Below are 115343 nucleotides of genomic sequence, written 5' to 3'. Positions count from 1 at the left end.
TTTATACCGAACTCTTTCTAGCAGATGGAAAAAAAGAACTACATGATAAATCGCTCGAAAAGCTAGAACAACTGTTATCACCTACTTTTGAACGTATTCATAAATCATACTTAATGAAGATGTCTGAAGTAAAGGAAATTGTCGTAAAATCTGGTAGCAAATATATGGCCGAGCTAAAAAATGGAGAACTTATCCCTATTGGAAGAACAAAGTACAAAGACATAAAAGCGAAGTGGCTTTAAACACCGTATTGATGTATACCCGAGTTGTGAGACCAGTTTCTACTTTTTTAATTAAATCAATTGTAGTATCAGTATTTGATTCTTGTGTACATGATTGAAAAAGAATACTAATGAAGAGAACCTAGATACTGTTTTTCATATCTATATCTTTTTTACTGAATGATTGATTACTAATCGGGTTTTGGCTTAACATAAATCAAATGTTGAATAAAAATATAGTATAATCCATGGTTAATATTTTAAATAGGATAAACACAATAATTAGATGATAAAGCCATTTCATCATTGATATAAGGCTTTTGTAAAGAAATTATGGAGATTTGTAGATGTAGATAGTATCTTTATTTTTTTAAATAAAAGAGTTTATGATTAAAAAGTCTTTGAAACACACCATACTCATTAATATAGGAGCTTTCTTGTTGGTTTTTATACTTGAAACATTGAGTAATTTGTTTTTTAGAGATGATTTTGATACTAGTTATTCTTTTCATGCACATGGACTTAATTATACTGTTATGATTATGGGTTTCATTTGGGTAAATCATTTTGTTCTTATCCCTTTTTTATTAGATAAGAAAAGGTATTTTGCATATGGAATACTACTCATTGGGAGTATATTTATTTTTTCTCACTTAAGAACAAATACTTGGTCTGGTACTTCTAAAATATTCTTCTTTCTTCTTTATACAACAGGAGCAGGTATGGCTGCTTTTTTCTTAAGAAGAAATATGATCATCCAAAAAGAAAATGAAGAGAAAGATAAATTACAAAAAGAGATGGAGCTTAACTATTTAAAAGAGCAGGTAAATCCTCATTTTTTATTTAACTCATTAAATAGTATTTATGCACTTTCAAGACAGCAATCACCAGAAACCCCTGATCTTGTAATGCAGCTCTCAGAATTGATGAGGTATCAATTAGAAAGTTCTAAAAAAGATACCGTTTTATTAAGAGAAGAGCTTGAGTTTATAGAAAATTATTTGTTACTCGAAGAAAAAAGACTGAGTAAACGTTGTACTATTGAGTTTTTAATTGGCGGAGATTTGTTAGAGTTAAGGATTTCTCCAATGCTACTCATCCCATTTGTTGAAAATGCTGTGAAACATGGTGCCCAAAGCACTAATAAACAGAGCACAATTGATGTTTCTGCCACTATAAAAGATAACACCCTTCATTTTTGTGTAGATAATTCAAAGCCTCCCATGGTTGCTGTGCCCAAAAGAGAAGGACTGGGCCTTGAAAATGTGAGAAGACGTTTAAATCTATTATATCCTAATTCTCACGTATTAGAAATTGATGATATGGAAAAACTATATCGTGTAAATTTATCTATTGATTTAAGAGCTTCAATATTAAAAAAATAGTTAATGATTAAAATTGGCATCGTAGATGATGAAATACTAGCACGTAAAGTGTTAGAAGATTATTGTTCTAAAATTGACAACTTTGAATTAGTATTAAGTACGGGAAATCCACTTGAATTTGTCAATTTCACTCAGCAAAATGAAGTTGATCTCATTTTTCTTGATATAGAAATGCCAGAACTTAATGGCATAGAAATTTTGCGTTCTATGATAAACCCACCTAAAGTTATTTTAACTACGGCTTATTCTGAGTATGCATTAGAAAGTTATAATTATGGTGTTGTTGATTACTTATTGAAACCTGTAAAAATTGAACGCTTTTTGAAAGCAATAAACAAAGTTTCAGCTTCAAAAATAATACAGCCTAAAAAAAATAGTGGAAGTGAAGAGCTTCAAATAAAACATGATGGAATGCCTGTTAATATTTCATTTAAATCAATTCTGTACATTCAAAGTTTTGGAAATTATTTAAAAATCTTTACAGATTCAAGAATGTACCTGATCTCTGAAACATTGACTAATATCACTACATTATTATCTGAAAATTTCGAACGCACACATAAATCATATATTTCTAATCTAGATAGAGTTACAAAGGCAACCAGAACATATTTGTTAATTGAAAAGAATAAAGTTCCTGTGAGCGCTACCTATAAGGTTATTGTTTTTAAAAAATTGAAAGTTTTATCAAAATTGTAACATAGTTTATTTCCATTTTACACGCATTCTACTTCCCTCCTATGCTTCGACTTCACTCAGCATAACGCAAATATATAAATACCGTGTATTTGATGTAATATCAGATATTATGTCAAAGCCAGGTTTAGAACCTTAAAATTATCTTCATTCCAACCGTATTATCTTGCAGCTATACTCTGACTACAATTTTAGCTCTTTTAAAGCTGCAACTCTGCTGTTTTTCTTCTATCTTTAATACAATTGTAGCGTTCGACTGGTAATATTTAACATAACTAAGATCTAATGACTGGAAAACCGAAATCATCTCAGTCTGTCCATAAATTTGGTACTTTTCTGGGGGTCTACATGCCTAGTATTCTTACGATATTGGGGTTGATTATGTACCTGCGTTTTGGTTGGGTTTTAGGCAACTTGGGTTTGATTAAAACCGTAATCGTTGTTTTAATAGCTAGTTCGATCACTTTTATTACAGGATTGAGTGCATCGGCTATTGCGACCAATATTAAAATGGGTGTGGGTGGAGAGTATTTCATGATCTCACGAAGTTTGGGGTTAGAACCAGGAGGAGCAATTGGAATACCCCTTTATTTATGCAGGACACTAAGTGTTACTTTTTATTGCTACGGTCTTTCAGAAGCTATCCTGGCATTGTGGCCCATCACTGGGGTGGTACTTCCCTCATATACATTGCAATTGATAACTATTGGTTTTATTGTAATTATTACAGTACTCTCTGGAAAGAGTGCGAAGCTTGTATTACATTCCCAAATTCCTATTATGATTATAGTAGGAGTCTCAATTCTGGCCTTGATGATTGGTGTATTAAGTAAAGACTTACAATCTCCCATTATAGAAGCAACCTATCGAACAGCTCCAGAAGGGTTTTGGTACGTATTTGCCGTTTTTTTCCCTGCGGTTACAGGTTTTACTGCTGGGATTGGTATGAGTGGAGATCTAAAGGATCCGCAGAAATCAATTCCAAAAGGAACTATGGGAGCTGTTATTTCGGGAGCTGTTATTTATCTTATCATCCCACTTTTATTAGCCATAACAGGAGCATTAACAATAGAACAAATGACCGACCCTGAAGCTGGCGTTACGATATGGACACGCCTGGCGGTTTTTGGACCATGGATTGTATATCCAGCAGTTTGGGGCGCGGTTTTGTCGTCTGCCTTCGGAAGCATATTAGGTGGACCAAGGATTCTACAAGCTTTGTCTATGGATGGTTTAGTTCCAAAATTCCTGGCTAGGCTTTCCAGATCCGGACAACCTACTATTGCTACTTGGATTAGCGGAGCCATTGCCGTGAGCGCTGTCTTTTTAGGAGGGCTTAATACTATCGCTCAATATGTTTCGGTTCTGTTTCTTACCTTATACGTTGCAGTAAATATTAGTGCTGCCATCGAGCAGTTGATCAAAGAACCCTCTTACAGGCCTACCATTAATATACCATGGTATATTTCTATATTGGGTGCCATTGCTGCTATGATAGTGATGTGGCTAATCAATCCATTTGCGTTTGCATTTGCTCTGGGAATTGAACTCCTCATTTTCATATACCTCATGAGTAAAAAACTCGAACAACAGTGGGGTGATGCTTCAACAGGAATTTGGATGCACCTGGGACGATATGCCCTGCTTAGGTTGAATGCAAAAAAAATTCATCCACGAAATTGGAGGCCTATAATTATATTGTTCATCCGGGATTTAAAGGAACATATCGAATTAGTCAGGTTCACCGAAATGCTTGGACAAAACAGCGGACTTCTTACGATCTCCAAACTGATTACCTCTGAAAATAAGGATGAACTTCCTTTACGAAACGAAATCGCCCACGAAATGCAGAAAGACTTGGCTTTGGTAGGTCTGCAGGCACTTACAGAAGTACATGTGGTAACAGACCTTAAATATGGTATGAATCAGATAGCAGCGGGACACGGGATTGCAGGTATCAAAACCAATACTGTAGTTTTTGGATGGTCTTCTACAGAAAGTGGTAAGATAAAGGAATTAGAGATTATCAGTGAGTTGGCTCGATCCGGTAAAAATATCTTAATCGTTCATATTGACAAACCTTTTCCGAAGAAGATCAGGAAAAGAATCGATATATGGTGGCGTGGACAAGAGAATAATGGTGATCTAATGGTTCTACTCGCTTATTTGATCCAACTCAATAATAAATGGAAAAAGTCCACAATTCGTATTTTCTCGGTTACTCATTCTGAAGATGAGAAGCAAATTTTAGAAAATCATATTGGATTATCAATTAGAGAAGCTCGAATTGATGCGAAGGTTATTGTTATTTTAGCCCAACCAAAAGAAAATGCCTTGGATATATTACTTGCAAAGAGCAAGTATGTAGATCTTGTTTTTTTGGGCTTGGCACGAGAAACCAACCAAATTGAAGAACGCGTTATATTTATCGACAAGATTTTATCGAAATTGAATCGGGCAGTACTAGTACAAAATAATGGCATGGAAAGTGAAACCCCCATCATTTTCGGCCCAACAACATCAAAAAGTTAGACATTTAGTGTTTTGTGTATAAATGGTATTGTGTTTTATTTAGAAATAAGTTGAAGCATATTTGATTTGCTTGTAGCTTGTAATTTGTTCATTTTTAATACTACTCATTTTTTGGTTTATAATTATTTTTTAAAAATAGAAGTAATCTCTGCTATTGCCTATACTATTATTTAAATAAAGTTTTTATGCCATTTTTTATTTCGAAAACAGATTTCACTTCTTTAGGATCCAATGGTTTATCAAAAACGGCAAGCTCATCCATAAAGCCTATATACCCTAAACCTAGCATAATTTTTCCTTTTTCTGCTTCCCACGTAAATGGATCGTTAACATCTTTTATAACACCTTTAAATTGACCGTCCAGGTATAATCTGAATATAGATTTTGTTGTATTTACTTTTTCAAAAGTAATAGCAATGTGTGTCCATTTTCCTTTCTCAAAAGGAGGTTTCTTTACGGTAACAGTTCGTTTTTCCCACTTAGCATCATCATTTTTATTTTCTGGATTCCAAACTTCTAAATCTCCCAAAGCTCCTAATCTAAATTTTCTTGGATCATGATCTGTGAAATCTACCCATAAGGCGGCATCATTGTATCTAACATCTGTAATACATATTGGGTCGCAATAGCCTGGCGCCAAATCTTTGTTAGGATCTAATTGTAACCAAAATGATACAGTACCACTCCATGATTTACTACTGTATCCAACATTTTTATAAGCTTTATAAAAAATAGCAGAAGTGTTTGCTTTTTTAAAGTGAAGCGCATCACCCGTAAGGCCTTTGTTTTTAGCTAAAACGACATTAGTGCTATGTAAGCCAGGTTGGGCACTAGCAATTTTTTTATAGTTTTCGGCTGTATACATCATTGCATCGCCAACAGATATATCTGCAGATAATTTTCCGTCAAAAGAACTGTAAAAAAGTATATGATCTTTTAATTGTTTGTTTTGTGAAAAAGAAATAGTAGTAATTAGCAAAAGGAATACTCTAGATATAGATAAAAGCATTGTTGTTTTCATGATTTTTTGATTAAAAGTTAATATTTATAGTATCAACCATATTGTTTTTGGATGTATTAAAATTATTCAGATCATCTTTACACATTAATTATGTATACTCCATTCAATAGCTTTATGAGCATGAATTTTTCCTGTATCGAATATTGGAATAGCTATATCTAATTCTGAAATCAGAATAGGTAATTCTGTACAACCTAAAATAACACCTTGTGCACCTTGTTTTTGTAGTTCTTTTATAATCCCAATAATTTTTTGTTTTGAAGCGTTTGTAAATTGCCCATTAACCAATTCGTTATAAATTATATCATGGACAACTTGTCTATCACTTGTATCAGGAATTAAAATTTCAAGCCCAAAATCATTAATCAATGTTTTGGTGTAGAAATCTTTTTCCATAGTAAATTTTGTCCCTAATAATGCTACTTTTTTTAAACCTAATTTTCTGATAGATTCGCCAGTAGTTGTAGCAATATGTATAAACGGAATACTTACATTTTCAGAAATATAATGACTTACTAAATGTATAGTGTTTGTACCAAGTAGAATAATATCTGCTCCTGCCTTTTCTAACTGCTGTGCTGCTTTTTTCATGAGTTCTCCTATAGCATCCCAATCGCCTTTAAAAGTTAATCGTTCTATGTCTGCAAAATCTACTGAAACCATAATACATTTTGCAGAATGAGAACCTCCCAATATATCTTTTGCTTTGGTATTCAAAAACTCATAATACAGTTTTGATGATTCCCAACTCATTCCTCCTATTAACCCTATTGTTTTCATATTTTTATTATTAGCTTCAACAAAGCTATGATGAATAGTTAGGGGTAAACAGTTTTGAAATTGAGATAAATAAAATTATAACTGAAATAATTTCAACTACAACCTATACATAAGTAACTTATCTTTACAATTTATGGAACTCAAATATTTCAGATTAATAAAAACAATTGCTGAAGAAGGCAGTATTGCTAATTCTACTGAACGACTTTTTTTAACACAGTCGGCTTTAAGTCATCAGTTACGTGAGTTAGAAGAACGATTAGGTTTTAAAGTCTTTGAGAGAACAAGAAATAAATGGGAGTTAACTCAAGAAGGTTCAGAACTATATAAATTGGCTAATAAACTTTTTAGTGCAATAGACGAAAGCCTTAGTAATATTCAGCATATAAAAGAAGGCTCAAAAGGTTCTATTAAGTTAAGTGCAGAATGCCAATCATTTTTTCATACTATTCCCAGGTTTATACAAAAAATGGGGATTCTATATCCAGAAATTGATATAGATATAACTCTTGGAGCAACACATCAAACCATATCACAACTATTATCTGATGATATAGATATTGCCATTGTAACATCGAAACCTGCTTCTGAAGAATTGGAAAGTATAAAAGTGTTTGAAGATGAGATTTTTGCTGTTGTACATAAAGAAAATCATCTTAATAGTTTAGATTATTTAGAAGCAAGTGATTTTTCAGACATACACTTGTTAATCAACTCTTTTCCGCTAGAAGGTGTAGCTGTCTATGAGCAATTTCTAAAACCAAATGGAATACATCCTATTAAGGTTTCTGCAATTCCGTTTACAGAAATTACATTATCAATGATACATGCTAATATGGGAATCATGTGCGCTCCAAAATGGCAATTGACTCCTTTTAAATTATCGAAAGAGTTGATGTTTAAACGCATTGGAAAAAATGGTTTAAAACGAAAACATTACTTAGTTGTAAAAATGAAACATCGGAATAAAAAATATATACACGATTTTATCTCTAATTTTGAAGAAGATTTTTTAGACGTATAATCTATTTCACATATATTTTCCCTAAACCAATCAAGATAAAACTCCCTAGTTTCCACCCAACCCACAATTCATCCATAAAAAAATACAATTCGGTAACATCGTTTTTATAGATAGTAATGTCCTTACGATATTTGATCAATCAATAAGCAAAACCATCTATGATTCAAGTACAAAACCTTTCCAAATCATTTCAAAACATACAGGCAGTAGACGATATTAGTTTTACCATTAAAAAAGGAGAAATCTTCGGGTTCTTAGGTCCCAATGGAGCTGGAAAATCTACCACACTCAATATGATGAGTACTATTTTAAAAAGCGATGCAGGAACTATTTATATCGATGGCAAAAATAGTAATAAAAATGCTTCAGCATGTAAGCATCTAATTGGTGTTGTACCGCAGGAAATATCCTTATACGAAGACCTTTCTGCCTATAAAAACCTATTGTTCTGGGGAAATTTATATGGAATTCCTTCCAAAATATTGAAAGAAAGAATCCATACCACTCTCAAATTGATCGGATTATTAGATCGGAAGAAAGATTTGATCAAAACCTATTCGGGGGGAATGAAACGCAGAATCAATATTGCTGCGGCATTGCTACATCATCCAAAAGTATTGTTTATGGATGAGCCAACTGTGGGAATAGATCCGCAAAGTAGAAACCATATTTTTGAAGTCATCGAAACTCTGAACGAACAAGGAATGACCATTGTCTATACCACCCATTATATGGAAGAAGTAGAGCGTTTGTGTGATCGTATTGCAATTATAGATTCAGGGAAAATCATTGCACAAGGAACACAATCTGAGTTGAAAGAATTGGTACAGACAAAAGAAAGTATTCAGCTCGAATTTGATTTCCTTTCCGAAAGCAATGTAAATCAACTCAAAAAATTACTTTCCCATACATTGACACAAAACAAAAACAAGTTATTGGTAGAGTGTACAGTGAAAGATCTTTCTAAAGTAATTACAGCGTGTAATGAATTGCAATTACCTATCAAAGACATACAATTGAACAAAGTAAACTTGGAAGCGATCTTTTTAAGCCTCACAGGAAAACAATTAAGAGATTAATCATCTTCATATCCATCAATTACAAAATCAACCATCATGTTTATTACTATTTTAAAAAAAGACTTAAGATTATATTTCTCAGACAAAAAAGGAGTTCTGATTACCTTTCTATTGCCTATAATTATGATTACATTATTTGCATTTGCATTTGGTGGTGTTGCAAAAAAGAAAAGTGCTCCAAAACCTTTAGGGGTTTTGGTCGTAGATAAAGATGCTACAACAACTTCTCAAGAATTGATTACAAAATTGAATAGCATGCCGACTATTCGTTTGATCGCTTCTGAAGAAGAGAAAGCCTTAGACCTTGTTAGAAAGGGAAAAAATGTGGCCGCTTTAATTTTTGAAAAAGGTTTTTCGGATGCTGTCAAAGCTGATACAAACTTGCCTATCGAACTAAAATACGACGCTGCAAGAGATTTACAGATGCGAATTGTACATACCGTTTTAAAAGAAGGATTCAAATATCATTTAGGAAAAGTAGATGTGATTAATACTATAAAACTAAAAACAACTTCGCTAATCAAAGAGAGTTCTACCAAAGCACACCCTGGTTTGGTACAAGCTGTAGGAGGAACAGCAATTATGATGTTGTTGTTTAGTATCGCTGCTATTGGCGGTGGATTGTTAGATGAAAAAGATGCAGGTACTTTAAAACGTTTGCTAATTGCTCCTGTAAAACCATTAGACATTTTATTAGCAAAAATGGGAACGGCCATGGTGGTTTCTATTTTACAATTAACCACCATGTTTGTCTTTGCCTGGTTGGCATTTGGGTTACCCATTTTTATGGATATACTCTCATTAATCGTATTGATTTTATGTATCTCGTTTGCAGTTTCTAGTTTTGGAGTTTTCTTAGTATCTACGGTAAAAACACGTCAACAATTACAAGGAATGAGTACCATTATTATCATTCTGATGTCAGCAATTGGAGGAAGTATGATTCCGATTAGTATGATGCCAGCCTTCATGCAAAACATTGCAGTAATTAGTGTGAATTACTGGGGAATTGAAGGTTTCTTTGATATTTTATGGAGACAATTACCTTTGATAGCCATTCTTCCTAAAATGGGAATTCTATTAGCTATTGGTTTGGGAATGACTTTGGTTTCTACAATATTGTTTAAGAAGAATATTATTGCCATAGAGTAAATTATTCTGAAGTAGTTTTAAAAATTACTTCAGAATATTGTCCAGTCGCATCATCCCGCAATTATAATGATTCTTCTACTTAACGGCATATAATCATGAAGATTAAGAGTCTTTATGATTATCGAGCGAGATGATGTGGTGAATTATTATTTAGGTCTAAATGTTTCAATAATCTGGGCATCTACCCAGAATACATCTACATTTTCGTATTTGTCTGACCCCATATTCCGATTGAAGAAAAGGTACTTACCATCTGGTGTCACACTCGCAGCCGCTTCCCAGGCATCGGTGTTTATTTTATCTCCCAGGTTAATAGCCTCACCCCAGGAACCATCTTTTTGCTTAAAACTGATGTAGATATCCGAATCTCCATATCCACTATCTCTTTCACCATCCCAGATCAAATAAGATTCGTCCGGAGCTATAAAAGGGTGCGCATTCATTTTTCCGGTATTAATCTCTTTACCAAATGCTTTAGGTTCTTCATGTTTCCCATTTATTAATCGCGAATACCGAATCACACCGTCTCCATCTGGCATGCCAACTTCATCAAAAACATACATCCCTTTTGATGAAGTAGTAAGGCGCATGATCTCTATTTTTTGGAATGAGGAGTCTAGTTTTTTTATTTCTGACCACTCACCTGCCCCGGTTCGTTCCTTATATCGTCTCCCCAAATGCATAATCTTACCATCGGGTGAGATAAAAGGTTGCCCTACTCTGGGTGATATCACTGACTCATGCCATTTATTGTTTTTATATTGAAAAACAATAAATTCCATTTTTTTATCTTCATCAGCTTCCCCAACTTCTCTAATAAAATAGAACTCTTTCTGGTCTGGTGTAAAAGCACCTCCGTATTCCCAACCACCAGTCACAATCATTCCCGGAGCAAAACGTTCAGGTATTAAACCAGGTGTTTTTTGTCCCAGATAAGGGTTTTCTATAGTGACGTCAGTATCATTACTTTCTGTTGTACGTTCCTTTTTAGTTTGGCAGGCATTTAAAAATGGCATCATTGCCAGTAGCATCAAAATACAATATGCTTTTTTCATTGTTCGAACTTTTTTTATTCTAGGTGATTTATTGTATGGATTATGATTTGGGCCTGAGATTCTCGATAATCTGGGCATCTACCCAAAATATATCTACATCATCGTATCTATCGGTTGGTTTTGTTTTACCTACACTTCTATTGAAGAAAAGATATTTTCCGTCCGGTGACACAAATGCACCGGCTTCCGAAGACTCTGTGTTTATCTTGTCGCCCAAGTTAATAGCCTCACCCCATGAACCATCTTGCTGTTGAAAACTGATATAGATATCAGCATTACCATATCCGCTATCTCTTCTACCATCCCAAAGAATATAGGACTCATCTGGAGCAATGAAAGGGTGAGCATTCGATCCTCCAGTGTTTATCTCCTTACCAAACTGTTTAGGTTCTTCACGTTCTCCATCAATTAATCTAGAATAACGAATAATACCTTCTCCCATTGAATCAAAAACATAGGTTCCTTTAGCAGAAGCTGTAAGGAGCATGATTGGGAAGTCTTTAAATGGAACACCAAGGCTTTTTATCTTGGACCAATCGCCAGTTTCCGTACGCTCTTTATATTTTGTACCCAAGTGCATGATCTTACCATCGGGCGATATAAAGGGTTCTCCCACTCTGGGTGATATAACCGACTCCTGCCACTTATTATTCTTATTTTGAATAACAACAAATTTCATTTTTTTATCCTCCTCTGTTTCTCCAACTTCTCTGATGAAATAAAATTCTTTTAGGTCGGGTGTGAAGGCACCACTCCATTGCCATTCCTCTGTTGTAACCATACCAGGAGCAAATAATTCAGGAATCAAACCCGGTGGCTTTTGACCAAGATAAGGGCTTTCTATAACTGAGAGTTCATCTTTAACAAACGCTGGTAGGATGATTTTTGAAACTTGAGTCATTATAGTATCTTCCCTGTCATGGCCAGTAATCACAACAACTAAATCAAGTTCATCAACGGTGATAATATATTGTCCGCCACCACCCCAAGCGAAAGTGGTATCATAGCTTTTATCGCCGACTGCTATATTCGTTTGATAGAAAAAATAACCATAATTAAAGCTGTCGGGTTGCCAATCTTCAGTAGGTTTAGTAATGTTACTAGTGGCTTTAGCTAAAAATTTTGCTGAAATCAGTTGTTCGCCATTCCATTTACCTTTATTGATGGCCAAAATTCCCCACTTGACCATATCACGTGATGTCATGCTCACGCGCCACCCCGCTTCTGGCAAGCCGCTAATAGAAGTCTGCCAGTTATAATTAGTTATGCCCATTTTGTCGAGAAGTTCATTTTTGATGAAATCCTGGGCGGTGCCCGGCACGACGGCCTCAATGGCTTGCATCACCAAACTTGGATTGAAGTTGCCATATGAATAGTTCTGAGATACTGAGGTAATAGGTGCACTATGCTCAAGAAGGGTCTGAACTTGACCTTGGCCTTTTAACTTGTTTGGATTTTTCTCGAATTCTTTTCTCTGTTCTTCACTGATGCGAAGCCCCCCGCGCATGGTCAATGCCTTATGGAGCGTGATTTTTTCTGCACCCTCAACAAATTTTGTTGGATCCAGTTCTTTCAGAAAACTAACCAAGGGCTTATCCAGATCAGCCATTGTTAGATAGCCCAACTGGATAGCACGACCCAATGCCAAACTGGTGTAGGCTTTAGCGGCTGACGCTTGGTCACTGGCCAGGTTAATGCGACCACGCCGGTAATAAGATTCAAATAAGAGCTTGCTTTTGTGGGTGATAAGCATGCTATCGTAGAGACCGTGCATACTATCGGCGATCTCCTCGGCCAGCTTGATAATCATGTCTTTATTGCCACCATTAACGCCTAATTCACCAATTGCTAGACCGTCTTTTCTTTCTGCCGGTGTTGTATCGATAAAAGCTTCTTTGAGATATGGTAAATCCCAAAAGGATATTTTGGCTTCGGCAGCTGTAGCCTCTGGTGCAGGGCTATCACTTTGTTGGGCAAAGCTAATACTTGTTATTAAAAGTATAATTGAACAGAGTAATCGTATTATGTTTTTCATTGTTTTATCTTTTGAATTCTAAATCGTTTAATCTTACACAACCACTGTTATTTTCGTGTTTTTAACCAAACTGCACCAAAAGCGTTATTTATAAATTTTTCTACCGAGGAACCATCGTTGTTCATCATATAGACATGTTTTTCTCCATTCTCATCTGTGGATTGGAAAATTATTTTAGAACCATCAGGAGACCAGGAAGGATTCCAATCATCAACATCATTATTTGTTAATCGTTTTTGATTGGAGCCATCTATATTCATTACATAAATTTCATGATTTCCATCTCTATTAGACATAAAAACGATTTGTTTACCATCTGCAGAAACTTCAGGATGCAAATCTTTAGCTTTATTATTGGTTAACTTAGTTATATTGCTGCCATCAATATTGGCTATGCAAATTTCTTCACTATTGGAATGATAGATGGAATGAAAGACGAGTTTCCCTTCTTGAGTAAAATATGGTCCTCCACCATTCAGTGGTTTTATTTGAGCTTGTTCACTACCATTTGAATTCATAATCCAAAGTTCTGCCCTCCAAACTTCTGCCGAATCTTGATAATCTCTTGCAAAAACAATTTTTTTTCCATCAGGAGACCACGTAGGAGAATTATCCCATTTGTTTTTTGCATGCGTTAATCGTTTCATGTTCGTACCATCACTATTCATAGTATGAATAGACCATGTGTTTCCTCTATCGTAATAGCCATAAGAAGCGATACGTTTTCCATCAGGAGACCAAGCTATATAGCCATCTCTCCCAGAGCGATTAGTGATTCTAGTTTTTGATTCAGCTTTACTATCGATCAGGTAAATTTCTGAATCACCGGTTTCTTTTGATGCATAAGCAATCGTATAGGATATGGATTCCGATTTTTTATTGTTCTGACTATAACCAACCAAAAGAGAAAGGAAAGGTAAAAGGATGCTGATAGTTTTTATATACTTCATATTCTTACTTTTTAATAATAATTGATGTAATATCCTTAAACAAACGTATCGAATAGGATTAGTAAAAAATTGTAAAATAGACAAACGATACTTTCAAACTGAAATAAACCTATTTGTAACGGAAAATATTCTTAATCCGTAAAAAGCATGAGTTGGGCAATAGATTATCTGGATTGGTCTTTTTTAAAGGGATACTAGATTCATATTTTATATATTTATACACTATGATAAAAAGAAAGAACTTAATCGATTGGATCTTTCAGAATAGAGTCGTTTCACACCTCATATTTTGGATTTTATTGTTTATAAGTTTACCCATATTGGCAGCATTAAATGATGGAAGCGTTGAAAAGACTGTAAACGCTAGTTTGAGTTTTTTACCTGCCCAATTATTAGCAAGTTATTTTTTAGTCTATTATCAGGTACCCAAACTTCTATTTAAAAAGAAGTATCTTAAGTTTGGATTCTCTTTTTTGATATCTGTATATGTATTTTTAGTTATTTCAAAGCTTTCAAGTATGTACTTGACTAAATTTTTTATTCCTAAATATTACAAGGAGGAAAGCTTGATAGAAATAATATCCGATCCATTTCACTTGGCTGTAGTGCATTTTCCGTCGGTCTATGTATTTGTTTTTTTAATGCTAATGACTAAGATAGTTAAAGACCGCTTTGAAGAACGTCATCAACTAGAAGTTTTACAAAAAGAAAAAGCAAATACCGAACTTAAATTTTTAAAAGCGCAAACAAATCCGCATTTTTTGTTCAATACGTTAAATAATTTGTATTCATTAACATTAGATCGATCTGAAAAAGCCCCTGAAGTTGTTTTGAAACTATCAGACATGCTAGATTATATGCTTTATCGGTGTAAAGATGCTGAAGTTCCATTAAAAAAAGAAATTGCTTTTATACAGGATTACATAGATTTAGAATCCCTACGTTATGGCAATAAATTAACATTGAACTTTACATACCATCTTCATTCTCCCACCGTAATGATAGCACCCTTAATCCTGATATCATTTATCGAAAACGCCTTTAAACACGGTGCGAGTAATAATCTCAAGGATTCGGTAATTAAAATTGAATTAACCACAAACCAAGATCAACTATGCTTTAAAGTTTTTAATACGCTACCCGAAAACAGACAATACGACACGAAAAATGAATCACATTCTGGAATTGGATTTTCTAATGCTCAAAGACAATTAGAACTGAACTATAAAAATAACTATGACCTGAAAAGCACCCAAACAGACAATGATTTTCAGGTAGTATTAACTATTAATTTACAATAATATGGGAATAAAATGTATGGTCGTAGATGATGAGCCGCTAGCCATTAGAGTGCTTGAAAAACACATAATGGAAATACCAGACCTTGAACTTGTAGCAACATTTGATAACCCTATAACCGCTGGACATTTTCTTCAAAACACTACTATAGACCTTTTATTTCTAGATATCCAAATGCCTGTAGTTACAGGTATCGATTTTATAAAAAATACGAGGATACAACCAAAAGTTATCTTAACAACAGCTTACCGAGAATACGCTTTAGAAGGGTATGAACTGGATATTATTGATTATTTATTAAAGCCAATATCTTTTATTCGGTTTTATAAATCTATCAATAAATACAAGGCATTGAATACAACACCCCCATCCACCTCCCAAGAATCATCAGAGGTCGATAAGACATTAGATCACTTCTTTGTTAATTCAAACAAAAGGATGATTAGAATAGAGTTTAACGACATTCTGTTTATAGACAGCATTAAAGACTATGTGAGAATACATACTGCAAACGACATCATAATTACAAAAGATAAAATAAGTTCTTTTGTTCAAAAGCTACCTTCTTATTTTTTGAGGGTTCATCGTTCCTATATTATTAACACTAGAAAAATTGCTTCTTTAACTGCAAAAGATGTTGTTTTACTTGGCGGTATGGAAATTCCGATTGGTGCTTCCTATAAAGAAATTATTAAATCGATTAAGAATTGAGAGCGCTCGACTGTTAATTGTCACACTCCTATCCTTTCGACAGTACTTCAACATTTCGGTAGGCTCAGTGTGCAACCCAGGAATCATATCGTTTATATCATAGACATAGTATTCATAGCGCAATGCGCTATGATCACAGGCCATAAATTTCTATTGAGTTTCACATAAGCGATCCCCATAATAATTCCGATTAGTGCTACCGATATAGAACGTTCAGAGATATCATACGAGTGTCTAAAACCCCAAATACAAGCTTGTATTATAATCGCAATTGTGGTCCTAAATTTTAAATTTGAAAACAATCCTTCTATCCAGGTAATTAAGAAACCTCGTTCTAGTAATTCTTCAAGTGCAGATTGTAACCATACAAAAAGAATAACAGAAAAAAAATAGCCGTAATCTCCATTACGAAGTGAGTAACCTGTATTGGTTCCTTTTACGGCATCACTACTTTCTTTAACAACCAAAAACGAATCTTGTATTAGATTAAAAATAAGAAGTACTCCAATTATGATAGCAGTTATTATTCCTGCTTTTAAAAATGTTTTAGTAATGTTTTTAGGTCTTATAAGTCCTAAAGATTTCCATGTAACTCCTCTCCTTCTCATTTGCCATGTTGCAACTAATAAAGTGGTACCAGAATATAAAAACCCTGTAACTAAATAGTGCGTATTAGGAATTGAGGTTTTCCTAATCAAAAACATGATTGCAATGTAAATAATGAGATCAAAGAGAAAACTAAGTTGGTTGTTTTCTTTTATATTATTTTTCATGCTTTTAATTCTATTGTAACTTTTCTTTAAATCGATTTAGAGTATTCGTAAAAGAATTTAGCAGCCTATGAGATTGCTTTTTAGCTACTTCTACCGCTTTTTCGTAGTTTTTTAAAGCTAAATCGAATTGTTCATTATTCTCGTAAGCTTCACCTAAACTATCATACATATTTGCTTCATCTGGAAATAAATGCACATTTAGCTTAAATAATTTTATAGCAAATTCAGTATTTTTTTCTCTCATAAACTCATAAGCAATAAGATTTAAACGTTGTGGATGATTAAGAGAATAGTTGTGTATTTTCACAAAGTTCTCAATATCTTTTAAGTCATTGAAATTGTTGATTTTAGCTTTGTTACTGTAAATAAAAAAGCGTAATCTCTCTTTTGGCAATTGGTATTTTTTATTATATAAGATATCCTCTATATAGTATACAATGTTTCTAGATATCATATCGTAGTTAGATAAAGCAATTATGGTGTATTTGTCATCTAAATATCTTGAAAAATATGACGAAAACCCTGGTAATCCTCCACCATGACCTACTACTCTATTATTATTTTTATTTTCTACCTGAAATGCCAAACCGTAAGTTATTTTTGGTATAACATTGGTAAATAATTTCTTTTTAGAATTTTCATTAATTAGAAGTGAAGTGTATAATGCTTGGTCAAATTTCAACATATCTTTAACTGTAGATAATATTCCTCCATCAGATTGTGGTGAACTATTTGTATATATCGTATTTGTATACTTACCAGATATTGACTTTAAATAACCTAATGCTCTATTTTCGACAACATCATCCCAAAATCTCATTTGCGTATTGTTCATTTTAGCGGGAATAAAGATATTCTGAGTAATAAATTCTGAATAAGACTGTCCCGAAATTTTTTCAATAATTGCACCTAACACAACCATTCCAGAATTAGAATATGCAAATTTTTTTCCTGGAATATCAAACTCTAATTTTTGTTCATAAATAAAAGGTATTATATCATTGATTACGTAACGTTTCCCTCTATTTGCTCTATACACTTTGTGCCGCATGTAATTGCTTAAACCTGAAGTATGAGACAGTAAATGATGAATAGTTATTTTATTGCCAAATGGAAAATCTTTCAGGTATTTTACAACCGGATCATTAATATTTAATTTCCCTCGTTCTTCTAATTGCATAATGGAAACACCGGTAAACATTTTTCCCATTGAGGCAATATTAAACTTTGTATCTATATTGTTTTTTATTTGATAGCTTTTATTCGCATCGCCAAAAGCTTTTTGATATAAAATTTTGCCCTCTTTTGCCAGCAAAACAGTTCCGGAAAATTGATCAAGCTCAACATGCTTTTGCATCATTTCCTCTATCTTGTCGTTTATTGTTTGTGCCTGTAAACTTGATACAAAACAAATTATTAAAAATGTAATTACTTTAATCATTGATATATAGTTTTATATGTATACATCAAAATTGATTAAACGTAAGAACTTATTAAAACGAAATAGATAGTTACAATGCAATTCTAGACAAACAAGAGGATTTTATCTATTAAGTAAAATCGGTATTAATGAACTTTTGAAAATCTTTTCTGTATTTTTCTGAAACCGGAATGTATTTATCTCCAAATACAATACGATTACGTTCTATAGTCGTTATCATCTTTAAATTAACAAGAAAAGAACGATGCACACGCATAAAGCTTTTTTTAGATAATTCTTCTGCTAAAGATTTCATGCTTTTTAAAGTGAGGATTGGTTTTTCAGAATTAACTGTGTAGAGTTTTAAATAATCTTTTAAACCTTCAACATAAATTAAATCTTTTAAATTTATCTTAATTAACTTATAATCCGACTTTACAAAAATATAATCCTCTATATAATTTGTTTGATTTGAGTTGTTAGGCAATAACTGTTTTGCCTTATTCGCAGCAGAGAAAAACTCGGGATAACTAATTGGTTTTACTAAATAATCAATAGCATTAACTTTATAACTTTCGAGTGCAAATTCTTCAAATGCAGTCGTAAAAATAACTTTAGTGTTTTTGTTTAAAAGTAGTTTAGAGAATTCAATACCAGATAAGTTTGGCATTTGTATGTCTGTAAAAATCAAATCAACCGATTCGTGCTCTATAATTTCCATTGCAGCAATAGCGCTATTGCATTTAGCAATCAATTTTAAAAAAGGTGTAGATTTTACATAACCTTCTAATAGACTAAGAGCCAAAGGTTCATCATCAATTAAAACACAAGAAAGTATCATTTTTTAAAATTAAGGATTAATGTTGCAATATATTCGTTGTTTTCCTCTCTGGTGGTTAATTTAAACTTATTGGGATACAATAGTTCTAATCGTTTTTTTAAATTCTCTAATCCAATTCCAGAATCGGTAACTTTTTCTTTTTCGGGAAAAGAAGAATTAGTAACAGTATAATTGATACAGTCATTTTCTATTGTTAAGTTAATGCAAATAAAACTAGGTTGTATAGCATCTATACCATGTTTAAAAGCATTTTCTACAAAAGAAATTAGAAGTAATGGAGCAATTTGTATAGGTTGATTAATTATAGGAAAACTCTTTTTTAACGTTAGATTAGCAGATACCCGCAATTGCATTAAATCTATGTAACGTTCTAGAAATTCTATTTCTTTTACAATAGGAACTTTATTGATTGATGCGTCGTGTAATAGATAACGCATCAGTTTGCTTAAGGTGTGTATTGATTCTTTGGCCAAAAAAGGAGAGCTATCAATTAATGCATAAATATTGTTTAAGGTATTAAAGAGAAAATGTGGTTGAACTTGATACTTTAAATATTTAATTTCAGTATCTAATTGTGTTTGTTTTACTTGTTGTAATAATAATCTATTTTCATTAAATCTTGAATTTACTTTTAAACCAACACACATGCCAATACTTAAAATTATAGGTAGCATTAATTGAACAGTAGTCATAGCACCACTTCTTACTTCTCGAATCAACTCTCCATTAACTGTTGGGTGAAATACATTAAATCGCAACAGTTTTTTTAATAATACATAGAGTATAACAATCAAAAAAATATTTAGAATATAAAACAATACCTTTTTATTTTTAAAAAAAAGCAGATCTACTAACACAAAGTAATTGATATAAAAAACAAGAAAAATGCTTGAAATAGACAGCCAATTTCTATTAATAAGATATTGCCCATTTGGAATATGATTTAACGAAGCTATTGGATATATAAATACAACGAGCCATAAAAAACTGTGTAATATTATTTTTAAATAACCTTTCTGCATACCATTTTGATAAAAAACTAAGGTAAGCTAAACAAGGTAAATATTTGTAATTATATAGACGGTCTTTCTATTTTTATAGACGATTATTAGAATTCTATCTATATCATTCCACACAGATTATACTCCTCTCCTATTTTTTTAGTCAAAATTGCACGAACCCAAAAACACCATTATGTATATTTGTAAATGAGCATAAGAGTGTTAGCAAAAAATATAACCTGTATAAACTTCAAATGTCTTTTTTAGTATGGAGAAACTAGTAATTGAGTTTATCAAACACATAAGGCAATATAGTACACTCTCAAACGAAGCAGAAAACGCTATTGTAGCACTAGCTCGTAATGAGACTTTAGCTAAAGGTACCATCTTAAGCAAAGAAGGAAAAACATGTAAACACCTCTATTTTTTAAAAAGTGGCACGGTTCGCACTTATTTTTATCAAGACGGAAAAGATATTACACATTGGATTTATCCAAAAAACAATATGGTAACTTCTTGGCATAGTTATCTTTCGCAAACACCATCAAAAGATTATATCGAAACTACCGAAATCAGCGAGGTTATTTCATTAACCTATACCCAATGGCAGGAATTATATACCACTTTTCCGGAGTTAGAACGTTTTGGACGCCTACTCATAGAAGAACAAATGGCATTGATAGATGATTTTTATAAAGGCTATTATTTTTTATCGGCCAAAGAAAAGTACCAATTATTAATAAAAGCAATTCCTAATATAACGCAAATTGCCAATTTAGGACATATCGCTTCAATGTTAGGTATAAGTCAGGAAACATTAAGTAGAGCTCGAAAGTAGATTTTGACATAAGTCAAAAATAACACTAAACGCTCTGATTAGTTTTGCCTCATAATCTTCATAAACCAATTACAATATGAATACTAATAATTTTATTTGGGCAGACTTATCCAGTTACAATCCTGATAAAGCAAAGCAGTTTTATGAGGCTGTTTTTGGTTGGAAATATTACAGTACCGATAATTATTTAATTGCGTATAACGATAAAAAAGAAACTGTTGGTTTGTACCAAACACCGCAGAAGTTTCAAGATATGAAAATGCCATCTTTTTGGATGTCCTATATTCAAGTAGACAGCGTTACAGAAACTATAGAAAAAGCACGTAAATTAGGTGGAATTATAGAACTGGTAGATACCAAAAATTCTATTGGCAGCATCGCTTTAATACGTGATACATTAGGCGCAGGGTTTACTGTCTATGAAGGCAATGCATTGAATTCGAGAACTAAAAATAAAGAAAACACTTTAATTTTTAACGAATTACACGTATCCGACACCCAAAAAGCGATTTTATTTTATAAACAGCTTTTTAATTGGAAATTTCAAAAAGTGGATGAGAATAGCTTCGAGATTTATAACTTAAAAAACGATCATATAGCAACTATTAGTGAAATACCTAACAGTATAAAAAGTAAATACGAATATTGGGTATGTACATTTGGTGTAAAAGACCTGAAACAATCACAAAAAACCATTGAAGCAAACGACGGAAACCTAATTTTTAATGAAGGTAACCGGCTATTATGTTCTGATGGATCCGAAGCATTCTTCTACATACAAAAAATATAACTTCTTACGAGGAAGAACAAAGTAAAAACCAGTATTAAAAACATAAAAAATGAAAAATTCAATAGTACTGTTCAGAAGTTTAGCTGTGGTTATCCTACTTGCTGGTAGTGCACACTTAGTAAGCTATGCTTCACAAAGTTCAAACTATACGTCTGGAACTGATTTAGAAGAAAACACTATTTCTCAATTTCCAGATGAGAAAAAACAATCTATAGAAAATGAAGATGATAATAAAAAAACTTCTAATGCTTCTGTAAACCATTATAATGAAGAGACAGATTATATTATTGGTAATTGGAAAGTAACTTATCACTCAAAAGAGTTTAGAGGCGCGATAGTGTATACTATTAAAAAAGAAGGCAATGTATTTAATGCCTATACTTACCAATATGAAGATGAAAGTGGAAATAGCGAAAAAGCAAAAGGCACAAAAACACTTATTATAAAATCATTCGATGGTTACAAGGGAAAAGGGATCTATACCATTGAACATGAAAAACAAATATATGATATCGATTGTACCATTGATATGGTTGATGAAAATACTTTTAGGCTAAGCTATGACTATTATGGTTATGGTGATGTAGAAACTTGGAAAAGACAATAAATTATGATTGAATTTTTATCAAAACAACTAAGCTGGATCGATGTTAATTACTGGTTTTATCTCATTAACGATTTAAGTTTATTGTACATCATCATTCCGTTTTTTGTATTAGAATTAATTCGTTATGCATGGCAAAAACGCTTAAACAAAAACCTTGTTTTTGATAGTATTGCTAATATAATTACGTTTGGTGCATTTCTCCTTATTGAAATTATCCTTGGAGTTTTAGCTATAACCAAACTTTATTATTGGTTATATAACAATGCTAGTTTACCGCATTTAGAATTAAATTGGGCAACAATTATTTCTTGCATAGTATTGGCAGATTTCGCTTATTATTGGGAACATCGTATGATGCATCGCATAGGTATTGGATGGGCAACACATACTGTACATCACAGTTCTCCACATTTTAATATGTCGGTAGCATATCGTTTTGGGCCATTAGATGCTATAATGCCCATTCTTTTTTCACTTCCGTTAGTGATGTTAGGATACGATCCTATTTTAGTATTATTATCTGAAGTATTTGTACAAGTGTTTCAAACTTTATTACACACCGAAATTATTGGTAAACTCACAAAACCAGTAGAGTTTATTTTTAATACACCGTCACATCATCGTGTACATCATGGTTCAAACAGACAATATTGGGATAAAAACTATGCCGGAATTCTTATCATTTGGGATAGAATGCTAGGCACATTCGAGCCCGAAGTCGAAACTGTAAAATACGGCATTTCAGAACCATTAAATAGCACCAACCCTATAAAAGTATTTTTTCATGGAATAACTCGATTATTCAAAAAAATAGCTAGTGTTGAAGGCTTTAAAAACAAGCTTCTGGTGTTGATTAAACCACCAGATTGGATGCCAAAAAATTAAAAAACAGCCTCTTGTTTTCGTGAAAACAAGAGGTCGTTTTCTATTTAATATAATATTTTGAAAATTCTTCTTCAATAAGAATTTTACTTAATCTATTACCTGTGATCATCTCTGATTCTATACATAAGCCAGCCGTAATTGTCCCATATTGCATACACTTTTTTATATCATAACCATTAGAAAATCCATACAGAAAACCTGCAAAAAAAGAATCACCGGCACCATTTGTATTGATCATCGTATAATTTTCAATAATTGGGACTTCAATCCATTCTTGATTTATAGTATATGCAGTTGCTCCACCTTTTCCGTGAGTACACACCACCAATTTCTTACCATTAGCAATCTGTTCTTCCATAAAAGATTTATAATCTGATAAATTATCTGAACTTAAAAAAGTATAGGTAGCAGCATCAATAAAGTCTTGATGGTATTGGTTTTTACCATCATAATCATGTAAATCGGTCCAAACTTCTTTATTTAATTGTTTACAAATTGGTAAAATATTACGGCAATAATTAGCAATATTCACAACAATAAAGCTTGCTTTTAATACTTCTTTTTCAAATTTGGAATAGTCAATATCTGGTACATCCGAAGAAGGATTCATGAATATAGAAATACGTTCTCCCTTATTATTCATAATATTTAAATGCCTTTCGGTACCTTTTTTATCTATATCATTAATGAAATTTAGTGTAGGCTCTTGCAAATAAGACATTACTTTTTCTCCAAAAGAATCATTACCTATTAAAGAATGAAATGTAGTATAAAACCCTAATTTAGAAAACGCCAAAGCTTTTCCAGCACCAGTATTTCCAATAGTTTCATTAAAATCACAATTATGAATTGTTTGTGGAATAGCCTCAGGAAATTCATCTAATGTGATTACCGAATTGTATGAGGCTCCTCCTATAACAAATATGTTTTTCATTATTTACTAAGTTTAATTATGGAAGCCGAATTTGCTTTTAAATCAATTGACTTAAGGGTAGAGAAATGAGTATTTGTAATAATATCCTTTCCTTTAGAATATCCATCAAGAGCTTCTTTGTAACGCTCTAAACTATAATTTGGAATATCTTTTTTCTTATTATTTATAATAATCATCGTGCTTTCGGTATCTGTATACCTAAAATAAACATAGATATTTTCTAAAGGTTGAAAATGCTTCAATTTTCCGGAATGGATTTCTGTAGCTCCTTTACGCCAATTCAAAATTGTACTTACATAATTGTATACGCTATTTTCTTGAACTGTTCTTCCTTTATTAGTAAAAGCATTTCTTTTATCCGTCTTCCACCCTCCCGGAAAATCTTTTCGTAATTGTCCGTCAGGTTTATCACCTCCAAACAATAATTCATCACCATAATACAATTGCGGAATTCCTCTTGTGGTTAAGATAAATGCCATACTTAGTTTAAGTTTATCAATGTCTTCATCTAATAGCGTGAATAATCTCCCAACATCGTGATTTCCATTAAATATTTTATTGCTAAATGGATCTCCATACACAAAATCTTCAGCGAGTGTTTCATAGATTTTATATATATTCTCTTCTTTTCCAAATGCTTTTAACATTGCGTAATACAAGGGGTAATCACATACACTATTCACAGGAGATTTGTAACCATCGTTATTAACTCCACCATTATTCCAATATGATAATGATGACGCTTTAGCTTCCCACGTTTCTGCAACAATATAAAAGTTAGGGTATTCAGTATTAATAGTTTCTACCCATTTTGCCATTACATTTTTTTCAGGATAAGGATAGGTATCCATTCTAATACCATCTAACTGTGCATATTCTACCCACCAAATTGAATTTTGGATCATGTAGGTTGCTAAAAATGGGTTTTCTAAATTTAAATCGGGTAAATTAGTATCAAACCAGCCTTTTGTAAATAAATCGTAATCACTTTTTGAAACATGTGGATCAGAAGCTGCAATATTGGTAAAATTACTTCGTGTAAATGTGTCCCATTGATTCAACCAATCTTTAGAAGGTAAATCATTCATCCACCAATGACCGGCTCCACAATGATTAAAAACCTGATCCATAATCATTTTCATTCCTTTTTGATGACACAAGTCAACCAAACTCAAAAAATCTGCATTATTTCCAAAACGACTATCTGTTTTATAAAAATCTGAAATTCCATAACCATGGTATGAGTATTTTGGCTGATCATTTTCTAAAAACGGATTTAACCATAAAGTCGTTACCCTTAAATTTTGAATATAATCTAAATGATTTATAACTCCTCTTATATCTCCACCGTGTCTTCCATCTTGGTTAGAACGATTTACTTTTTCAAGAGTATCTTCGGTAGAGTCATTTTCTGGATCTCCATTCGAAAAACGATCAGGGGTTATTAAATAAATAACATCAGAGCCATCAATACTTTGAGTTGCATTGTCCCTATGCTTTTTTGTTTTTAATTCGTAGGTGTAACGTAATTCTTTATTCGTTTTTGTTTTAAAAACAATATCAAAAGAACCTTCTTTGGTTGTTTCTGCTATTGACAAATTTATAAAGAGATAGTTTTCATTTTCTAATGTAGAAATACTATGTATTAAAACCCCTTCATAATTGATACTTGGTTTTGTTTGACTAATATTTTCTCCATATACCAAAATTTGTAATTCGGGGTTTTCCATTCCGATCCACCAATTTGGAGGTTCTACTCTATTTAATGTTACATTTTGCGCACTTAATCGAATTGAAACAAAAAAGAGTAAACAAATAATAAAAATTCTAAATATAGTTTTCATTTTAGTAAAGTAAAAAATTAGATTCCTCAATATTACCAATGAAAACAACACCTCACAATCTCATTATATAAACAACCACTTCGATATACCAAACTACCAGTATTTATTAGTTATAGTAAAGCAGAAAATCAATTCTAATGAGCTATAGATTACAATTGTTTACTCGTTTTTTGTATAAAATTGCCAGTTGTTTGTATATAATTAATGGTCATTTAGATTAATTTTTAGATTTTAGCCAAATGAAATCAAACTATACTAATTTTTCATTTTTGGGTATACAAAAAAAATCTAACAGAGTCACAAAACATCTTGGTTATTGGTTGGCATTTGTATGTTTTTTTACTTTAGTTTGGGGAACTTATGATAATGATTATTTCAGGAATTTTATGATCCAAATGTTAAGTCTTCCTGCTAGACTTATTTTGGTTTATGTATCGTTGTATTTTTTATTCCCGGTTTTTTTTCTGAAAAAGAAATATGCGATGTTCGTCTTTCTCTATACTCTTTTATTGATTTTTGTTACTGTTTTTATTCAAAGAGTCTTGTTTTTTTATGTTGTTCAACCAAATTATTTACAAAATTTTGAAGTTTCTAATTTCTTTGTTCTTACAGAAATAATGAACACACTTTTAGATGTAAATATTGCTATCATCATTCCTTTGGGGTATGTTTTTTTTAAAAGTTGGCATGCAACAAATCAAAAAACTATTGAACTAGAAAACCAACAATTACAGTCTATAAAAGAAGAGGAATTTATTTATTTAAAAGTTGAAAAATCATTGCAGAAAATTTTTTTGAAGGACATAATTTTTATTGAAAGTCTTAAAAATTATGTCAAAGTAAAAACTACTAATAGAGAAATTATCGCTTATAAAGGCATTTCATCGATTGAAGAAATGTTAACCAACAAAAAATTCTTAAGAGTTCACCGTTCTTTTATTGTAAGTCTCAATTTTATTGATTCCTTTTCACCAAGTAAATTAATATTAAAAGGAATCCCTATACCTATTGGACGAAAGTATAAAGAAGAAGTTAAAGACACTTTAGGTTATTTTTAGATGTAAATTAATTCTCATTCTACACATATTTCCTTACTCTCCTATCCTCTTCAGTAATCTCAGTGTAGCAAAACCAGAAGTTATGTTGTTTTGTACAATATGTGTTATAGTTTTATCTTATGTATTCTATGAGAGACCAATTTTTCTTTCAAAATCTTCTTTATATACTCTACCTACAGGAATTCTTTCTTCTTCAATATAAATTTGGTTCCCTGATAATTTTGATATAGCTCTTATATTTATAATATATGATTTGTGTACTTGGCAAAATAATGAGTCATCAAGTTTCTCTTTCCATTGCTTTAAGGTTTCTGAACTCAGATAACTTTTATTTTTAGTTTTTACTTGAGTATAATCAGAATCCGCTGTGATAAACATTATTTCTTTTTCTGAAACCTTAAACAGATCATATCCCGATTTTATAAAAAAGAAATCTTCTTCTTTTTTTGATACTATACTATCTGATTGAAGAATTGTTTTAGTTTCATATGATGCTTTTGTAACTGCCTGTATAAAACGCTGAAATGAAAAGGGTTTTAAGAGATAATCAACTACATTATACTCATAACTTTCTAATGCAAATTCTGAGAAAGCTGTTGTTAAGATAGTTTTAGGTGGATTATTAATAGTCTTCAGAAAATCAATACCAGAAATTTTGGGCAAATGTATATCCAAAAAAATAAGGTCTATAGTGTTCTTTTGCAAAAAAGTTAAAGCAGTTAAAGCATCAGAAAATACACCTTTTAATTCTAATGTACCTAAATCAGCAATATATTTTTGTAGAATACGCTGTGCAGGTGGTTGATCTTCTATGATAATACACGTTTTAGACATACTTCTTTTAGGTATTTAAATATAAAGAAAGAAGCACTTTATATCTATTATTCTCTTCTTCTATTACAAGATAATGTTTTCTCGGGTACAAAAGATTTAAACGTTTTTTTACATTCTTCAAACCAATACCTTTAGATATATTTTGATTATTTGCGTTTGGCAAAAAACTATTTTCGCAAATAAAAGTTAACTTATCATTTTCTTCAATATCAATTTTTATATCGATAGTTATATTGTCGCTTTGACTTGCATTACTATGTTTAAAAGCGTTTTCTATAAAAACCACTAATATTAATGGAGCAATTTGATAATTCTTGGTAATCCCAGGAACATCAAAATTAACGTTTCCTCTTTCTTCAATTTGTAACTCATTAAGCTTAACAAAATTCTCAAGATGTTTGATTTCTTTTTCGAGTGAAACTAGATCCTCTTTACAATCGTATAACATATATCGTAAAACTGATGACAATTCTAGTATAATGGAAGGAGTTTTTGGCGAATTTTCAATAGCATAAGAATATAGATTATTCAAGTTATTAAATAAGAAATGAGGATTGATCTGTGATTTCAAGAACCGCAACTCACTTTCTTGTACCGATATATGTAACTGCTCAACTTCTTTCTGTTTTTTGTTGGCATCCCATCCCAATTTGAAGCTTATCATTATAATAATTATTGGCATAATATCAATAAGTGTATAGAAAACACTTGAAATGTGCTGCCCTCGTCTTCCTGGAAAAAATATTTTTTCGAGAACAAATTCTTCTACAAAATAGACGAACATAAAAACTAAAATCAAAGAAACTGCAAGTTTGAGATACTTTTTCTTATAAAAGAAAGACGGAACTAAAACATAGCTTATAAAAAGAGAAACAAATACATAATGAATAAAGAATACTACTTTATAGAACTCTATTTCTGGATCGTGTTTATCAAAAGAATACACTATAAACAGTACAACAAAAAATACAATTTGATATATCCATTCTTTATTTTTCCAGCCTTTCATAAAATGCCTCATAACACAAAAATATAGGAATTACTGTATACGCCCCTACTATTTACCGTAAGCATCATATATTATAAGGTAAACGACAAAAAGTTGGAGGCAAACAACCATTAAGTTGTTTAAGGTAAAAGTTTTGTAGTTCACGTGTTTTATTTTCTGTATTTATTTTGCTTTGTGAATTTTGATTTCGATTAATTAAGATTTCAAATATGAAGCGAATATTTCTAGTAGCTAATCTTTTTTTACTACTGTTTACCACTTGTATTGTAAATGCACAATCTAAAACTATCACGGGAAAAATTGTTGAAGCTACCTCACAACAACCCATTGAATTTGCTACGGTTTTAATTGCAGATAAAGCAACCCAAAAACCTATTACCGGCACTACAACTTCTGAAGATGGATCATTTGAATTTTCTACTGTAGAAAGCAACTTTATTATAGAAGTAAGTTTTATTGGTTTTCAAAAGAAAACATTTAATACATATCAGGTAAAAAAAGGAAACATAGATTTAGGAATAATACTATTAGAAGAGGATAAAGAACAATTAGACGAAGTCGTTGTTTCTGCAGAAGTATCGCAAACTGTTTTCAAGTTAGATAAACGTGTTTTCAATGTCGGAAAAGATTTGAGTAGCGCTGGTGCTAGTGCTCTAGAGGTATTGAATAATGTACCTTCGGTAAATGTTAATATCGAAGGGCAAATAAGTTTAAGAGGAAGCCAGGGAGTGCAAATGCTTGTTAACGGAAAACCATCGGTGCTTACCGACCAGGGTAGCAATGCTTTGGGAACTATTACGGCAGAAATGATAGACCGTGTTGAAGTGATTACTAATCCATCTGCGAAATATGACGCCGAAGGAACGTCGGGTATTATCAATATTGTTCTTAAAAAGGAAGAAAAACGAGGATTAAATGGATCTATTTCTCTAAATGTAGGTACTCCCAATAGTAACAGTATTGGTGTAAGCCTTAATAAACGTACCGAAAAATTTAATCTATTTACACAATTGGGTGTTGGTCATAGAACTTTTCCTACAGAAAGGATTTCAGAGAATAATGATCTTGTAAACAATACTCAACTGCGATCTGTGGGTGATGGTGATAAAAATGAAACATTTTACAATATCCTGTTAGGAACAGATTATCACCTAAACGACAGTAATGTTTTTACACTTTCGGGAAGCTTTGCTTATGAAGTAGAAGACGAAAATTCAACAAATCTGTTTTCATTTAACGAATCTGAAGTCTTAACGCAAAGCTGGACAAGAACTGAAGAAACTGAGGCGACCAATCCTAAATGGCAATACGAATTTCAATACAAAAAAGATTTTAAAAATCATGAGGATCACGATCTACTCTTTAGTGCTTTGGGGTCGTTTTTTGGTAAAGATCAATCATCTGATTTTAAGGATAGAACGACCTTTGGTTCTCGTGAAAATCTTGATCAACAAACAGCAACCGATTTTAAAGAAGCACGCTACACCTTTAAATTAGATTATACTCGCCCTTTTGCCAAAAAATATACAATGGAGCTAGGTACTCAATATATATTAAATGATGTATCTAATGATTATCAGGTAGGGACATTAGAAAATGGAAATTTAGTAGTAGACCCTAATCTTACCAACTTATTCGATTATAATCAGAATGTGCTGGGTGTTTATGGAACCTTAGGGTTCGAAGGTGAAACATGGGGAATTAAAGGTGGTTTACGACTAGAGAATACCGACTTAAAAACGGTTTTGCAGAATACTAATGAACAAAACACACAAAATTATACAAACCTGTTTCCAAGCGCTCATGTATCATATAAAATTTCTGATAATATATCGCTTCAGACCGGATACTCAAAACGTGTTTACAGACCAAGATTATGGGATCTAAACCCATTCTTTAATATCAGAAATAATTTCAGTATTTCGACTGGAAATCCAAATTTACAACCCGAATTTACAGATTCGTATGAATTGACGAGTATTTTCAAAATTGGAAAAACCTCTTTTAATCTTGGCTTATACCATCATTATACCAAAGATGTAATAGAGGATGTAACTACGTTTGAGAATGGTATTAGCACTCGTTTGCCTATTAATGCAGGAACAAACAATACCAAAGGAATAGAATTTAATACCAAATACAGCCCTTTTAAATGGGGAACAATCACAGCCGATTTCAACTGGAATGCTTTTAATCGAAAAGGGAGTTTTGAAGGAAACTCTTTAGATTTTGATGGTACTCGTTGGAATTCTAGAGCTACTGCCAAAATAAAGTTACCAGCAGGTTTTGATTTTGAAGTCTCTGGCAACTACAGGTCACGTTTTAAAACCATACAAGGACAACAAGAGGAAAATCTATTTGCCAATTTAGGGTTACGAAAAAAACTTTTCAAAGGCAAAATTGTAGCCAATTTGAGTGTTAGAGATGTTTTTGAAACAAGAGTCTTTGAATTTACAACTGATCAACCTGATTTTTCTACCTATAACCGTAATCAAAGAGGTCGTTTTATCACTTTTGGCTTAAGCTATGGATTTGGTAAAGGTGAAGCCATGCAATACTCAGGCTCTCGAAGATTTTAATACATAACAAATAAATCAAATATAATGAGAACAACATTTTTGACAACTTTTTTAGTTTTAGTAACACTTACTCTTAACGCACAATCTACCTGGAAACTCGATTTAGGTCATTCATCAATCAACTTTGCAGTATCGCATTTAGTAATATCAGAAACCACAGGATCTTTTGATCAATTCGATATTACGGCAACAACCGGAGACAATTTTAATAATCCCAAATTCGATGTTACTATTCAAACGGCAAGTATCAATACGAAAAACACACGAAGAGATGACCACCTAAAAGCCGATGATTTTTTTGGAGCTGAAAAGCATCCCAATATCACATTTAAAAGTTCTTCTTTTGAGAAGACAGGAGAAAAGACCTTTGCGTTAAAAGGAAATCTTACAATCAAAGGTATTACCAAAGAAGTTTCTTTTACCGGCAAACTAAACGGAATACTCAAAAATGACCGTGGTGAAAAAGCCGGATTAAAACTAACAACAACCATCGACCGTACTGTTTTCAATGTGGGAAAACCAGGAAGTGCTTCAATAGGTGAAGAAGTTGAAGTTACTATTAATTTAGAGATGGCGAAAAGCTAAAAATGAATAAAAAGGCAAGAACATTATTAAATAGAAACCTACATAGAGATATTGGTTACTTCTATGTAGGTTTGATTATCGCTTTTTCAATTTCGGGTATTGCTTTGAATCACAGAACCAATTTTGATCCACAAGAATACACTGTAAAAACTGAAACCTTTCAAATAGAAATACCTTCTGATGATACTCAAATTACAGATGAATTTTTAAAAAAAGTAGCAAAAGAGATTTCAAAAGAAGAATATAAGGGTAACAGAAAAAGAGAAAACACTATAAGACTATATTTTGAAGATGCTTTTGCTTCTCTAGACCCTAAAACAGGTAAGGGTGAAATTGAATATGTCCAAACCATTCCTTTATTGGGGCAAATGACAATCCTACATAAAACTACGAATAAGTGGTGGATATGGTTCTCTGATATTTTTGGTGTGGCCATGCTTATTATTGCGATCACAGGTATGTTTATAGCTAAAGGGAAAAATAGCTTTAAAATACGAGGTTGGTGGCTGGCGACATTGGGTTTAATTTTTCCTTTTATATTCTTATTTTTAATTAGATAATACTAGCAATCATGAAAAAACTAACCATCTTTATCACAGTATGCGCAATGTTACCTTTTTGCAATAGTGCGCAAGAAAATAACAATGTTGTAACAAAAGATAAGAAGGTTGTTGAAACGATAACCGATGCCAAAACAAGAGTGCTTTTAAGAGCACAAAATGCTCTTAAAACTTTTGATGACCAATCAAAAGTTCTTCTTTCTTTTGAGGATAATGACAGAACCAAATGGACTAACCTTCCTTTGGGTATTGTACAACGAAAAGGAATTAGTATAGGAAATATGACCAATTCACAACGAATAGCAGTTCATAAGCTGTTATCCGAACTCCTTAGTTCTAAAGGGTACTTAAAAACTACAGGAATAATGCATTTGGATAATATTCTGGAAAAGCATTTTAACGTTCCTCACCTTAAATGGAGTCACAAACAATATTATTTTACATTTTGGAATACGCCTAAAAAAGATACCAATTGGGGATTTAAACTTGAAGGTCATCATTTATCATTAAATTTTACATATGCCGATATGAAAATCTCTTCTACACCTCTATTCTTAGGAACAGATCCGGCAGAGGTAAGAGAAACTGAATATGCTGGTTGGCGGGTATTAGGCGAAGAAGAAGATTTAGGTTTTTTGTTTATAAACAGTCTAAACGAAACTCAAAAAAACAAAGCAGTCTTGAAAGATAAAAGGGTTCCTCGTGATATTCTTACAAATCCAGATGCTAAGCAACGCCTCACAGCATTCTGGGGAATCAAAGCTTCTGAACTAAGTAAAGAACAAAAAACACTCTTAAGAATTATTATAGAAGAATACGTTCATAACCTGGAACATAGTTTAGCTCATGACGAGATGGAAATAATTGATAACGCTGGTTTTGACAATATTCATTTCGCATGGATTGGAAATATACAAAGAAGTGATAGTTACTATTATTTAATTCATGGCCCAACCTTTATTATAGAGTTTGACAATAGCAGAAATCATATTCATTCTATTTTTAGGAGTAAAGCAAATGACTTTGGGAGGGACATCTTAAAAGATCACCTAAAGAATAATCCACACTAAAAGCTATTTTCGAAGTACCAGATAAATATCAACTATCAAATCAAGTAATGACTACTACACAATAGTATCCAAATTAATTAACAAGAACAACAGTTGTTAGTATTAGTATTTTTATCAAAAGAAGCATCTACACCAGTATCAATAGCCTTTTTTAACTGATAGAACGCTTGTTGAATTTTTGACAATGGTGAAGCTATATTCATACGCATAAACTGAGTATGACTTCTTTCAAACCAATCTCCTGGAGTCAAGGCTAATTTAGCTTGATGAACTACTAAATGCTTCAATGCATTATCTGATAAATGCAACGTGCTAAAATCTAACCAGATTTGATACGTCCCTTCTGGCTTATATAATGTAATCTGAGGTAATTCTGTTTCTATAAAATCAATGATCCAATTCATTGTTTTTTCGAGGTATACTAATAAATCATTCAACCACTCTTCTCCTTTGGTATAAGCAGCTATAGTAGCATTAGCAGAATATATACTGCCATGATCCAAATACAATGATCCAACGATGCTCTTAACTTGTGTATACATTTTCTTATTTGGTATATATAAATAGCCATTAGAAATACTTTGCATGCCAAATGTCTTAGCAGGAGAACCAATAACTGCAATATTTTTTTCATTATTATTTAACGAAGCTATACTATTAAACTGTGATTTTGAATACACAATATCCGAATGTATTTCATCACTGATAATTGTTACATTATATTTATTAGCAAGGTCTATTAACTTTTGTAATTCTTCTTTTTTCCATACACGACCAACAGGGTTATGTGGATTGCAAAATAAGATTGCTTTAATATTTAAAGTTTTGAGCTTACGTTCTATATCCTCAAAATCCATTTTATATTGACCATCTACAACTTTTAATTTATTGCTAACCACTTTCCTGTTTGCAGATTCAATAACCTTATAAAATTGATGATAAACGGGTGTTTGCACCATAATACTATCTCCTTTTTCCGATAGTTCTCTAATTAATAAACCTATTCCTGTGAGTACTCCAGAAACTTGCACAAATGATTTAGGGTTTAATTTTAATTGATGACGTTTAAAATTCCAATCTGAAATGGCTTTAAATACATCTTCAGTAATAAATTCGTAAGCATATATATTTCTGGTTATCAATTTTTGCAAAGCGTCTTGTATTGGCTTTGCTATTTCAAAATCCATATCAGCTATCCACAAAGGCATAACATCTGTTGAGCCAAACATAGACTTTAAATAATTAGGATTACTCCTTGCAAAATTGTTTTCTATTGTATGTATTTTATCGAAGGAACTCATTATGTTATATTTATTTTTTGTTGACTACTTCCATTCTCTTTTTGCAGCTTCAAAATCTTTTTGAAACTTATCTGTATGCCACATTAAAAGTAACATTCTATGTGCTATTTGTCTTGCGACTTCTTCATCACTTGGAAAATGAACTCCCATGATTTCTCTAGACAAACCAATTTCATAGGCTAAAGCTATAAATTCATCTCTTTTTTCTGGTATTAGTTCACTTAATGTATACGCTTGTATATATGCCCATAGTGTATGACCACTTGCGAAAGAAGGCGTAGGGATTTCTTGTAAGGGTTTTATATTAGAATCTAAATGATATGGTCTTGCTCGTAATAAATTAAATTTTACCGCAAACTCCAATAGTCGTGTATCTTGCATAACACTTTTTAGTAGTTTTGCTGTTTTCGGAAAACTTTTTATATCATGTTTTTCTTTAGTAACCTCTCTTACCATAAAAAACAAGTCCTTTAAATTACGTTCATAATCCTTATGAGTATTTGTGTAGTTTTTATGTGGCCAATACCCAATTCTTGCAAGTTGCAATACACGATCTATCTCTTCATTTGTTCTTTTCGCTTGTAAATCGAGTAAAAAATCAAGTTCAGCTCTTGTTTGTTCTGAACTATTGGCTGGAAAACTTACTGAGTTTGTTATAAAATCAACCTGATCAGAACTTAGATAATAAGGTTTATTTAAGGCGTATTCTATTGTAAATGACAGGTATTTTTCTGGTGGATAAACTATAGCATCCATAGCCGTATAAGCTGTTCGTTTTTCTGAGCTTAATTTCTTTAACTCTTTATAATGATTACTTATAGGTTCTATATCGTGAATTTTGGGAAAAATAGTATTTTGACTATATAAACCTAAAGAAATACCGAATACTAAAATGATGCTTAAATTCTGTTTTAAAATATTCATAATTTAAAATTATATTTTTTGATTCTTTCCTTCTATAGACGGGTAAGTCTAAAAAAGATGCAAAAAAATTACCTCATTAACATATGAGGCAATTTTTGTTGTTAATTCATTCTATCAAAATTACTTTTCTGCATAAACCCCTAGGCTAATAACTGCGTTATCACTTGCCTTAAACTTCTCTAATTCTTTGGGGCAGCATACATATTGTAGTAGCACATCATCTGGCATTTCAATTTCTCTTTCTTTTGTAATGGTAATGTTTTTAAAACCAGCATTTTTTATAGCATTAATATATTCTTCTTGTTGTAATGCTCCAGAAATACAACCCGCATACATTTCGGCTGCTTCCATAATACCCTTTGGCAAACTACCTCGTAAGACAATGTCTGACATACTAAAGTGCCCTCCTGGTTTTAAAACACGATATACCTCTTGATAAGCTTTCTCTTTATCTGGAACCAAGTTTAATACACAGTTGCTAACAGAAACATCAATAGAATTATCTTTCAGTGGGAGATCTTCTATTTCACCTAATACAAAATCCACATTATCATAATCCAATTTCTGTTTATTTTCATTGGCTTTTTCAATCATAGCTTCGGTCATATCCACACCAATTACATGACCAGTATCTCCAACAATACGGCTGGCAACAAACACATCATTTCCTGCTCCAGAACCTAAATCGAGAACAGTATCTCCTTTTTTGATTTTAGCATGTTGTGTAGGGATTCCACAACCCAATGCATAATCTGCTTCTGCTTCATAACCATCTATCGATTCATAACTCTCACTAAGTGTCCAGTCTTGCGCCGGCGAACCACAAGCTGTTGGTCCGCAACCACAGCCTGCTCCAGAATTAGCTACTCTTGTATATGCATCTTTTACATGTTCTTTAATTTCTTGTGACATACTATATCTATTTTAAAGTGTTTTTAATTTATTTTTACTCTATAGACGTCACATCAAAAAAAAGACGCAAGAAATTTTATTCACAAGTTTTATTACAACTTTTGGCCTTATAGTCTATAACATCTCCATAGACATCAGTAGATATTAAACAACATTGCTCGTAGGTAGCTTTGAGCATTTCTCTGCCCCGTTGTATACGTGATTTTGCCCCTGAATATGAAATGTTTAATCGTTCAGCTATTTCTTTTTGAGGTACATTTTCAATATCAGCCAAAATAACGGCTTGTTTATATTTTTCTGGAAGTGAATTTATAAACGGACTTAGGCAATCAATAAGTTCTGAAGTAAGGTTTTCATTTGATGTCTCCGATACTTCAATATCTTTGGTAGTTCTATTGTATTTAATTTTTCTAAAATGTGAAATGATTTCATTGCGAGTGATTTGATATATCCAAGACACAAGTTTTTCTTTGTTTTTTAGGGTATTAAATTTTGTAAACGCTTTTAGAAACACATCTTGAACGATATCTTTGGTTATTTCCGAATCATTAACTTTTCCATTAACAAAATTGGTTAATCGATCATTCATATCATTCCAAACGTGTATAATCTCATTACTCATAGTAGTAAAAATAAATCTTTGATTTATTTATAGACGTAAAGAATCAAAAAAGACGCAAAAATTATTACTTCAAACAAATTTTCCTACTTTACCTATCAATCATTTTATTCAATAAATATTATATTACTAAAAAAGTATTCAGCTCACAAAATCATTATTGTTTTAAAGAAGTATGAATTATCAATTTCGTTAGAAGTTTTTAAAGAATATTAACTTTCAACTTTTTCCAAATGATCTTTAGAATCAAAAGAAATGATAAATTTGGTTCCGACACCTAATTCACTTTCACAGTGAATTTCGCCATCCATCGATTCGATATATTTTTTAACGATAGATAACCCTAATCCAATAGATGCCTCTCCTTCTGTGGGTTGTGCACTAAGTTTCTGAAATCTCCCGAATAGTTTCTTTTGATCCTCTTTACTAATACCTGGTCCTTGGTCTTCTACCACAACATATGTTCTAGCATCATGGGATTTTACATGTAATATAACTTCACTTCCTCTTTCAGAAAACTTGATGGCATTAGAAACCAGATTTTCTAGGACCTGGATCATATAGTTTTTATCCACTTCTACAAAGTGATTTCCTGGTTGTGATGTAGTAATTATTTTAATCTCTTTATCCTCGGCGGTAAGACGAAAACATCTTACCACATACTTCACCAATTCTAACAAATCAATAATTTGATTCTTTAATTTAACCCGATTTGTTTCTAATGCATGTATGTTTAAGATACGGCCAATCATCTGCGAGAGGCGATCAGCTGAGTTGTCAATTTCGGTTAAATAGGACACCTGATCTTTAGTCAAATCTAAAGAGGTAACATCAATTAATTGTATTAATAATCGTATATGGCTCAGCGGAGTTCTAAGATCATGAGCAACTATATTAACCAACATATCCTTTTCCTTGTTCAGGTTAACTAGTTCTTCATTTCGAATAGCGACCTCTGCCGTTCGTTCCTTGACCTTCTTTTCAAGTATTATATTTTGCTCCTGAATTAGTCTTTCATTTTCTTTGGCTGCCAACAGCGCTTCTAATTGTGCATCTTCTTTTTGTTTTTTGTACATATTAATTCGATCACCCAACGCAAATGAAAGCAGTAAAACTTCCAGAGCCGAGCCAATCTGCATTGCATTTAAATACGTCATCACAAAAGTGAGATTTAAAGACTCGAGAATGGCAAAACATATACCAATGATAAGGGCTCCCCAGGCTAATAAATAATATTTGGCTGGGCGATATCCCTTTAATTTAAATCGAATACCTAAGATAAGAAAGTATGATGCCATGATTAACAGACCTCCCTGTGATAATTTCAGGCCTTCTATTTTAAAGCCCAGTAACACAAGAGCACATACCAAAATACCAATAACAAGAAATACCATAGATCCCTTGTGCATAGTAGAACCGGATTCTTTGGTGTTTAAAAATTTTTGGGTAAATAAAGTAGCAGTAATCATCGTTAATCCAGAACTAACGACTACAACTTGATTAATGAAAGGAGTATTTGGCCAAAAGTATTCGAAGAAGTAGCCAAATATTGAAGCCATAAACCAGGTTATACTAAATACATAAGCAATGTAATAGAGGTATATTCTCTCTCTGGTCGAAAAATATAAAAAGAGATTATATAGAAAAATCAAGAGCATAAACCCAAAATAGATCCCTTGCAAAAAGTCTAAATCATGTTCATAATCTAAAAAATTAGGAAGTGTTCCTACTCGAAGCGGGAAAAACAAAGGTTGATCACTCTTTACCCTAAGGTAAAAAGTTCGCGTACTATTTACATCAAAATCAAGAGCAAATAGATAATTACCAACTTCAATTTCCCTGGTATTAAAAGGTAAATCATCACCAGTGTGTCTGGTAGAAATTAATTGATTTGCCTCATTAAATTCATAAAGTGATATCGAATCTATGAACGCCGAGCCAACATTCAGATAAAAATCGCCCGGTATGACCTTAGTAATTTTAAATTTCAGCCAGTAAGCGGAAGCTGTACTAGAGAAATTTATGGTTTCTTGAGTATACGCTTTAAACTTGGTTTCAAGGTTGTTATTTCTAGTTTCTTCAATAGATAGTCTAAGCGAAGTGTCCTCCAAATATTGCGTTTGTTTTCCAATATCATGTAATTCTGTTGAATCATCAAGAAGGATAGTAGTTTGACTAAATACATTAAGAGGAAACAATAATATAATCGATAAAAACCCCAAATAGTATTTAAAATATGCTGTCATTCTTAATGTTTAATAGTTTGAGAAATCATTTTTTGCTCAACAAGGAAATTTAATATATCATACTACTTGAATTTCCTAAAATATCTATTGTATATAATAATTTTACTTGTAAGTTTATAAACCTTTTTACTAATATATGAACAAACTCGAAATACTTAAGAAAAAAGCCAAAGGAATTGTACTTCATGCCTCCGAAACTCCGCAGAATCGCTATAAATTACGTTACGAATTCTATCAAAAATACGGAGAACCTTTCATTAAAGGAAAAGAAGGACTGGGAAATTCTGAATTAGCGTTTATGGATTGGGAAATAAGAAGAGGAACCCTTAATTCTATAAATGCACAACATCCTGGTAGTCTGTGGTGGAGATCAGTAAACAGTCATTTTTTATATTTAGGGACACTTGCCCAATTGATCTATGAATCTGGTGAGACGTTTCCGGATCTACCTGTGCCTGTTAATTTTTGGTTGCAGTATATTCATACACCCGATGAATGTTCCTGGTATCGTGCTCATAACTCTAGTATCATTGCCGGGTATCAAGTAGCCGATTCGTTAGCGTTTAAAGAAAATATTTATGAGCAATATTTTATGAATATCGTGCTTTATCGTGTATTGTATGCTCAGTCAATGGTTGAAGGTGTGAGTTTTGGAATTTTAGGTGAAATATTTGGCAATCCGAGAGGAGCTGCAGTTTCTATCCTAACAGATATTGAAGCCTTTTATCCAAGTCATTATCCATTATCTAAAAAAGACATTGAATATGTTACGCATCGGGCACATAATCTAAATGGATTGATTGAAGATATTTTCGACAAGCTTTTTATCATACCACATTTAGATGAGTTATATACCGAAGCCGCCAAATGGAACAAGTCTCCAATAGTATTAGAATACATCAAAAATAATAAACCGCTCTATCCGATTAGTGAGAGTGAATTTAGTTCAGCACATTTCAATACAAAATTAACAACTAAGAAAATCCATACTCTTTAAAATTAATAAACCAATGCAAAACTCAGAAAACAAAAAGAAAATAGCCATACTAGGTAGTGGTATGTCATCACTAACAGCCGCTTATGAACTTAGCTCTTACGAAAACTGGCAAGATCATTATGATATCACCATTTATCAAATGGGTTGGAGACTAGGAGGAAAAACCGCTACTGGTAGAGGTCCAAACGAAAGGATTCAGGAGCATGGTATTCATATTGCCCAAGGATGGTACGAAAATGCTTTTCGATTGATACAAGACTCTTACAAAGAATGTGAGCAACATAATCTAATGCCCGATAGCCCCTTTAAATCCTGGGAAGAAGCTTTTGATCGGGAAGATACTACCCTACTCACTCACTTTGACCCTAAAACAAATCAATGGATCAAAAAGAATATCATATTCCCATCTAATGAGTATATACCTGGTCAGGGCGGTCCTTTGCCTTTTTCGGCCATTATTCATAAAGCAGTAGGTCTAGTCTCCGAAATTTTGTTTGGTACCGATCCAAATAAGAATAGTCTAGTAAGCATGGCTTCTGAATCTGCTAAAGAAATCAAACCACCTGAGCACCATCCGCTTTGGGCAAGTTTTAAGTCTAAATTTGAAGCGTTTGTAAAGGATAAACTCTTTAAGCATGAAGGTGAAAAACTATTGAATTATATATCAGAATTAGTTGAGAACCTGACCAGTGAGGATCACGATCATGCACAACGAAAAGAGCATCATTCTATGATCAAAGAACTATTCGACTTACTTTCTAAATGGGTAGCTAAACTTATTGATTCGATAGCCGATCACAACGAGTATTTCTATTGGTTAGCCGTATTTGTAGAATTCGGACTTGTAAATATGAAGGGAACATTTGAAGATGTATATAACTCAGAGACTCATGAGTTGGATTATGATCGTATCAATGACTTGGATTATCGTCAATGGCTTAAAAACCATGGAGCAAGTGAACGATTGTTGAGTTCTGCTATGGTAAGATTTCTTTATACAGGAACCTTTCACAACCTTACTGGATCTAATCACCAGGGTAGTTTGGCAGCTGGAGTAGGGCTTCATTTTCTAACAAATTCTGCAGGGTATAAAGGATCTTTTGTATGGAAATTCAAAGCAGGAACTGCAGATACTATGATTACTCCAATTTATTTGGTCCTTAAAAACAGAGGTGTGAAATTCAAATTCTTTCATAAAGTAGAACAGGTACATTATTCTGATTCTAGAGAAATAGAAAAGATATCTATGGCCGAACAGGTTACCTTAAAAAATGGGACTTACACTCCTACTTATAAATTTAAAAATCTGGATGTATGGCCCGGAGAGCCACTTTATGACCAAATAGATGACCAACAGGCCAAAGCACTTAAAGAAGGGCAATATGATCTCGAAGAAGCCTGGTGCGGTTGGGAGAATGTTGGTAAAATATCTTTAGAAAAAGGTAAAGATTTTGATGATGTAATTTTGGGTATCCCTATTGATGTTTTGGGTGGTGATGAAGGCATCTGTAAAGAGATTATTGATAATAATGAGGCATGGAAAAATATGTACAATCATGTAAAAAGTATCCCTACCATGTCTATGCAATTATGGATCAAACCTACCTTAAAAGAACTAGGTATGAATTTACCCGATTGGGGCTTTCCTGAAGGGTCATTACCTAATCTGGTTACGTATGCCGATCCTCAATATTCATTTATAGATATGTCGCAGGTGATGCCATATGAGGATTGGAAAAGTGATGAACCTGGGGTTTTGATATATTATACAGGATCGTTTCTAGATCCAGAAGTGATACCTCCATACTCAGATCATAGGTATCCTCACGAGCAATTAGAACGTATCATGCGGGTTTCAGAACAATGGTTAAAAGATAAAATGGGTTGGTTTTTTCCGAATGCCACTACTCTGGAGTATCCAGAAGGAATGAAATTAGATGTAATTCATGATTTCTCGAAAAATGCCAAAACCGATTATAGTAGGTTAAAAACACAGTTTTTTCGTGCTAATGTAAACCCAACAGATAGATACACACTATCACTTCCTGGTTCTAATAAATATCGTCTTAAAGCTAATGAGTCTGGTTTTGACAACCTTATCCTAACTGGAGATTGGATCAATTTTGGCGTTAATGTAGGGTATTATGAAGGAGCTATCGTTGCAGGTCTTCAAGCTGGTCAGGCAATTAGAGAAAAACTTGAATTGCCAAGTGAAACAGAAATTTTTTCTGGAGTGAAATTGAAATAGTAAAACGAAATACTTTCACAATACAAAAAAGGTCGATTAATAGTCTTAATCGACCTTTTTTATGATTGTTTGTTATTGAATCATTTTATATGCATCTTCAATTCTTATCTTTTGTATAAGTGTCGGATCTACCATAAACATTCGTTGTCATTAATGCTTCGACCTGATCATTTTTTCTTAAGAATAGTAACCTCACATCGGTAAGTTCACCGTATTGAAAGGTTGAATTATCAATCGGAGTTAACTTAACTTTTGAGTCGGTACCACTTTGATAATATAACACTCCGTTTTCTAAACTAATGGCTAGATTTGCATACGTACCTACATAACTTTTTAAAGAAGATAAAGGAACATTTACTGGAGTTTGGACTGCTTTTAAAGTACCAATATGCCAATCATAAAAATCATTTCTAAAAACATCTGTATTAACGCTTTTTAATGAATCTAGAGCTTTTAAACGAGCAGATATTAGTGCATCTTTTTCAGAAGTTTTTATATGCGGAATAACCCCTACTCCTTCCCAATTTGAATTTGTAATCGGGTTTATTGCTCGCCCTGTAGAGGTCCAAACTTTGAATTTTTTTGATATCTGAAACGATTCACCAGGATGTGCCCCTCCGCCAGAAGTTTCACCAATAATTACCGCACGTTTTAAATGTTTTAGGTTATATGAAAATTCCTCAGCTGCAGAAAACGTACTACTACTGGTTAGTATATATAACTGTACATCTGGTAATCTTTTTCCCGGAACATATGGTAAGGTCCAAAATTGTTCATTGGTTTCATCAACTCTATTATAAAATGTGTTTAAATGAATAGGATCGCCATCAAAAAAATAGCTGGATAGCAACTGAACCATCTGTGGATACCCCCCTCCATTATTTCTTAAATCAAAAATTATAGCATCTGTATTACTCAAAAAATTCATTGTAGCAATTACGGTTTCACTTGCATATTCTGGATCACGAAAACCTCTAAAATTTATATATCCAATATTTCCATCGAGGATTTTAACTTCCTTAAACGTAAAATTATCTCTCTTCTCCATTTCTCTCATTTTTTCAAGAAACTTCTCACGATCTTCAGCACTCATTTCTGTAGATTCTCTTCCTTGACTTTCAGGGTTATAAAAAACTCTTAAATGTTTATCATGGTTTATTGACTGTATGTCCTTGGTAAGGATTTTTGCCAATTCTTCTGGATTACTTAAACTCTTATAATGATCTTTTTTTAAGTTGCTATTAATCAATTCTACTATTGTATTGGCAATTTCTGGAAATACATATTTTTCTTTTATTACTTTTCCAACTGCATCGATAGTTTCCTTAATTTCTTTTGTTGTTAATTTTTCAATATTCTTTTGAGAATAACAAGTTATAATGGTAAAAAGGAAAAATAAAATAAATACATCGCGTTTCTTCATTTTTTTATCGTATTAAGAAGCATTAGCTTCAAATTTCTATGCCACAAAAATGAATCAAGCGATTTGTGTTTTAAAATTATATAGATAAACTTAAAATTTTAATAGACGTTTTATAAGATTTCGTCTATTTAGAAAACTCTACTTCTCGAGTTTATCTACAGTTACCCTTCTTTTAAATACAGATTGCTCCTAAACAGCTCTTTTTTTAATAAGAAAATGATAATTTGATTATCTTCCCAGTTATGATTTTTAACAAAAAAAGAATCCTTAGTCATATTATATTTTGGGTAGGAATTTTTCTTTTCTACATTTTTTCTTCTAGTCATCCAGAATTGTTTGAACAATCTATAGAAACAACTTTGTTTAAACTCCCAATATTGATGATAGCTGCCTATACTTTCAACTATTGGCAAATACCACGCTATTTAAAATATAAAAAATACGTTGCTTTTGGGTTATCTATGATTTTTATGATTATCATATTAGTTCTACTATTTCGTATAATGGGATATTATCATCTGGACAAATATTGCGCAGATGGTCCTTATCCATTAATTAGTTTAGACGATTTTCCATTTTATATGCTATCTTTTCATTTTCCTGCCTTGATCATGTATTTCTACAAAACCAATAAAGAGCAAGAGTTAGAAAAACAAAAAGTGTATCAATTAGAAAAAGCAAAAATAGCTACAGAGCTTAAATACTTAAAAGCGCAGTTAAACCCTCATTTTTTATTCAATACACTAAACAATTTATATTCTTATGTGATTACCAAATCTCCTAAAGCACCAGATATGGTATTGCAACTTTCAGAAATTTTAGATTATATTTTATATAGAAGTCAGCAAACATCAGTTCCTTTGGTCGAAGAGATTCATACTATAGAAAATTATGTAGCATTAGAACGAATTAAATATGGTAAACGATTACATGTTGTTTTTGAAAAAAATCACTTTAAAAATGAACAACCAATAACCCCACTATTATTGCTATCTATTGTCGAAAATGCTTTTAAACACGGGGTTAGAGGAAATATTAAAAAACCAGAAATAAAAATTACACTTGAACAATTTGACGGATATATAGAGTTTGGTGTTTGGAACACAAAACCAGAAACCGAATACAATCATAAAACAGAAGAATATAAAAGCGGAATTGGTCTTGTTAATATTCAACGGCAATTAGATTTAATCTATCCCGAAAAACATAAATTTGAGATTGATGAATCTGATACGTTCTTTAGCTTAAAACTGACTTTAAAAACAAATTAATATGGTACGATGTTTACTTGTTGATGACGAATCTCCTGCAATTGATTTGCTGAAAAATCATATAAAAATGCTTGATGATCTAGAAATTGTTACCAATTGCTATAGTGCTGTAGAAGCTTTTGAGGTCATCAAAAAGGAAGAAATTGATTTGTTATTTTTAGATATTGAAATGCCCGTTTTAAAAGGTTTAGATTTTCTAAAAACATTACAACACCCCCCTAAAGTGATTATTACCACAGCCTACAGAGAATATGCAATAGAAGGATATGATTTGGATATTATAGACTATTTATTAAAACCTATTTCTTTTGATCGGTTTGTAAAAGCTATTGATCGCTATTATGAAAGAGTACAATCTTCTCCTTTGGCTATTGTCGAAAAAAGTGATATATTTTTTTATGTAAACGTAAACAAAAAACACATTAAGATCATATTTGATGAAGTTCTATATATTGAAAGCCTAAAAGATTATGTAAAAATCCATACTATTCACCAAAAATTGGTAGTTAAAAGTAATATTGGTAAAATAGAAACTCAACTCCCTTCATCTCTATTTCTACGTACCCACCGTTCTTATATTGTTGCTATCGACAAAATTACTGCATATACACAAAAAGATATAGAAATAGATACTATAGAAATCCCAATCGGATCTAGTTACTCTAACAAAGTCTTCTCTTTATTATCACATACTTAGACACTTTTATAGCTTTTATCACTGGTTAATCTAACATCATCTACTTTTTAAGAATAGTATTCATATCAAGCATAATTTTACCATAAATTAATTCAAAAATGTAGATATGAACATGTTTAAACATCTAAGTATTTTTTTACTTATAGTAAGTTTTTCATCTTGCCAATCCCAGAAAACAGAACGTGAAATCGAGGACGATTTTGTCAAAAAGTACGCTCCTTCTAATTTAAATACTCATGGGTTTACCCTACCTGTAGACTCAAAAGTATCAGAGGTACATCAACTCTTTAATGATTTGTCGAAGAACTTCTATTTTTACGGAGATAAAGAAAAGTTTGAAGAGAAAGCGGCAAAGATTATGAAATTAGATCCCAATTATCCTAGTGGTTTTCTAATGGGAGGGTTTTATGAACAAGACCCAGAAAAATATAAAGAAAAAGTAACTAAAGCATTTGAACTCTCTAAAGCAACAACATTAAAATCAGAGCGAGATATTATGCAGGCAGAGTATTATCTATTGGTAAAAGAAGACTATTCTAAAGCTCAAGAATACTTTCAAAAAGTAGTGGATATGTATCCAGATAGCGCTGCGGCTGTTTGGTCTTTAGGTATGGCATATTATTACAATAGTGAATTTGACAAGGCCTTAGAATGCTACAAAAAGAGTACAGAATTAATACCAAATCTACCCAAAGGCTATGAGTTTATGTCCGTTATGTATTATGCAAAGAAAGACTATAAAAAAGCACTAAAGTATCTCGAAAAAGCAATACAATATGGAGCTAATGCCAAAAATGATTTTTACTATGCTGAATATGTAGCAATGGTGTATAACAGAAATAAAATGTATAAAAAAACCAAAGATTATATTGAAACTGTAAGCACATATGGCGAATTGTATAAAAACAGTGAGATGTTAGGAAAAATATCTGAAATTGTTACAGCAAAATTAGATTCGATACAATCATCAAAATTGTAAAACGGGTCTTGTTCTAATAATGATAAAAAACAATTAATAATCCCTGAAGTGTAGTTCAGGGATTATTTTGATAAAGAAATTTTATGCATGTTAATTTTCATAATCATCTAAAAATCAAACAAGACAATCACATTCTGCATACATTATAGCTCCGACTACTTCATTTCAACCGAAGCCATGCTATTAATGATCGTATTGGCTGCATCAAAATTGGTGTCGTCATTAATGTTGAACTCCATCATCCCCCCCTTGTTACCGTTGGTTGGTTCCCAAGCTGCTAGTTGTTTGGTTTCAGAAAGTGGTGTTTGCCAAGGATCACCTCCAATTCCAATCAAAACATTTTCATTTCCTACAATATCAGCATAATATCCAAATTGAGTAATCATCGTGTTATAATCCCAAAAATACCCCATGGTCATCACATAATCGAATATACCCACAGTTGGTTTCAATACAATCTTATCGCTGTATATCTGGTAACCAACATAGCTCAATATCAATCCTGTATTGGACTTAGGGCCAAAATATTTTCCCAAGGCAACCATAACGTCTACAAAGTTCTGATTGGGTGTTACACCTCCTCCTTGTTCAGGATCGATGTCAATTCCGTCAAAACCCCATGATACGATCAAATTATATAGATTTAATGCAAAAGTATCTGGATCAGGAATGGTATTCCAGATAAGAGTAGCATTTGGAGGGATTATAGAGGCGCAAACCTTTACTCCTTTAGCTTTCACTGCTGCAACTTGTGTCTGGATTTCGCTCCAGGAAGTACCTCGAGAGGTAAGGTAGTCATAGTTTATACTGGTTCCTGAAGTAGTAGATTCTAGATTAAACAGAAACAAGTTGATAATATCGATCCCTGCGGGTAGTGATTGAAGGGTTGGTGGGTTAGACTTATAACCCAACCAATAGACAACGAACTTTTCATTAGAAGTATTCATATTGATAATATTTATTGATTAATAAAAAATACTACTGGAATTTATGCCTTTTTTCAGTTAATTGTAAGAGTATATATACGTGTTTTCAATCTAAGTATATCCCCTTAGAATCTATACATATTTGTGAGTATTAACTCAAATTGATTGATTAGAATTATAGGACATTTTTAAAGAAAACCTTTAGTCTGAGGTTCTAAACTCACTACTTGGAAAAGCTCTCTGCCCCTTCACTCCTGGGATTAGCCCATCTATGTTTTTATATCCGTGTATAGATTTTATTTTCTTATTTATAACATATACATTATTTGTAAGTACATATATTTTATTAAAAAAATAGCAAAATATAATTTTGTTATCTTTTTAAATTGCTTTTTGTAATAGTTTAATTTTTTGGTTTAAATCAGTATTTAGTTTCTCGTTCTTTAATCCTTCTTCCGAAAAATTATCATAGAAAGATGGTAAAGAAAAATCTGCAATAATATTTCCCCCTAAATGTGGAAATGTCATTTTCGCTCCTTGAAGAACTCCCAATCCACCTCTTCCTCCTGGAGAAGTCGACATTAATAACATAGGTTTATTCTTCCATACCTTTTGGTCTATTCTTGATAGCCAATCGAAAGCATTTTTAAATGCTGTGGTATATGATCCATTATGCTCTGCCAAAGAAATTACCAATGCATCTGCAGATTCTAAAAGGTTATCTAATTTAGTTGCATCTTCTGGTATTCCATTTTCTGTTTCTAAATCAATACCATATATTGGTAAATCAAAATCATTTAGATCTGCTACTATTATTTCAGAATTTTCAATTTGGTTTGCTGCGTATCTTGCCAATGTTTTATTCATTGACTTTTTGCTATTGCTTCCACCTATCGCTACTATTTTTTTCATTGTAACTGTCCTTTTAGTTTTTTAATTAATTGTTTTAATGTATCTGCTTCTTCAGCATTAAGATTATTCATCATAGGTTTGTGAAAATCATGAACCTTTTTGTCTAATTTTTTCAATAGTTCAAGACCTTTATTAGTAATTATAATATCCATTTTTCTCCTATCTTCGGTACAAAGTGTTCGTTCAACAAGTCCTTTCATTTCTAGTTTATCAACAATACGAGAAACATTGCTAGAACGTTGTACCATATTTTCTAATATGGTGTTTACAGAAATAGGTTTGCCTTTGGCTCCTCGTAATATCCTTAATACATTAAACTGAGGTTCGTAAATATCAAACTCCTTTAGCTCTCTTGTTATTGAATCTGTAATCCAATGTCCTGTTCTTATAATCTCAAAAATAGCTTCAAAATAAATATTCATTACACATACATTATTTGTAGGTACAAATATATATCAAAAAATATGAACTGTACAAATTGCATCTACATTGCACATATGTATCTACTCTCCTATAGTTACTATCTTTTTTTAAGAAGTTGAGTCAAATCTCTTTTAAACATTCAAAAATCAAACTCTACCTTTTCTATACGATGATGGAGTCATGCCTTCAAATTTCTTAAATGCGCCATTAAAAGAGGAAAGACTACTAAAACCTGTATCAAAAGCAATTGATGAAATCGTATATTTATCACTTCCTGCACTCGAAAGTAGTTTCTTTGCGTCTTGGATTCGATAATAGTTTATAAAATCATTAAAATTTTGCTTAGCATATTGATTAATAACCGATGATGTTAGTTGTGTGGTTTTTCCTATCATGGTACTCAGTTTTGCCAGAGATACATCTGGTTCGAGGTATAATTTAGTATCAATAACCAATTTTGAAATCTCATCAAATAAGAGGTTATTGTTGTTTGCTTTAAACACATCACCATCCAGATCTGTTACTTTAAGTTGGAATGCTTTATAGCTTAAAAAATAGATAATTACCGAATATAATATTGGGCCTACAACATACGGTACGGTTTCATCTAATATGTTTAGAACATAAGATCCCCAGATGACCACAAAACCAATAATTAAGAGGTGTAACCAATTTAATATTGCGCTACGAGATTTTGTTTGTTGCTCTTGCTTATAGTGCCTCTTTGCACGTTTTAAGGTTCTCCAGGATAAAACTATATAAAAAGCGAAGTGTAGATATATAAAAACAAGACCACTCGAAAAAACGATAATAACCAACTTGCTGTTTTCATACCATTCTTTGGTCACAAAAAGACTAGCGATAAAAATCAAAGCAAATGGAACGAATTCTAAAATATAATACTTGGGTAATTTAAAATTAGGGCGTGTCATCCCAAAAACATACCACCTTAAAAGTGGTCCGATTAGTAACAAAAATGCTAATCCCGCAAAAATAAATATAGGCTCCAGATCATCACCAAAATTTAACATGACCGATTTACCTATTCTAAATGCCATACATACAAGAATGAATGCCAGTAAAAGATTACTCAATGTCTTTTTCTTTTTAAAAACACTTAAGTAGAAGGCAAATAACACCCCATGCAAGAGTCCTGCACTACTAACAATTACAAGTAATATATCTAAAAAACTCAATGGAATTATTTTTTCCAAATGTAGGGATATTTAAAATTCAAAGAAAGTACAAACCAAGTATTGATTTGTACTTTAAATCTAAGATAAATACTGCTTATGCTATAAACCTCTATATGTTTTTGGATTCTCCTTTTGCATATGATGTTAAACTAACAAGGTTAAAAAACCGTCCAATACTACCTTTCATAATTGCAACAACACTATGTACAGCAATAAGTTGCCTGGCCAAAGGTTTATTTTCTACAGTCGATATTTGTTTAATTAATTCTTTGGCTTTCTGAGTACCTCCTTCTTCATATGCAATTAAGACTTTCATAGCATTTTCTTCGGCTGTTATTTCTCTATGCTTTGGTGTATATCCCAATGCCGAAATCATAGTTTCTGCTAATATCCATGTAGACCAAGGATTTTGACCTGTTATCAAGTTTTTATCATAGCTAATATGTTCCAAATACGTGGCTCCCTCATTAAAACGTGCACCCTGAGCTACTAGTTTATCTTGTAAAAGAAAAGGAAATATTTCTTCGGCATCTGGAATAAGTAGTAATTCCTCATTATTAGTAAAACTACTCACTTTTTTGTTTTCTAGTAATGGGCGACCGGTATCGAGAGTTACATTTACCAAAGCTGCCGGCCCATGACATACTGCGCCAACCACCTTATTTGATTGATATAAATGGCGTACAATATTTTGAATGTCCTTATTTTGTGGGAAATCAAACATTGCCCCTTTTCCTCCTGCAAAAAATACAGCTTCATACACATCTGGGTTAATATTTTTTACCGGAATGGTATGTTTTATTTTATGTTGAGCAATGCTATCGTTTAAAAATGCAAAATCATATTTCCCCATATCATCATCATCAATCACAACTGGTGGTTCTCCTCCCAACGGGCTGGCAATATCGACTTCAAAACCATTCGCTTGAAAAACGTAATAGGCACGTGACAATTCGGTTAGTTCATAACCCGTACTTTTATCGGTGCTCCCCATAGTAGCTGTGCTTGTCACTATAGCAAGGATTTTTCCTCGTGAGGGTTGGATGTCTTCAGATAAATATGGTAAATCAATTGTTTGTGTAGTAGACAAATCGGTACCCATTTCTTCTATAGGTAATAAACTCATAAACCACCAACCGAAAATAAAAAGAAAGACGATTATACTGCCAGAGACAATTAGAATCCATTTAAGAATTGGATATTTTTTAAACATAACATGATTTTTAGAATTACAGTGCGAAGTACTACCAAAATCATTGTAAAAACTGTCGAAATGATAATTCCGTCAGACTAAATTATGTTTTGAATACCTTATGTAGTAATCAGATAAGCAAAAAAGAGACCATCTATAAAGATGATCTCTTGAATATTCTAAAAATAAATTCAATTAGAATTTTAATATTATTAAAAGAAATGTTAGCATATATATTGACCGCTCCAAGGCAAATAACAACATACCTTAACACCATCTACATATATAAATGAACCATCCCCACCACAAGGGCGGCTTGGACCTGCGCTTCCTTCGATACTTTTTTGCTCATCTTTAGATAACTCTTTAGCTCCTGTTACATTTAAAAGTGCTTTTTTCATAATTCAGAATTTTAGGTTTTAAGAATATTTTTTGAATAGAATTTAACTCTAAATTTAATGTTTTTTAATACGGTAATCAATCACATTAATTAAACTTTAGGAATTATGTTACAAACGATTATAATATAAAAGCCCATCACCAAAATGATAGACTTTTACAGGTAGAATTGGCTAATTCATTACCATATACAGTCGATATGGTATTACCGTTACACTGCATTGTGTTCCTTACCAACATGTGGTTTTTATTTTGCTAGTAATTCTCTTTTAAATCCGTTATTAAACTTGACATTTGTAGTGGTTTGTTCATACAATACTTTACCTTTAATATTACCATCCCAATCTGCTGGAATTACTTTTCGCTTTGCCATAAAAGTATATCCATTAACGGTTTCATATTCTATTTCCATAAGAGATATCCCTAATGCACTTCCTTTTACAGTAAACAAAAATCTATCTACAAGAAGAGTAGTTGGATTAATATACAGTATAAAATCATCCTGAACATCCCCTACTCCTTTTTCAAAACCTATTTTTACTATGCTGTAATTTACCTTGTTATATACTCTATCAGGAAGCTGCGTATACACAATACCATTATCTAATAACTTAGGCATCATAGTAAACCAGTAATAATTAGCTTTACGCAAAAAATCAGAACTTCGTAATGTTCGTGTATCTGTTATCTTAGTGTTTTCAATAGTTATCCACGAATTACCTGTACTTTCGTAATATTGGGTAACTATTCCTTTCTTTTTAGGAAGTACAAATACGTTATGTGTTTTATATTGTCCCCAAGACACTTCTCCATTAAAAATATAACGCTCTACAGAAATATCACTTTTCTTAGTCTTTGGGCTATAAAAATCATAGGTAAACTCAACATCTTTTAGCTTTTTAAGTAGTTCATAATTTCCTGTTCTAGCAACCATTTTTTCTATTAGGGCTTTAGCAGAATCGCTATTTGATAATTCCTTTTTTTGGGCAAAGGTTATGTTAGCCAGTATACAAGCTATACATGTAATGTATATTCTCAATTTCATAATCTTGTAATTTTTATAAGAATTTGTCAGTTTTTTCATTTTTGTCACGTTTTTTACGTTTTAGTCTTTTGTTTTTTCCTCCACCAAAACGGTAAGAAAGTCCAAAATAAACAGATTGGCTATCACGTCTAAATTCACCATCCTGAATAACAGTTCTATAAGCTTCAAAAGCAAATCTTTGTGTTCTGAAAATGTCATTAAAATTAACACTAAAAGTTCCTTTTCCTTTGGCAAAATTGTAACGGGCACCGGCATTTACGAAAATATTGTCTTTTAATTCGTACTGTAATATTTTTTGCGGACCACTATAAAAAGTAAAGATTTGGAACGTTAAGTTTTTAGAAGCTTTAAAACTATTATTAAGTCTTGCATTTAATAAAGTATTATTAACTTTTACATTTTGACCTTCAATAACTCCTTTTTGTGTTCTGGTATACACATCAAAGTTTGCATTAAAATTCCACCATTTTATTGGTCGGTAACTTACCGAAAATTCAACTCCATAAGCATCATTACTATCAAAATTTGCATAATCAAGAATAAGTAGTGTTGGATTGTTTTGATCAAAATAGCCTATTCTATTAATCTCATCTTTAATTTTTCTATAAAAACCACCAAACGTTATATTGCCTTTATTTATTTTTCTGTTATAATTGAGTTCGACCGAATTGGTAAACTGCGGCCTTAAGTTTGGGTTACCTATGATAATAATCTGGGGAGTACTAATACGTCGTATAGGACTAATCTGGGTTAGTGATGGCCTATCAATACGTCTACTAAAACTTAATTGATATGAGTTTTTCTGCTCTTCGTCAGGAGTATATTTCAAAAACCCAGAAGGAAATACATTAAAAAGGTGATCTTTAAAACTATCTTGTGGCTCCCCTACTTCATTAAATTGAGTCGTTACATTATAATCTTCTAATCGAACTCCAATATTATATTGCCATGTATTAAAGTTTTGACTAAACGTTGTATAAAACGAATAAATATCTCTATCATAAGAAAAGGTCGAATTTCTAAAATCAATGCGACTCGTTTCATAAGAGTTATCGGTACGTCGCAGACGCGTTTCTACTCCAATTTCTACGATTGACTTCTCGCTAAGAGGGTTTACATAATCAAGATTTACTGTCGTATTTGTTCGTTTATCATCAACAATTTCTGTATAATTATTTATAGGTGAATTTCCTGCGAACTTAAAATCGTTAGCAATATCACTTTGTAGTGTATTATAATCTAATTCGAGTTCTATGGTATGTCCTTCTTTAGCAAAAGAATGTAGAAAATCAACATTATAAGTCGAATTTATATTATCTCTTTTTATTGTATCAAATTGTATGAAGTTTGAAGCAGTATCGTTAAAAAAAGTAAGTGTTTTTTTACCTTCTAGATCTGCACTAAACAAATTTTGATTGGTATACACCGAAAATGTGTTTTTTTCGTTAATGTAATAGTCGACACCTACTTTAAATAGATGTGATGTACGACCATTATTATTTTTGGTTAACTGATTCGTTTGTTCTATAGTTCTGGTAACAGTTCCATCTGTTATTTGCGTCCCGAAACGATTGCCATAGCTCCCGTAAAAATTAGTTTTCCCTGTTCTGTAATTTAGACTCAGCGAATTATTAAATCGTGCTTTTTGTCCAAAAGTTACCCCAGAGTTTATAGATCCGTTAAACCCTAAACGAGTACTCTTTTTTAAGATAATATTTATAATTCCGCTCATACCTTCGGGATTATATTTTGATGATGGATTTGTGATGAGTTCTATAGATTTGATTGATGTAGATGGTATTTGTTGTAATAAATCGGTGGCACTAATGTTAGTTGGTTTTCCATCAACCAGGATACGAACATTCTCATTACCCCGAAGAGAAATTTCGCCATCTTGATTAACACTTACCGAAGGAATATTACTCATGATATCACTTGCTGAAGCCCCAGCAGTGGTTAAGTCTTTTCCGACATTAATAACTTTTCTATCAACCTTTTGTTCGATAGTCGAACGTTCGGCTGTAATTTCGACTCCCTCAAGAGCAACAGCTTCTTCTTCGATTAAAATAGTTCCAAAATCGATTTTATTGTTTGATTTGGTAATTGCAATACTCTTTGTAACTGTTTTGAAACCAATAAACTGAACTTCAAAATCATATGCTCCAAAAGGAATTTTATCTACAAAAAACACTCCCTTGTCATTTGTAATCCCACCAGTTGTGATCTTATCTCCGGATTTAACAATTATGTTCACATAAGGTATAGGTTCTTGTGTATTTTGATCTAATATTTCTCCTGTAACTGTACCCGATTGCCCATACATACCTATAGAAATAAGGAAAAGGAATATAAATGCATGCTTTCTATTCTCTAAAAGGTTAGGTAAGATTGTTTTCATAAAGTTCATTCTCAAAAAAATTATGGTTTGAGCGGCTAAATTATATGAAGAGTAAACCCGTATAAAAAAAACAGACAGAAGCAGTATAAGTGATGCCATAGATTGGGTTACTGCCGATCTATGATTTTGTCTACGGGAAATAGATTTTCGACACCACAAACCCTCAGTTTGGTGTCCTATACGAACTTGGGTTCTTTTAATTTGTACCTTTACAATCAATAGAAATAGAAAACGATATGTTACATAAAATCCAAAGCTTTCTGGAAGTTTCAAGATTCAAGTACCTCATATTTGGGCTTTTGATTTTTGTCTTTTCCGCTTCTACCGCAAGTTGGTATTATGCAACAACTGAAGAATTGTTAATCACGTACAGTATAAGAGCTATATTACAAATTGCCATGTCCTATGTGATTATAGAATTTTTAATTGTACATCTTTTAAATAAGGGTAAGGTCTTGATTTTTTGGATATCAATCATAATAACACTAGTTACTTTTTACCTTATTTGCACCTTAACGTATATGTATTATTTTGAGCCTACCTTCCCTGCAACGTATGTAAATTATATAAAACGTTTTACCGATGCTTCACTACTAGGGAGGTTTACCAACATAGGTGAGTTTATATCAAAATCATTGTATTTACTGTATCCAACATTCTTAATCCTGGTATTAAAACTTTATACAGAGAAACAACGTTTACTAAAGTTAAACGAACAGAAAAGAACAACCGAGCTTGCTGCATTAAAAAATCAATTAAATCCTCACTTCTTATTTAATACATTAAATAATTTACATGCATTGGCCTTAAAAAAGTCTGATGACACTACCAAAGTAATTCAAAAGCTTTCTAATATCCTCGATTATATCTTATATCGTTGTAACGAAAATTATGTATCATTAGATAAAGAAATTGATTTAATCGAGAACTATTTATCCTTAGAAAAAATTCGTTATGCCGATAGAGTAAAAATCTCATTTAGTAAAAATGTAACAGGACAAGAAAAAATAGCTCCTTTATTATTGCTCACATTTATCGAAAATGCATTTAAACACGGTGTTAAAGAAGAAATAAATCAAGCAAGTATCGAAATCAACATCTCTAAAAAGGAAGAGCAATTAGTGTTTAATGTAAAAAACAGCAAACCGATGGGAGTTGATATTTCTATGAATAAAGATTCTATAGGGCTAAAAAACATAAAAAAACAATTAGAATTACTGTACCCCAAAGCATATGATTTGATTATTGAAAACAAATCAAATTCATTTTCTGCTAATCTTAAATTAGATATTATATGAGCTATACATGCTTAATTATAGACGATGAACCTTTAGCCAGAGAATTAATCGAAACGTATTTAGATAAACTACCAGATTTTGAATTAATTGCTTCGTGCTCAAGTGCTATTGAAGCCAGTTCGATATTAAATACAACAAAAATAGATTTACTCTTCTTAGATATTGAAATGCCAGTATTAAAAGGCACCGATTTTTTTAAAAACCTTGTCTACAAACCTCAGGTAATTTTTACTACTGCTTATCGTGATTATGCAGTAGATGGATTTGAATTAAATGCTGTAGACTATTTATTGAAGCCAATATTTTTTGAACGTTTTTTCTTAGCCATTCAGAAGTTTTTAAAACAGGAAAGAAAATCCATTTCATCTGATTCACCAGAAGATACTGTACATAAGAAAATAGATTTTGTTTTTGTAAACAAAGCAAAAAAACAAATAAAAGTACTTTTTGATGATGTTCTGTATATTGAAAGTTTAAAGGATTATATTAAAATTCATTTAGAGAATGAAGCACTAACGATTAAGGAAAGTATCTCTAGTTTTGAAAAACGTATTGATAAACGTTTTATTCGTTTACATCGTTCTTATATTGTAAATAGCGAAAAGATCACTGCATATACTAAGAATGATGTAGAAATAGGAAGAATTGAAATTCCTATTGGAAACAGTTATAAAGATAACATGCTAGCTTTTTTTAAATGACTTGTATAAAAGCTTCTCATAAAAAACAGGTATACAAACATCAAAACAACTTCAAAAACCTATTCTAAACACTTATTTTTTTAATTCCTCTAGTGCAAAAAACGGATCTTTATTAAAGGCTTTCCAATCCTTTTTTAGCTGTTCATATAAGGTATCAATTTCGGTGAAATCAATTTTTAAATCATCTTCGGATTTTTTGAGCTCTAGAATATACTCCATAAGTTCGTAACAGAGCGTAAATTGGCCGCAGGCAATTAGTGTATCCATTCTATTTTTGGCAATATCCTTTTTATCCCACCATAATGTTGTTGGTGTTTCAGATGCAGTTAACCCTACACTCATTAATAATTTGCTAGGTACTGGTTTAATATCCTTATTATAACTGGGCTTAGCTCCCGAATAAGGTGTCTTTTGGCCATTTAGCTTATATACTGTGGTGGTAATACGTTTGTTTTTTAGTGAATATTTAGAATAGAACAAATCATAATTAAGTCTACGCATTTGTTTTAAGAAAACATCATTAATCATTTTTACTGCAGATGTTAATCGATTTGTAAGCATCTGTTGCACCAATCCAATATCAAGTTTTTTAAAACTCAGGATGTCATCTACAAGTGGTTCTGGTACATTTTTTTTAAAAAGCGATGCCATCTTGCTTTTAAAAAACTTCATGATAACCGAGGCTAATCCTCCCAATATTGTTAAAGTCAATCCAATACCAATTAATATACTGCCAATGATATAGATGGCAGGCCAGGCACAATCATCACAACTATTGAAAATTTTCATTGAATTTATAGCCACTATAAGTACTCCTATTACAAGAAGTATCCAATACAATGGTTTAATCCTGAAATATGTTAAGGCTTTCGCTATAAACTGTTTTACAGAAACTCCTTTTTTCTCAAAACTATTATCCTGATGCCAGGGTACCATTTTAAAACTTCCAACATCATTTACGATGATAAGACTGAGTGCATTTTTCATTCTCTCATTAATTCGAATCATACTACCAATTCCTTGATTATCTGCAATACCACCATCCATGATTCCTACTCCATCAATAAATCTATCAAGGCTTTTCAATGCTTTATAATCTGTAGTATTATGATCTTTAAAATAATCATCCGGAAATTGTAATGGTTCAAACCCAAGAGGAAAACAGGAAGATGAAGCAATAATATCTCCCAATTGTACTTTAAATTTAAGCTTTTCTACAGATGTATTAGAAAGTGGAGAATTACCAAAAACTCCTGTATTTTGAAACCTATACGTAAGTCCAAACGAAAAATCTGTAGCATTATAACATACTTGTTTTAAGTGTATTGATGCTGGGTCCTTGAACATAGAAAAATCTCCCTTAAAAACTTCCATTTCTGCATATGTCAATGCAAACGCATTAATCAGGGAACGTGTCTTGTATGAATTATTTTTCCAAACGGTATCATCTTCCAGTTTCTTAATTGCTGTATCTAATAATTTATCGTTTTTAGGTTCAAAGGTTTGGTAAAATGCTTTAAAAAAATCTGTAAAACTGTGTTTCGTATCCTGTGCAGATTTGGCATAAGCCACTGCCAAAAGTGTTCCACCACTAACAGAACTTAAAGCTTCTACATATTCTAATAGAGGTTTTTCTTTAAATTTGACTTTATTTAGATACGAGAGTATCCCCAAAGAATAGAATGTTGCTCGATAACCACCGCCGCTAAAACACAAGCCTATATTTTCAAAAGGAATAAAGGTACTTTCGGTACTACTATTATCTTCACTCATAATTCCAGAATTTTACAGTATATTTTTAATAAAAGAATACATTAATAAGAAATCTAAATCAACTATTTATAATCAATGCGGGGAATTAAAAAATGACGATTATGATGTTTAAACTTAAGATGAACTTTTATAGCTAACAATACGTAAAAATACCTGTTTTCATATACACATTCAATAAATAGTATTTTTTATTTAGTACAATCCTGTATCGCTTCATCCAAAATTGCAATTCCTAAATCTATTTCTTTTTTGCTTATGGTTAATGGAGGAGCAATTCTAAAAACACTTCCGTAACCTTTCATTCGAACTATATTCATATTTAGTCCCAGCTCCAGGCATCTACTACATATTTTTTGCCCCAAATCATCGTCTGGTATCTTTGTTTCCCTATCCTTTACAATTTCAACACCTAATAAAAGTCCGCTACCTCTTACATCCCCTATACATTCATATTTCTCATGTAGTTGTAGCAATTGCTGTTTTAAGTACTTCCCCTTTTCTAAAGCATTTTTGGCTAATTGTTGTTCATCGAGTATGTCGAAAGCAGCCGAGCCAAAGGACGCACAAAATGGATCGGATACATGAGAAGTCACATAAACAAACCCTCTTTTATGGCATTCTTCCTCTATTTCTGCCGTAGTAACCATTGCAGCCAAAGGAAGCCCTCCTCCTAGTGTTTTTGATAAGGTTAAGAAATCAGGAATAACATCATATTGTTCAAAAGCAAAAGTTGTCCCAAGGCGTCCTAATGCCGTTTGGGCTTCATCAAATATTAGCAATAATCCACGTTCGTCACATAGTTCTTTTAACCTCTTAATATAGTCGGGTTTTAATTCTATCATCCCTGCAGCACTCAATAAAGGTTCGGCTATTAACGCGGCATATTCACCAACAGATTGCTGATCGGCCATTTTCATGCCTACTTCCAGGCAAGTATGATCACAACTCCCTTTACAATGTGCAATCGGGCAGCGATACTCATAAGGTGCCGGTATCATCAAACTACCAGACATCGCAGGTCCGTATCCTTTTCTTGTTTTTGAATAGGTATACGATTGCGCCCCGGCCGTCATACCATGCCAGGATCCAGAAAATCCTATGATTTCAAAACCACCAGTAACTAATTTTGCCATTCGTATTGCCACTTCATTCGACTCGGATCCTGTATTTAGAAATATACATTTGGACAGACTATCGGGTAGTTTGCTGGTTAGTTTTTTGGCAAGATCAATAACCGGAGGAGACAAAATAGAACTTAGTAAATGAATAGCTTTATCTCCTGATTTTTCTAATATTTCAACAAATTTTGGGTGGTTATGTCCAAATACAGAACACATTTGACCAGAAGTAAAATCCAGAATTGCGTCTCCTTTTTTATTATAGATATAGCTTCCAAAAGCTTTTTCGGCAATAAAAGGTGAAAACTCACCACAATACCGTATTAGTGTTTCCTGGGCCTCTTCTACTTCTTTTGGGTTTAAATCTTGCATAACGTTTTACTTTTGATAGCAAGTTCGATCAATTTTAAACCCCAAAATTGTAAAATTCAATCATTTTTAACCAGGTCGGCATATTTTTTTGGGATCATCCCAACATTCATTTTAAAATATTTATTAAAATGACTTTGGTCAAAAAAGCCCGTATCATAAGCAATATCGGTAAAACTATCTCTCGTCTTTATGTATTCTTTAGCTTTTTCTATTCGCAGATTTTGTAGATAGCGAATAGGCGAAATCCCGATATTGGTTTTAAAAAGACGTTGAAAATGACTATCACTTAAACAGGTTAGATCTAATAATTCTTCCACTAGTATGGTGCGATTATAATTATGCTCGAAATGTACCAGTGCCTTTTTTAAAATAAGTTTTGACTTTGTTGAATTAGCACTAGTACTAATCAAAAAATGCTTAAATACTTCTGGTACTCTGGTTTCTTCACTATTTGTAGCACCCAAATTCTTCGTATTGGTATCCCTGATCGATTCGAACCAGGTATCAAAATGATGTTTATACGAATGGCAATTCTGTATTATTGTTAGACCTAATCGGTCACTGGAAATAGTATTGAAAGAGTATAACTTTGGAACTCGTATCACCTTATAATGAAAAAAATTCTCTACCAACGTCTGGTGTGCCACATAAGGAGGGATCACGACCAAATCACCTGCTTTTAATGTGAATATAGCATCTTTACATATAAGATTTGAACTTCCATTTATGATATAAGAAAAGGTATAGCGATCCGGATGCAAATGCATCGGGAAAAAATGTTTTTTATCATAACATATGGTCGCACATTCCATGATATAGATAACTTATCATACGAAGGTAATTAAAAAAAACACATACCCTTTACATAAAATTAGTCATTATAACGACAATACCTGTGTTTCTTAAATTGAATTTTTGAGTATCTCTATTTTAGAAATTGAAGAATTCTTAAGTATTGATAATGAAGGCTGTGATCTTAAACATGCGCTATTTTTACCAATTTCAGGTAGAAAACCCGCTATAAATTGGGGGTTTTAACTCTTTTTAATTGATTGTAAATGCTATAACTTTAGTAAAGCTAAATATGGGCTAACGGTATTCTAAATCTGTTATTATGAATCCAGCTTCTATCAATGAAGTAATCGAAAAATTAGAATCTATTCTGCAGTGGTCAAAAGAGCACTCTAGTCGAGTGGGCTATTTCGCTAGTTTATATTTGCGAGTAACCCAAACCATTAAAAACAAATTAGGTACCGGGTATTTTGATGATGATAAACGACTTGAAGAGTTAGATATTCATTTTGCAGCACGCTATTTTAAAGTAGTTGAACAATTTCAAAACAATGATCCTGCCATGCCCAAAGCATGGGCAGTTGCTTTTAATGCAATATCTGATCATGAACTCATTATTGTTCAACACTTATTATTAGGAATGAATCCACATATCAATATTGATTTGGGAGCTGCTGCTGCAGAAATTGCTCCTGATGCTGCTATTCATGATTTGCACGATGATTTTCAAAAGGTAAATACGATTCTTGCTTCTATTATCCCAACTGTTCTGAAGGAGTTAAGTGAGCTTTCACCATTATTATACTTATTAGAAGACATTGCAAAAAAAGAAGAAGAGGCGATTATTAATTTTAGTATGAAAATCGCACGAGACTTTGCCTGGAAACTTGCTATCGAATTAGCACCACTCACCTTGTCAGATCAACAAATTGTCATTGAACAAAAAAATATAGATATAGCCCAGGTGGGTCAAAAAATTATTGACCCAGGTTTTTTGGGAGAATCTGTCTTAAAGATTATTAATTCTGTCGAAGTAAAAAATGTCGATCAGATTATTGACACCTTAAATGCTGGAAACGAATTACTTGAATTAATAGAACAAGAACAAGGCATCACACTAAGTCCGGAAGCTCTTAAGAATGCTCCTAACCAGATATATTACTTTCGAATAGCAAAAGGAGAATGGACTGGTAATTTTAATTTTAAAATAAAAAGCTGGTCTAAAATGCTAAAGGCTTCGATTAGTATTAAAAATAAGATATTGCTTACTATGATGGGGTTATTTCAGAAAATAGTTGGTGATGCTTCTATCAAATCAATTATTACTCCTTTACCAAATGAAGGAAAAGCAGGTGTTGCCAAAAATGATTTCCGAATTCATAAAGGTTGGTTTACCCTTTTTATTTCTAAAGAAGATTACCTTTTATCTCCTAATGGCAAAGGAGTAATTGTAGATGCCCATGTTCGTTTTGGACCTTTTTCTTTTTTGTTCAGAGAACATGATGTGTATCCTGCTGTGATTTATGATAATGGTCTCAAAGCATTGTATCATATTGATTTGTTAGGCACCCAATTTGTTGGTGATTATACTGTTCGATCAGATCAAAAGCAAGTACATTCGGTTTTAGAGAATGATTGGGCAAAAGCAGTAGAAATCTTGAATAAACAATGATAATATTAAATCACTTTACTGCTTAATTGAGTTCCATATATCTAGATACATTTTCCAATTAGTTCCAACTTTTCTCCAGACAATCACATATTTACCTTTCCAGGAAATTTCTTCTCCGTTAGCTTTTTTTGTAGTGCCTTGATACGTACCATAATCATATGCTTCATTACCGATGATTTTAATCTCAATAGGATCTATTTTATGGTTAATGATTGATATCCCTTCAGGAAGTTTCCAATATCCCAATATATCTTCTATTCCTTCAATAATCTTTAAATTATTAGGGAATATTTTGGCATCCTTGGTATACGATTCACCAATCATTTTATAGTTTGAAGTATTTACATATTTAGAAAAGTATTTACCGTTTTCTAATATTTGTTTGATCTCTGCTTTTTCTCCTATATAGTTTTGCCCAATTGCCTTATTACAAATGAATATGAGAAGTAAAATTGATAAAAATGATTTCATTTTTTAGTTCTTTTGCTTTCTATAGAATATTTTGCTCACTACTTTCCATTCTCCATCTACTTTTAATAGATTCATGTAATCAATAAATGCAAATGTTTCGTATTCAATTTCAAGTTTTGCTTGTGCTGCATTTCCTGTGATATCTATAGATGCAATTTTTGTTTTCCGGTTTTGTTTCGGTCCCGGTTTCATTACTTTTTTAAAGAATTCTAAAGCATTTACCTCTTTGTAACCGTCTTTTGAAATAAATTTCATCGTAGCATTGGTATGAAATGCTTTTTTTAAGGTTTCAAAATCATTATTTGTACCACCGTCCAGATAATACGTAACGGTTTTTTCTACAAGTGCTTTATCAGATTCCTGAGCAAAAGTTAATGAAGAAGTACTAATGCATACAAGTAGGATATAAAGTATTGTTCTCATCTGTTTATTTATTTTAAGTTATTTATGATTTGTTTTCTTAAGCATTGCTACAACTTGTTTTGCCACGGATTCAGATGCTGTAGGGTCTTGTCCGGTAATTAATCTACCATCAACTATATAATGATTATCCCATCCTTTTTTAGAATAGGTGAAATTTCCACCATTTTTAGTAATAGCCTCTTCAATAGAAAAGGGAAAAGTTTTATAATACGCTTTGTTTTTATTTTCAAAAGCATCAGCAAAACCATTTACCTCTTTTTCTTCATACAGATATTTTCCATTTGTTAACTTTAAATTTACAATTCCTGCAGTTCCGTGACAAATGGTTGATACAATTCCTGTATTCTCATAAATTTTCCTTGAGATACTCTGTATGGCTTTATTCTCAGGAACCCCGAACATAGCAGCCCCACCACCACTATAATAGACCGCTTTATAGTTTTTTGCATCAATAGCATCTGGTGAGTACGTATTTTTAAATAAATTCATAAAATCTAAGTCGTCTAAATATTTTTTTTGAATAGGATCTGAGGTATTTATATATCCTATTGGTATTTCGCCACCTTCTGGGCTTACAAAATCAACCTGGTAGCCAGATTTTATAAATACATCATAGGCCAATACGATTTCTGCAAAATGATTAGCCGTTTTTAGAGTTGTGTCTCCGTAGGTACGTTGATTAGAGGTAACAAACAAAATCTTATCTTTTGAAGATGCCGAGCACCCCATAAAAAGAAAAACCACCAAAAATGATACTATACAATTTCTCATACTGAATTAATTTTCAGCAAATTTGAAAAATCCTCACCTGTATTGGTTTATATATTATAAATCAGAAGTACTGATTTATAAATTAGAACTATTCTGTTTCTTTTTTATATGCCGCCGGAGTCTTACCAACTATCTTTTTAAAGGTAGTATAAAATGTTGATTTCGAATTAAATCCACACTCATACCCAACAGCTTCTGTAGTATAATTGCCTTCGTCAACCAAAAGTTGCTTGGCTTCCTCGATTCTATATTCGTTAATAAATAGAGGGAAGCTTTTTCCCAGATTGTCATTTAGAAATTGAGACAAGTAATGCGGTAAAACGTGCAGTTGTTTAGAAACGTCTGCAAGTTTTAAATCCGGGTTTTTAAATAACTTCTTTTCTTTAATCATACCATCTAATCTGATTTGAAACTTATTTGCTTCATCATGGTCTATCTTTTTATCCGCGTATTTAATCGTTTCTTCAAAAAACAAAGACGTTTTATTTCTTTTCAATACCCAAAATAGAATTAACAGAAAAAACACAAACGAAAACGAAAGTGCACCTACGATATACGATGTGTAAGATCCAATATTATATCCCATCCAGATAATAAATACTCCACCAAATACACTTAAAACCCAAATTTCTAATTGTTTTATTTTATGCTCTTTAGAAAACAATGTCTTAAAAACCGTTTTTAATTGAATCGCTGTACATATAATATACAAAAGCCATTGTAGATATATGATTTTAACCAAGTTTCCTGACCATAATCTTTTATGTTCCCAATACGGATATATAATGCTTAATACAATGACTACTAACAGAACAGGGATAACATGAAATAACCACCAGCCATTACGTTTGGACTCAACTATCAAACTTCTGGTATACAAGTATAAAAAAGGACCTATTAGAACACAAGCCGAAAGCCCTATTTGAATAAATACTTCTGATAATGCTGGATTAAAATAAAAGAAAACGGATTTTAGTATTCGTACACTTAATACAAATAAAAGTGCCGACAGGAAATAATTAGACAGTCCTCTTTTCTTAGAAAAGAAAGCAAAATAAAAACTTAACAAAAACCCGTTTAATGCTCCTAGTGCACTAAAGAGAAATAATAATTGACGCTCTAAATCCATGAAAATATAAAAAGTAAACCCGTTGTGTATTTTAAAATTAATACTATAAAAAAAGCGTCAATTCGAGTGGTTTTTCATAGTGACCTCTCGACTGCGCTCGAGATGACATAGAGAAAAATTCTACTTCGGCAAGCTCTGTAGAACTATCGAGAATAGCTTTTTTGATTCCAAATCCTCGTCATCCTGAGTGTATCGAAGGACTCTATACATTTCTTCCTATGGTCGAAGCACTCTAATTGACGAATTTGGTATTCAAAAATATCAAAATGCACAACAGGTAAAGTAAATATATAGCAAATATTTAAAAATGATTTATAATTTTCATTTCCATTCCAGATACATTACCCCTATTTTACTATTCTTTGATAACCCCAGGAATTACATATTCAACGTGAATTCGATCTAAGGATTTAGTTTAAAAAAGCCATCAAAAGGCATTTACTTGAAAATTTACGTCAGTCAGAGTAATTTTCGGTAGAAAATTGTATCAAAAACAAGTAAATTTTCTTACGTAGAACTCACATTATTTACTTTACTATTTTATCTGGCTTATACTGTAGTTGATTAAACTACACCAGCTCACGTCTTAATTCATTTAAAGAGATGTTGCTATTAATCAACCTGGTGATTACCTCTTCACGAAATTCATCCAGATCATCATAATCATAATATTTGGCCCACTTGTAGGTTTCGAGAAGGTTTTTGATTTGCTTGATAAGCTTTCGGGTTGCATCTGCAGAACGTAGCACAGCAACCTGATCATAATCAGGATTATCTTTATGCATATAGCTTACCTTTTTGGTTTCAAAATCAACCGAAATATAATAGGCATCTACATCGGGATCCAGATTTTCTCTAAAATCTGCCCAATCTGCATATCCCAATCGTAAATCGTCAATTTCTGGAGGAAAATCAGATACTAGTCTCCATTGGCACTTTGCAGCTCTACCCCAATGGTTAGACATTCTATATACTCCATGTTTTGTATAATAATAGGTACTCCCCGACTCACTTCTGTAATTTGGTTTTCTTCTGGTGATTTCGCGTAGCGAAGCTCCTCTGAATACACAATACGTTTTATTAAAGAAGTTATAACGCGTGTATACCTTAACGTGTTCCTTTTCCTGATGTTCCAAATGCATATTTTTTTCCCGGTGGCAAAGAAATCACAATTTTTTCAGAAAGTAAAAACAAGTTTTTAACATCTGTCCACAATACTGTTTTTTGTTTTTATAACTCGTTGTGCATTTTAAATGAATAGACAGATTTTGATTAAAAACTATCTAAATACACAACGGCTTCTTCTAGCGTCTCTGGATATTAATTTCTTTGTGTTCTACAAAGAAAACAAAGTAGTACTCAATAGTAAAATTGCCATCAAAAAGGGGGATTTAACCTGTCTACATTAGGCATTACACTCTTTTATGAGTACTGTTTGTATCCTAACTTTGATCAATAGGTTTAGATTTTTAAAATGATAAAGTGAACATAATAGTCAATTGGCCTTTGACAGGCTTATCAAACGAGAAGTAAAGAGAAGTCCTGTTGCAGGGACTCATATTTTTGAATTAGCTTGATTCTAAAAAAGCATCTTGTTACAGAACAAGATGCTTTTTTACTGGCATGTACCTAATTAATTCAGGGTATAACTACTTTGCATTTTCGTAAAATGTCAAGGCTCTAGAAGGACATTTTTCGATCTGGTTTTTTAATGCTTCAGAAGTAGCCATCTCTGGTCGGATCCATGGTTTTTCCTTAGGTTGGTATACTTCTGGTAAGGTCTTTACACAAACACCCGCGTGAGTACATTTTCCAGGTTTCCAAACTACTGTAATCTCTCCGTTGTTGTATTCTTTTCTAATCTCATTTGCCATGATATAATAATTTAAAGTGTGGATTATACTTCTATTTAAAGATATAGCTTCCTTTTAAATACAATATAAAACCGAATGGTTTTCTCAGTAAATCCGAATCATATTCGATAATTAATCAATATACACCATTTTATTAGGCTCTTTCGGGCTTCGTTTCTTAGACCGGTTATAGATTCATGATGTAACGTTTTTTGACAATACTCCTCTAATAGATAATAGTTTTTAGATATATTTAGAAATGAAAAAGGAATTCTTTACTGCTGCTAAAGTATATGTAAGTACCTGGATATTGATCGTATTATTGTTCCTTTCATTATCATTAAGAGCAGATATTAGTTTTAAAAAATCTGTTGAAACCTTAATAGAAGTACTTCCGAATACTGCATTTTTAGTAAGTACCCATATCGCATTTAGCATTTTTTATATACTCTTTTTACTCATTCGATACTTCATAAGAATATACCGTCGCAAAGGCTTTATTATTATGGGGAAACAAGTACTATTTGGTGTAGTGATTCCTTTTTTTGTCCTATTGGGTATCTATAAAGCTATTATATATACTAACAGTGTAGAAGAGTTTTCTTATAAGTGGGATTATTCTATTGAAAATACTAGCAATACGACAAATGATCTTTATAAAATCGATGGGAAACATCGCGGAATGAGTGTATTTGGCTGGGGTTCTCAAAACAAAAAATCTATTACTACACTAGTAAAAAACAATGTAGAATGGGTGGCTGTTATTCCTTTTTTATACCAGAAAGATCAACATACCATACAAATGGATACCCCAAAAGCTATTGGGCAATGGTCCAGGAGAGATTCTGTTTTTATCAACAGTATTGCACAATTACGGGCAAAGGGAGTTCATGTACACCTAAAACCACATTTATGGATGAGCGAGGGCTGGCGCTCTGATATTTCGTTACCTTCTGCCACCGACTGGGATACCTGGTTTGATTCTTATCGTAGCAATATGATCCATTATGCACGTATGGCTCAAAAAACAGGAGTTGAACTATTCTGTATAGGGACCGAACTACGATCATCGTTACAACATCAGCCGGATCGATGGAAAGCCCTGGTACAGGAAATCAAAACTATATATCATGGTAAGCTTACTTATGCCGCCAATTGGGACGGAGAATTTAAACATGTCGATTTTTGGCAAGAATTAGATTATATTGGTATACAGGCATATTTTCCACTTACCAAAAAATCTCATCCCGACCTGGTTACTTTAAAAAAGGGATGGAGTACTCACATTACAACATTAGAAGCCTTATCTCGAACACACCAAAAGCCGATACTATTTACAGAAGTGGGGTATAAAAGCGAAGCTTCTGCTGCAATACAACCATGGGAGTGGCAGTCTTCTTTGGGTATCCTATATCAGAAAAAATCTGATCGTACCCAACAGCTTGCATACCAGGCATTATTTGAATCATTATGGAGTAAAGAATGGTTTTCGGGTATGTATATTTGGCAATGGGATACCAGAACTTCTATCGATAGTGCACCTACAAGCCTGGATTTTTCACCGCGCTACAAACCAGCACAAAATACCATTGCAAAAGGATATGCTCGCCAGAACATACATAAAAACTAATATCCACAATACAAATATAAACCTCTCATTACCATACAACAAGATCAATTCATTCTGTTACTATTTTATGTCTATCACATGTTCTAAACGTACGTAATTCTTCGGTACCAACCACAATACCATTAGCTATAAATGTATTGGCATTATCCAGCTTTACGATAGTATACGTTTGTTGAGCAGTATCAATTTCTTTGATATTTAAAATTTTCACCGCACGAGAACTAGCTTGTAATATACTCCCTGCTTTAAGCTGTTTAACATTATCAAACCGGTATGCCATCTGTGTTTTCCCGGGAGAATAAGACAACCAATCTCCAGAAGAAGATAAGAGTGGATGATCACGGGTACAGGTAATCGTAGAACCATTGGATAGTGAAAGCGTAATAAGAGCATCATGTATTGGGTTTGCCAGTTCTTGAATGGTCGCAGTAATATAGCTACCTGTAGATTGATCATAAGAAAGTACCTGTTCTCCTACTAGTATATTCTCTATTGGTTTTTGAGTGTGATCCGCCATAGTAATCAAAGTGCCTTTGGCAAAACAGTGTACATCAATTCCATCAAAATAGATTTCAGAAAGTACTGTATCTTCATATTTATCTCCCGGATACACCTCCATAATCTCGAATTTCATAGTCCAGGGCGGTAAACTTTTTGAAGTAATATAATCTATACTCTTATCTAATTTACCTATCGGATCTACTTTAAAATGTTGTGCAGCACGTTGATCGGTAAGATTTAGGATTGCATAGGGTTGATTCTTAACATACACTTTAAGTTTTTTTACTCTACTATTGTTTCGCCAGGTCGTTTCGCTTTTTACATACCCATTTACAACAATAATTTCTGTGATGCGAGGGCTTCCCTGGTAAAAACTATATTCCAGGTATTCTCCTACTCCATATCCGGGTACTCCTTCTACCCATGCATTTTTATAGTTAAGATCCATGGCATTCTCTGCATGATAATTTATGTTTCCCTGATCGGCCAGATATGATGATGCAGTTTCTTTAAATGGTCCTCCACCGCAATACCAACTACACCCCTGGCCTTCAATATCCCAATAATTAGTCATTGTTTCATCAACCATCTTATCTAATTCTGCTTTCTCCTCCTGGGTAAGGTCTTCTTTTTTTAATCCCTTTGACATGCGTTCCCAAATGGCTTCACAAGCTTTTCTGTTTCTGTTAAACTCCTTTTCATCTGTAGTATTCAAGTCCAGTACTTCAATACGTGTTGGTGTAAGCACCTTGATTTCCTGGGCATAAGAAAAAAATGTAATAAATAGTATGATACAGATAAGTGTATTTTTCATCTGTTCTTTTTTTATTGTTTTTTAGTTGTCAGATGGAATTCGCCATTGAACATCTCGGTTGGTATCAATTCAATTGTTATGGCTCATTTCATAACATGTATGGTATATCATTGGTATGCACTACAAATATATTATTTATTACCGCCACCGCCTCCCCTGTTTACCGTGATAAAACAGCATTAGGAGCGGTATTAATTTCCTTTGTTTAATTAGAATCGGGGGCTGAGGAGTGATACGATATACGCTCACCGTTTGAGAGTATTTCGACACTTCGGCAGGCTCAACGTAACACCTCAGGGTTCCTACTTCAAGAATTGAGTTCTTTGGCTTGGTTCACGAAACACATAATCGAAGTTCGTTTACTATAAAAGATGTTATCAACATTATTTCTAGACCCTACAAAGATGTATGTAATATAACCCCTGTTAAATCAATGCTTTTGAATTATTACAGTAACATATAATACTGTTGAGAAACCAATAATTTCCACACTACCAAAAAGTGAAAATTATTATTTATTTACGGTTTATACTTCGATTTTATGTTTGTGTAAACAATTAGAAAGGAACAACTAACTCATCTGTTTTTTAAATAGTTTTGAATCATCATTAACCAAATTCTTAAAATCTTACACAATGAAAAAATCCATTTTAAAATTAGGCCTGTTTGCTTTTATCTCCGTTACTTTTATAGCATGTCAAAACGATGGTCTTGATGCTCCCGAAGCACAAGAGGTACAAAATGCAACTGTTCAAGATGCTTCAAAACAGTTTGTAAGTGTAAAAGACGTATCAAACGATCCTACGATGCCACAATTAGTAGAAAAATTGATACATCAAAACAACCAGGCAACTGCCAAAAGGGTTGGATGCACATTAGATAGTGATATCGGATGTGGTAGTGATGCCGCTGCAGAGATCGAAGAATATGTAAATCTTTCTAACTGTATTTCTTTTAGCAAAGGAACATTGATCATCCCTATTCAATCCAGACAGTTTACCTATAACTATTCATATTATATCGATGGAGACGGAGATATAAACATGGATCAGTATCAATATCAATTCGATTCTCATGTAGCAGATATCGCACAGCGAATAGCACCTAACAAAATAGCACTGGTAAGTGCTAATGCATCTAATGGTTGCGGAAGAGGTTGGAAAGTAGCTAATATCACGTATACTGTTATTCTCGGTAACTAAGATTAATCTTGATCTTGCTATAAAACAACACATGACAAGCCCTATATATCTGTTTTGATGTATAGGGTTCTTTTATTTTATAGGGGGATGTTTTTTGTTTTGTTTTTATGCTCACCCTTCGACTACGCTCAGGGTTCGGTACCACTTCGACAGGCTCAGTGTGGCAGCTCAGGGTTTGGGATTCGTTGTTTTTATTGGTATTTGGGCTGAAGATACATCATGACAAAAACACACTTTTAAAAGTTGAAATCATACCAAAAGATTCATTATTTTAGTACTATAAACCACAGCCCGATTAATATTTAGATATACGATAAAAACCGTCAATTCGAGTGATTTTTCGTATTAAAATGGAGAAAAATTGTATCGAGAATAGGTTGTACTAAAAGATTCAAATAAAACTATGATATAACATGAAAAACAGCTTGGGTATACGTGCAAAACATCTTTTGTTGATATACTTTCTACTCACTTTTTTGATTTCGTGGACTGGTCTAGTTTTTATTATGGGTATTGACGGATTTACCGGACAGAAAGAAGTACCGGATAATCAAATTCCATTACTATTTTTGGCTATGTGTGCAGGGCCTTTTATTGCAGGGTTGTTAGTTAATTATTTTGAAAATGGTAAAGCCAGTTTTAAACAACTAATAACCAGAATAGGTAAATGGAAAGTAAGCACCCAATGGTATGCAATCGCACTTTTTTCTGCTCCGCTACTTTTTGGACTTACCTATGTAATCCTTTCTTTTTTTTCTTCTAAATTTTCTCCTATCCTTTTCTCTACCGATGATCTTCTCTTTTTAGTTCTTGGAGGAATTCTAGGTGGTATTCTAGCCGGTTTTTTTGAAGAAATTGGCTGGACAGGATTTGCTACCCCAAGATTGAGGCAACATTTCAATATAGGTACTACAGGGTTAATTGTTGGTGTCATATGGGGAGTATGGCATTTGCCTCTTTTCATGGATAGCGACCCTGATGAAGATATTCCATTGGCAATCTTACTGATCATAAAGCTCGTTACGCATTTACCAGCTTTTAGAATTTTGATGGTCTGGGTATATGATCACACCCAAAGTTTATGTATAATAATTCTTATGCATATGTCTCTTACGACAAGTACGATGATTTTTCAACCCACAACGACAAAAGGGGTTGATATCGTTGTTTTTAACCTTATGTTTACTGGATTGATTTATGTGTTTATTCTTATCATCTACTTGTGTAAGAAGCTTATAACCGAGTAGAAAAGTAAATAAAAGTATTTTAATACTACAAACTAGTGTGTGTGTGTTTTAGAAAAGCCTCAATACAACGGAAATATGAATGAAAATAAAAAGAGAGAGTTTTACCTCTCTCTTTTCTCTCTAAACAAAAAATGCATCATTCAACAATGAATTTCATGGCTTTTTTCTCTTTTTTAAGTGTGGTTATTATGACTAGATAAAAGCCGGGGTCTAGTTGGTTTACATTAATTATTACTTCTTTACTGTTTTCACGAATCACATCATCTTTTATTACATTTCCTGCTATACTTGTAATCGTGATTTTACTTCCTTGAAGGTTTTCGAAACTATGTAGAAATAGTCTATTGCTAACGGGATTAGGGCTAATCTTAATAGTAGTGCTTTTCATCGAACTTAATTGCATGTTCCTATTCTGAAAGGATGTGTCTTCATTTACCAAATTGGTAGCTTGACAATCGGGAGGTGTAGATGATGTACTACAATACAAAGTGAAATTATTGTTTTTTGATACTAATACAAGGTTTCCTTGATCTGTAGTAGCGTAATATGATCCATCTAAACCATTAATTCCTGTAGTACTCAACTGCACTTCTGGTTTTGGAGCATTAAAACTATGCGTAGTTTTTTGTAACAAATCCACATACCAGTCTGGGGTACCATCATTTGTATTCAAAGAAAACTGATATAGACCATTATTGTTCGAATCCCAATTTATCGTTATGTTTTTAATATTATCCAAATTAGGTCCACCATCTCCTAAAACATGAATAGTATCATATTGCTGATTTAAAGAAGGCAATGCCGTATCCAAAGGAACACCAAAATTACAACCAACAGTCCCATCAACCACTTTAATAACCTTGGTTGCTATATCTGTTTTTCCTAATTGGTTAGTTACCGTAAGTGTAATATTTACCTCTTCAGGTACTGTGTATGTAGCAGATGGAGTTTTAGATATTGATGTCTCTCCATTTCCTAAGTCCCAATTATAACTTAATACTCCTCCAGAAGGATCTATTGATGATGACGCATCAAAATTCACCAATAAAGGACGTATTCCACTTTCGGGATCGGCAGTAAAAGAAGCTATCGGTTTACCATCGCTTACTTTTATGACTATTGTTTTATGTGCTTCCTTTTTACCGTCACTTACAGTAAGTTGTATTACATAATCACCTACAGTATCATATTCATGAGTAACTGTAGCTCCCGTTCCTGTTTTTCCATTTCCAAAATCCCAGGTATATGTAAGAATATCTCCATCCGGGTCTGAAGAAGAAGATCCATCTAAACTAACAAGCAATGGTGCTACACCTATAGTAGGGTTGGCTATGAAATCAGCAATAGGACTACTATTATCATCAATAACGGTTATTGTTTCTGTTGCCACTACAGAGGTATTAACGCCATCACTTACAGAAAGACTTACCAAATAAGATCCTATTTCTGTGTACATAACTACAGGAGCCATTTCTAAAGAAGTTTCTCCGTTTCCAAAATCCCATGTATATGTCAACAAATTTCCATCGGGGTCACTGGACCCCGAAGCATCAAAATGTACTTCTAAAGGTTTTTTTCCGCTGGTCGTACTTGCCGATATCACTGCAACCGGTGTACCAGATTCATCTTTGGGCTCCATACCCCATACTAATTTCCCTTTATGATATAAAGTTACTTTGACATGAGGTTTCAAGGTTTTTTTATTAGCATCATAAGAGTGATCATTAGACTGATTATGATTTAGGTACCCTGCGTGATGTATTCTTGTTTTTATTTCACCAGATTTTCCTTTTGCAGGTAATTTTCCTGAAACTCCAGTAAAGCCTATTTCAACATACTTCTCTTCTCCTTTGGTTTTAAATTTTCCGTTTACTCCACTAATCGAAGTATAATCTATTCCAAAACTCATTGCCGCAGTATGTTCTGGGGTATACCAATATCGTATTTTGAATTCTGAATATGGTATTGCTTTGGTAGAATCACTAACGATCTGAAATACAGGTTTTATTTCTGAAGAATTTACGTTTTGAGTATTATCATAATATTCTACTCTAAAAGGAGTATCGGGTAAATCTATGATACTTTTATCTACCGTTATGTTAACTATTCCCGGATCACCAGCAGGATTTCCGTTTTCATCCATCAATACTAATTTTATCTTATGATCTCCATCTTCAAGGTTTTGTATTGAAATGGGTTCGATTGTATAAACAGCATCCTTTTCTATACCATCAATATAGTAACGTATATGCTTCCCTCCTGGTCTAATATCCCATTTATAAGTGGTAAACTTAACATCAAAACTTGGTTTTAAGACACTTCCATTAATCGGGGATTGAATAATAGCTGTTGGTCTTTCGGGAAGAGGATCTTTTGTAACGATTACTGTGATCTCATCTTTTAAATCCAAAACCGAATTATTACTACGTTCCATCTGTAATACCAATTTATGTGGTCCTTCAGATAAAGCAGTACCATCGGTAAAAACACCTTCGCTTGTAATCAAACCGCGATCTTTTCCATCAATTTTAAACCTCAACTTGTACAAATTAGATGGAAGGTCCCATCCTTCGGTTTCAAATTTTATTTTTAATGGTGTATTTACCAGTTCAGCATCCAAAGGTGATTTAAAATGAATATCTGGTAAGGGTCGTACTGGTGTTTGTGCATCTCCTCCATGCAACGTCCATAGTACTCCTGCATCAAAAAGTTCCCATCCATTATCGGTGAGCAGGTGCATAAATTGATCCCTAAGTGGAAAGGCTAATCGTCTGGAAGGAAGTGACGTCCCTGCTTCATAACCAAATAGAATTGGATGATTCCCCACTTTGGCAATAGTCACTGCATTTTCTGTTGGCTTGCCAAAGGGCATTCGTTGCGTAATTTTGTATAATGCTGTTTTTCCCGCGTTTAGTCCAGCGGCAAGAGGATGATCAGCATTAGAAATCGTCACTTTTGGATACGCTTGTGGTGTAAATCCAAATCCAGAATTGATATTTCCCGAAGTTAGTTTCAGTTTCCCATACATAAAAGGGTCCCACGTCATAATAGGTACTACAGCAGATTCTAAATCGTTTCCAAGTACTCCCGGATCGACAGAAGAAGAAACGAGTACCATATCATATGGATTTGCCATTTCTGGGCGACTCACTTTTTCATCAGAAAATAGAAGTATTTTAAATCCTAACTGCTGTTCTAAACGTGATTTTATCTTTTGATCTTCGGGAGTTAGTTTTTTATCATCTCCCACTACAAACATTACTTTTATTTGCTTCTTATACCTTACTTTTATTTCTGGAGTTAGAGAAGCAGTATTTCCCTGGTTATAAAACACTTTTGCAGAAACCTTATATGCTTTCCATAGTACAGGACTCCAATTCATTTCAAAAGGAGTAGTATTCACTTCTCCCAATAATTCACCATCAATATAATATTCGATTTTAGTAACTCCATCTATATTTGTTTGTACAATTAATTTCACAGGATCAGACTTCTCTATACTTGCTCCTGCTTTTGGAGATGCCATTTTTACAACCTGTGATTGTTCTATAGCCGGTTCTGAGCCATCAATCTGTTTGATATAAGCTATCAATTTGTTAAAATCAGATTGATTAAGGCTAGAAGTGGCAGCATGTGCATCATTAGTATTATAAGTGGTAAATATTTCTTCTAAGGTTGTAGCACTTCCATTATGTAAATAGGGAGCTGTAGCCCATACATCTCGTAATGTTGGGGTATCAATCCCTAATATTTTTTTTCCTAAGCGGCTACCACTATTCGTTGTGATCGTACCCACATCATGCATTTTTCCGCTTTTACTATCGGTAAAATTATTTCCACCGTGGCAAGAAGCACATTGTAGGTTTTTAAATATTCTTTTTCCGGCCACTGCATCATTTGTCAAAGCTCCATTTGCTTTTCGGTATGGGCTGGGATCAAAAGTATTGAGGGATTCTATATAAGCTGTCAGTGCGTCTAAATCTGCCGATTTCCCTTGTTTTGGATCTCCCAGAGAAAGTCCTGTTGTTCCTTTGTTAAAGTCACTGTCTTTCATAAATCCCCGACCTTTGAAATGAAAACGAATATCATTTTCAAAATCCTGAATCTCATCAAAATTAGCACTCCAATGCACTCTACCATGCTCTGTTCCTGCTCTTCCGACCAAAGAGATTGTATTTCGTACTCCTTCTCCTCTATCTGTAAAATCCCAATTACGACCATCCTGGGCCCCATCAATATGACAACTTGCACAACTAATATACCCGTCGGTTCCCATTCTCAGGTCAGCAGCATTATAAAATATTTGCTTTCCTTTTAATACTGTCGTACTAAGCTTTTCATTCGTAACCGTTTTTACTGTAGCTATTTTTTCTAAAGAAGTATTTCCTGATTCGATCATTTCTTTTGCATCAAATACCGTAATATCTCTACTCATAAAGTTTTTGACAAAAAGGCGATTTGTTTTTTTATCGATTACCATTCCCTGAGGAGCACTGCCCACCTCTTTTTTTATGAGTTCTAGTCCTTTTTGTGGGTCAATTACCACGATTCTATTATTTCCCTGCATCGTAAGAAAAAGAAGATTTCCTGTTGGGGTAAAAAGTGCAGAAGAAGGTTGTCCATGATTATCAATATCTAATCGATGCGCTAGCTTTTCTGTATTTGTAGTTAAATCAATCGATGCTATTGCAGTTCGTACTGCATTGTCAAAAGGAAGTGGTTTTCCATCTCGGGAAAGACCTCTTAATATATTATCTTTTTTTGCTACAGACCAAGCTGATTTATTATTAGGATGTATACTAATACCCGATACATAATTCGGAACCCCTCTACCTTCGTTTCCATTATCCACAGTAAAATCGTCTATCGGTAATGCAATTGTATGGGTAAGCTTAAATGTTTCTATATCTATTTTCCAAACCTGCCCTTCTTCATCTGGGGATATAAATCGGGTCACGAGCAATTCTTTTCCATCTCCTGTTACTGCTAATGCTCTTGGTGTTTGCCCTATAGTAAGTGTGGCAGTTATTTGCTGAGTTACGGGGGATATTTCTAAAATTTTTCCTGACCCATAAGTAGATACAAAACACCGGCTTTGATCTGGTGTAAAAACAATTCCAAATGGACGAGAACCTTTAGGTAAAGGAATTTTTGCGTGTATCGCACCATTCGCTTTAAGCACATATATTTCATCAGAATCCCTGCAGGTTATCCATGAATTTCCATCTGAGTCTACTGCAACATTTACGGGGTCTGTACCTGTACTTACTTCTTTGATTATAGATAAATCATCTGCATTAATCAAGGTTATCGTATTATTATCGGGATTAACCGACCAAATAATCCTTCTATTTTCATCTACTGCAATTGGAGTAGATTGTGTAGGTAAACTAGCTGGTAATGTTTCTACAATAGATAATGATTTTGAAAATACAGCAAACCCACCATTGTTATCAGATACCTGTACCTGTATCAAATAATTTCCTGGCTTGGCAAAAGTATGTGACGTTTTTTCTCCTATCCAATCCGTTTTAGGAGTACCATCACCAAAATCCCAACGGTAACTCATCGAGTTTCCATCGGGATCAGATGCATTTGCTACAAACTCAACTGTATCGTCCAATCCTACAGGTGATGGCATATTACTATCTATACTGGTAATTTCTGGTGACTTATTTGAAGCGTCTCCTCCTGTTGTAAAATAAAACACATACTCCTTAATCCCATTACCTACAGCATCTTTAACTCCTCCATCGACAAATTTTACCTCATACGTTGTATTGGGTAATAATTTCTCTCGCGGTGCATAGTTAATCACATGATAAGAAGTCGAAGTAACATCTCCTTTAATAGGATTTCCTCCTAATGGACTTACTTGTATTGTTTTATCATTAAGTGAATTATCATCAAGAATTTCATTGATTACAAAACCAATGGTTGTATCTACGGGTTGATTTGTTGCTCCTGATACAGGGAAATGATGCCCTACAGTTGGCGGGCGTGTATCCAGATCATCCTGATGAGAAAAAATAGAAGTTTTACCATCCCCACTTGCTACTAAGATATGCCCAATAGGCATCCATTGATTATCTAACAACTGTAAGGTCTCATCATCAGAAGGAGGAAAAAACTCTTGCTCTACACGCATTTTTTCAAAATTGTATTTTACTCCTCTGTCAAACCTTCCTGTAAAACCAAATTCATCTTTAAAAATCATATAACGTCCCAGAGTAATATCATCTGAGGAGATATTAAAACCGTGTTTTACATTAGTAGGATCACTTATATCAAAAGCTACCAATGTATTATCTCCTTCATTTCCACTCATGTAAATCAAATAATTTCTCCATACCTGAAAACCAGTGCTATATTGCTCATGTGGTACTCCGCCTCCAAAAGCACCCAGAAATTTTATGTTTTTCGGATCTCCAAAATCGAATACTTTTATTTCCCCACTCTGCGGAGCATAAAAAACATAATTCCCTAAACGCAGTACTATATCTGGCAGAGTAGCAGCAATTGGTATTTTCCCTACCTCTTCTCCGCTTCTCATATCATACACCCTATCGCCATCTATAGTGTGCGGAAATGTTTCTAAATTATCATAATGAGGTTGATTGTCTTTAACCGTATATAAAACATCTGAGGAAGTGATTGGTTTTCTTTCTAACATATTCGAAAGATCAAGGTATTTATATCCTGATCCTGCTACTTCTGGTACAGAATATTCTCTATAGTAAAGATCACCCATTTTCCACCATCGATGTCCATTATTTCCTGCTCCATCAAATTGAAGTCTCCTAGGGTCTGTAGGATTAGAAACATCCCATATTCCTGTTCCTTCCTGGCCGGCTATCATTAAATAATTACGGTGGTATGTATTGATCCTGTCACCTTGTGGAAAATTAGATAAAAAGGTACCTGCAGGCCATGTTTGCGTAGTCATCGACGGACCTGAAGTCCCATCATAGGATTCGATCATTTTTTTAACCAGGCCAAATGACATCAAAATAGCTGAAACATATAATAGCCATAGCCTTTTTGATGTTATAATGCCTAACCATTTACGATATAATCTTTGCTTAGTTTTCATTTGTTTATGTGTATTGTGTTTGAGGTCGGATAGCATTTACTTTATCATACAAATCATCATTGCATACGCTATATAACATTTCTCTCAATCATCGAATAATCAGAATACATCAGTGCTTTATTACTTTATCTTTAAATTTTTCAACAGAAATACATGTTTTATCTCTTTTGAGAAATTGAATTCTAAACTATTGGTATTGCACCCTATTTATACATCTTATTTTTTGATCTAATTCATGTTAGAATTGTGATTGGTATACAGTAGCTATCATTACGTATTTTCTATAGTATTTTACTTAAGTAGAATAGAGAGGCACATCGTATTGTGCCTCTCTATGATACTCAAATAATTATCGTTTAATTATTTTTTCTCTGAACTTTTCTCCAGTGGTTGTATTGATAATTTCAATAATATACAACCCGGTAGAAAGCCCCTCTAGCGAAAGTTGAGCGCTGTTTTGTAAATCCTTGAAAGATTTGGTTACCACCACATTACCTGCGATATCAAGAACCTTAACTTTAGCATTTGTAAGCTTAGCGTTTCCAGAAATATTTACATAGCTTGATACAGGATTAGGATTCACTTTGATTCCCAGATTCTTTTCAGGAGTACTTTTATTTCCTGACTCATAGAAGAAATGTCCATACTCTGCATTTGCAAGAGCTATTTCAATTTGAGCCCAGCTTCTATGGTAACGTTGTGTATATTCTTGTCCAGAATTATACATTTCTTCAAGTCTTCCAAACTCAGGATCATTTTTATACCCTGATCTGATATCTAAGAAAGATACTCCAGGCTTAATTTCATCACCATTAGCCATTGTACCGCTATAATTAGAAGGAACATATACTTCCTGCTCAAACATTCTATTAAAATCTCCTCTGGTTTCTGGTGCAGATACTCCTTTATCATCTCGATACTTGTTCCACATTCTATCCAGTATTTCTTTTGCCAGATCGCGAGATTCTGTATCTAAGACAGCGTGTTTCTGAGTAGCAGCGGCATAATAGATCAATGCTTTTGCTGTAGATGCTGCAATACCTAAATCTTTACCATAGTTAACCACCTTAACACTAAGGTTATTGTTGTTTCCTGGATTGGCAGGATTCCAATCGTCTGGTTCTCCTGTCCATTCTAGTGTCGCAGGGATTTCAAAATCATCATCTCCTACTAGTTTCACTACACTTTTAACCCAGGTGGCCCATTTATCCATTAAATCTTTAGCCATTTTGTCATTGGTGATGTAGTAGTATTCTGCTACACGCTCCATAGACCAGGCTTGCCATCCAAACCATGTTCCACTTCCCGGATCATGATATACTGGGTTATCATCATAAGCCATTCCGTAGAATTTAGATTTACCTGCCGGGTATGGACTATAATCTCCATTCCAGCTATTGGTAGCTCCACCAGCAATTGCACCTTCTTTAGATTGTAACCAGGTGTAAAACTCCATCATTCTCTGTAAACTGGTATTCCAGTCATTTTCTCCTGTTTGAGATTTAGGCTTTAGCTCATTTACATTGGTTAATGCATATGCTGCAACTGGGTTTTGGTATCCAAAATGACAGTGACTAGAACTAATTCTCCATGCCCATTCTCCCGGAGGTGTTGCACCACCCCAGGCAATGTACCAGGACATTAGATAATGTGCACTTTCATATCCTTTTCCGGGAGTAAGACCTTCGGCCCCCATTTTCATAAAGTACTTGTCAAACATCGCTAATCTCAAGAAATCTCCCATTTTTGACGCTTTACCCAAATGGTCTGTAAGCGTAACTCCTTGCTCTTTGGCATATTCTTGTGCCCAATACATCGCCTGTACTACTCTGGCATCTGCATCTGGTGCACTGGTATATCTCCATTGCTTTGCATAATTAGGGTCGCCTGTAAAGAAGGGTAAAAATCCTTCTTCGCCTCCCCATGTAAAATCTTCCCATGATGGATGTGGAATAGTTTCAAAAACAGATTCCTGCTCACCTCTCTGGAACGTATTGATATATGATGGCGTACTTGTTCCATCTCCGCGATTACCATATCCGTAGAAATTATCGTTATCCAGTAACCAATGCATTTGATATACCTGGTCACCATAGGTCGCCGATAAATCTGCTGAAACTGGATCCTCTCCTACCGGTAATCCAAATTGTAATGGTGATGGGTACATATTAGGATCTGGGAATTCTGCTGCATAGGTTGCAGGTTTTGAAGGGTTATAAACAGAATTGGTAGGTTGATCATCTACTGTTGGGATAATAAATTTTTCCATTGCATCCCATACTTCACCAACTCCAGACCAGTCCTCATTTATTTTTCCATCCATCACTTCTAACTGTAACCAGTATGAATACAATTCACTTGTAGATTCATGACCATAATCTGGTGCTTCAACAATTAATGTTTCAATAGAATGATGTGGAGACCCGTCTGCACTGAAATATCCATTACTTACACTATAGAATTCGTCTTTTAATTCATTGAATCTGTTATAGTATTCGTTAGATCCAGGAGGAGTAACAATATCTTCTTTCACTTTGATACGTTTTGTTGCCTGCCCGGTTCTTCCTCCTTCATCGGTTACGGTAAGAACAACATCATACTCTCCTTCTGCTACAAATTCGTGTGAAACCAATTCTCCTGTAGCAGTAGATCCATCTCCAAAATTCCAGGCAAACGTAAGTACTTCATCTGCAGAATCCGGATCACTAGATGCAGAAGCATCAAAGCTCACAGTTAATGGTGGTACTCCCGCAGTGGGTGTAGCTGATATTCTTGCTATCGGGTCATTATTATTAGCGCTTCCACTACAATCTGGTCTGGTAGATGATGTACTAAAATAGATGGTGAAACCTTTATTTTTGGAAACCATAATAAAGTTATCTCCTTCTTTATTTACATAGTAATCACCATCTAACCCAGGAATTCTGGTATTGCTAAGTTTTACTGATGGGTTTGCATTTGCAAAAGTGTGGCTTATGTTTCCTAATAAGTCTACATACCATCCCGGGACTCCATCTGTAGTTAACATAGAGAATTGATACAGCCCTTTATTCCTTAAATCCCAATTAATGGTAAAGTTAGCTATATTACTTAGGTTAGGTCCTCCATTTCCTAATACAAATATATTTGTATAGGAAATATGTGGTGTAGAAGGTAACGGATTGGCTACTGGTGTTCCAAAGGTACAATCTTCTACATTCCGATATTCGTAATCTATAATTGATTTTTCTAATTCTCGCCCCATACTTCTGGAAGCAGGGAGTAAAAGAATCAATGTGCAAATAAATAATTTAATTTTTCTCATTTTATTAAGTTTTAAGAGTTAGTGTTAAAAGAGCAGGAGAGAAAGAATGTCCCGCTCTTTTTGGTTAATTGTGAACTATCATTCTATAATGAATTTGGTAACGATATGTTTACCATGTACTGTGGTTACTTTTGCCAAATACAGGCCAGAACTTAAGTGATCTACACGAATCATAGTAGATTTCTTACTCTTACCTATAGCATAGCTTCTGATTACCTCCCCTGCTAAGTTTGTGATGATAATCTGGCTTCCTTTTAGATCTTCGGTACCAACGATGGTTAATTTATTTTTAACAGGATTTGGACTTATTGTGATGTCAAATTGATGGTCTGTTGAGTTCTTATTTTTCATAGCCGTTCTTTCTAAAGAACTAGAGCAATCCGGAGGAGTCGCCGATGTACTAAAATACACGGTAAACCCTTTGTTTTTAGACACTAAGACAAAATTCCCTTCATGTTGAGCAGCATAGTATGATCCATCAAATTTTGGAAACCCGGTTCCTGTTAGTGTTACACTTGGGCTAGCCGCTTTTAGGTTGTGCGTTATTTTTCCTAACATATCAACATACCAGTTTGGTACTCCATTATTGGTATTCATTGAGAATTGATACAACCCGTTATTACGATTATCCCAGTTTAAAACAAAATGAGTAACATTGCTAAAATCTGGCCCTCCTTGTCCTAAAACATGAATGTAATCATAGCGTTGATGAATAGAAGGTATACCAGAATCGAGTGGAGTTCCAAAAGCACAATCAACAGATCCATCGGATGCTTTAATCACTTTGGTTGCTGTATCTGTTTTTCCTAATTGATTCGTTACGGTAAGTGTAACGGTAAAATCTCCTACTGCTGTATAGGTTGTAGATGCAGTTTCTGATGTCGCAGTCTCACCATTACCTAAATCCCATTGATATGTTAATGTTCCTCCTGAAGGATCTACTGAGGCTGATGCATCAAAATTAACCAGTAAAGGAATAAATCCTTCTTCTGGATCAGCTGTAAAAGAAGCAATGGGCTTTCCATCACTTATAGTTACCGTTAGTGTTTTAACAGCCACTTTATTCCCATTACTTACGGTAAGTTTTACCGAATATGTACCTACTGTGGTGTATTCATGAGTAGCTATTACTCCACTTCCTGTAGTACCATCACCAAAATCCCATGCATATGTGAGCGGATTACCATCAGAATCTGATGAAGCCGAAGCATCAAAACTTACAGTTACCGGTGCTATTCCGGTAGTTGGATTTGCTACAAAATCAGCAATAAGAATATTACCATCGATTACAGTTATGGTTTCTGTTACAGGTGTAGAAACATCAGTACCATCACTTACCGTTAGCGTTACTACATACGATCCTATTTGGGCATATGTCACTACTGGTTTCTCTTCTGTTGATGTTTGTCCGTTACCAAAATCCCATGAATAGAATAACGCATCTCCTTCGGGATCACTAGAACCAGAAGCATCGAAGCTCACTTCTAAAGGAGCATTTCCTGTTGTTACATTTGCCGATAATACAGCAATTGGTTTCCCTTTGGGTTCTTTACCATGAATCAAAATTCCTTTATCATACATTGGAATTTTCTGAGAATTGATACGAGTTGATCCATTAAGACCATCTGCAGAATAATCATTTGCAAGATTCCATGGCATTCCTGCTTTTACTTCTATTCGTAGCTGCGCTTCTCTTCTACTGGGAGACTCTCCTATCGGAGCTACAGGATCATTAGGAAACGAAACTTCTGCATAATATATGTTTTTGGCAGCATCCCAGGGTCTAACTTTTAATTTTCCATTTCCTTCAACATAACTAAGTTTTATGGTATAGTCACTTATGGTATAGCCACTATTCACAGCTTCAGAAATATCAAAGAAATATCTAAAAGAAAGGTTTTTTGTTGTTCTGGCTGGCCATGCCGTATGGTTTTTGGCCATTACCGATACCGTTATTCCATTCTGGTTATTGCTGTTAAATTTGGCATCTGCCAAAAACTCGTCTTTAGGAGTTTCCTTTATAGGAAAATTGGCTAGTGGAGTCCCTCCAAACTCTTTATACATCCTAGCCAAAGTTCCTGTAAATGCCGCGTTATAATCACATGCAACTTCATTTGCGACATAATCTCCTCTATCATCTACATACTGATCATTGGCAGATGGCGGTCCTCCTACCAGTGCTCCATAGGTGATATGTCTATTATTTTTTGGTAAACCTGTTAGGTTATTAGTCCAGGTCCCATGTGCTGTTCTATGGTGTGGGTTTTTAGGGGAGTTATTACCAAAACCAACTACATAACTACTATTTCTAGGGTTATCTCCCAGAATATAATTGATCTGACGCTTTGCAAAATTGAGATACGTCGCTTTTTTTGGAGTGTCAACATGATCACTATATACAAATGCTAAAAACGAAGTATTAGCAGTATGACGTAACGACCCCCATTGCGTTAGGTGCGCCTGACCTCCGGCACTATAAGGAACACGTTCTCCGTTATATCCTGTGGTCCAATAATCCAAATGTCTTTCTGCATCAATCTTATATTTATTTTTACCCGTAATCTTTGATAATAGTATGTAACATCCGTATGATTTATCATCCCAGGCCAATCCCCACTTATACGATTTTGTGGTAGACTGTGGCTCATTATTCATATTATCATATTCTGATTCTGCTTTATCCAGATAGGATTGTTTTTTTGTGGCTTCATACAACCAGGTAGCCCCCCATACAATTTCATCTTTAAATCCGCTCCATGATTTATAGTATTGTTGTACATCTGGTATAGATATAGAATAATCTCCTCTATGCTTATCTGCAAAATCATACAATTGTTCTGCATGAGAAAGTAATGTCGCGCTATAAGTTGGGTCAGAATCTTTAAATACAATACTGGCTGCTGCCAATGCTGCTGCAGTTTCTCCGGCTAATTCTGTTCCTGGTTTTGCTTTTGTGATTTTATAAGCAGGTCTGGCCATAGGCATTACTTCTGCAGCACCCCACCATGCATGATCCGCTCCGCCATTACCGACCTGCCCATAGAACTCATTGGGTGCAGTATGACATTTGATAAAGTAATCACATACAAATCGTAAATTATTTTTGATATGCTGTAATTGCCCGCTATTACGATACGCATCTTCATATTCTATAGCTCCCCAGGCCAACATAGTAGCAGAATACGCCATAGGAAATCCAAATTTTACATGATCTCCCGCATCATACCATCCTCCGGTCAAATCTTTATTAACACCAGAACCGTCATTTATTGCCGAATCATCTCTCCAGCTCACTCTATTCCAATCGGGTAACTTCCCGGATTGTTGCACTTCGTAAAAGAAAATAGATTTTTGTAATGCTTCTCCGTAATTAAAGCTTTGTGCAGTACTCGGCACGCTAAAAACACAGAATAATAGCCAAAAAGCTACTTTAACTAAATTTTTCATAATTGTAAGTTTTAAATAATTGTTTGTTATGATTTGATTACCTCAAAAACCTGATTTTTAACATTCAGGTTTTTAATGTTTTTTCATCACTAGGATGCGTCAAAAAACCTCACAAAACTGCTCGGCTTTTTAACCTATTTTCACGACTGACTATTTAAAAAACTATATGACTGACTTAGTTTTTTATTATTTATGATTTTGAATATATACTTCCCGTAGAAAGGGAAATTGGTAATTGATATTTAATGTGCGTTTTTAGGTGTCGCACATCAGATGCATAACACTGAGTAGTATGCATGACTTTGCTGGATTTCTCATAATTTACGTTAGGTTTTAAGATTATATTATTTAAGACAAAACTTAATTTAATTCCATTTGGTTTGATGGAAAAAACTCTGCTTGGTTACTTGTCTATTTTAATAGAGATGATAATCATTCAAGCATAGACACTTTTTTTTGAAAAAAAATTAAATATTTAACAATATTATTAGCTACTACATAATTCACATAGTTGTATTACGGGATTCTCATCGAAAATAGACGTGTTATAAGGTTAGAGAATATGATTTTTGATAGGTAGTAATGGCCCTTCGGCTTGACTCAGGGTTCGAGAGTCTCACCCTTCGGAGTTATATTATTATTTTTAGCCATATCGGAGGTCGAGGCGTCATACTGAGCCCTTCGATAAACTCAGGATAGGCCTGTCGAAGTACACTCGAAACCGGAGTTCATTCTGTATCACGATCAATCTCACCCTTCGGCTACGCTCAGGGTTCGGAAGTCGTCGTTTTATTCGAATCAGCGGGGGCTGAGGTTGTCGAAGCCCCATCTTTATCCCGATACGCCATGGATAATCCTGGTAATGTTTCCAACTTCCCTCTCATTAATGCTTCTTTCTTTGCTCTCGACCAACCTTGTACTTGTTTTTCTCTGTAGAACGCGGTATCGATTCGATTATAGTGTTCATACATCACTACATTCTAAAATAACGTGAATTCGATGTAAGAAAACCTACCTCAGTCAGAGACATCCAATAAAATTTTATTCAGTGTTTAAGCTGACGTTCCAAAGCAGAGCTTTGAAATCTTTTTTCACCAGTATAAGATTTGTTTTGCGTTTGCAACATCTATGAAGCCTTGGAAAGATTTAGCACAATAAATCTGATTTTCAGTGAAATTGAAAAATACCTTGAAAAAGTGCCTTTTCTTTTGGTTCGTTTTCTTTGGGCAAGCAAAGAAAATGAACAGAAAGCCAAATCAAAGGGAATTAGATGAAGTTTAAGAATGTATAAGTTTATGAAAAACAAATCATTATAAAATACATCAATGGTAGTAATTTTCGATAGAAAATTGTACTTCGACCAGACTCAGCAGAGCTATTGAAGACAAATAAATTTTCAAGCTAAATCCTTACATAGAACTTACATTAAAATATACATGTATCCATTCATATAAAGTTTTGTTTTTACAATAGTAGCGCATATGAGTTTCATTTTTTGAAACCAGAGTATCATCGTACAAAAATCTTGGTATTATAAACTAATAACAGGAAGGACTAAAAATAGTAATGTTATACTAGTTTTTAATAAAACGACACTTATTAACCATACTAATAAGATCACGGTTTAGTGTTAAAATATGTAAACCTGTTTATTATTTTGTATTATTTCAACATAAAAAAGAGGTCTAAAGAATAAGTCCAATGTCATATTGAGCCTGTCGAAATATTTTTATCTTACTGATAATCAATACGGGTTTCGACAAGCTCAACCTGACAAATCAAAATATAATAACTTTTTAGACCTCTTAACATCAAATAGTTATTTATTTTTTGCCTTTTACTCCGTTATTTTTAAGAATATAGAAACTATACCCAAATTGAAGTTGTGAGAAGTTATTATTTATATTATCTAATTCATGGATAAGTTTATATCTCAGAAATAATTTTCCTGTGGTAGATATATCGACCAGTAAGTCTATATTAAAACTATTAAGCCATCTGTTTTTTGAAACTACTTCACTATTTTCTATAGATCGGATTGCAATATCTTCACTAAAGGTTTCGAACCAGGAAAGACGATCTGTAAATGAAAAGCTTACTCTTTTCTCGGGTAAAAGTTGTATCGAAGCCTCAAAAGGGATCTCGAGGTTGTTATAAAACACTCCTTCTTCATCTGCTGCATCTAACTTTACACCTGTTCTACCATACAAAGCACCTGCATTAAAAAACATATTGATTTTAGAGTTTTGATTCTCAAATGTCATTAAATTCAGAATACCCCCAACTGCAAAATTTCTATACTGTAGTAACGAAATCGGGGTATAAAACGTTTCGCTACCAACTGTCTGAGGTAACAAGAATTTATTATTTTCTTCAATCTTAGAATATTGAAAGAATACATCTGCATTCTGAAACACTCCTGCTCCTTCAAACAACAAAAAAGGCGGAATAATACCATAATACCAAGGCCTGTCATACCTACGTGTATTCAGGTTAAATCGTTTTTTGACTTCTAACTGTACCAATCCATTAGGGCTTTCCTCATCAAACAACCCAATGAGATCGGTATAGGCAACCGCTTCAAATAACTTAGAAGATTCTTCCCGGTAAAGTTTCGATTCTTTTTTACTTTTATCTAGAACAATAGTTTGAGGTACGGGACTAATATCATTGGCATTAACATCTACTTTTTTGATATAACGAATCACATCATCTACCTGGATAAATAGGCTCTTTTTCTCTGTTTTTTCATATTGATACTGATCTTCATGAAGTAGTTTTATAGCATTAGTATCTGAAGTGTCTCTATATATTTTTTCATTAGAATACAAAACATAATCCGACAGCTGTTGAATATTTTTGGTAGAACTGATCCCAATGGAGTATTTGTTATTGAATGAGTAATTCTCTTCTCCCAAACTGCCATTTACTTGTATCTTTTCTATAAACCCGCCAAAGAATGAAATCTCGACCTCTATATTTTTTAAAGGATCATCAAGGGGAATTTTTCGTATACTCTTTACATCGGTATTATAATATACAGGAATCTCTTCATTTTTTAATTTGATCGTAGCTACTTGGGGCCGTTCTTCTTCGGTATTGTAAAACGTAACAATCCGTGCAAAAAGTTGTGTAATTCGATTACGAACCAAATCGGTATTCGTTACATCTTTGGGAACCAAGGGAACATCGTTATTATCCTTGGTAGAAGTAATGATTGTTTTAATCGCTTGCTTTACCCTTACTTCAAAGTTTGGATAAGTTAATGGTTTTAGTTTAAACGTTTGTGTATCTGCACAATCACAATCCAACTCTATGGTATGAAAACCATCTGCATCGATACTGGCTGATAGGATGATATGTATCTTATCACTGTCTGTAAACTGATCAATAAGATCTGTATCGACTGTATATTTTTGAGCAAAAACTGAGATAGAAAAAATCAATAAAAAGCTGGTAAAAAATCTTTTCATTTTTTAAAATTTAGATGATTAATAAATTACTTCTTTTCAAGGTGGGATATAAAAAGAAGGAATACGTTAAGAGAAGAATATTTTGTAATAAAAGGTAAAATTGTTACATAGAATAAAATTTATTTAGGTTTATTTTGATTAAATATACATAAATATTCACAAGTACTAACAAAATTTTGAGATCTTAATCTGGAAGAAAAAAATAACTAGATTTCGATATACGCTATACCAAAACATTGAAGATAAAAGAACGTTTTTTGTATTCGTAACTCTCCTATATGAGTTTCATTTTTTGAAACCAGAGCATCATCGTACAAATATCTCAGTATTGTAAACCAATACCAGGACGAACTAAAAGTTGTAACCTTATTTTAGGATTAGTATAACATATGTAAACTTTTTTTAGGACGATAGGGTACTTACGAAGTACCCTCCCCCCACTGCAGAAGTACTCACCCCCCTGTGCAAACATAGGTGTGTCCTGTATAAAACAGAGGCCACACCTCTGTTAAACACAAGTGCTGCCTCTGTTTGAAGTACCCCCACCCGGCAATCGAAGTACCCCTGGCCAGGGTTGCAGGCAGTGATACCCACTACCATAAGTACCCCCTATGGCATGTATACCCTTAACCTACCCACTACTATAAGTACCCACCCCCACTTATATAAGTGGGGTTTGGCCTATTTTGTATGGTATTGGATTGTATTTTAACAGTTTTTGTTAAAGTGAATATTAATTATTTTTAGAATGGTATATATCTATATATTTTCTCTCATTTTAACAGTTAATCAAACAATGTTTTATTCTTTATCCTGGGTAACATATAATCCATCAATGCCAAAATCATCAATACCGTGGTTAGGATTTGATACTCTTTTCCGATAACATGAGATAAAAATAATATGGCACCAATATATTTCACAATAACCCAAGCTAGTTTTAGGTAATCCAATCGTTTTTTAATAGGTTTCTGGACAAAATGCAACAAGTAAGAGAATACAATACCTATACATCCGATGAGCAATAATATATTCTGAAATGACCAATGCATAATCTTAAACAACACTCCTATTATCATCAACGCTGTTAACCCCATTGCGATACGAGAATATCTGGTTTTAAGAAATGTACCATTAGACAATAACAGAAACATGCCAGGCACTTCTATCAGCCAGAGACCAATACGAAATAAAAAATCACTGTTCTCGATCGTAGTGAATGAGGATAAGAACCACCCAATAAGTGTTATAAGAACTCCCAGAATAATAAGAATAGTAAGGGTTTGGTTGGATATCATAATTTGTTTTTCTTGTTTTTTCTAAATTCATAGTCATCATAGCCTAATTGCCAAAAATACATATCAATCAATTTCATAATTGGATAAAATTGTTTGTCTTTTTTGTAGATAACTGATTGGATATTTTTAAGAGGTTCTTTTTCTTTATAAATAAACTGAAAAAGAGATTCCAAACTCTTTTCATTTATTTCATATGAAGTAACTGAGTTTTCCTTAGCTCCAGATTTAAAGAAACGATCATAAGCTGGTAAACATCCCAAAGTTCCTAATATAACTTTGCTTATAAGTGTACCTGTAGGAGAAATACCATTTTTCTCATAAGCCTTACTTAATTCACTATACAAATCTAAGATATCTTTAGTTTGATTAACCTCTGTTTCTTTGTTCTTTAAGGCTCTCAAAAAATGATACTGTTTGATAACACTAATAGCATCTTGATGAACTAAATAATCATTTTGCAATAACGATCCGGAACCTCTATACATACCCCAACTAGCCAAATAAAAGCCAAGATGTAAACTCAGTAAATTCGTATCTTTAATATCACTAAAAGCCTTAAAACAATGATTCCAAGAATTGAAACGATGATTCTGCCCTTTACTTTTCTTATGATTTTGATAAATCTTTATTTCAATTCGACTAAGTGACATAAGCTTAAATCATAATGTAATAAAAGTTATATTGGCCAGTAAATCTTACGTAAGGGTATTAATGCTCTGGATTCTGAATCTAAAACCTCATAGTATTCTACTATTAACCCTACTAAACGATCTAAATCTACAAGTGTTATTTGAAAATTAGCGCGTTCAGCTTCGTACATCGCTTCCTTAGAAAATCCAGTAGTCGAAACATATAAACCTTTAGTACTATTTCTCAACCCTCCAACAAAACTTCTAATATCAGGAGCGCCTATTTTCTCCTTACTTTTCACTTTATGTTTTACCTCAGCTTTGATTATAGGTTCTACCATTTCTAAACCATCTGGTGATGCAATAATATCACTACCTAAATCCCCCCCTTTTGAAGTCATCCTGGTTTTATATCCCATAGCCCGAAGTACTCCGGCTACCAACTCCTCCGTTTCGCTCCAAGATAGATTTGAGATAATATCTTTTATAAACTCAAAAGATTTTGAAACAGCTTCTTCCTTGAGGTCCTGCAACCCCATTAACTCTTCCTTTTTTTTTGAAAGCTCTTCTAGTTCTCTGAATTTCTCTTCAGAAATATATGCTGGGTGCGCACTTAGCAATTCATCCCAAATATCCATTGATATTTCAAAAATAGTTAAGATAGATCCTAATGTATTTTTAGAAGTTACCGTCAACAAATCTCTATCTACTGGTGTATCATCCCATCTTACTTTTCTATAATGCCTATGCTCAAATTTTTTACTGTACTTGTAGTTAGAGACAATTTCACCAACATAATATTCTCTTGCATTAGAGTCATAGGTAACTACTTTGTCACCAAACTCAAATTCATTCAAAAAACGCCATATTTGACCTGCAGTCTGAGCTATTTTGCCTGAAGTCCAATCTTCATAAGTATTTACTAACAATTCTTTTAACTCATCATACTCTATATTTTTAGGGAATCTCCCCATGTCATCCCAGCCGATGGCAACAATTCCTTCATTGAGAAATTCATCAATTAAATAACCACCACTTCCTGCTCGTACCATCCATATCATAAAATCTTTTTCTTTCATAATATCAATATCTTAAAAATTGGTTATGTCAAATCACTTTTAAAAAGTCCTTAGTTATTGAATGTCTATTTACTAGCAAATCGTCTAAAGGCCTTAATGATTTGAAAAATAAAAATACCCAAAATCAACCTGTGTAAAAAATCAAGGAAATAAAGAAAAGCAATAATATTTTCTCCATAGATCGAGCTAAATTTACGAGCAGGATTAAACATTTGCCAGAACACGTTAAAATTATTCCAGAACACACAAAATGTCACACCAACATCTTCCCAACTCTTGGCAAGAGTGTAATTTATTTCTTTTGAAAACAATGGAAGTTCAATAATATAAAACACTAATGTTAATAAACAAATAATCCATACAGGTTTCCACCAACTTAATCCATAATTATTGGTTTGATTAACTGTCATTATAGCCTTATCTGATAACTTATATTTACCTCCTTCCTTGGCTGAAGCTACTAATTCATTTCTATAAGCTCTCATTTCTTTAGCTTTGAATTCCAAGCTATCGATCTGATTCCCCTGCGATATCAGAGATTGTTTTATTTGTCTATAAACCTCTCTAATTCTTCTAAAACTTTGAGACGAATTTATTGTGGAAGAATTAATTCTAATTTGACTTTCTTCAAACCATATTACATTAGTTGCAACAATATTATTGAAAGAGGTGTTACTTAAGTTTATAAAATTAAAAGAATTAAAATTAAATTCATTAAATTTAGAATTTCCGAAATCTGTATTTGCCGCTATAATAAAACTCTCTTCATCAAAATCTGGATTTGCCCCACTTCGATCAAAAGTAATGTCTGCAAAATTTGAAAAATCATTAAAAGTTAATTGCCCAAATAAAACATTAGCGAATATTAATTTTAAATTTTGATTAATCCCAGAAATATTGGTAGACTTAATTTTCCATCCCATTAAACGAAGAACACCAGAGAAACTTGTCGTGAGAGGTAACCTTAATTCTTGTAATTCATTACCCATTCCATCAAATTCAAAACCTTCTATCAAATTAACATCAGTTAGATATAATTTATTTAGATATGCTTCAATATTCTGTCCAGAATCGTCTCTATTTTCAAGTTTAGCCCTTCTTTTAAAAGTATCGCCATGTGAATAAAAGGCAGGTATTCTACTCGCCTTGATATCAAAGGTGTCCTCGAAATTATTATAATTTAACGTGAGGTTATTCGGAGTTTCAATATTCCAGAATTTTACGTTATCTGTAAAATTAGATTTAATAAGTGAAATATCTCCTGTGAATGAATCAAGTCGTAGACTCTTTATTTTGGTTTCATTCTGTATAGTAAGAGATCTAATATTGCAATTCTTAAAATCTAAAAGATTACTAAGTTCACTATTATCTATTTTAAATGTGCCTCTCAAAGTAGAATCATAAAAACCAACTTTATTCTTAATAATACATCCTCCTTGTATAAAAACTGCTCTCTCTAATTGGCAATCATCAGCAAAAGTTATATGATCTGCTTTACAATTAGCGAAAACAAGTGAAGCATTTGATTGATTATGTGCTGTGTTAAAATTTAATGTTATTGCACCTCTAAAAACTATTCCTTTTTTAAAATTGCAATTATTAAATAAAAAACCAGATCGAATATCTCCGCTAACTCTTACGACGTGTTCAAAAGTGACATTGCGAATAATTCTAAACTCCCAATCTATTGCTTCCTCATTTATATCGACCGCAAAATTGACTCCGTATTCGGAACCATCAAACGCGTCTTCTCCAAGACGTTGAAAAAATTGTTCTCTAGTAAGTATAGTTCCGGCCATAATAATTACTTACATTTTTATCAAATCCTTATCCCATCCCAACTTAATTACCAACTTCAACATCTTTTCAACGTCTTTCTTCAAAAACTTATCTGCTTTAGTACTGTAGCCATCCTGTTTAATCTGCCAATCTTGCATGGCTTTATAGATAATATCTAAATCTTTTGATTTTAGATCTAAGATTAACTTACAGATTGTGTTAAGCAACTCTATTTTGTCGGTTTTACCAGCTACCAATGGATTTTGATATACTTGGACGAGTTCATCGATTGCTTGTACAAAAGATGAATTTTCTGGCGCATTAAGAGCAGTCAATATTTCCTGTTGTTTATCTAATTTTATTTGATATACTAATCCTTTATCTGTTTTGTTTTTGCACAAAAAAGGACTACTATCTAAATCCTCTGACAACTCCCAAGAAAACGTACCATAATTAGATTTTTCGAAGTTATATGGGATGGGTTGTTTTTTAATAGCTTTTAGTAAGAAACTAGTTTTTTGTTTTTCTACCTTACCATGATTAAAACCAAATGCATTTTCCATCTTTTGGGTAATCATAGCTACTTGCATATACTTATTAATATTAGGGATCAAATCCTCTATTTTGGACTCTTCTTTTTCTTCAGTAGTAAAAACTTCTCTTAAAACAGATTGCATTAGTTTTTCTGATTGTTCCTTACCTGTTTTAATTTGCACCTCTAATTGATCACATAAGCCCATTAAAGTATTTACTTTTTGAACTATAACTTTTTGTTCTTCTAAAGGAGGTAGTGGAAAGTTTAATCCAAACAAAATTCCAAGGTTTATATTTTTTTGTGCTGTTGATGGAGCATAACGTTCAAGATCAGATTTAGTGATATCAATAAAGAATTGGACATACTTAGAAATAACATCTTCACTTAAAGAAGTAAAGCCAACAACACTGTCAGGAAAACAAGCATCATAGCTTAAAAAACCTGTTTCCGCAATATTAGCTGCTATCGTTATACACAAAGTCCCTTTATCCCATAAAATACTTTGAGCAAGACCAAAATCATTATAGCTTGATTTATGTGTAGTAATAAACCCTCCTTTATGCTTAGCAGCACTTATATCTCCTGTTTGGACTAATGGATACTTACCATTTACAAAGAGTTTTATATCATTTCTTGGTCTATGCTTTGATTTTCCTCTTCGAAACAATCCCACTTCTTGCATTTTACACCACTCCCAACTCTCAGGTAGTCCATAAGGTATTTCATCCTCAGTTATTGGAGGTAATGGTTTTTCTTTTTTTATTTTCTTTTCAGTAATCAGCTGTTGTTTTTCTGCTTTGATTCGCTCTAATAATTCTAAAGTAGGTTCTATATTGGGATTTTGCTTTCGCCAATCTTTTGTTAGTTTTCCTTGAACGGCTAATTGTAAGATTGTTTCTCGTAACTTTTTAATATTATTCTCTTCTGTAAAGAAGGTTTTAAAGTGCTTTTGTAGATACACCCACTCTTCTTGAGTATTATTTTCTTGCAATCGATGCAATGCAGAAACAACAAAATCTTCTTTCAGCTGGATACGCTTATCTGTCAACTGTTCTAACTGTTCAATTTCTTTAAACAATTGTTCTACAATTTCTACGATTGCTTTTTGTTCTTCGAGTGGTGGAAAAGGAATCAATAACTGACGCAAAAAAGTTAAAGAAACAAAAGGTTGTGCACCTCCACTCGCTTTATTCTGCAAAGAGTAAGCAATATGCTCACTAAATTTTTTCAAGAAACTAGGTACACTTAAAGATTTTTTATAATATTTAAAAAGAGCTACATTTTTGATTGCAAAGTTAGTATCCCCTTTAACCATTACCTGACTTCCTATATTTCCACCAATCATTGAAAAAAGAATATCATCCTCTTCAACTAATGATCGTTGAATTATTTTAATATAGTCTTCTTTAGAAATTCTTTTTGCATTTAAAAAACTTATTGCTCCGTTTTTAAAATCCTTACTAGTTATTAATGGATAAGAATTTGTTCCTGTAACGTTCTTTGGAGAATCGTGGGTTCCATCTCGAATATCAAAAACTTCTTGAAATCTACACCAGATCCAGTCCTCAGGTAATTCATTAGGGATTTCATCCTTAGTGATTTGAGGTAATAGTTTTTCTTTTTTGATTTTCTTTTTGGCAATCAGCCGTTGTTTTTCTTCCTTAATTCGTTCTAACAATTCAGAAGCGGGTTCTACATTTGAATTTATCTCTCTCCATTTTTTGGTTAACTTACCTTGTACAGCCAATTGCAGAATTAGTCCTTTTAATTCTTTAGCATTCTTAGGATAAATGCTTAGTTTGTGAAAGTGTTCTAATAACTGCATATTATTGTAGGGCTTCGGTTAACACTTTTACAATTTCATCTTGTATTGAAGTAATCTTTTTTTCTGTAGCACGATATTTTTGCAACAACTCTTCTGGGCTTGCCAAATCATCTTTTTCCTGATATGGGTTCTTTATATCTAAATTATAGTTTCGCTTTTTAATCTCATCAACAGAAACTTTCCAAGCATATTGGTTTTCTTCTCTATTATTCCACCACTTTTTTTCTACATTAAACTCTTTGATATTGATGGGTTTGGTTTTATTATAACTTTTTACTCCCTCTGGATATGGATGTTCATAATACCAGATATCTTTGGTAGGCGTTCCTTTTTCAAAAAACAAGAGATTGGTTTTAATCCCAGTATATGGATTAAACACTCCATTAGGCAAGCGTACAATAGTATGTAGATTACATTTAGCTAGTAATTCTTCTTTAATCCGTGTTTTTACACCCTCTCCAAATAATGTACCATCAGGTAAAACCACTGCAGCACGTCCACCATCTTTTAACAAACGAATGATCAATGCCAAAAATAAATCTGCAGTCTCTTTGGTTCTAAATTTTTTGGGGAAATTGGTTTCTGTTCCATCTTCTTCTACTCCACCAAACGGTGGATTGGTCAGAATGATGTTCACCTTATCTTTTACTCCCCAATCACTATAAGGCTTGCTTAATAAATTATCTCTGCGCACTGCCGGCACATCAAAACCATGAAGCATTAGATTGGTAGTGCATAATAAATGTGGTAGTGGTTTTTTTTCTACCCCACGAATACCTTTTTGTAATACTTCTCGATCTTTAGGAGTATTAACTTGTTGACGAGTATGATCTATACTGCATGTTAAAAAACCACCTGTCCCGCATGCAGGATCCAATACTGATTCCCCTAGCTGCGGATTAATAATATCTACCATAAACTGGGTAACCGCTCTTGGGGTATAATATTCACCAGATGAACCAGCTGATTGTAGTTCTTTTAGGATCGTTTCATAAATATCATTAAACAAATGTCGTTCTGTAGTACTATTAAAATCTATTGTATTGACTTGATTGATAACCTGACGAAACAATGTTCCGTTTTTCATATAATTATAGGTATCATCAAATACCGAACGAATAATTTTCGCCTGCGGGCTAAAAGTGATATCCAATTCCTTAAGCATAGGAAATAATTGGTTATTAATAAAATCCATCAATTGATCTCCTGTCAATCCTTCTTCATCTGCTGCCCAGTTTTGCCATTTTAGATTTTCAGGTATTGGGCTTTTATAGTTATCTATAGTAATCTCCCATTCCTCTTCTTTATCTGCAAATATCTTCATAAAAAGCATCCATACCATCTGTGAGATACGTTGCGCATCTCCATCTACTCCGGTATCCTTACGCATAATATCTCGTATGCTTTTTATGTTTGTTGTAATGTTACTCATTAATTGTTATTGATTACTCTTTTTAATTCTTTTACTTGGTAATACGCTCCTTTTTCATTTTTTCTATGCAGCATTCTATGACAATTAGCACATACCAATGCTAAATGTTCAAGTTCAGTGATACGCTCTCCTTGATTAATAGGTAACGTATGGTGACATTCTATAAATCCTTTGCCAACTCCCGGGTATACTTTTTCAAAATCAAATCCGCAGCATTTGCATTGTAATTCATCTCGTTCTACTGCTAACCTTTTCTTTTCCTTCACTAAAGAAGAACTTCGCTCTCTCAATATATGCTTCCGTATTACTTCAGTTTCTATACCCTCTATAGCACTTAAAACATTATTGTCGATATTATTTTCTAGAATACTATAATAAATATCTTCTATCTTTTTATCATTCTTAAAATGATTTGTAAAGGTATTCCATATTTTCTTTTGTAACGTTTCTTTTGAGATAATAGGGTTAGATTTTATTTTTTCAATATCAAACGAGTGTGTTCTACTTACACTACCAAACTTTAAATCATTGGGTTTAGGGTTATACCCATCATCTACTCTAGCTATAACCGCAACTCTTCTTCCCCAAGGATATTGTGAATTTTCCTTAGAACAATCAACGTGCTTACTTTCTAAAGGAGTTACCAAATGAGTTAATTGAATACCTTTATACTTATTGATGTTTTGAAAGACCAATATTAATTCTCCTATTTTAGGTTTTAAGGCTTCTTTCTCATCTACATACCTATCTGACCATTGCAGAATAAACTCGTCTTTTGCACCTTTTTCTAAATAGGCTGGTAGTTCTCCTCCATCTCTCTTTACATTACGTACCCATTGTATATCTCTAGCAGTAAACATTAGGCTATATTATAAATTTCATTTTCCAATTCTTTAATCGCTTTTTCGAAATCATCTCTTTTACCAAACGCCTTTACAATTTCTACAGGAGAACCTATCTCATTCAAAGGTTTTACTTTTAGTACAGATCCCTGTTCAATAGATACAATTCCTTCTTCCTCATATTTATCTAATAAGCTACTCAACGCTTCTTTAGCTAATCCTCCATATTTTGCAAAATAGTTACGCTTTCGTACATTATTAGCTCTTTCCTTTCTTGTAAGTGGGGGTTGATCAAATGCTACATGACATATCAAATCAAAGGCATCCATATCGTTTCCTACTTCTTCGCGTAAAGCTTCTATTAAAACTCCTTGTTCCGCCAATTCTTTAAGAAACTCTTCTTTCTTTTCTGTGGCATTCCACTTTTGAGAAAACACATTTAGTGAAGTAAATTCTCGTTCTATATTAGCCTTTGTATAATCTTTTAAAGACTCTGTAATCAATTTACCATCAGAACCATAATATTGTACTCGTTCATGAGCTACAGAAACAGACACCTGGTTTACATAATACTTTTTGGGTGTTGTGAGTATATCATCAATTGTGATATCTGGAGAAACTGGATAATCGGGTTCTAGAGGGGTTTCTCCATCAAGTGGTTTTTCTGGTTCTTGATCAGGAACCATGGGATCATCATCCTGCGGTTCATAAATCTGAACGGGATCTCCATCAAAATCAGGATCGGCAAAATGGTTGGTCGCTTTTCTAAAATCCATAATGGTAAAATACACTTTTCCATCTGCTTCTCTAATACGTGTACCTCTACCAATAATCTGCTTAAATTCTGTCATAGAACCTATGTTAGATTCTAAAACAATTAGTTTTACCATTTTGGTATCAATACCTGTTGTCAACATTTTAGAAGTAGTGGCAATAACTGGAATTCTTTCTTCTACATCTGTAAAGTTATCCAATTCACGCTTTCCTACTTCATCATCACCAGTTATTTTTACTACATAATTTGGATATTTAGATACCAAATCCGCATTTTCGTTTATTAATGCTTGCCGCATTCTATTTGCATGTTCTATATCAATACAAAAAACAATGGTTTTTGCATAGCGATCTGTGGCTTTTAGATATTCAGTAATCTTTTGAGCGATTACTTGTGTACGTCCATCAATTACCAATTTGCGATCATAATCTTTTAGATTATAAATCCTATCCTCTATTTCATTATTATACCTATCCAATAACCCTTTTGTTGGTCGCCAACCTTCATCGACTGTAGTTGTAACCCTTACAACTTTATAGGGCGCAAGAAATCCATCCTCTATACCTTGTTTTAATGAATATGTATAAATGGGTTCTCCAAAATACGCCATATTAGAAACATCTTTAGTCTCCTTTGGCGTAGCGGTCAAACCAACTTGAGTAGCATTAGAAAAATAATCTAGTACTTCTCTCCATGCAGAAGCTTCTGATGCACTACCTCTATGACACTCGTCAATAATTACCAAATCAAAAAAATCTTTACTAAACTCTTTATAGGCATTCTTAGATTCATCGTTGCCTGTCAATCCTTGATATAATGCAAAATAGATCTGATAAGACTTATCAATTTTTCTATTCTTAATAATATGCATGATATCATTCCCAAATGGTGAGAAATCTCCTGTTTTAGTTTGATTTAATAGAGCATTTCTATCGGCAAGAAATAATATTCTTTTTTTAACTCCGGCCTTCCATAAACGCCAAATAATATTAAAAGCGGTATAGGTCTTACCCGTTCCTGTGGCCATCACCAAAATAATACGATTTTGACCTTTGGCAACGGCTTCTATTGTTCTATTTACTGCATTTTGCTGATAATATCGTGGAGACATCCCACCGTCATCAACAAAATAGTCTTGAGATACAATTTCCTTTGCTTCTGGTAATTCAATACCTGTGAAGTCAAGGTATTTTATCCACAATTCTTCTGGACTAGGAAAAGCATCTAATGAAATCTCTCTTTCTAATTGACCCGATTCAATTGTTTTATCGTGAAAAACGAAAGAATCACCATTAGAGGTAAACACAAAAGGGATCTGTAATATTTCAGAATATTCTAACGCCTGCTGCATTCCAGAACCCACAGCTTTCTTATTGTCTTTTGCTTCTATAATAGCAATAGGGATATTAGGTTTGTAATATAGAATGTAATCCGCTCGCTTTGTTTTCCCTCTAGTATGAACACTACCTTGTACAATAATACGGCCATCTGTAAATGAAACTTCTTCACGTACCTGTTTCATCATATTCCAACCAGCTTTTTGTATAGCTGGATTAATATACTTAGTACAGATATCTCTTTCTGAAAGATCTTTCTTATTCAAAGTTGATTTATTAAATCTGGGGTAAGATTATTACTTCACCGAATATAGTGATTATTGTAAAAGTTAAAAACAGATATCTAAATAAAAAAGGGATCATTTTTTCTGTCCGAGGGAAAAATGATCCCTTTTTTATTAATTGATTAAATTTCCGAATTGGAAATTAGCACTGATACCTACTAAATGAATACTAGAATTAAATGTTTTTTGTTCTTTCCATTGTATTTCGAAATTAACTTTTGGCTTTCCATCTTTATCTTTGAAACTAACTGGAATTCCTAATTTCCAGTTGGTCTCATTATATTCCCCTGTATTCAGCTCAATCGCTGGGCTAAGACCAATGGTGTTATTCAAAAAGAAAATAGCAGGTTCTAGTTTTACAGTTCCCGTTATAAATTCATTATATGTAGTAACATATCCATCTGTACTTTCAGTCACAATATTTATATTATTATCTCCAGCTACAATTGTTTGAAAAGGTTTAGAACTTATATTATCTACAATGATATTATTATTGTTCTTAAGACTTACTTGTAAGTTAATAAAAGTTGAGATACCATTCGAGAATTGCCACATAGTTGTTCCCGATGCAGTGGCATTAAACGCATAAAAAGTTTTTTTGGATAATGCAGTTGTTAGATCCGTTGCAACATTATATGTGTTTTCTCCAAAAGGTGTGAAAAGCTCTATTGAATACCAATGATCCCATAAATAGCGATACATTTTTGCATCTTCTAAGTATTTTATTTCTTCTTTTGCCATTTCTACATAAGAAGCATCTGTTTTATCGTCCAACGCATCTTGCACACTTGTAATATCACTATCATAATTTATTGCATTACTTTGAGAAATGTCAAAATCAGAAAGATTATCAGTATTAAATTTAGCTGCAGCAGCGTTGTATTTCTTTTCAAGTTCTTCCCGATTATTTTTAACAGCTTTTTTTCGAAGTTTTTTCTTTTTACCTTTAGTTTTATCATTAAAATTTATAACCCCTCTTCCAATCCATGTCGCCTTAAGTGTACTACCGATGTTGTCTTCTTGAAAATCTCCATTTTTATAAACCGTGGCAAACTTATTGGATGCCTTAATTTTTATTCCAACACTTAATATCCAAGATAATTTTTTGAGCTCATCTTTTCTCCTGGAATCAAAATTAGCCCCAATAGATAGTGAGTTATCATCCGCATCTAATGAAGCATGAAACTTTTGTAGCGACAAATCATTAGAACCTCCAAATGATGTTCCCACTTTATTAGCAAAAAGAATATTAAGCATTTTAGGATTAAATAATTTTTGGACAGAATCAACCTTAACCCCGTTTTTATAGGTATATCTCCACCTATCTTTATTGTACTGTTCAACTGGACTCTTTAGTTGTTGAGAAAAAATAACACTACAATTTGATAAGATAAAAAGCAGAAAAGCAAGTAATTTTAATTTCATGATAATTTTGTTTTGATTCGTTATTTTATTTTCGAAAAATAAACAACTGCATTGTGCAAAACCATACCCAGTGGCGAGTATTTTTTTTAAAAAATTAAGTAGCAAATTAATTTTTATTCATTTGATATAAAACAGGTATTTATACTCGTTTTTGGCAACTATCTTTTCTATTAAACAAAAAAACACTCCCGATAGTTGCGTCCAACTATCGGGAGTGTCTTCCTCTTTATAGGATGTGTAGAGGATGTATTTCAAATTACCCTTCGATTACGCTCAGGGTACAATTTGAATACAACCATCAGTGATTGATTATGCAGCTTCGCCTGCAATGCTATCGGTGTCTGTACCTGTGGTATCCGGATCGGTTTCGTCGATTACCGTATCCTCTGTAGGAGTACCGGTACTCGCAAAACGTTCTCTTAATCGTGTATATAGTGACTCTGCTCCAGCTACCCCACTCTGTGCCGCCATACCAAACATCTTATAGGCCAATAGTGACGTTGTATATGCCTCTGATCCGGCAAGAATACGGGTATCATTTACCTTCTCACTCAATTCGGCCAATTCTAATGCCAATACCTTAAGCTCGTTATAGAGCGCATAATCCTTTTCTACCTCATCCAGGTTAATATACCCCGGTACAATTTCTTCGTTCTGTCGCATACTATTTAAAGTATCTTCTACAAAGAGCTTGTTACTTCTGTTAATTTTAGGCAAGGTTTTACGCTCTTCCTTAGTTAAGCCTGTTAAAAATGGTAATAAAGTATTGATTTCTTCAATCTTACTTTTTACTTCTGTGATCACTTGTGGATCTACGGTAACCGATAATCGGTTGTTTAATACATTACTCATACGTTTTTTGTTTTTTAAAACCCGAATCATACGACACAATCCGGATTAAGTTCTACAATTATTTGAGTACATACTAAGTCAATTACAATACCGATTATTTATATTTTTAACATATTTCATAATAATTATATGTTAATTTTAAATAATAATTGATTAATTATCAATGATTTATTTATCCGCCTCTTAAAAAAGTAACACAAATACGATAGCTGACAGGCTGTCGTTCTGGTATTTAGCTTCTTTTAAACAGTAAAATAACGGTTACTCATCAAAAGATAACGTTTAGTTTTCTATAAGATACATTTACTCAACCAAACGGTACTGACACCCTCATTATAAACATGTTACCCATACTGGCGTTATGACAGGCCTGTTCTGAGTTTATCGAAGAGCTCACCCTTCGAGAGCCTCAGGGTTCGGTAAATATAAAGATACTAATGCCTAAACGAAGTAAGATGCAGTTTTACCTCTTTTAAGGTATCCTGAGTGATCATATACTCCTGTCCCATTAAGTTAATTTTGCACTCTCCATCTATTTCGCAAATAGCCGAAATATGACTGGGATTGATATAATGCATAATTCCCTGTTTGTCTTTGATTTCCATAAATTCCATAATCGATATTGTTTTTATTTATATTCCTGATTTTTGATAAAAATACAATACACTTGGTTTCAGAATAATGATTCCTGTCATTTTTTGATAATAAAATGGTCTGGTTGTTATCCCTTCGGCTAAGCTCAGGGTTCGGGATTCGTTGCTTTATTCGTATTGTGGGCTGAGGCTCTCGAAGCCCAATTTTTATCTCGATCAATCTCACCCTTCGACACCACTTCGACAGGCTCAGTGTGACACCTCAGGGTTCGGAAGAAGTCGTTCTTTCATTCAAATCGAGGACTGAGCGAAGCCGAAGTCCTAGGTTACTCAACAAATACTTCTAAGTCTATCAAAATTCCACTAAATTTGTACATCAACTACAAGTATTACTATTGCAAACTATAGATCATCTTAGCCAATTACATAATCCCTTCTATTTTTGGGGACTACTGCTTATCGCAAATATAGCAATGTTCTTATGTACCATCCTGATTAGCTATCTATGGTCATCTTTTTATCGACATCAAAAGTTACCCATCGAAAAGAAAGATGTTACGCTTTCTATTGTAATTATGATAATTAATGTACTCGTTGCAATTCCCGGATATCTGCTCTTTATCAACTCCAACATTACGTTTACCGATACTAACCTTATATGGGATTTTATACTACTCTTTGTGGTTGTTGATTTTGTAATGTATGTATTTCATTATGCTTCTCACTATGTATGGCCATTTACATTAGCACATGAAAAACATCATGAACACTACAGTTTTAACGAGATTAGCCTCTATGTGATGCATCCTCTTGAAGCTATTCTTTTTGGTTGTATACTAACCCTGCTTCCATTGGTAATCTCTCTTAATTTCTATAGCTTTATTTTCTTTCTATTCTTTAATTGGTTGATCGGAGTTTTATCGCATCTAAATACATCTTCGAACAAACGAGTTTTACTATTTGGTAATAATGTTTTTCATAGAAACCATCACGAATACTCCAAATACAATTTTGGATTTTATACCGTGATCTGGGATAGGATTTTTGGCACCTACTATTATAGTGCAAAGCGTGACTAATTTATCAATTTTTGTATTCCTTCAATAAGAAAAGAAAGCATATGCTTATGCGCTTTTCTCATTTTCAGGATCTATTTCTGTATTTTGAGCAAGTTCTTTTGCCCAAGCAATGGCATCTTCAAGATTATTGAAGCTCTGGAAACTATTTCTCATAAAGAGTTTTTCTATCAAAGAATTAAAAATTCCTCTCGAAGTATAGCTTACTACCGCATACCCTCTTAGATTATAACCATTTCTAAAAAACTTAACCCAATCACTAGGTTTTACAGAATATAAGTTCACGCGGTTGGATATATATACAATATCTTCACCATTATTATCATACAGGTGAGCAAACTCTTCGGTTATGGGTTTGGCATGGTCCTCCCATGTAAATAGCACTCCTTCATTAATCTCTGCAACTACAAAAGTATCAAACAGGTAATAATTACCGCTAGAAAAATTAAATTCGTGTATCGCGTCCTTGTAGAAAGGAGAATCCTTTATATATCCCATATTATGTATACATATTTCCTAAACCCCCATAAAAAGTAATATTAAATAAGCCGTTGTGCTAGTTGTGTATCTGGATATTTTTTAACCAAAACCCTTATTATCTATAATAAAGATGGAAGGCTCGATAGGTGTACAGAACTTATCGAAATACCTGAATTGACAGATTTTTGGTTAATACACAACTGCTATAATATAGTAATTAATCTATAATCTAAAAAGCAACATATCTGTTTCCTCCTTTATTTATAATCATTTTAAGCTTTTTATTTTCTTCTGAAAAATCCAGAAGTAAATGTACAATAGGTGTATAAACATAACTTTATATGGTGCTACCGTAGGTGATCGAGTGTTTAATTTAAAGAATTTCTCGCGGCTCTGTCTCAAAGTAGTTCATTCCATAATCCGGCAATTGATATGCTTCGATAATAGAGCGATTGTGTCGCTCTTTGCATAAACTCTAGGTGTCAGGTAAATTATGATGTATAGTCAATAGTATAAATGTTTTCTTCAAAATACAATGCGTTATTTACTTGTTAATTTATCATTATAAATAGGTGAAATTTCCCCGAAGTATGAATTGGTTTCTTTACATTTTCTTAAAATACAAACCGAATAGTATCAGGTAGATAATTAGTTATTTAGTAGAAGTATTAACCAATAAAAAATATAAAATGAAATTACACTCAAAAATCTTATCAAGTTTATTAGTATTCCTGGTATTATTTACCTCTTGTGAAACGAATACTGAACAACCAGAAATTGTTAAGACTAATCCATATCTGGAATTAGTGGGTACTGTAGAGCATCGTCAGGCAACTAAAGAGGAATTAAGCAAACTTGTTCCTACTCAAGCTAAGGCTAATTGTACACTTCACGGAGATGAAGGATGTAGCGATGATGCTTCATCTGAGTTCGAACGTTATGTAAAAGAATGTACTACGTATCCTCGTATATGGCCACCAACAGGAGCCGTTTCTACACACTACAAAAGTATGATCTATTATGTTGACGGTGACGGAGATATCAATTTGGATCACTATCAAGACGATCTACAGGCACACGTAAATCAATTAACCAGTTCTACCGGAGCTGCTTTTATTAGTGCCGACATTGTATTTTGGACATGTAATGAAAGAGAAAGCAATTCTTGTGTAATAGCTTACACAGTATACAGATAGAGAATTCATAGTATCGATAGTAAAGAAGCAGGCTTCTAAGTGAAGTCTGCTTTTTTATTTGTCCTATAGTCATGTCTCACTTTTGAACATTACTTTTTCCAGTGTTTTAATACTTGATTGATATCTGATCGTACTTCTTTTCGGATTTCTTTTTTACGTTTCCCTTTACCAAACTGATCGTCATAATTAGTTTCGGCATGTCGTATATGAGCTTCTACTGCAAGATCAATCATTTTATCATCAAACTCCTTAGCATTTTCTGTACGTCCCACTCTACCACTATATTTCTCGCATGCATGTTTTGCTATATCAAACTCTCTCTTTGCTGGACAATTAGGATATCGTTTTCTAATAGCGATGGCGAAATTAATAATATATTCTTTGTCTTGTTGTTCTCGTACTATAGCTGCTTTTCTATTTTTTTCTGCACGAATATCCTGATCTTTCTGGCATTCTATTTTTGCTTTCTCTATTGCAATTTCTTCCACCAACTGTCCTTGTCGCTCATAGCGTTTTCGACGCTGATTCCATGCCCATACTACTCCGCACAAGGTAGAATATTTCTTAGATCTACGGGTCATTGCGGCATCTCCTGGCGGCAACAATACATACCCGCCAAACGGAGAACAACTAAAACAGGTGCCTTTGTGTTTCTCGCTTTCTGCTACAAATGATTTCCCGACAAGAATGCGTTTACCACATTGTATACATCGAAGTTTTTCTTTCTTCGTTAAAAATATATTCTGAGAGGTTGTAGCCAAATATCAATTGTTTTAAAAGAAGGCGAAAATACATTTTTTAGTATTGAATTCGTCTCAAAAACATCATCTTTTCCTTATGTATACTCGTTATGATTATTTTTATCTTCTGATATAAAATCCAAAAGTAAATCCTACCGCCTCTGTATAAACATAACTTTGAATAACTGTATCATACTCGATCGGAGCGTTTAATGCTCTCATAAGTTTTATCATTCGATAGAGTTTGGTTCTTGAAATCCCTAATCGTTGTGCAAATTTTTCTGGTGATCCGGTGGCTTGTAAACGAATAAGCTGATCCATTCGTTCTATGATTTTGATATGTTTGATCATACAATCCATATACGTTTCTCTTTATGTGTTATACCAAATAACAATCCTTTCCCTTTCTGTAACAGTGAGATTGTTATGCTAAACTATGTTGTCGTGATATGATTACTGACTCATGTCCTATATATGCACAGTATTGAGAAAAAATATTGATGAATTGTACTACTGTAGTGTGTTGAATTTTTCATGGTGAGTTGTTTTAACCCGGATTATGCAGTAGAACTTCGTTATGAGACTTGAAAGTACCATAAAATATGACAATTTTCTTAGTTTTTGCATAGCATCGCTATGGTTAAACTGAAAAATGTAGTGCAACGGTATATTTTGAAGCAGTTTCAAAGCGTAATAGATTTTCTACTGCATAATCCGGGTTTAAGTTATACTTAAAAATATCACGTAACTTATGGTAATAAAATCATAAATGAGGGAACTCCCCTTTTTGATGAGGGAACTCATTTTTGGTCTATACGTATTATATCATAAATAACAAGAAACACCTGCAATGTTAAGTTTTTGATTTGTAAGAAAAAAAGAAGTACCGGTACTCAAAAAAATGGTACATTGGTAGTAATATATATTGTCAACATGGTAGAACACATAGCATTAAAACTGGCTACCGAAGCTGATCTCTCTGCAATGGTGCAGGTGGGAGATGCCTTGTTTGATTACCCCATAAAAACAAATCGGGCCAAAGAATTTTTAAAGGATCCAAGACACCACATGGTACTAGCCTATGATGGTGCACAAATTGTAGGAATGGCCTCGGGATTTCATTATGTTCACCCCGATAAAGACCCTGTATTCTTTATCGATGAAGTCTCTGTACTGGATGAATATCATAATAGAGGCATCGGACGCAAAGTGACCAGGTATTTATGTGAATATGCAAAACAATTTGACTGTGAAGAAGCCTGGTTGGCAACAGAACATTCTAATATAGCTGCAAGAAAAGCATATGCCGCTGCAGGAGGAATAGAAGACAAAGACCCTATTGTACTTATTAATTTTGAGCTAAAAAAAGATAAATAACACTCCTTTTTACTCTAAGTCTTGTTTTAAGGAAATGTATGATTATCATACCAACTACCTATACTATTTTTACTAACTTTATCCGAATCAAATAGAATCATCAATCAAACCACACAACAATCAAAATCATCATGAAAAAACTCATATTTCTTTTTCCTGTTCTTTCTTTTTTTATTTCTTGTTCTACTACTCCGGAAGCGGTCGTTGCACCAGATCATGTAAAGCTGGTAGAAACCAATCTTAGTCATCCCGTATATATCAAGGGGGATTCGACATGGACCATAGAAGAACGTATGAAACATTACGGGGTTCCGGGAGTAAGCATTGCTGTTATTAAAGATTATAAGATCGATTGGATAAAAAGCTATGGTATCACAGACAAGGAAACAAAATCCCCTGTCACCGATCAAACGCTTTTTCAGGCCGGATCTATTAGTAAACCCGTAGCAGCATATGGGGCATTAACACTTGTAGAACAAGGTAAAATTGATCTCGACAAAGATGTAAATACCTATTTACAGTCCTGGAAATTACCAGACAGTGAATTTACCAAAGAAAAGAAAGTTGCTCTTAAGCACCTTCTTAATCATTCTGGAGGATTAACCGTACATGGTTTTTTAGGATACAGTCCTGATTTGCCTGTACCTACACTAGTACAGGTGTTAAACGGAGAATCCCCGGCCAATTCTGGGGCTATCTTTGTAGATAAAACTCCAGAAAAGAGTTTTCGCTACTCAGGAGGAGGATATACAGTGATGCAACAAATGATGATCGATGTTGCTCAAAAGCCATTTCCACAGCTTATGAATGAATTGGTATTGCAACCCTTACAAATGAGTAATAGTACATATGATCAACCTTTACAAAGTGAACAATTAAAAATGGCTGCAACCGGTTACCTGCCTGATGGTTCTATGACCAAAGGGAAACGACATACCTATCCAGAAATGGCTGCAGCAGGATTATGGACTACCGCAGAAGACCTGGCTAAATTTGCAGTTAATATACAACAGACATTAAAAGGAGAAAGCAAAGCTGCATTATCTCAGGATATGACTACCAAAATGCTAACTCCATTTGTAGAAGATTTTAGTGGATTAGGCATCTTTATAAACAAAATGGAAGACGAAATTTACTTTGGCCACGGGGGTTGGGACGAAGGGTTTTCTAGTGAAATGATAGCGCATAAAGATAAAGGATACGGAGTGGTTGTATTAACCAACTCTAATCATCCTGATTTTATCTCAGAATTGATTCGATCGGTAGCACTTTCCTATTCGTGGGATGGTTTTGTACCAACATATGAAAAAATGGAAATGACCACTACTCAGCTTGAGGAAATTAGTGGTCGATATCGTTTAGGGAATAACAACCTTATCAATATATACCATGCTAACAATCAGCTATTCAAAAAAGATATGGGTGCAGAACCGGTAGCTTTATTTAAGGTATCTGATAGCACGTATATCGGTAGAGAAAACAACCAACCTATTCAGTTTACAACCAATGCAGAAAGTGGGCAACTGAATATGTTACTCATACATCCTATGAAAAAAACAGTTGAATCTACTTTGGTATTGATGAAAGAAGATGAAAGAATTCCTTTTGAGTTTCTTGAAGAAGGTAATTTTGAAGAAGGTCTGAAAGCGTATCAGGAAATAATGAAAACCAATGCAGATGATCCTGCGGTTTCAGAAAATAATCTAAACCGATTAGGATATCGTTTTATGGGTGCCGAAAACTTAAAATTAGCACAAGATATATTTAAAGTTAATATGCTACTCTATCCAGAAAGTTTTAATGTATATGACAGTTATGCTGAAGCCTGTATGAAGATCGGAGAACTGGATCTGGCCATTGAGAACTACAAAAAATCGTATAGCCTCAATGAGAAAAATACGAATGCCTTAAACATGATCAAGGAAATAGAGCAGAAAAAACAAAAGCAAGTCGAATAAAGATTTTGATTATCTACCTATTACAACACTATTCTTGAACTAGTGATAGGTGCAATCAAAAACATGCCACACTAAGTTGTCACACTGAGCTTGTTTACACTGAGCCCTTCGATAAACTCAGGGCAGGCCTGTCGAAGCAGTGTCGAAGCAGTGTCGAAAACTAACCGATTACCTCTGAGCATTGTAACAATACCCAGAGGTAATCGTCCTATACATACACACCAATCCTAAATCATAAATACGTATGAGGTATAGTATAGAAAGGGATACTCAAATGAAAGCTCTGATGTATCACAAATATGGTACGTCTGATGTACTTACCTTTAAAGAAATCCCTGTACCTATTCCCAAAGAAAATGAAGTACTGGTCAAAATTCGTGCAACTGCCATCAACTCATCAGATTGGGAACTCCTGAGGGGAAAACCTTTCTTTGCCCGTATCTGGGGACTTCTAAAACCGAAGTATCACATTCTTGGTTCTGATATTGCCGGACAAGTTGTTAGTATTGGTAAAGGCGTTAGTAAATTTAGGCCTGGTGATGCCGTGTTTGCAGATATATTCGAACAGTGGGGAGGTTTTGCAGAGTATGTATGTGTTCACGAAGATCTATTATTGTTAAAACCAGAGCATATTACATTTGAAGAAGCATCAGCCATACCGCAAGCAGGTGTTGTCGCCCTACAAGGACTTCGTTACAATGGAGAGATTAAACCCGGACAACAAGTTTTGATCAATGGTGCTGGCGGCGGAGCAGGAACGTTTGCGATACAAATCGCCAAATCATTGGGCGCCGAAGTAACTGGTGTAGACAGCGCCAGAAAACTAGACTTGATGAGATCAATCGGTGCAGATCACGTTATTGATTATACCAAAGAAGATTTTACTAAAAATAAACAACAATACGACTTGATTTTTGATATTGTGGGACGTCGTTCGATTTTTGACTTTAAGCGTATTTTAAAACCTAAAGGAGCCTACGTTATGGCAGGCGGTTCTATGTGTAGACTTTTACAGGTTCTCTTTTGCGGTCCTCTGATCTCAAAAACTACGAGTAAGAAAATGGGACTCCTGATGCATAAACAAAATAAAGAAGATATCGGTCATATGCTGAAACTACGTGATGCCGGAAAAGTAGTACCGATTATTGATAGATGTTATCCACTATCCCAGGGCATAGCAGCATTTCAGTATTTTGGAGAAGGACTTGTTCTGGGAAAAACAATTATCACGTCTGAAGCTTAAATTAAAAGAATATATATGAAACGAGAAAAATGGTTTGATAGAAAGTTTGATTTTTCTTTTGAAGAAAATATTTTCCCCTTACTACTCAAAAGATTAGAAGGCGCTCCTTCTGTTCTTGCAAATACGATCGATTCTCTTACAAAAGAACAATTAATCCATAAAAGAAACAGAAAATGGTCGATACAGGAAAACATTGGCCACCTGATCGATTTAGAACCCATCTGGCAAGGAAGACTTAATGATATTATAACCGACAAAATAGAATTGAGGCCTGCCGATCTGCAAAACCAAAAAACAGATTTTGCCCAGCACAATCTAAGAGACAGTAATGATTTACTTAAAGAATTCTTGGCTATTCGTACAGTAACTGTAAACCAACTTCATCAACTTACCGAAAAGGAAATCTATAAACATGCATTGCACCCCAGGTTAAAAACACCAATGCGAACTATGGACCTGTTTCTTTTTGTTGCAGAGCACGATGATCATCACATTGCTGCTATAGAGGAATTAAAAAAAGAATTCTAAGATTAAAAATAAGATATGAGTAGCATTAAAGAAAAGCTATGGTTACAGGTTTTTATCATTTATACCCGGTATATGATCGGTGGGGCATTTGTTTTTGCAAGCCTTATCAAAATCAAAGGAAAACGATTTACATCGATAAGCGGAGCATCGGAGCCTATTGATACTGCCTGGCATTTTTTTGAAACCATGTATCAATCTGGGTTATATTGGAAATTTATTGGCATTGGCCAACTCATCGCAGGAGGTTTGCTCATGACCCAAAGATATGCTAAACTGGGAGCGCTACTTAATCTCCCTATAATCGCCAATGTATTTATAATTACCTTATCCTATTGCTTTGCCTACACACCTGTGATTACAGGGTTAATGCTATTCGCAAATATGCTACTGATTATATGGGATTGGAATGCGCTAAAGGTTATAATCAACCTCCCCCCTATATTTGATAAAAAGAAAAGGTTTGAAAAAGATAAAATCTGGGAAATAACTGGGATCGCCTTATTCCTGTTCACTTTTATCTATAGATTACTAGTTGATGGTTATGACCCTTTCTTTTGGGCAGGAGTTTGTTTTCTGGTGGGTATAACAGGATTAATTATAGGCCTAAAAAGAAGACGAATGTATTATCCCAAAGAGAATACCTTGCAATAATACATTTTCTAAAATGAATTGATCAAACCGAGCCTTTCTGAAGGTTTGTTTACTTATTTTGATGGTTATATAGGTTTAGAAAAGCTCGGTCTGATACTAATAACCTGATTAATATTTCAAAGGGCATAAAAACTGTCAATTCGAGTGAATTTTACGATTAAAATGAGTGAAATTTGTATCGAGAATAGGTTTTTAGCATTGAAATGCTTGTTTTCGATACAAAATTCTTAACAGAATTTCACTCAAACTGACGCATTTCAGATTAATCAAACTCAGGTTAATACATAGCAAACCCGAATTATGTATTAGAAAATCTACTGCACAATCTGGGTTAAAGGTTACTTGAGTCGTTTTTTTATACTACTCATTTTCTTATTTAGTTTTAAAATTTCTTTCATAAGATGAACATTTTCAATTGCTCTGTAAGAATCTGGACCTGGAGGTGGCGGTGGATCTGGTACTCCTCCCGGTGGTAACCCTCCATCAGGTCCATAAAACTGAGGTTTAAATTTAACCAGGATATCAATTAGTAATTGTGGGTCTTTTTCAAGATCAATAATGGGTCCGTGCTTTTTTATTACATCCTTTATAATTTTCTCCTGGTTCTTTACAGAAACAATAAGGTTCTTGTCTCGTATATGAGATATTT

93 protein-coding genes (2 of these 93 cut by a window edge) are annotated in these 115343 nt (G+C 33.3%); 37 read left to right on the top strand and 56 right to left on the bottom strand.

The features are described from left to right. The 4 genes from Z053_RS0114385 to Z053_RS0114370 all read left to right on the top strand — a co-directional run. Positions 1–242, top strand: partial view of a LytR/AlgR family response regulator transcription factor gene (locus tag Z053_RS0114385; RefSeq protein ID WP_025665710.1) — the 3' portion only. It extends 454 nt beyond the left edge of the window; only the last 242 of its 696 coding nucleotides appear in the window; the start codon falls outside the window, past its left edge; the stop codon is at positions 240–242. Between the two features lie 365 nt (positions 243–607). After that, positions 608–1606, top strand: a complete 999-nt coding sequence (locus Z053_RS30190; protein ID WP_025665709.1) for a sensor histidine kinase — start codon at positions 608–610, stop codon at positions 1604–1606. Positions 1607–1609: 3 nt separating this feature from the next. Next, the gene (locus Z053_RS0114375) at positions 1610–2305 is read left to right on the top strand and encodes a LytR/AlgR family response regulator transcription factor (RefSeq protein ID WP_025665708.1); all 696 of its coding nucleotides are present in this window, start codon (positions 1610–1612) and stop codon (positions 2303–2305) included. Between the two features lie 282 nt (positions 2306–2587). Next, positions 2588–4834: an amino acid permease gene (locus tag Z053_RS0114370; protein WP_025665707.1), complete on the top strand. Its 2247-nt coding sequence runs from the start codon at positions 2588–2590 to the stop codon at positions 4832–4834. 166 nt (positions 4835–5000) lie between these two features. Here the strand turns inward: Z053_RS0114370 and Z053_RS0114365 are convergent, their stop codons facing one another. Together Z053_RS0114365 and Z053_RS0114360 are read right to left on the bottom strand one after the other, a co-directional pair. Further along, positions 5001–5855 carry a LamG-like jellyroll fold domain-containing protein gene (locus Z053_RS0114365; RefSeq protein ID WP_025665706.1) on the bottom strand — a complete coding sequence of 285 codons (855 nt, stop codon included), beginning with the start codon at positions 5853–5855 and terminating at the stop codon, positions 5001–5003. A gap of 84 nt (positions 5856–5939) precedes the next feature. Beyond that, on the bottom strand, positions 5940–6635 hold the full coding sequence (locus Z053_RS0114360; protein ID WP_025665705.1) for an aspartate/glutamate racemase family protein: 696 nt from the start codon (positions 6633–6635) through the stop codon (positions 5940–5942). A gap of 133 nt (positions 6636–6768) precedes the next feature. Between Z053_RS0114360 and Z053_RS0114355 the strand changes: the two genes are divergently transcribed. The 3 genes from Z053_RS0114355 to Z053_RS0114340 all read left to right on the top strand — a co-directional run bounded on the left by Z053_RS0114355 (position 6769) and on the right by Z053_RS0114340 (position 9890). Continuing rightward, complete coding sequence (locus Z053_RS0114355) at positions 6769–7659, top strand: LysR family transcriptional regulator (RefSeq protein WP_025665704.1); 891 nt, start codon at positions 6769–6771, stop codon at positions 7657–7659. 158 nt (positions 7660–7817) lie between these two features. After that, positions 7818–8738, top strand: a complete 921-nt coding sequence (locus Z053_RS0114345; protein WP_025665703.1) for an ABC transporter ATP-binding protein — start codon at positions 7818–7820, stop codon at positions 8736–8738. Between the two features lie 36 nt (positions 8739–8774). Further along, complete coding sequence (locus Z053_RS0114340) at positions 8775–9890, top strand: ABC transporter permease (RefSeq protein ID WP_025665702.1); 1116 nt, start codon at positions 8775–8777, stop codon at positions 9888–9890. A 146-nt stretch (positions 9891–10036) separates the two neighbouring features. Here Z053_RS0114340 and Z053_RS0114335 read toward each other — a convergent pair whose 3' ends face one another. The 3 genes from Z053_RS0114335 to Z053_RS0114325 are packed head-to-tail and all read right to left on the bottom strand — an operon-like array spanning position 10037 to position 13930. After that, positions 10037–10945, bottom strand: coding sequence for a TolB-like translocation protein (locus Z053_RS0114335; RefSeq protein WP_035096177.1), 909 nt, complete (start codon positions 10943–10945; stop codon positions 10037–10039). A gap of 40 nt (positions 10946–10985) precedes the next feature. Continuing rightward, positions 10986–12980 carry a serine hydrolase domain-containing protein gene (locus Z053_RS30715; protein WP_025665700.1) on the bottom strand — a complete coding sequence of 665 codons (1995 nt, stop codon included), beginning with the start codon at positions 12978–12980 and terminating at the stop codon, positions 10986–10988. Positions 12981–13027: 47 nt separating this feature from the next. After that, complete coding sequence (locus Z053_RS0114325; RefSeq protein WP_025665699.1) at positions 13028–13930, bottom strand: TolB family protein; 903 nt, start codon at positions 13928–13930, stop codon at positions 13028–13030. A gap of 320 nt (positions 13931–14250) precedes the next feature. Between Z053_RS0114325 and Z053_RS0114320 the strand changes: the two genes are divergently transcribed. Then, positions 14251–15231, top strand: coding sequence for a sensor histidine kinase (locus Z053_RS0114320; RefSeq protein ID WP_160170097.1), 981 nt, complete (start codon positions 14251–14253; stop codon positions 15229–15231). 16 nt (positions 15232–15247) lie between these two features. Further along, positions 15248–15940, top strand: a complete 693-nt coding sequence (locus tag Z053_RS0114315) for a LytR/AlgR family response regulator transcription factor (RefSeq protein WP_231389105.1) — start codon at positions 15248–15250, stop codon at positions 15938–15940. A 92-nt stretch (positions 15941–16032) separates the two neighbouring features. Here Z053_RS0114315 and Z053_RS0114310 read toward each other — a convergent pair whose 3' ends face one another. The 4 genes from Z053_RS0114310 to Z053_RS0114295 all read right to left on the bottom strand — a co-directional run bounded on the left by Z053_RS0114310 (position 16033) and on the right by Z053_RS0114295 (position 19768). Further along, complete coding sequence (locus tag Z053_RS0114310; protein WP_025665696.1) at positions 16033–16713, bottom strand: CPBP family intramembrane glutamic endopeptidase; 681 nt, start codon at positions 16711–16713, stop codon at positions 16033–16035. Positions 16714–16723: 10 nt separating this feature from the next. Next, entirely contained in the window at positions 16724–18154 is a 1431-nt protein-coding gene (locus Z053_RS0114305) for a serine hydrolase (RefSeq protein WP_025665695.1), read from the bottom strand. A 109-nt stretch (positions 18155–18263) separates the two neighbouring features. Beyond that, positions 18264–18974 (bottom strand): LytR/AlgR family response regulator transcription factor, encoded by a 711-nt coding sequence (locus tag Z053_RS0114300; RefSeq protein WP_025665694.1) that lies wholly within the window; start codon positions 18972–18974, stop codon positions 18264–18266. After that, a complete protein-coding gene (locus Z053_RS0114295; protein WP_160170096.1) occupies positions 18971–19768 on the bottom strand; it encodes a sensor histidine kinase in 798 nt (265 codons plus the stop codon). Before Z053_RS0114295 ends, Z053_RS0114300 begins: the two co-directional genes overlap by 4 nt. 475 nt (positions 19769–20243) lie before the next feature. Between Z053_RS0114295 and Z053_RS0114290 the strand changes: the two genes are divergently transcribed. The 4 genes from Z053_RS0114290 (at position 20244) to Z053_RS0114275 (ending at position 23095) form a co-directional block, all read left to right on the top strand. Next, a complete protein-coding gene (locus Z053_RS0114290) occupies positions 20244–20813 on the top strand; it encodes a Crp/Fnr family transcriptional regulator (protein WP_025665692.1) in 570 nt (189 codons plus the stop codon). Positions 20814–20889: 76 nt separating this feature from the next. Beyond that, positions 20890–21603 (top strand): VOC family protein, encoded by a 714-nt coding sequence (locus Z053_RS0114285; RefSeq protein WP_025665691.1) that lies wholly within the window; start codon positions 20890–20892, stop codon positions 21601–21603. Positions 21604–21652: 49 nt separating this feature from the next. Then, positions 21653–22210, top strand: coding sequence for a hypothetical protein (locus tag Z053_RS0114280; RefSeq protein ID WP_025665690.1), 558 nt, complete (start codon positions 21653–21655; stop codon positions 22208–22210). Between the two features lie 3 nt (positions 22211–22213). Next, entirely contained in the window at positions 22214–23095 is an 882-nt protein-coding gene (locus Z053_RS0114275; protein WP_025665689.1) for a sterol desaturase family protein, read from the top strand. Between the two features lie 40 nt (positions 23096–23135). Here Z053_RS0114275 and Z053_RS0114270 read toward each other — a convergent pair whose 3' ends face one another. Further along, positions 23136–24029, bottom strand: a complete 894-nt coding sequence (locus Z053_RS0114270) for a carbohydrate kinase family protein (RefSeq protein WP_025665688.1) — start codon at positions 24027–24029, stop codon at positions 23136–23138. Beyond that, positions 24029–25873 (bottom strand): glycoside hydrolase family 13 protein, encoded by a 1845-nt coding sequence (locus tag Z053_RS0114265; protein ID WP_035096175.1) that lies wholly within the window; start codon positions 25871–25873, stop codon positions 24029–24031. Before Z053_RS0114265 ends, Z053_RS0114270 begins: the two co-directional genes overlap by 1 nt. 617 nt (positions 25874–26490) lie before the next feature. Between Z053_RS0114265 and Z053_RS31530 the strand changes: the two genes are divergently transcribed. Further along, a complete protein-coding gene (locus Z053_RS31530; RefSeq protein ID WP_160170095.1) occupies positions 26491–26931 on the top strand; it encodes a LytR/AlgR family response regulator transcription factor in 441 nt (146 codons plus the stop codon). Between the two features lie 126 nt (positions 26932–27057). On the opposite strand, the gene Z053_RS0114255 is transcribed toward Z053_RS31530, so the two are convergent. Both Z053_RS0114255 and Z053_RS28620 read right to left on the bottom strand, forming a co-directional pair. Next, positions 27058–27765, bottom strand: coding sequence for a LytR/AlgR family response regulator transcription factor (locus Z053_RS0114255; RefSeq protein WP_025665685.1), 708 nt, complete (start codon positions 27763–27765; stop codon positions 27058–27060). Between the two features lie 7 nt (positions 27766–27772). Then, a complete protein-coding gene (locus Z053_RS28620) occupies positions 27773–28786 on the bottom strand; it encodes a sensor histidine kinase (protein WP_035096174.1) in 1014 nt (337 codons plus the stop codon). A 197-nt stretch (positions 28787–28983) separates the two neighbouring features. Between Z053_RS28620 and Z053_RS0114245 the strand changes: the two genes are divergently transcribed. The 4 genes from Z053_RS0114245 to Z053_RS0114230 are packed head-to-tail and all read left to right on the top strand — an operon-like array spanning position 28984 to position 33568. After that, positions 28984–31353: an outer membrane beta-barrel family protein gene (locus tag Z053_RS0114245; RefSeq protein WP_025665684.1), complete on the top strand. Its 2370-nt coding sequence runs from the start codon at positions 28984–28986 to the stop codon at positions 31351–31353. Positions 31354–31377: 24 nt separating this feature from the next. Beyond that, positions 31378–31938: a YceI family protein gene (locus tag Z053_RS0114240; protein WP_025665683.1), complete on the top strand. Its 561-nt coding sequence runs from the start codon at positions 31378–31380 to the stop codon at positions 31936–31938. A 2-nt stretch (positions 31939–31940) separates the two neighbouring features. Beyond that, complete coding sequence (locus tag Z053_RS0114235) at positions 31941–32498, top strand: PepSY-associated TM helix domain-containing protein (protein WP_025665682.1); 558 nt, start codon at positions 31941–31943, stop codon at positions 32496–32498. 11 nt (positions 32499–32509) lie between these two features. Further along, the gene (locus Z053_RS0114230; protein ID WP_025665681.1) at positions 32510–33568 is read left to right on the top strand and encodes a DUF3500 domain-containing protein; all 1059 of its coding nucleotides are present in this window, start codon (positions 32510–32512) and stop codon (positions 33566–33568) included. A gap of 77 nt (positions 33569–33645) precedes the next feature. On the opposite strand, the gene Z053_RS0114225 is transcribed toward Z053_RS0114230, so the two are convergent. The 5 genes from Z053_RS0114225 to Z053_RS0114205 form a co-directional block, all read right to left on the bottom strand. Beyond that, positions 33646–34869, bottom strand: coding sequence for a MalY/PatB family protein (locus Z053_RS0114225; RefSeq protein ID WP_025665680.1), 1224 nt, complete (start codon positions 34867–34869; stop codon positions 33646–33648). A gap of 24 nt (positions 34870–34893) precedes the next feature. Further along, positions 34894–35793 carry a phosphatase PAP2 family protein gene (locus Z053_RS28615; RefSeq protein ID WP_025665679.1) on the bottom strand — a complete coding sequence of 300 codons (900 nt, stop codon included), beginning with the start codon at positions 35791–35793 and terminating at the stop codon, positions 34894–34896. A 120-nt stretch (positions 35794–35913) separates the two neighbouring features. Next, a complete protein-coding gene (gene arsM / locus Z053_RS0114215; RefSeq protein ID WP_025665678.1) occupies positions 35914–36705 on the bottom strand; it encodes an arsenite methyltransferase in 792 nt (263 codons plus the stop codon). Between the two features lie 76 nt (positions 36706–36781). Next, the gene (gene sigZ / locus Z053_RS0114210) at positions 36782–37327 is read right to left on the bottom strand and encodes an RNA polymerase sigma factor SigZ (RefSeq protein ID WP_025665677.1); all 546 of its coding nucleotides are present in this window, start codon (positions 37325–37327) and stop codon (positions 36782–36784) included. Between the two features lie 209 nt (positions 37328–37536). Next, entirely contained in the window at positions 37537–39570 is a 2034-nt protein-coding gene (locus Z053_RS0114205; protein WP_025665676.1) for a sensor histidine kinase, read from the bottom strand. 136 nt (positions 39571–39706) lie between these two features. Between Z053_RS0114205 and Z053_RS30180 the strand changes: the two genes are divergently transcribed. Next, positions 39707–40567: a hypothetical protein gene (locus Z053_RS30180; protein WP_025665675.1), complete on the top strand. Its 861-nt coding sequence runs from the start codon at positions 39707–39709 to the stop codon at positions 40565–40567. A 13-nt stretch (positions 40568–40580) separates the two neighbouring features. Continuing rightward, on the top strand, positions 40581–42815 hold the full coding sequence (locus Z053_RS0114195) for an NAD(P)-binding protein (protein ID WP_025665674.1): 2235 nt from the start codon (positions 40581–40583) through the stop codon (positions 42813–42815). Between the two features lie 97 nt (positions 42816–42912). Here the strand turns inward: Z053_RS0114195 and Z053_RS28605 are convergent, their stop codons facing one another. Beyond that, positions 42913–44238, bottom strand: a complete 1326-nt coding sequence (locus Z053_RS28605; RefSeq protein ID WP_025665673.1) for a S41 family peptidase — start codon at positions 44236–44238, stop codon at positions 42913–42915. Between the two features lie 242 nt (positions 44239–44480). Between Z053_RS28605 and Z053_RS28600 the strand changes: the two genes are divergently transcribed. The 3 genes from Z053_RS28600 (at position 44481) to Z053_RS0114175 (ending at position 47185) form a co-directional block, all read left to right on the top strand. After that, positions 44481–45509 (top strand): sensor histidine kinase, encoded by a 1029-nt coding sequence (locus Z053_RS28600; protein WP_025665672.1) that lies wholly within the window; start codon positions 44481–44483, stop codon positions 45507–45509. 1 nt (position 45510) lies between these two features. Next, on the top strand, positions 45511–46206 hold the full coding sequence (locus tag Z053_RS0114180; RefSeq protein WP_025665671.1) for a LytR/AlgR family response regulator transcription factor: 696 nt from the start codon (positions 45511–45513) through the stop codon (positions 46204–46206). Positions 46207–46312: 106 nt separating this feature from the next. Next, positions 46313–47185: a tetratricopeptide repeat protein gene (locus Z053_RS0114175; RefSeq protein WP_035096172.1), complete on the top strand. Its 873-nt coding sequence runs from the start codon at positions 46313–46315 to the stop codon at positions 47183–47185. Positions 47186–47340: 155 nt separating this feature from the next. On the opposite strand, the gene Z053_RS0114170 is transcribed toward Z053_RS0114175, so the two are convergent. The 8 genes from Z053_RS0114170 to Z053_RS0114135 all read right to left on the bottom strand — a co-directional run bounded on the left by Z053_RS0114170 (position 47341) and on the right by Z053_RS0114135 (position 55676). Next, positions 47341–48132, bottom strand: a complete 792-nt coding sequence (locus tag Z053_RS0114170; protein WP_025665669.1) for an EndoS/ChiA family endoglycosidase — start codon at positions 48130–48132, stop codon at positions 47341–47343. Between the two features lie 360 nt (positions 48133–48492). Continuing rightward, positions 48493–49023 carry an NADPH-dependent FMN reductase gene (locus Z053_RS0114165; RefSeq protein ID WP_025665668.1) on the bottom strand — a complete coding sequence of 177 codons (531 nt, stop codon included), beginning with the start codon at positions 49021–49023 and terminating at the stop codon, positions 48493–48495. Then, a complete protein-coding gene (locus Z053_RS0114160; RefSeq protein ID WP_025665667.1) occupies positions 49020–49445 on the bottom strand; it encodes a MarR family winged helix-turn-helix transcriptional regulator in 426 nt (141 codons plus the stop codon). The genes Z053_RS0114165 and Z053_RS0114160 overlap by 4 nt, the downstream gene beginning before the upstream one ends. Positions 49446–49592: 147 nt before the next feature. Further along, a complete protein-coding gene (locus Z053_RS0114155; protein WP_025665666.1) occupies positions 49593–50660 on the bottom strand; it encodes an AraC family transcriptional regulator in 1068 nt (355 codons plus the stop codon). Positions 50661–50751: 91 nt separating this feature from the next. Next, positions 50752–51855, bottom strand: coding sequence for a type 1 glutamine amidotransferase domain-containing protein (locus Z053_RS0114150; RefSeq protein ID WP_025665665.1), 1104 nt, complete (start codon positions 51853–51855; stop codon positions 50752–50754). A 203-nt stretch (positions 51856–52058) separates the two neighbouring features. Beyond that, on the bottom strand, positions 52059–52235 hold the full coding sequence (locus Z053_RS31525) for a hypothetical protein (protein WP_160170094.1): 177 nt from the start codon (positions 52233–52235) through the stop codon (positions 52059–52061). A gap of 245 nt (positions 52236–52480) precedes the next feature. Beyond that, entirely contained in the window at positions 52481–53278 is a 798-nt protein-coding gene (locus tag Z053_RS0114140; protein WP_152538314.1) for a DUF6503 family protein, read from the bottom strand. 13 nt (positions 53279–53291) lie between these two features. Next, the gene (locus tag Z053_RS0114135) at positions 53292–55676 is read right to left on the bottom strand and encodes a TonB-dependent receptor domain-containing protein (RefSeq protein WP_025665663.1); all 2385 of its coding nucleotides are present in this window, start codon (positions 55674–55676) and stop codon (positions 53292–53294) included. A 236-nt stretch (positions 55677–55912) separates the two neighbouring features. On the opposite strand from Z053_RS0114135, the gene Z053_RS30175 reads away from it, so the two are divergent. Next, complete coding sequence (locus Z053_RS30175; protein WP_051476060.1) at positions 55913–56974, top strand: sensor histidine kinase; 1062 nt, start codon at positions 55913–55915, stop codon at positions 56972–56974. Beyond that, positions 56971–57675, top strand: a complete 705-nt coding sequence (locus tag Z053_RS0114125) for a LytR/AlgR family response regulator transcription factor (protein ID WP_025665661.1) — start codon at positions 56971–56973, stop codon at positions 57673–57675. Before Z053_RS30175 ends, Z053_RS0114125 begins: the two co-directional genes overlap by 4 nt. A 72-nt stretch (positions 57676–57747) precedes the next feature. Here Z053_RS0114125 and Z053_RS0114120 read toward each other — a convergent pair whose 3' ends face one another. The 3 genes from Z053_RS0114120 to Z053_RS30170 all read right to left on the bottom strand — a co-directional run bounded on the left by Z053_RS0114120 (position 57748) and on the right by Z053_RS30170 (position 61750). Then, complete coding sequence (locus tag Z053_RS0114120) at positions 57748–59448, bottom strand: patatin-like phospholipase family protein (RefSeq protein WP_025665660.1); 1701 nt, start codon at positions 59446–59448, stop codon at positions 57748–57750. Between the two features lie 188 nt (positions 59449–59636). Beyond that, on the bottom strand, positions 59637–60938 hold the full coding sequence (locus Z053_RS0114115) for an aspartate aminotransferase family protein (protein WP_025665659.1): 1302 nt from the start codon (positions 60936–60938) through the stop codon (positions 59637–59639). A gap of 56 nt (positions 60939–60994) precedes the next feature. Beyond that, positions 60995–61750 (bottom strand): AraC family transcriptional regulator, encoded by a 756-nt coding sequence (locus Z053_RS30170; RefSeq protein WP_025665658.1) that lies wholly within the window; start codon positions 61748–61750, stop codon positions 60995–60997. Between the two features lie 103 nt (positions 61751–61853). Between Z053_RS30170 and Z053_RS32085 the strand changes: the two genes are divergently transcribed. Continuing rightward, a complete protein-coding gene (locus Z053_RS32085) occupies positions 61854–61976 on the top strand; it encodes a hypothetical protein (protein WP_255518905.1) in 123 nt (40 codons plus the stop codon). Between the two features lie 76 nt (positions 61977–62052). Beyond that, positions 62053–63402 (top strand): DUF5995 family protein, encoded by a 1350-nt coding sequence (locus Z053_RS30165; protein WP_025665657.1) that lies wholly within the window; start codon positions 62053–62055, stop codon positions 63400–63402. Positions 63403–63417: 15 nt separating this feature from the next. Here Z053_RS30165 and Z053_RS0114100 read toward each other — a convergent pair whose 3' ends face one another. The 6 genes from Z053_RS0114100 to Z053_RS0114075 all read right to left on the bottom strand — a co-directional run bounded on the left by Z053_RS0114100 (position 63418) and on the right by Z053_RS0114075 (position 68070). Next, positions 63418–63873, bottom strand: coding sequence for a YybH family protein (locus Z053_RS0114100; protein WP_025665656.1), 456 nt, complete (start codon positions 63871–63873; stop codon positions 63418–63420). 3 nt (positions 63874–63876) lie between these two features. Then, positions 63877–64296 (bottom strand): nuclear transport factor 2 family protein, encoded by a 420-nt coding sequence (locus tag Z053_RS28585; protein WP_025665655.1) that lies wholly within the window; start codon positions 64294–64296, stop codon positions 63877–63879. Between the two features lie 18 nt (positions 64297–64314). Beyond that, complete coding sequence (locus tag Z053_RS0114090; protein WP_051476058.1) at positions 64315–65067, bottom strand: type 1 glutamine amidotransferase domain-containing protein; 753 nt, start codon at positions 65065–65067, stop codon at positions 64315–64317. Between the two features lie 88 nt (positions 65068–65155). Next, the gene (locus Z053_RS0114085) at positions 65156–66196 is read right to left on the bottom strand and encodes a helix-turn-helix domain-containing protein (protein ID WP_025665653.1); all 1041 of its coding nucleotides are present in this window, start codon (positions 66194–66196) and stop codon (positions 65156–65158) included. Between the two features lie 569 nt (positions 66197–66765). After that, a complete protein-coding gene (locus Z053_RS0114080) occupies positions 66766–67338 on the bottom strand; it encodes a hypothetical protein (protein ID WP_025665652.1) in 573 nt (190 codons plus the stop codon). Positions 67339–67845: 507 nt separating this feature from the next. After that, positions 67846–68070 (bottom strand): (4Fe-4S)-binding protein, encoded by a 225-nt coding sequence (locus Z053_RS0114075; protein WP_174412100.1) that lies wholly within the window; start codon positions 68068–68070, stop codon positions 67846–67848. 238 nt (positions 68071–68308) lie between these two features. Here Z053_RS0114075 and Z053_RS28575 point away from each other — a divergent pair, with 238 nt between their 5' ends. Further along, positions 68309–69679 (top strand): glycoside hydrolase family 113, encoded by a 1371-nt coding sequence (locus Z053_RS28575; RefSeq protein ID WP_025665650.1) that lies wholly within the window; start codon positions 68309–68311, stop codon positions 69677–69679. 49 nt (positions 69680–69728) lie between these two features. Here the strand turns inward: Z053_RS28575 and Z053_RS0114065 are convergent, their stop codons facing one another. Then, positions 69729–70994: an NADase-type glycan-binding domain-containing protein gene (locus Z053_RS0114065; protein ID WP_025665649.1), complete on the bottom strand. Its 1266-nt coding sequence runs from the start codon at positions 70992–70994 to the stop codon at positions 69729–69731. A gap of 635 nt (positions 70995–71629) precedes the next feature. Between Z053_RS0114065 and Z053_RS0114060 the strand changes: the two genes are divergently transcribed. Together Z053_RS0114060 and Z053_RS30160 are read left to right on the top strand one after the other, a co-directional pair. Next, positions 71630–72196, top strand: coding sequence for a hypothetical protein (locus Z053_RS0114060; RefSeq protein WP_025665648.1), 567 nt, complete (start codon positions 71630–71632; stop codon positions 72194–72196). Positions 72197–72609: 413 nt separating this feature from the next. Beyond that, positions 72610–73443 carry a CPBP family intramembrane glutamic endopeptidase gene (locus Z053_RS30160; RefSeq protein WP_051476056.1) on the top strand — a complete coding sequence of 278 codons (834 nt, stop codon included), beginning with the start codon at positions 72610–72612 and terminating at the stop codon, positions 73441–73443. A 136-nt stretch (positions 73444–73579) separates the two neighbouring features. On the opposite strand, the gene Z053_RS30155 is transcribed toward Z053_RS30160, so the two are convergent. The 15 genes from Z053_RS30155 to Z053_RS0113970 form a co-directional block, all read right to left on the bottom strand. Beyond that, a complete protein-coding gene (locus tag Z053_RS30155; RefSeq protein ID WP_160170093.1) occupies positions 73580–80536 on the bottom strand; it encodes a PKD domain-containing protein in 6957 nt (2318 codons plus the stop codon). Positions 80537–80885: 349 nt separating this feature from the next. Further along, positions 80886–83840, bottom strand: a complete 2955-nt coding sequence (locus tag Z053_RS28560; protein WP_051476054.1) for a glycoside hydrolase family 48 protein — start codon at positions 83838–83840, stop codon at positions 80886–80888. A gap of 78 nt (positions 83841–83918) precedes the next feature. Then, positions 83919–87287, bottom strand: a complete 3369-nt coding sequence (locus Z053_RS32145; protein ID WP_051476053.1) for a glycoside hydrolase family 9 protein — start codon at positions 87285–87287, stop codon at positions 83919–83921. Between the two features lie 1823 nt (positions 87288–89110). Beyond that, complete coding sequence (locus Z053_RS0114025) at positions 89111–90760, bottom strand: hypothetical protein (protein WP_025665642.1); 1650 nt, start codon at positions 90758–90760, stop codon at positions 89111–89113. Positions 90761–91545: 785 nt separating this feature from the next. Continuing rightward, positions 91546–92058: a GldL-related protein gene (locus tag Z053_RS0114020; RefSeq protein ID WP_025665641.1), complete on the bottom strand. Its 513-nt coding sequence runs from the start codon at positions 92056–92058 to the stop codon at positions 91546–91548. Next, positions 92055–92708, bottom strand: coding sequence for a hypothetical protein (locus Z053_RS0114015; protein ID WP_025665640.1), 654 nt, complete (start codon positions 92706–92708; stop codon positions 92055–92057). Before Z053_RS0114015 ends, Z053_RS0114020 begins: the two co-directional genes overlap by 4 nt. A gap of 26 nt (positions 92709–92734) precedes the next feature. Beyond that, on the bottom strand, positions 92735–93766 hold the full coding sequence (locus Z053_RS0114010; RefSeq protein WP_051476051.1) for a restriction endonuclease: 1032 nt from the start codon (positions 93764–93766) through the stop codon (positions 92735–92737). Between the two features lie 65 nt (positions 93767–93831). Further along, the gene (locus Z053_RS0114005; RefSeq protein ID WP_025665638.1) at positions 93832–95565 is read right to left on the bottom strand and encodes a hypothetical protein; all 1734 of its coding nucleotides are present in this window, start codon (positions 95563–95565) and stop codon (positions 93832–93834) included. A 9-nt stretch (positions 95566–95574) separates the two neighbouring features. Continuing rightward, positions 95575–97905: a restriction endonuclease subunit S gene (locus Z053_RS30145; protein ID WP_025665637.1), complete on the bottom strand. Its 2331-nt coding sequence runs from the start codon at positions 97903–97905 to the stop codon at positions 95575–95577. A gap of 1 nt (position 97906) precedes the next feature. Beyond that, the gene (locus tag Z053_RS0113995; protein WP_025665636.1) at positions 97907–99337 is read right to left on the bottom strand and encodes a class I SAM-dependent DNA methyltransferase; all 1431 of its coding nucleotides are present in this window, start codon (positions 99335–99337) and stop codon (positions 97907–97909) included. Beyond that, on the bottom strand, positions 99337–100197 hold the full coding sequence (locus tag Z053_RS30140) for an HNH endonuclease (RefSeq protein ID WP_025665635.1): 861 nt from the start codon (positions 100195–100197) through the stop codon (positions 99337–99339). The genes Z053_RS0113995 and Z053_RS30140 overlap by 1 nt, the downstream gene beginning before the upstream one ends. Further along, entirely contained in the window at positions 100197–102557 is a 2361-nt protein-coding gene (gene hsdR, locus Z053_RS0113985; protein WP_025665634.1) for an EcoAI/FtnUII family type I restriction enzme subunit R, read from the bottom strand. Before hsdR ends, Z053_RS30140 begins: the two co-directional genes overlap by 1 nt. Positions 102558–102689: 132 nt before the next feature. Beyond that, positions 102690–104000, bottom strand: coding sequence for a hypothetical protein (locus tag Z053_RS0113980; protein ID WP_025665633.1), 1311 nt, complete (start codon positions 103998–104000; stop codon positions 102690–102692). Positions 104001–104309: 309 nt separating this feature from the next. Then, on the bottom strand, positions 104310–104852 hold the full coding sequence (locus Z053_RS0113975; RefSeq protein ID WP_025665632.1) for a hypothetical protein: 543 nt from the start codon (positions 104850–104852) through the stop codon (positions 104310–104312). A 434-nt stretch (positions 104853–105286) separates the two neighbouring features. Then, entirely contained in the window at positions 105287–105466 is a 180-nt protein-coding gene (locus Z053_RS0113970; protein WP_025665631.1) for a hypothetical protein, read from the bottom strand. Positions 105467–105840: 374 nt separating this feature from the next. Here Z053_RS0113970 and Z053_RS0113965 point away from each other — a divergent pair, with 374 nt between their 5' ends. Further along, a complete protein-coding gene (locus Z053_RS0113965; RefSeq protein ID WP_025665630.1) occupies positions 105841–106524 on the top strand; it encodes a sterol desaturase family protein in 684 nt (227 codons plus the stop codon). A 45-nt stretch (positions 106525–106569) separates the two neighbouring features. Here Z053_RS0113965 and Z053_RS0113960 read toward each other — a convergent pair whose 3' ends face one another. After that, complete coding sequence (locus Z053_RS0113960; protein ID WP_025665629.1) at positions 106570–107019, bottom strand: hypothetical protein; 450 nt, start codon at positions 107017–107019, stop codon at positions 106570–106572. A gap of 671 nt (positions 107020–107690) precedes the next feature. On the opposite strand from Z053_RS0113960, the gene Z053_RS0113955 reads away from it, so the two are divergent. Beyond that, on the top strand, positions 107691–108197 hold the full coding sequence (locus Z053_RS0113955; RefSeq protein WP_025665628.1) for a hypothetical protein: 507 nt from the start codon (positions 107691–107693) through the stop codon (positions 108195–108197). A gap of 89 nt (positions 108198–108286) precedes the next feature. Here Z053_RS0113955 and Z053_RS0113950 read toward each other — a convergent pair whose 3' ends face one another. Further along, positions 108287–108958 (bottom strand): DUF2293 domain-containing protein, encoded by a 672-nt coding sequence (locus tag Z053_RS0113950; RefSeq protein WP_025665627.1) that lies wholly within the window; start codon positions 108956–108958, stop codon positions 108287–108289. Between the two features lie 99 nt (positions 108959–109057). Further along, on the bottom strand, positions 109058–109297 hold the full coding sequence (locus Z053_RS0113945; RefSeq protein ID WP_035096159.1) for an HTH domain-containing protein: 240 nt from the start codon (positions 109295–109297) through the stop codon (positions 109058–109060). Positions 109298–109870: 573 nt separating this feature from the next. Here Z053_RS0113945 and Z053_RS28540 point away from each other — a divergent pair. From Z053_RS28540 to Z053_RS0113920, 5 genes are all read left to right on the top strand, one after another. Then, complete coding sequence (locus tag Z053_RS28540; RefSeq protein WP_152538313.1) at positions 109871–110314, top strand: GNAT family N-acetyltransferase; 444 nt, start codon at positions 109871–109873, stop codon at positions 110312–110314. A gap of 131 nt (positions 110315–110445) precedes the next feature. After that, complete coding sequence (locus Z053_RS30135; protein ID WP_025665624.1) at positions 110446–112272, top strand: serine hydrolase; 1827 nt, start codon at positions 110446–110448, stop codon at positions 112270–112272. Between the two features lie 244 nt (positions 112273–112516). Beyond that, a complete protein-coding gene (locus Z053_RS0113930; RefSeq protein ID WP_241459831.1) occupies positions 112517–113515 on the top strand; it encodes an NAD(P)-dependent alcohol dehydrogenase in 999 nt (332 codons plus the stop codon). 15 nt (positions 113516–113530) lie between these two features. Then, on the top strand, positions 113531–114043 hold the full coding sequence (locus tag Z053_RS0113925) for a DinB family protein (RefSeq protein ID WP_025665622.1): 513 nt from the start codon (positions 113531–113533) through the stop codon (positions 114041–114043). Positions 114044–114058: 15 nt separating this feature from the next. After that, positions 114059–114694, top strand: a complete 636-nt coding sequence (locus tag Z053_RS0113920) for a hypothetical protein (RefSeq protein WP_035096157.1) — start codon at positions 114059–114061, stop codon at positions 114692–114694. 338 nt (positions 114695–115032) lie between these two features. Here Z053_RS0113920 and Z053_RS0113915 read toward each other — a convergent pair whose 3' ends face one another. Next, positions 115033–115343: the 3' portion of a hypothetical protein gene (locus Z053_RS0113915; RefSeq protein WP_152538312.1), read on the bottom strand. It continues 40 nt past the right edge of the window; 311 of the gene's 351 nt are visible here — the last part of the coding sequence; its start codon lies beyond the right edge, outside the window; its stop codon occupies positions 115033–115035.

Origin of the sequence: Aquimarina megaterium XH134 (genome assembly GCF_000520975.1) — a bacterium.
Lineage (GTDB): Bacteria > Bacteroidota > Bacteroidia > Flavobacteriales > Flavobacteriaceae > Aquimarina > Aquimarina megaterium.
This window is presented reverse-complemented; position numbering and strand designations above follow the sequence as displayed.

Bases quoted from the DNA above. Each gene is read 5' to 3' on its own strand.
- Z053_RS30165 (WP_025665657.1), top strand. From the start codon at position 62,053: ATGAATCCAGCTTCTATCAATGAAGTAATCGAAAAATTAGAATCTATT.
- Z053_RS0114175 (WP_035096172.1), top strand. From the start codon at position 46,313: ATGAACATGTTTAAACATCTAAGTATTTTTTTACTTATAGTAAGTTTT.
- Z053_RS0114285 (WP_025665691.1), top strand. From the start codon at position 20,890: ATGAATACTAATAATTTTATTTGGGCAGACTTATCCAGTTACAATCCT.
- Z053_RS0114360 (WP_025665705.1), bottom strand. From the start codon at position 6,635: ATGAAAACAATAGGGTTAATAGGAGGAATGAGTTGGGAATCATCAAAA.
- Z053_RS31525 (WP_160170094.1), bottom strand. From the start codon at position 52,235: ATGAAAAAAGCACTTTTAAATGTAACAGGAGCTAAAGAGTTATCTAAA.
- Z053_RS0114025 (WP_025665642.1), bottom strand. From the start codon at position 90,760: ATGAAAAGATTTTTTACCAGCTTTTTATTGATTTTTTCTATCTCAGTT.
- Z053_RS30170 (WP_025665658.1), bottom strand. From the start codon at position 61,750: ATGGAATGTGCGACCATATGTTATGATAAAAAACATTTTTTCCCGATG.
- Z053_RS0114160 (WP_025665667.1), bottom strand. From the start codon at position 49,445: ATGAATATTTATTTTGAAGCTATTTTTGAGATTATAAGAACAGGACAT.
- Z053_RS0114370 (WP_025665707.1), top strand. From the start codon at position 2,588: ATGACTGGAAAACCGAAATCATCTCAGTCTGTCCATAAATTTGGTACT.
- Z053_RS0114180 (WP_025665671.1), top strand. From the start codon at position 45,511: ATGGTACGATGTTTACTTGTTGATGACGAATCTCCTGCAATTGATTTG.
- Z053_RS0113980 (WP_025665633.1), bottom strand. From the start codon at position 104,000: ATGAAATTAAAATTACTTGCTTTTCTGCTTTTTATCTTATCAAATTGT.
- Z053_RS30135 (WP_025665624.1), top strand. From the start codon at position 110,446: ATGAAAAAACTCATATTTCTTTTTCCTGTTCTTTCTTTTTTTATTTCT.
- Z053_RS30180 (WP_025665675.1), top strand. From the start codon at position 39,707: ATGAACAAACTCGAAATACTTAAGAAAAAAGCCAAAGGAATTGTACTT.
- Z053_RS0114340 (WP_025665702.1), top strand. From the start codon at position 8,775: ATGTTTATTACTATTTTAAAAAAAGACTTAAGATTATATTTCTCAGAC.
- Z053_RS30160 (WP_051476056.1), top strand. From the start codon at position 72,610: ATGAAAAACAGCTTGGGTATACGTGCAAAACATCTTTTGTTGATATAC.
- arsM (WP_025665678.1), bottom strand. From the start codon at position 36,705: ATGTCACAAGAAATTAAAGAACATGTAAAAGATGCATATACAAGAGTA.
- Z053_RS32145 (WP_051476053.1), bottom strand. From the start codon at position 87,287: ATGAAAAATTTAGTTAAAGTAGCTTTTTGGCTATTATTCTGTGTTTTT.
- Z053_RS30145 (WP_025665637.1), bottom strand. From the start codon at position 97,905: ATGCAGTTATTAGAACACTTTCACAAACTAAGCATTTATCCTAAGAAT.
- Z053_RS0114165 (WP_025665668.1), bottom strand. From the start codon at position 49,023: ATGAAAAAAATAGTAGCGATAGGTGGAAGCAATAGCAAAAAGTCAATG.
- Z053_RS30175 (WP_051476060.1), top strand. From the start codon at position 55,913: ATGTTACATAAAATCCAAAGCTTTCTGGAAGTTTCAAGATTCAAGTAC.
- Z053_RS0114100 (WP_025665656.1), bottom strand. From the start codon at position 63,873: ATGAAATCATTTTTATCAATTTTACTTCTCATATTCATTTGTAATAAG.
- Z053_RS0114140 (WP_152538314.1), bottom strand. From the start codon at position 53,278: ATGAAATTGAGAATATACATTACATGTATAGCTTGTATACTGGCTAAC.
- Z053_RS0113945 (WP_035096159.1), bottom strand. From the start codon at position 109,297: ATGGATTGTATGATCAAACATATCAAAATCATAGAACGAATGGATCAG.
- Z053_RS0114365 (WP_025665706.1), bottom strand. From the start codon at position 5,855: ATGAAAACAACAATGCTTTTATCTATATCTAGAGTATTCCTTTTGCTA.
- Z053_RS0114010 (WP_051476051.1), bottom strand. From the start codon at position 93,766: ATGAAAGAAAAAGATTTTATGATATGGATGGTACGAGCAGGAAGTGGT.
- Z053_RS0114195 (WP_025665674.1), top strand. From the start codon at position 40,581: ATGCAAAACTCAGAAAACAAAAAGAAAATAGCCATACTAGGTAGTGGT.
- Z053_RS28585 (WP_025665655.1), bottom strand. From the start codon at position 64,296: ATGAGAACAATACTTTATATCCTACTTGTATGCATTAGTACTTCTTCA.
- Z053_RS0114135 (WP_025665663.1), bottom strand. From the start codon at position 55,676: ATGAAAACAATCTTACCTAACCTTTTAGAGAATAGAAAGCATGCATTT.
- Z053_RS0114270 (WP_025665688.1), bottom strand. From the start codon at position 24,029: ATGAAAAACATATTTGTTATAGGAGGAGCCTCATACAATTCGGTAATC.
- Z053_RS0114265 (WP_035096175.1), bottom strand. From the start codon at position 25,873: ATGAAAACTATATTTAGAATTTTTATTATTTGTTTACTCTTTTTTGTT.
- Z053_RS28605 (WP_025665673.1), bottom strand. From the start codon at position 44,238: ATGAAGAAACGCGATGTATTTATTTTATTTTTCCTTTTTACCATTATA.
- Z053_RS28560 (WP_051476054.1), bottom strand. From the start codon at position 83,840: ATGAGAAAAATTAAATTATTTATTTGCACATTGATTCTTTTACTCCCT.
- Z053_RS0114015 (WP_025665640.1), bottom strand. From the start codon at position 92,708: ATGTCACTTAGTCGAATTGAAATAAAGATTTATCAAAATCATAAGAAA.
- Z053_RS0113970 (WP_025665631.1), bottom strand. From the start codon at position 105,466: ATGGAATTTATGGAAATCAAAGACAAACAGGGAATTATGCATTATATC.
- Z053_RS0114115 (WP_025665659.1), bottom strand. From the start codon at position 60,938: ATGCAAGATTTAAACCCAAAAGAAGTAGAAGAGGCCCAGGAAACACTA.
- Z053_RS0114090 (WP_051476058.1), bottom strand. From the start codon at position 65,067: ATGAGAAATTGTATAGTATCATTTTTGGTGGTTTTTCTTTTTATGGGG.
- Z053_RS28575 (WP_025665650.1), top strand. From the start codon at position 68,309: ATGAAAAAGGAATTCTTTACTGCTGCTAAAGTATATGTAAGTACCTGG.
- Z053_RS30155 (WP_160170093.1), bottom strand. From the start codon at position 80,536: ATGAAAACTAAGCAAAGATTATATCGTAAATGGTTAGGCATTATAACA.
- Z053_RS0113995 (WP_025665636.1), bottom strand. From the start codon at position 99,337: ATGAGTAACATTACAACAAACATAAAAAGCATACGAGATATTATGCGT.
- Z053_RS0114300 (WP_025665694.1), bottom strand. From the start codon at position 18,974: ATGATACTTTCTTGTGTTTTAATTGATGATGAACCTTTGGCTCTTAGT.
- Z053_RS0114080 (WP_025665652.1), bottom strand. From the start codon at position 67,338: ATGCATTTGGAACATCAGGAAAAGGAACACGTTAAGGTATACACGCGT.
- Z053_RS0114255 (WP_025665685.1), bottom strand. From the start codon at position 27,765: ATGTCTAAAACGTGTATTATCATAGAAGATCAACCACCTGCACAGCGT.
- Z053_RS0114020 (WP_025665641.1), bottom strand. From the start codon at position 92,058: ATGATATCCAACCAAACCCTTACTATTCTTATTATTCTGGGAGTTCTT.
- Z053_RS0114225 (WP_025665680.1), bottom strand. From the start codon at position 34,869: ATGAGTTCCTTCGATAAAATACATACAATAGAAAACAATTTTGCAAGG.
- Z053_RS0113960 (WP_025665629.1), bottom strand. From the start codon at position 107,019: ATGGGATATATAAAGGATTCTCCTTTCTACAAGGACGCGATACACGAA.
- Z053_RS0114205 (WP_025665676.1), bottom strand. From the start codon at position 39,570: ATGACAGCATATTTTAAATACTATTTGGGGTTTTTATCGATTATATTA.
- Z053_RS28540 (WP_152538313.1), top strand. From the start codon at position 109,871: ATGGTAGAACACATAGCATTAAAACTGGCTACCGAAGCTGATCTCTCT.
- Z053_RS0114230 (WP_025665681.1), top strand. From the start codon at position 32,510: ATGAAAAAACTAACCATCTTTATCACAGTATGCGCAATGTTACCTTTT.
- Z053_RS0114355 (WP_025665704.1), top strand. From the start codon at position 6,769: ATGGAACTCAAATATTTCAGATTAATAAAAACAATTGCTGAAGAAGGC.
- Z053_RS28600 (WP_025665672.1), top strand. From the start codon at position 44,481: ATGATTTTTAACAAAAAAAGAATCCTTAGTCATATTATATTTTGGGTA.
- Z053_RS28615 (WP_025665679.1), bottom strand. From the start codon at position 35,793: ATGAATATTTTAAAACAGAATTTAAGCATCATTTTAGTATTCGGTATT.
- Z053_RS0114170 (WP_025665669.1), bottom strand. From the start codon at position 48,132: ATGAATACTTCTAATGAAAAGTTCGTTGTCTATTGGTTGGGTTATAAG.
- Z053_RS28620 (WP_035096174.1), bottom strand. From the start codon at position 28,786: ATGAGGCATTTTATGAAAGGCTGGAAAAATAAAGAATGGATATATCAA.
- Z053_RS30715 (WP_025665700.1), bottom strand. From the start codon at position 12,980: ATGAAAAACATAATACGATTACTCTGTTCAATTATACTTTTAATAACA.
- Z053_RS0113920 (WP_035096157.1), top strand. From the start codon at position 114,059: ATGAGTAGCATTAAAGAAAAGCTATGGTTACAGGTTTTTATCATTTAT.
- sigZ (WP_025665677.1), bottom strand. From the start codon at position 37,327: ATGAGTAATGAGATTATACACGTTTGGAATGATATGAATGATCGATTA.
- Z053_RS0114325 (WP_025665699.1), bottom strand. From the start codon at position 13,930: ATGAAGTATATAAAAACTATCAGCATCCTTTTACCTTTCCTTTCTCTT.
- Z053_RS0114245 (WP_025665684.1), top strand. From the start codon at position 28,984: ATGAAGCGAATATTTCTAGTAGCTAATCTTTTTTTACTACTGTTTACC.
- Z053_RS0114290 (WP_025665692.1), top strand. From the start codon at position 20,244: ATGGAGAAACTAGTAATTGAGTTTATCAAACACATAAGGCAATATAGT.
- Z053_RS0114150 (WP_025665665.1), bottom strand. From the start codon at position 51,855: ATGTTTAAAAAATATCCAATTCTTAAATGGATTCTAATTGTCTCTGGC.
- Z053_RS0114085 (WP_025665653.1), bottom strand. From the start codon at position 66,196: ATGGATTTAGAGCGTCAATTATTATTTCTCTTTAGTGCACTAGGAGCA.
- Z053_RS0114005 (WP_025665638.1), bottom strand. From the start codon at position 95,565: ATGGCCGGAACTATACTTACTAGAGAACAATTTTTTCAACGTCTTGGA.
- Z053_RS30140 (WP_025665635.1), bottom strand. From the start codon at position 100,197: ATGTTTACTGCTAGAGATATACAATGGGTACGTAATGTAAAGAGAGAT.
- Z053_RS0114240 (WP_025665683.1), top strand. From the start codon at position 31,378: ATGAGAACAACATTTTTGACAACTTTTTTAGTTTTAGTAACACTTACT.
- Z053_RS0114075 (WP_174412100.1), bottom strand. From the start codon at position 68,070: ATGGCAAATGAGATTAGAAAAGAATACAACAACGGAGAGATTACAGTA.
- Z053_RS0114345 (WP_025665703.1), top strand. From the start codon at position 7,818: ATGATTCAAGTACAAAACCTTTCCAAATCATTTCAAAACATACAGGCA.
- Z053_RS0114305 (WP_025665695.1), bottom strand. From the start codon at position 18,154: ATGATTAAAGTAATTACATTTTTAATAATTTGTTTTGTATCAAGTTTA.
- Z053_RS0114060 (WP_025665648.1), top strand. From the start codon at position 71,630: ATGAAAAAATCCATTTTAAAATTAGGCCTGTTTGCTTTTATCTCCGTT.
- Z053_RS0113930 (WP_241459831.1), top strand. From the start codon at position 112,517: ATGAGGTATAGTATAGAAAGGGATACTCAAATGAAAGCTCTGATGTAT.
- Z053_RS0114315 (WP_231389105.1), top strand. From the start codon at position 15,248: ATGGTCGTAGATGATGAGCCGCTAGCCATTAGAGTGCTTGAAAAACAC.
- Z053_RS0113975 (WP_025665632.1), bottom strand. From the start codon at position 104,852: ATGAGTAATGTATTAAACAACCGATTATCGGTTACCGTAGATCCACAA.
- Z053_RS30190 (WP_025665709.1), top strand. From the start codon at position 608: ATGATTAAAAAGTCTTTGAAACACACCATACTCATTAATATAGGAGCT.
- Z053_RS0114275 (WP_025665689.1), top strand. From the start codon at position 22,214: ATGATTGAATTTTTATCAAAACAACTAAGCTGGATCGATGTTAATTAC.
- Z053_RS0114335 (WP_035096177.1), bottom strand. From the start codon at position 10,945: ATGAAAAAAGCATATTGTATTTTGATGCTACTGGCAATGATGCCATTT.
- Z053_RS0114310 (WP_025665696.1), bottom strand. From the start codon at position 16,713: ATGAAAAATAATATAAAAGAAAACAACCAACTTAGTTTTCTCTTTGAT.
- Z053_RS31530 (WP_160170095.1), top strand. From the start codon at position 26,491: ATGAACACACTTTTAGATGTAAATATTGCTATCATCATTCCTTTGGGG.
- Z053_RS0114125 (WP_025665661.1), top strand. From the start codon at position 56,971: ATGAGCTATACATGCTTAATTATAGACGATGAACCTTTAGCCAGAGAA.
- Z053_RS0113925 (WP_025665622.1), top strand. From the start codon at position 113,531: ATGAAACGAGAAAAATGGTTTGATAGAAAGTTTGATTTTTCTTTTGAA.
- Z053_RS0114120 (WP_025665660.1), bottom strand. From the start codon at position 59,448: ATGAGTGAAGATAATAGTAGTACCGAAAGTACCTTTATTCCTTTTGAA.
- Z053_RS0114235 (WP_025665682.1), top strand. From the start codon at position 31,941: ATGAATAAAAAGGCAAGAACATTATTAAATAGAAACCTACATAGAGAT.
- Z053_RS0114375 (WP_025665708.1), top strand. From the start codon at position 1,610: ATGATTAAAATTGGCATCGTAGATGATGAAATACTAGCACGTAAAGTG.
- Z053_RS0113955 (WP_025665628.1), top strand. From the start codon at position 107,691: ATGAAATTACACTCAAAAATCTTATCAAGTTTATTAGTATTCCTGGTA.
- Z053_RS0114280 (WP_025665690.1), top strand. From the start codon at position 21,653: ATGAAAAATTCAATAGTACTGTTCAGAAGTTTAGCTGTGGTTATCCTA.
- Z053_RS0114065 (WP_025665649.1), bottom strand. From the start codon at position 70,994: ATGAAAAATACACTTATCTGTATCATACTATTTATTACATTTTTTTCT.